Source organism: Roseovarius sp. MBR-6 (genome assembly GCF_040547525.1).
GTDB lineage: Bacteria > Pseudomonadota > Alphaproteobacteria > Rhodobacterales > Rhodobacteraceae > Roseovarius.
Genome location: NZ_JBEPPW010000001.1, coordinates 1 through 109,780, shown reverse-complemented (window position 1 = coordinate 109,780; position 109,780 = coordinate 1). Strand labels below are relative to the sequence as shown.

General features: G+C 65.7%; 113 protein-coding genes, 3 tRNA genes and 3 pseudogenes (1 of these 119 cut by a window edge). 53 read left to right on the top strand and 66 right to left on the bottom strand.

The window, feature by feature from the left end; genetic code table 11:
• Window positions 1-395: the 3' portion of a hypothetical protein gene (locus ABIE57_RS00595; protein ID WP_354537039.1), read on the top strand. Its footprint begins 16 nt before the window's first position; 395 of the gene's 411 nt are visible here — the last part of the coding sequence; its start codon lies beyond the left edge, outside the window; its stop codon occupies window positions 393-395.
• A 50-nt stretch (window positions 396-445) separates the two neighbouring features.
• Here ABIE57_RS00595 and ABIE57_RS00590 read toward each other — a convergent pair whose 3' ends face one another.
• The 5 genes and pseudogenes from ABIE57_RS00590 to rpmH form a co-directional block, all read right to left on the bottom strand.
• On the bottom strand, window positions 446-1,630 hold the full coding sequence (locus ABIE57_RS00590) for an RsmB/NOP family class I SAM-dependent RNA methyltransferase (RefSeq protein WP_354537038.1): 1,185 nt from the start codon (window positions 1,628-1,630) through the stop codon (window positions 446-448).
• Window positions 1,631-1,669: 39 nt separating this feature from the next.
• On the bottom strand, window positions 1,670-3,118 hold the full coding sequence (guaB, locus tag ABIE57_RS00585) for an IMP dehydrogenase (protein ID WP_354537037.1): 1,449 nt from the start codon (window positions 3,116-3,118) through the stop codon (window positions 1,670-1,672).
• 79 nt (window positions 3,119-3,197) lie between these two features.
• Window positions 3,198-3,428, bottom strand: a pseudogene (gene yidD / locus ABIE57_RS00580) (membrane protein insertion efficiency factor YidD); the annotation flags it as partial.
• Complete coding sequence (rnpA, locus tag ABIE57_RS00575; RefSeq protein ID WP_454283705.1) at window positions 3,425-3,838, bottom strand: ribonuclease P protein component; 414 nt, start codon at window positions 3,836-3,838, stop codon at window positions 3,425-3,427. The pseudogene yidD and the gene rnpA, both read right to left, overlap by 4 nt.
• 16 nt (window positions 3,839-3,854) lie before the next feature.
• Window positions 3,855-3,989, bottom strand: a complete 135-nt coding sequence (gene rpmH, locus ABIE57_RS00570; protein WP_354537036.1) for a 50S ribosomal protein L34 — start codon at window positions 3,987-3,989, stop codon at window positions 3,855-3,857.
• Between the two features lie 255 nt (window positions 3,990-4,244).
• Between rpmH and ABIE57_RS00565 the strand changes: the two genes are divergently transcribed.
• From ABIE57_RS00565 to ABIE57_RS00550, 4 genes are all read left to right on the top strand, one after another.
• Entirely contained in the window at window positions 4,245-4,988 is a 744-nt protein-coding gene (locus tag ABIE57_RS00565; RefSeq protein ID WP_354537035.1) for a TVP38/TMEM64 family protein, read from the top strand.
• Window positions 4,989-4,990: 2 nt separating this feature from the next.
• The gene (locus tag ABIE57_RS00560; RefSeq protein ID WP_354537034.1) at window positions 4,991-6,409 is read left to right on the top strand and encodes a dihydrolipoyl dehydrogenase family protein; all 1,419 of its coding nucleotides are present in this window, start codon (window positions 4,991-4,993) and stop codon (window positions 6,407-6,409) included.
• A 21-nt stretch (window positions 6,410-6,430) separates the two neighbouring features.
• Entirely contained in the window at window positions 6,431-7,822 is a 1,392-nt protein-coding gene (locus tag ABIE57_RS00555) for a sensor histidine kinase (RefSeq protein WP_354537033.1), read from the top strand.
• 55 nt (window positions 7,823-7,877) lie between these two features.
• Window positions 7,878-7,954: transfer RNA gene (locus ABIE57_RS00550), tRNA-Arg, on the top strand.
• 99 nt (window positions 7,955-8,053) lie between these two features.
• On the opposite strand, the gene ABIE57_RS00545 is transcribed toward ABIE57_RS00550, so the two are convergent.
• Together ABIE57_RS00545 and ABIE57_RS00540 are read right to left on the bottom strand one after the other, a co-directional pair.
• The gene (locus tag ABIE57_RS00545) at window positions 8,054-10,669 is read right to left on the bottom strand and encodes a DEAD/DEAH box helicase (protein ID WP_354537032.1); all 2,616 of its coding nucleotides are present in this window, start codon (window positions 10,667-10,669) and stop codon (window positions 8,054-8,056) included.
• The gene (locus tag ABIE57_RS00540; protein ID WP_354537031.1) at window positions 10,669-12,306 is read right to left on the bottom strand and encodes a site-specific DNA-methyltransferase; all 1,638 of its coding nucleotides are present in this window, start codon (window positions 12,304-12,306) and stop codon (window positions 10,669-10,671) included. Before ABIE57_RS00540 ends, ABIE57_RS00545 begins: the two co-directional genes overlap by 1 nt.
• A gap of 15 nt (window positions 12,307-12,321) precedes the next feature.
• Between ABIE57_RS00540 and ABIE57_RS00535 the strand changes: the two genes are divergently transcribed.
• Window positions 12,322-12,495: a hypothetical protein gene (locus tag ABIE57_RS00535; protein ID WP_354537030.1), complete on the top strand. Its 174-nt coding sequence runs from the start codon at window positions 12,322-12,324 to the stop codon at window positions 12,493-12,495.
• A 139-nt stretch (window positions 12,496-12,634) separates the two neighbouring features.
• Here ABIE57_RS00535 and ABIE57_RS00530 read toward each other — a convergent pair.
• Both ABIE57_RS00530 and ABIE57_RS00525 read right to left on the bottom strand, forming a co-directional pair.
• Window positions 12,635-12,709, bottom strand: a tRNA-Val gene (locus ABIE57_RS00530).
• Window positions 12,710-12,727: 18 nt separating this feature from the next.
• Window positions 12,728-13,138 (bottom strand): HU family DNA-binding protein, encoded by a 411-nt coding sequence (locus ABIE57_RS00525; RefSeq protein WP_354537029.1) that lies wholly within the window; start codon window positions 13,136-13,138, stop codon window positions 12,728-12,730.
• A 278-nt stretch (window positions 13,139-13,416) separates the two neighbouring features.
• Here ABIE57_RS00525 and ABIE57_RS00520 point away from each other — a divergent pair, with 278 nt between their 5' ends.
• The gene (locus ABIE57_RS00520) at window positions 13,417-13,881 is read left to right on the top strand and encodes a hypothetical protein (protein ID WP_354537028.1); all 465 of its coding nucleotides are present in this window, start codon (window positions 13,417-13,419) and stop codon (window positions 13,879-13,881) included.
• Between the two features lie 44 nt (window positions 13,882-13,925).
• On the opposite strand, the gene lon is transcribed toward ABIE57_RS00520, so the two are convergent.
• Window positions 13,926-16,337 (bottom strand): endopeptidase La, encoded by a 2,412-nt coding sequence (gene lon / locus ABIE57_RS00515; protein ID WP_354537027.1) that lies wholly within the window; start codon window positions 16,335-16,337, stop codon window positions 13,926-13,928.
• Between the two features lie 320 nt (window positions 16,338-16,657).
• On the opposite strand from lon, the gene ABIE57_RS00510 reads away from it, so the two are divergent.
• Entirely contained in the window at window positions 16,658-17,524 is an 867-nt protein-coding gene (locus tag ABIE57_RS00510; protein WP_354537026.1) for a hypothetical protein, read from the top strand.
• A 49-nt stretch (window positions 17,525-17,573) separates the two neighbouring features.
• Here ABIE57_RS00510 and ABIE57_RS00505 read toward each other — a convergent pair whose 3' ends face one another.
• From ABIE57_RS00505 to ABIE57_RS00490, 4 genes are read right to left on the bottom strand one after another with little or no spacing between them, the layout of a single operon-like run.
• Complete coding sequence (locus ABIE57_RS00505) at window positions 17,574-18,062, bottom strand: periplasmic heavy metal sensor (protein ID WP_354537025.1); 489 nt, start codon at window positions 18,060-18,062, stop codon at window positions 17,574-17,576.
• Window positions 18,062-18,394 (bottom strand): hypothetical protein, encoded by a 333-nt coding sequence (locus ABIE57_RS00500; RefSeq protein ID WP_354537024.1) that lies wholly within the window; start codon window positions 18,392-18,394, stop codon window positions 18,062-18,064. The genes ABIE57_RS00505 and ABIE57_RS00500 overlap by 1 nt, the downstream gene beginning before the upstream one ends.
• Entirely contained in the window at window positions 18,378-18,971 is a 594-nt protein-coding gene (locus tag ABIE57_RS00495) for an RNA polymerase sigma factor (protein ID WP_354537023.1), read from the bottom strand. Before ABIE57_RS00495 ends, ABIE57_RS00500 begins: the two co-directional genes overlap by 17 nt.
• 58 nt (window positions 18,972-19,029) lie before the next feature.
• A complete protein-coding gene (locus ABIE57_RS00490; RefSeq protein WP_354537022.1) occupies window positions 19,030-19,605 on the bottom strand; it encodes an EF-hand domain-containing protein in 576 nt (191 codons plus the stop codon).
• Between the two features lie 219 nt (window positions 19,606-19,824).
• On the opposite strand from ABIE57_RS00490, the gene ABIE57_RS00485 reads away from it, so the two are divergent.
• Complete coding sequence (locus ABIE57_RS00485; protein WP_354537021.1) at window positions 19,825-21,015, top strand: sugar-transfer associated ATP-grasp domain-containing protein; 1,191 nt, start codon at window positions 19,825-19,827, stop codon at window positions 21,013-21,015.
• A gap of 103 nt (window positions 21,016-21,118) precedes the next feature.
• On the opposite strand, the gene ABIE57_RS00480 is transcribed toward ABIE57_RS00485, so the two are convergent.
• Window positions 21,119-22,195: an alkene reductase gene (locus tag ABIE57_RS00480; RefSeq protein ID WP_354537020.1), complete on the bottom strand. Its 1,077-nt coding sequence runs from the start codon at window positions 22,193-22,195 to the stop codon at window positions 21,119-21,121.
• A 203-nt stretch (window positions 22,196-22,398) separates the two neighbouring features.
• Complete coding sequence (gene tgt, locus ABIE57_RS00475; protein ID WP_354537019.1) at window positions 22,399-23,523, bottom strand: tRNA guanosine(34) transglycosylase Tgt; 1,125 nt, start codon at window positions 23,521-23,523, stop codon at window positions 22,399-22,401.
• A gap of 90 nt (window positions 23,524-23,613) precedes the next feature.
• Between tgt and ABIE57_RS00470 the strand changes: the two genes are divergently transcribed.
• The 6 genes from ABIE57_RS00470 to tpiA all read left to right on the top strand — a co-directional run bounded on the left by ABIE57_RS00470 (window position 23,614) and on the right by tpiA (window position 27,868).
• On the top strand, window positions 23,614-24,504 hold the full coding sequence (locus ABIE57_RS00470) for an SPFH domain-containing protein (RefSeq protein WP_354537018.1): 891 nt from the start codon (window positions 23,614-23,616) through the stop codon (window positions 24,502-24,504).
• A complete protein-coding gene (locus ABIE57_RS00465) occupies window positions 24,504-24,776 on the top strand; it encodes a hypothetical protein (RefSeq protein ID WP_354537017.1) in 273 nt (90 codons plus the stop codon). The genes ABIE57_RS00470 and ABIE57_RS00465 overlap by 1 nt, the downstream gene beginning before the upstream one ends.
• A gap of 67 nt (window positions 24,777-24,843) precedes the next feature.
• Window positions 24,844-26,247: a 30S ribosomal protein S6--L-glutamate ligase gene (gene rimK / locus ABIE57_RS00460; RefSeq protein ID WP_354537016.1), complete on the top strand. Its 1,404-nt coding sequence runs from the start codon at window positions 24,844-24,846 to the stop codon at window positions 26,245-26,247.
• Between the two features lie 99 nt (window positions 26,248-26,346).
• Window positions 26,347-26,706, top strand: a complete 360-nt coding sequence (locus ABIE57_RS00455) for an SUF system Fe-S cluster assembly protein (RefSeq protein WP_354537015.1) — start codon at window positions 26,347-26,349, stop codon at window positions 26,704-26,706.
• A 28-nt stretch (window positions 26,707-26,734) separates the two neighbouring features.
• Window positions 26,735-27,085 carry a HesB/IscA family protein gene (locus ABIE57_RS00450; protein WP_354537014.1) on the top strand — a complete coding sequence of 117 codons (351 nt, stop codon included), beginning with the start codon at window positions 26,735-26,737 and terminating at the stop codon, window positions 27,083-27,085.
• Window positions 27,086-27,121: 36 nt separating this feature from the next.
• Window positions 27,122-27,868: a triose-phosphate isomerase gene (tpiA, locus tag ABIE57_RS00445; protein WP_354537013.1), complete on the top strand. Its 747-nt coding sequence runs from the start codon at window positions 27,122-27,124 to the stop codon at window positions 27,866-27,868.
• Between the two features lie 72 nt (window positions 27,869-27,940).
• Here tpiA and ABIE57_RS00440 read toward each other — a convergent pair whose 3' ends face one another.
• Window positions 27,941-28,402, bottom strand: coding sequence for an Lrp/AsnC family transcriptional regulator (locus ABIE57_RS00440; protein WP_354537012.1), 462 nt, complete (start codon window positions 28,400-28,402; stop codon window positions 27,941-27,943).
• Between the two features lie 147 nt (window positions 28,403-28,549).
• Here ABIE57_RS00440 and cobA point away from each other — a divergent pair, with 147 nt between their 5' ends.
• The 6 genes from cobA to ABIE57_RS00410 all read left to right on the top strand — a co-directional run bounded on the left by cobA (window position 28,550) and on the right by ABIE57_RS00410 (window position 33,376).
• Window positions 28,550-29,320: a uroporphyrinogen-III C-methyltransferase gene (gene cobA / locus ABIE57_RS00435; protein ID WP_354537011.1), complete on the top strand. Its 771-nt coding sequence runs from the start codon at window positions 28,550-28,552 to the stop codon at window positions 29,318-29,320.
• A 1-nt stretch (window position 29,321) separates the two neighbouring features.
• A complete protein-coding gene (locus tag ABIE57_RS00430) occupies window positions 29,322-29,633 on the top strand; it encodes a DUF2849 domain-containing protein (RefSeq protein ID WP_354537010.1) in 312 nt (103 codons plus the stop codon).
• 27 nt (window positions 29,634-29,660) lie between these two features.
• Entirely contained in the window at window positions 29,661-31,331 is a 1,671-nt protein-coding gene (locus tag ABIE57_RS00425) for a nitrite/sulfite reductase (protein ID WP_354537009.1), read from the top strand.
• On the top strand, window positions 31,318-32,052 hold the full coding sequence (locus tag ABIE57_RS00420) for a phosphoadenylyl-sulfate reductase (RefSeq protein ID WP_354537008.1): 735 nt from the start codon (window positions 31,318-31,320) through the stop codon (window positions 32,050-32,052). The genes ABIE57_RS00425 and ABIE57_RS00420 overlap by 14 nt, the downstream gene beginning before the upstream one ends.
• A complete protein-coding gene (locus ABIE57_RS00415) occupies window positions 32,049-32,453 on the top strand; it encodes a DUF934 domain-containing protein (RefSeq protein ID WP_354537007.1) in 405 nt (134 codons plus the stop codon). Before ABIE57_RS00420 ends, ABIE57_RS00415 begins: the two co-directional genes overlap by 4 nt.
• Window positions 32,454-32,524: 71 nt before the next feature.
• On the top strand, window positions 32,525-33,376 hold the full coding sequence (locus ABIE57_RS00410) for a ferredoxin--NADP reductase (protein WP_354537006.1): 852 nt from the start codon (window positions 32,525-32,527) through the stop codon (window positions 33,374-33,376).
• A gap of 240 nt (window positions 33,377-33,616) precedes the next feature.
• Here ABIE57_RS00410 and ABIE57_RS00405 read toward each other — a convergent pair whose 3' ends face one another.
• Entirely contained in the window at window positions 33,617-34,384 is a 768-nt protein-coding gene (locus ABIE57_RS00405) for a translation initiation factor 3 (protein WP_354537005.1), read from the bottom strand.
• A 130-nt stretch (window positions 34,385-34,514) separates the two neighbouring features.
• Here ABIE57_RS00405 and infC point away from each other — a divergent pair, with 130 nt between their 5' ends.
• From infC to ABIE57_RS00385, 4 genes are all read left to right on the top strand, one after another.
• Complete coding sequence (gene infC, locus ABIE57_RS00400; RefSeq protein ID WP_454283707.1) at window positions 34,515-35,144, top strand: translation initiation factor IF-3; 630 nt, start codon at window positions 34,515-34,517, stop codon at window positions 35,142-35,144.
• Between the two features lie 13 nt (window positions 35,145-35,157).
• Window positions 35,158-35,496, top strand: coding sequence for a DUF4177 domain-containing protein (locus tag ABIE57_RS00395; RefSeq protein WP_354537004.1), 339 nt, complete (start codon window positions 35,158-35,160; stop codon window positions 35,494-35,496).
• A 160-nt stretch (window positions 35,497-35,656) separates the two neighbouring features.
• Window positions 35,657-36,280 carry a J domain-containing protein gene (locus ABIE57_RS00390; RefSeq protein ID WP_354537003.1) on the top strand — a complete coding sequence of 208 codons (624 nt, stop codon included), beginning with the start codon at window positions 35,657-35,659 and terminating at the stop codon, window positions 36,278-36,280.
• Between the two features lie 96 nt (window positions 36,281-36,376).
• The gene (locus ABIE57_RS00385; RefSeq protein WP_354537002.1) at window positions 36,377-36,580 is read left to right on the top strand and encodes a YgaP family membrane protein; all 204 of its coding nucleotides are present in this window, start codon (window positions 36,377-36,379) and stop codon (window positions 36,578-36,580) included.
• Window positions 36,581-36,680: 100 nt separating this feature from the next.
• Here ABIE57_RS00385 and uvrA read toward each other — a convergent pair whose 3' ends face one another.
• From uvrA to iscR, 3 genes are all read right to left on the bottom strand, one after another.
• Entirely contained in the window at window positions 36,681-39,539 is a 2,859-nt protein-coding gene (gene uvrA, locus ABIE57_RS00380; protein WP_354537001.1) for an excinuclease ABC subunit UvrA, read from the bottom strand.
• Window positions 39,540-39,779: 240 nt separating this feature from the next.
• The gene (locus ABIE57_RS00375; protein WP_354537000.1) at window positions 39,780-40,337 is read right to left on the bottom strand and encodes a methyltransferase; all 558 of its coding nucleotides are present in this window, start codon (window positions 40,335-40,337) and stop codon (window positions 39,780-39,782) included.
• 44 nt (window positions 40,338-40,381) lie between these two features.
• Window positions 40,382-40,843, bottom strand: coding sequence for a Fe-S cluster assembly transcriptional regulator IscR (iscR, locus tag ABIE57_RS00370; RefSeq protein ID WP_354536999.1), 462 nt, complete (start codon window positions 40,841-40,843; stop codon window positions 40,382-40,384).
• 157 nt (window positions 40,844-41,000) lie between these two features.
• Here iscR and ABIE57_RS00365 point away from each other — a divergent pair, with 157 nt between their 5' ends.
• A complete protein-coding gene (locus ABIE57_RS00365; RefSeq protein ID WP_354536998.1) occupies window positions 41,001-41,654 on the top strand; it encodes an alpha/beta hydrolase in 654 nt (217 codons plus the stop codon).
• A gap of 10 nt (window positions 41,655-41,664) precedes the next feature.
• On the top strand, window positions 41,665-41,928 hold the full coding sequence (locus tag ABIE57_RS00360) for a hypothetical protein (RefSeq protein WP_354536997.1): 264 nt from the start codon (window positions 41,665-41,667) through the stop codon (window positions 41,926-41,928).
• Between the two features lie 66 nt (window positions 41,929-41,994).
• Here ABIE57_RS00360 and ABIE57_RS00355 read toward each other — a convergent pair whose 3' ends face one another.
• Window positions 41,995-42,930: a hypothetical protein gene (locus ABIE57_RS00355; RefSeq protein ID WP_354536996.1), complete on the bottom strand. Its 936-nt coding sequence runs from the start codon at window positions 42,928-42,930 to the stop codon at window positions 41,995-41,997.
• 376 nt (window positions 42,931-43,306) lie between these two features.
• Here ABIE57_RS00355 and ABIE57_RS00350 point away from each other — a divergent pair, with 376 nt between their 5' ends.
• Window positions 43,307-45,715: a GcvT family protein gene (locus ABIE57_RS00350; protein WP_354536995.1), complete on the top strand. Its 2,409-nt coding sequence runs from the start codon at window positions 43,307-43,309 to the stop codon at window positions 45,713-45,715.
• 76 nt (window positions 45,716-45,791) lie between these two features.
• Here the strand turns inward: ABIE57_RS00350 and ABIE57_RS00345 are convergent, their stop codons facing one another.
• Complete coding sequence (locus ABIE57_RS00345) at window positions 45,792-46,664, bottom strand: NAD(P)-dependent oxidoreductase (RefSeq protein WP_354536994.1); 873 nt, start codon at window positions 46,662-46,664, stop codon at window positions 45,792-45,794.
• A gap of 92 nt (window positions 46,665-46,756) precedes the next feature.
• Between ABIE57_RS00345 and ABIE57_RS00340 the strand changes: the two genes are divergently transcribed.
• Complete coding sequence (locus ABIE57_RS00340) at window positions 46,757-49,231, top strand: penicillin acylase family protein (RefSeq protein ID WP_354536993.1); 2,475 nt, start codon at window positions 46,757-46,759, stop codon at window positions 49,229-49,231.
• Between the two features lie 52 nt (window positions 49,232-49,283).
• Here ABIE57_RS00340 and ABIE57_RS00335 read toward each other — a convergent pair whose 3' ends face one another.
• The 8 genes from ABIE57_RS00335 to ABIE57_RS00300 form a co-directional block, all read right to left on the bottom strand.
• Entirely contained in the window at window positions 49,284-50,072 is a 789-nt protein-coding gene (locus ABIE57_RS00335; RefSeq protein WP_354536992.1) for an FAD binding domain-containing protein, read from the bottom strand.
• Between the two features lie 102 nt (window positions 50,073-50,174).
• Window positions 50,175-52,538 (bottom strand): xanthine dehydrogenase family protein molybdopterin-binding subunit, encoded by a 2,364-nt coding sequence (locus tag ABIE57_RS00330; protein WP_354536991.1) that lies wholly within the window; start codon window positions 52,536-52,538, stop codon window positions 50,175-50,177.
• Window positions 52,539-52,656: 118 nt separating this feature from the next.
• Complete coding sequence (locus ABIE57_RS00325; protein ID WP_354536990.1) at window positions 52,657-53,142, bottom strand: (2Fe-2S)-binding protein; 486 nt, start codon at window positions 53,140-53,142, stop codon at window positions 52,657-52,659.
• Window positions 53,143-53,251: 109 nt separating this feature from the next.
• Window positions 53,252-54,244 (bottom strand): DUF8806 domain-containing protein, encoded by a 993-nt coding sequence (locus tag ABIE57_RS00320; protein WP_354536989.1) that lies wholly within the window; start codon window positions 54,242-54,244, stop codon window positions 53,252-53,254.
• Between the two features lie 10 nt (window positions 54,245-54,254).
• On the bottom strand, window positions 54,255-55,217 hold the full coding sequence (locus tag ABIE57_RS00315) for an XdhC family protein (RefSeq protein WP_354536988.1): 963 nt from the start codon (window positions 55,215-55,217) through the stop codon (window positions 54,255-54,257).
• On the bottom strand, window positions 55,217-56,479 hold the full coding sequence (locus ABIE57_RS00310) for a vWA domain-containing protein (RefSeq protein WP_354536987.1): 1,263 nt from the start codon (window positions 56,477-56,479) through the stop codon (window positions 55,217-55,219). Before ABIE57_RS00310 ends, ABIE57_RS00315 begins: the two co-directional genes overlap by 1 nt.
• A complete protein-coding gene (locus ABIE57_RS00305; protein ID WP_354536986.1) occupies window positions 56,472-57,026 on the bottom strand; it encodes a hypothetical protein in 555 nt (184 codons plus the stop codon). Before ABIE57_RS00305 ends, ABIE57_RS00310 begins: the two co-directional genes overlap by 8 nt.
• A 5-nt stretch (window positions 57,027-57,031) precedes the next feature.
• On the bottom strand, window positions 57,032-57,940 hold the full coding sequence (locus ABIE57_RS00300; RefSeq protein ID WP_354536985.1) for an AAA family ATPase: 909 nt from the start codon (window positions 57,938-57,940) through the stop codon (window positions 57,032-57,034).
• A gap of 201 nt (window positions 57,941-58,141) precedes the next feature.
• Between ABIE57_RS00300 and ABIE57_RS00295 the strand changes: the two genes are divergently transcribed.
• Window positions 58,142-59,083, top strand: coding sequence for a phosphoadenosine phosphosulfate reductase (locus tag ABIE57_RS00295; protein ID WP_354536984.1), 942 nt, complete (start codon window positions 58,142-58,144; stop codon window positions 59,081-59,083).
• A 9-nt stretch (window positions 59,084-59,092) separates the two neighbouring features.
• On the opposite strand, the gene ABIE57_RS00290 is transcribed toward ABIE57_RS00295, so the two are convergent.
• The 3 genes from ABIE57_RS00290 to rplM form a co-directional block, all read right to left on the bottom strand.
• The gene (locus tag ABIE57_RS00290) at window positions 59,093-60,370 is read right to left on the bottom strand and encodes a flavin-containing monooxygenase (protein ID WP_354536983.1); all 1,278 of its coding nucleotides are present in this window, start codon (window positions 60,368-60,370) and stop codon (window positions 59,093-59,095) included.
• A 155-nt stretch (window positions 60,371-60,525) separates the two neighbouring features.
• The gene (gene rpsI / locus ABIE57_RS00285; RefSeq protein ID WP_354536982.1) at window positions 60,526-61,014 is read right to left on the bottom strand and encodes a 30S ribosomal protein S9; all 489 of its coding nucleotides are present in this window, start codon (window positions 61,012-61,014) and stop codon (window positions 60,526-60,528) included.
• A complete protein-coding gene (rplM, locus tag ABIE57_RS00280) occupies window positions 61,014-61,478 on the bottom strand; it encodes a 50S ribosomal protein L13 (RefSeq protein ID WP_354536981.1) in 465 nt (154 codons plus the stop codon). The genes rpsI and rplM overlap by 1 nt, the downstream gene beginning before the upstream one ends.
• A gap of 365 nt (window positions 61,479-61,843) precedes the next feature.
• On the opposite strand from rplM, the gene speD reads away from it, so the two are divergent.
• Together speD and speE are read left to right on the top strand one after the other, a co-directional pair.
• Window positions 61,844-62,368 carry an adenosylmethionine decarboxylase gene (gene speD, locus ABIE57_RS00275; RefSeq protein WP_354536980.1) on the top strand — a complete coding sequence of 175 codons (525 nt, stop codon included), beginning with the start codon at window positions 61,844-61,846 and terminating at the stop codon, window positions 62,366-62,368.
• Window positions 62,365-63,210, top strand: a complete 846-nt coding sequence (speE, locus tag ABIE57_RS00270; RefSeq protein WP_354536979.1) for a polyamine aminopropyltransferase — start codon at window positions 62,365-62,367, stop codon at window positions 63,208-63,210. The genes speD and speE overlap by 4 nt, the downstream gene beginning before the upstream one ends.
• Window positions 63,211-63,229: 19 nt before the next feature.
• On the opposite strand, the gene ABIE57_RS00265 is transcribed toward speE, so the two are convergent.
• Window positions 63,230-63,910: an FkbM family methyltransferase gene (locus ABIE57_RS00265; RefSeq protein WP_354536978.1), complete on the bottom strand. Its 681-nt coding sequence runs from the start codon at window positions 63,908-63,910 to the stop codon at window positions 63,230-63,232.
• Window positions 63,911-63,984: 74 nt separating this feature from the next.
• Here ABIE57_RS00265 and pth point away from each other — a divergent pair, with 74 nt between their 5' ends.
• The 4 genes from pth (at window position 63,985) to ABIE57_RS00245 (ending at window position 67,130) form a co-directional block, all read left to right on the top strand.
• A complete protein-coding gene (gene pth / locus ABIE57_RS00260) occupies window positions 63,985-64,671 on the top strand; it encodes an aminoacyl-tRNA hydrolase (RefSeq protein ID WP_354536977.1) in 687 nt (228 codons plus the stop codon).
• 452 nt (window positions 64,672-65,123) lie between these two features.
• Window positions 65,124-66,287, top strand: coding sequence for a serine hydrolase domain-containing protein (locus tag ABIE57_RS00255; RefSeq protein ID WP_354536976.1), 1,164 nt, complete (start codon window positions 65,124-65,126; stop codon window positions 66,285-66,287).
• A gap of 63 nt (window positions 66,288-66,350) precedes the next feature.
• Entirely contained in the window at window positions 66,351-66,731 is a 381-nt protein-coding gene (locus ABIE57_RS00250; RefSeq protein WP_354536975.1) for a DUF2237 family protein, read from the top strand.
• 3 nt (window positions 66,732-66,734) lie between these two features.
• Window positions 66,735-67,130, top strand: coding sequence for a carboxymuconolactone decarboxylase family protein (locus tag ABIE57_RS00245; RefSeq protein WP_354536974.1), 396 nt, complete (start codon window positions 66,735-66,737; stop codon window positions 67,128-67,130).
• A 6-nt stretch (window positions 67,131-67,136) separates the two neighbouring features.
• Here ABIE57_RS00245 and trpB read toward each other — a convergent pair whose 3' ends face one another.
• The gene (trpB, locus tag ABIE57_RS00240) at window positions 67,137-68,366 is read right to left on the bottom strand and encodes a tryptophan synthase subunit beta (RefSeq protein WP_354536973.1); all 1,230 of its coding nucleotides are present in this window, start codon (window positions 68,364-68,366) and stop codon (window positions 67,137-67,139) included.
• Window positions 68,367-68,480: 114 nt separating this feature from the next.
• Here trpB and ABIE57_RS00235 point away from each other — a divergent pair, with 114 nt between their 5' ends.
• From ABIE57_RS00235 to pqqE, 6 genes are all read left to right on the top strand, one after another.
• Window positions 68,481-69,155: a response regulator transcription factor gene (locus ABIE57_RS00235; RefSeq protein WP_354536972.1), complete on the top strand. Its 675-nt coding sequence runs from the start codon at window positions 68,481-68,483 to the stop codon at window positions 69,153-69,155.
• Window positions 69,156-69,261: 106 nt separating this feature from the next.
• Entirely contained in the window at window positions 69,262-69,357 is a 96-nt protein-coding gene (gene pqqA, locus ABIE57_RS00230; RefSeq protein ID WP_354536971.1) for a pyrroloquinoline quinone precursor peptide PqqA, read from the top strand.
• Window positions 69,358-69,381: 24 nt separating this feature from the next.
• The gene (gene pqqB, locus ABIE57_RS00225; protein WP_354536970.1) at window positions 69,382-70,278 is read left to right on the top strand and encodes a pyrroloquinoline quinone biosynthesis protein PqqB; all 897 of its coding nucleotides are present in this window, start codon (window positions 69,382-69,384) and stop codon (window positions 70,276-70,278) included.
• A complete protein-coding gene (gene pqqC / locus ABIE57_RS00220; RefSeq protein ID WP_354536969.1) occupies window positions 70,275-71,024 on the top strand; it encodes a pyrroloquinoline-quinone synthase PqqC in 750 nt (249 codons plus the stop codon). The genes pqqB and pqqC overlap by 4 nt, the downstream gene beginning before the upstream one ends.
• Window positions 71,024-71,299: a pyrroloquinoline quinone biosynthesis peptide chaperone PqqD gene (pqqD, locus tag ABIE57_RS00215; protein WP_354536968.1), complete on the top strand. Its 276-nt coding sequence runs from the start codon at window positions 71,024-71,026 to the stop codon at window positions 71,297-71,299. Before pqqC ends, pqqD begins: the two co-directional genes overlap by 1 nt.
• Window positions 71,296-72,399: a pyrroloquinoline quinone biosynthesis protein PqqE gene (gene pqqE / locus ABIE57_RS00210; RefSeq protein WP_354536967.1), complete on the top strand. Its 1,104-nt coding sequence runs from the start codon at window positions 71,296-71,298 to the stop codon at window positions 72,397-72,399. Before pqqD ends, pqqE begins: the two co-directional genes overlap by 4 nt.
• 12 nt (window positions 72,400-72,411) lie before the next feature.
• Here pqqE and ABIE57_RS00205 read toward each other — a convergent pair whose 3' ends face one another.
• On the bottom strand, window positions 72,412-74,001 hold the full coding sequence (locus ABIE57_RS00205) for a sensor histidine kinase (protein WP_354536966.1): 1,590 nt from the start codon (window positions 73,999-74,001) through the stop codon (window positions 72,412-72,414).
• 69 nt (window positions 74,002-74,070) lie between these two features.
• Here ABIE57_RS00205 and ABIE57_RS00200 point away from each other — a divergent pair, with 69 nt between their 5' ends.
• Window positions 74,071-74,256 (top strand): hypothetical protein, encoded by a 186-nt coding sequence (locus ABIE57_RS00200; RefSeq protein ID WP_354536965.1) that lies wholly within the window; start codon window positions 74,071-74,073, stop codon window positions 74,254-74,256.
• A 10-nt stretch (window positions 74,257-74,266) separates the two neighbouring features.
• On the opposite strand, the gene ABIE57_RS00195 is transcribed toward ABIE57_RS00200, so the two are convergent.
• Genes ABIE57_RS00195 through ABIE57_RS00155 form a run of 9 tightly spaced genes read right to left on the bottom strand, consistent with a single transcriptional unit; the run spans window position 74,267 to window position 81,040 of the window.
• Window positions 74,267-75,058, bottom strand: a complete 792-nt coding sequence (locus tag ABIE57_RS00195) for a lanthanide ABC transporter permease protein PedC (protein ID WP_354536964.1) — start codon at window positions 75,056-75,058, stop codon at window positions 74,267-74,269.
• Window positions 75,055-75,771, bottom strand: coding sequence for a lanthanide ABC transporter ATP-binding protein PedB/LutE (locus ABIE57_RS00190; protein WP_354536963.1), 717 nt, complete (start codon window positions 75,769-75,771; stop codon window positions 75,055-75,057). The genes ABIE57_RS00195 and ABIE57_RS00190 overlap by 4 nt, the downstream gene beginning before the upstream one ends.
• Entirely contained in the window at window positions 75,758-76,441 is a 684-nt protein-coding gene (locus ABIE57_RS00185) for an ABC transporter ATP-binding protein (protein WP_354536962.1), read from the bottom strand. Before ABIE57_RS00185 ends, ABIE57_RS00190 begins: the two co-directional genes overlap by 14 nt.
• Window positions 76,405-77,157, bottom strand: coding sequence for an ABC transporter permease (locus tag ABIE57_RS00180; protein WP_354536961.1), 753 nt, complete (start codon window positions 77,155-77,157; stop codon window positions 76,405-76,407). Before ABIE57_RS00180 ends, ABIE57_RS00185 begins: the two co-directional genes overlap by 37 nt.
• On the bottom strand, window positions 77,147-78,115 hold the full coding sequence (locus ABIE57_RS00175; RefSeq protein ID WP_454283711.1) for an ABC transporter substrate-binding protein: 969 nt from the start codon (window positions 78,113-78,115) through the stop codon (window positions 77,147-77,149). The genes ABIE57_RS00180 and ABIE57_RS00175 overlap by 11 nt, the downstream gene beginning before the upstream one ends.
• 25 nt (window positions 78,116-78,140) lie before the next feature.
• Window positions 78,141-78,401: a PepSY domain-containing protein gene (locus ABIE57_RS00170; protein WP_354536959.1), complete on the bottom strand. Its 261-nt coding sequence runs from the start codon at window positions 78,399-78,401 to the stop codon at window positions 78,141-78,143.
• A 16-nt stretch (window positions 78,402-78,417) separates the two neighbouring features.
• Window positions 78,418-78,879 carry a cupredoxin domain-containing protein gene (locus tag ABIE57_RS00165; RefSeq protein ID WP_354536958.1) on the bottom strand — a complete coding sequence of 154 codons (462 nt, stop codon included), beginning with the start codon at window positions 78,877-78,879 and terminating at the stop codon, window positions 78,418-78,420.
• Between the two features lie 26 nt (window positions 78,880-78,905).
• Entirely contained in the window at window positions 78,906-79,877 is a 972-nt protein-coding gene (locus tag ABIE57_RS00160; RefSeq protein ID WP_354536957.1) for a YVTN family beta-propeller repeat protein, read from the bottom strand.
• Between the two features lie 11 nt (window positions 79,878-79,888).
• On the bottom strand, window positions 79,889-81,040 hold the full coding sequence (locus tag ABIE57_RS00155; RefSeq protein WP_354536956.1) for a lanthanide ABC transporter ABC transporter substrate-binding protein PedA1: 1,152 nt from the start codon (window positions 81,038-81,040) through the stop codon (window positions 79,889-79,891).
• Window positions 81,041-81,218: 178 nt separating this feature from the next.
• On the opposite strand from ABIE57_RS00155, the gene ABIE57_RS00150 reads away from it, so the two are divergent.
• The 3 genes from ABIE57_RS00150 to ABIE57_RS00140 are packed head-to-tail and all read left to right on the top strand — an operon-like array spanning window position 81,219 to window position 83,156.
• Window positions 81,219-81,707, top strand: coding sequence for a DUF3280 domain-containing protein (locus ABIE57_RS00150; protein ID WP_354536955.1), 489 nt, complete (start codon window positions 81,219-81,221; stop codon window positions 81,705-81,707).
• Window positions 81,704-82,246, top strand: a complete 543-nt coding sequence (locus tag ABIE57_RS00145; protein WP_354536954.1) for an SRPBCC family protein — start codon at window positions 81,704-81,706, stop codon at window positions 82,244-82,246. The genes ABIE57_RS00150 and ABIE57_RS00145 overlap by 4 nt, the downstream gene beginning before the upstream one ends.
• Complete coding sequence (locus ABIE57_RS00140) at window positions 82,230-83,156, top strand: YncE family protein (RefSeq protein WP_354536953.1); 927 nt, start codon at window positions 82,230-82,232, stop codon at window positions 83,154-83,156. Before ABIE57_RS00145 ends, ABIE57_RS00140 begins: the two co-directional genes overlap by 17 nt.
• Here ABIE57_RS00140 and ABIE57_RS00135 read toward each other — a convergent pair.
• The 7 genes from ABIE57_RS00135 to ABIE57_RS00105 form a co-directional block, all read right to left on the bottom strand.
• Window positions 83,150-83,689, bottom strand: coding sequence for a PQQ-dependent catabolism-associated CXXCW motif protein (locus ABIE57_RS00135; RefSeq protein WP_354536952.1), 540 nt, complete (start codon window positions 83,687-83,689; stop codon window positions 83,150-83,152). The genes ABIE57_RS00140 and ABIE57_RS00135 overlap by 7 nt on opposite strands.
• Window positions 83,686-84,531, bottom strand: coding sequence for a substrate-binding domain-containing protein (locus ABIE57_RS00130; RefSeq protein WP_354536951.1), 846 nt, complete (start codon window positions 84,529-84,531; stop codon window positions 83,686-83,688). Before ABIE57_RS00130 ends, ABIE57_RS00135 begins: the two co-directional genes overlap by 4 nt.
• A complete protein-coding gene (locus ABIE57_RS00125) occupies window positions 84,515-85,009 on the bottom strand; it encodes a c-type cytochrome, methanol metabolism-related (RefSeq protein ID WP_354536950.1) in 495 nt (164 codons plus the stop codon). The genes ABIE57_RS00130 and ABIE57_RS00125 overlap by 17 nt, the downstream gene beginning before the upstream one ends.
• A 74-nt stretch (window positions 85,010-85,083) precedes the next feature.
• Window positions 85,084-86,886, bottom strand: a complete 1,803-nt coding sequence (gene xoxF5, locus ABIE57_RS00120; RefSeq protein WP_354536949.1) for a lanthanide-dependent methanol dehydrogenase XoxF5 — start codon at window positions 86,884-86,886, stop codon at window positions 85,084-85,086.
• 132 nt (window positions 86,887-87,018) lie between these two features.
• Window positions 87,019-87,399, bottom strand: a complete 381-nt coding sequence (locus ABIE57_RS00115) for a c-type cytochrome (protein ID WP_354536948.1) — start codon at window positions 87,397-87,399, stop codon at window positions 87,019-87,021.
• A complete protein-coding gene (gene fghA, locus ABIE57_RS00110) occupies window positions 87,396-88,253 on the bottom strand; it encodes an S-formylglutathione hydrolase (RefSeq protein WP_354536947.1) in 858 nt (285 codons plus the stop codon). Before fghA ends, ABIE57_RS00115 begins: the two co-directional genes overlap by 4 nt.
• Window positions 88,250-89,362 carry an S-(hydroxymethyl)glutathione dehydrogenase/class III alcohol dehydrogenase gene (locus tag ABIE57_RS00105; RefSeq protein ID WP_354536946.1) on the bottom strand — a complete coding sequence of 371 codons (1,113 nt, stop codon included), beginning with the start codon at window positions 89,360-89,362 and terminating at the stop codon, window positions 88,250-88,252. Before ABIE57_RS00105 ends, fghA begins: the two co-directional genes overlap by 4 nt.
• A gap of 179 nt (window positions 89,363-89,541) precedes the next feature.
• On the opposite strand from ABIE57_RS00105, the gene ABIE57_RS00100 reads away from it, so the two are divergent.
• Window positions 89,542-90,183, top strand: coding sequence for a hypothetical protein (locus ABIE57_RS00100; RefSeq protein ID WP_354536945.1), 642 nt, complete (start codon window positions 89,542-89,544; stop codon window positions 90,181-90,183).
• Window positions 90,184-90,193: 10 nt separating this feature from the next.
• Here ABIE57_RS00100 and ABIE57_RS00095 read toward each other — a convergent pair whose 3' ends face one another.
• From ABIE57_RS00095 to ABIE57_RS00075, 5 genes are all read right to left on the bottom strand, one after another.
• The gene (locus tag ABIE57_RS00095) at window positions 90,194-90,733 is read right to left on the bottom strand and encodes an RSP_2648 family PIN domain-containing protein (protein WP_354536944.1); all 540 of its coding nucleotides are present in this window, start codon (window positions 90,731-90,733) and stop codon (window positions 90,194-90,196) included.
• Window positions 90,730-91,926: an RSP_2647 family RNA methyltransferase gene (locus ABIE57_RS00090; RefSeq protein ID WP_354536943.1), complete on the bottom strand. Its 1,197-nt coding sequence runs from the start codon at window positions 91,924-91,926 to the stop codon at window positions 90,730-90,732. Before ABIE57_RS00090 ends, ABIE57_RS00095 begins: the two co-directional genes overlap by 4 nt.
• A 38-nt stretch (window positions 91,927-91,964) precedes the next feature.
• Window positions 91,965-92,600 carry a DUF6778 family protein gene (locus ABIE57_RS00085; RefSeq protein WP_354536942.1) on the bottom strand — a complete coding sequence of 212 codons (636 nt, stop codon included), beginning with the start codon at window positions 92,598-92,600 and terminating at the stop codon, window positions 91,965-91,967.
• A gap of 103 nt (window positions 92,601-92,703) precedes the next feature.
• Window positions 92,704-92,976: a hypothetical protein gene (locus ABIE57_RS00080; RefSeq protein WP_354536941.1), complete on the bottom strand. Its 273-nt coding sequence runs from the start codon at window positions 92,974-92,976 to the stop codon at window positions 92,704-92,706.
• A 3-nt stretch (window positions 92,977-92,979) separates the two neighbouring features.
• Entirely contained in the window at window positions 92,980-95,766 is a 2,787-nt protein-coding gene (locus ABIE57_RS00075; RefSeq protein WP_354536940.1) for a [protein-PII] uridylyltransferase family protein, read from the bottom strand.
• 92 nt (window positions 95,767-95,858) lie between these two features.
• Between ABIE57_RS00075 and ABIE57_RS00070 the strand changes: the two genes are divergently transcribed.
• A complete protein-coding gene (locus ABIE57_RS00070) occupies window positions 95,859-96,326 on the top strand; it encodes a YbaK/EbsC family protein (RefSeq protein ID WP_354536939.1) in 468 nt (155 codons plus the stop codon).
• Between the two features lie 45 nt (window positions 96,327-96,371).
• Here the strand turns inward: ABIE57_RS00070 and rsmA are convergent, their stop codons facing one another.
• From rsmA to ABIE57_RS00040, 6 genes are read right to left on the bottom strand one after another with little or no spacing between them, the layout of a single operon-like run.
• The gene (gene rsmA / locus ABIE57_RS00065; RefSeq protein ID WP_354536938.1) at window positions 96,372-97,214 is read right to left on the bottom strand and encodes a 16S rRNA (adenine(1518)-N(6)/adenine(1519)-N(6))-dimethyltransferase RsmA; all 843 of its coding nucleotides are present in this window, start codon (window positions 97,212-97,214) and stop codon (window positions 96,372-96,374) included.
• On the bottom strand, window positions 97,211-98,167 hold the full coding sequence (gene pdxA / locus ABIE57_RS00060) for a 4-hydroxythreonine-4-phosphate dehydrogenase PdxA (RefSeq protein WP_354536937.1): 957 nt from the start codon (window positions 98,165-98,167) through the stop codon (window positions 97,211-97,213). The genes rsmA and pdxA overlap by 4 nt, the downstream gene beginning before the upstream one ends.
• A complete protein-coding gene (locus tag ABIE57_RS00055; protein ID WP_354536936.1) occupies window positions 98,164-99,417 on the bottom strand; it encodes a peptidylprolyl isomerase in 1,254 nt (417 codons plus the stop codon). The genes pdxA and ABIE57_RS00055 overlap by 4 nt, the downstream gene beginning before the upstream one ends.
• Entirely contained in the window at window positions 99,414-101,588 is a 2,175-nt protein-coding gene (locus ABIE57_RS00050; RefSeq protein WP_354536935.1) for an LPS-assembly protein LptD, read from the bottom strand. Before ABIE57_RS00050 ends, ABIE57_RS00055 begins: the two co-directional genes overlap by 4 nt.
• Window positions 101,588-102,679, bottom strand: a complete 1,092-nt coding sequence (gene lptG / locus ABIE57_RS00045; RefSeq protein ID WP_354536934.1) for an LPS export ABC transporter permease LptG — start codon at window positions 102,677-102,679, stop codon at window positions 101,588-101,590. The genes ABIE57_RS00050 and lptG overlap by 1 nt, the downstream gene beginning before the upstream one ends.
• Window positions 102,676-103,803: an LptF/LptG family permease gene (locus tag ABIE57_RS00040; RefSeq protein ID WP_354537364.1), complete on the bottom strand. Its 1,128-nt coding sequence runs from the start codon at window positions 103,801-103,803 to the stop codon at window positions 102,676-102,678. Before ABIE57_RS00040 ends, lptG begins: the two co-directional genes overlap by 4 nt.
• Before the next feature lie 152 nt (window positions 103,804-103,955).
• Between ABIE57_RS00040 and ABIE57_RS00035 the strand changes: the two genes are divergently transcribed.
• A complete protein-coding gene (locus ABIE57_RS00035; protein ID WP_354536933.1) occupies window positions 103,956-105,428 on the top strand; it encodes a leucyl aminopeptidase in 1,473 nt (490 codons plus the stop codon).
• Window positions 105,428-105,886: a DNA polymerase III subunit chi gene (locus tag ABIE57_RS00030; RefSeq protein ID WP_354536932.1), complete on the top strand. Its 459-nt coding sequence runs from the start codon at window positions 105,428-105,430 to the stop codon at window positions 105,884-105,886. Before ABIE57_RS00035 ends, ABIE57_RS00030 begins: the two co-directional genes overlap by 1 nt.
• 17 nt (window positions 105,887-105,903) lie before the next feature.
• On the opposite strand, the gene ABIE57_RS00025 is transcribed toward ABIE57_RS00030, so the two are convergent.
• Window positions 105,904-107,592, bottom strand: a complete 1,689-nt coding sequence (locus ABIE57_RS00025; RefSeq protein WP_354536931.1) for an acyl-CoA dehydrogenase family protein — start codon at window positions 107,590-107,592, stop codon at window positions 105,904-105,906.
• A gap of 145 nt (window positions 107,593-107,737) precedes the next feature.
• On the opposite strand from ABIE57_RS00025, the gene ABIE57_RS00020 reads away from it, so the two are divergent.
• The 3 genes and pseudogenes from ABIE57_RS00020 to ABIE57_RS00010 all read left to right on the top strand — a co-directional run.
• Window positions 107,738-108,511 carry a sulfite exporter TauE/SafE family protein gene (locus ABIE57_RS00020; protein ID WP_354536930.1) on the top strand — a complete coding sequence of 258 codons (774 nt, stop codon included), beginning with the start codon at window positions 107,738-107,740 and terminating at the stop codon, window positions 108,509-108,511.
• 61 nt (window positions 108,512-108,572) lie between these two features.
• Window positions 108,573-108,662: transfer RNA gene (locus ABIE57_RS00015), tRNA-Ser, on the top strand.
• Window positions 108,663-109,050: 388 nt separating this feature from the next.
• Window positions 109,051-109,557, top strand: a pseudogene (locus ABIE57_RS00010) (protein NO VEIN domain-containing protein); the annotation flags it as partial.
• A 73-nt stretch (window positions 109,558-109,630) separates the two neighbouring features.
• On the opposite strand, the pseudogene ABIE57_RS00005 reads toward ABIE57_RS00010, so the two are convergent.
• Window positions 109,631-109,780 (bottom strand): annotated as a pseudogene (locus tag ABIE57_RS00005) (IS3 family transposase); the annotation flags it as partial.

The window sequence follows — 109,780 nt, the reverse complement described above, 5'->3', positions numbered from 1 at the left end:
GCGGCAAGACTGGTTTGCCCTTCGCCCGCGAACAGGTTCCGGGCGGCGCGCCCGATATGGATCACACGCCCCCCTGCCCCGGTCATCACGACGGGCGCGGGATCCTCTTCGATCACCCCGTAAGAGGGAACAGGCATCGGCGCATGATCTGCGGCCCTTTGATGCGATATCCGCAGCCAGAGCGCCGACAGAAACATAATCGAGGCTGCAAGTCCCAGCATCAGGCGCAGGTTCCTGTCACCGGTCAACAACGCGGCAAGCCCAAGGATCACTGCAGCGAGCACGATCACCGGCGCGCGAGCCCGCAGCGACGCGCCACCGAGTTTGCCATCCTCAGCGGGAAGACCGAACAACGCCACCCGACGCCCCTTTCATGCGAGACACTGTCGGCCTGATATTGTGAGCCAAGTTTTAAGAACGACTTAACGGCAGCCCGAAACTCACGTCAAGATTGATTGAAATACGAAACATCATGCAAAAGATGTGCCAGAAAAAACCCGTCGCCCAGCCCGGATATTGGCCAACGACGCATCTCACGGATCCCGAACGCCGCGTCACCGCTTGAAAATCGCTCGATAACATGTTCGTTTTCTTCCATAAAAACAGAGCATGTCGTGTAGATGAGCACGCCCGACGGGGCAAGCAAACTGGTCGCCTGTGCCAGGATGTCTGCCTGCAGGCCCACAAGCTCGTACAGTCGTTCTGGCGTGAGCGTCCATTTCGCCTCCGGGGCACGACGCCATGTGCCGGACCCCGAACACGGCACGTCGCAAAGAATCGCATCGAATGGACCGGCCGCCGCGAGGTCAGAGGTCTCGCACAGCTGGACGCTAATGCCGGCCCGCTCCGCGCGCGCGGGCAGGTCGGCCATCCGCTGCGGCGCGGCATCATGGGCAAACCACGTGGCGTCCAGCCGGGCGGCAAGCGCCAGCACCTTGCCGCCACCGCCCGCGCAATAATCGAGGACCCGCGCGCCCTGCGGCAGGCTGATCGCCTCCATCGCGGCCTGACTGCTTGCGTCCTGAAACTCGACCAGACCATCCCGGTAAAGCAGGGATTGAGATATTTTTCTAAATCCCTCAGTGACATGCAATCCAAAGTTGATATTGTCAACGGGACGCGTCACGACGCCGTCTCCGGCAAGCCCCGCCTGCGCCGCCGCGCGCGTGATCCGTCGCGCATTCACCCGGAGCGTGATGGGCGCACGATGACGCAGCGCCTCGGCGGCGGCGGTGGCGTCCGGCCCGAGCGCCCCCTCGAAATGCGGCCAGAGCCAGTCCGGCAAGTCGCGCGCTTCTGCCTCGGTGGGGGGGCGGCCACCCTGCCGCTCCTCCGCCGTGAGAGGCGCGGGCGCGTGACCGTCACCCGTAAAAAACATTTCCGGATCAATATTTTGCGCCCTGAAGCTGCCAAGCATGAGCGCGCGGCCATCCTTCCCGCCGCCAAGCGCCGCAAAGGAGCGCAGACATCGCAGCGCATCGAAGACGTGATCGCGCACCGCCGCCCGGTCGCCCGATCCGGCATAGCGCGCGGACCGGGCCCAATTGGTAAGCGCTCGCTCGGCCGGCGCGCCCGAAAGGATCGAGTCAAGCACCTCGATCGCTGCGGAGACGCGCGCGCCGGGGGTCATGCGACAACCTTGGAATCGTAAGACAAGCGATTGAGAAAGCTATCCAATCCTATAATTCGGGCTCTCACGGGTGATCTGCACATCATGCACATGGCTTTCCTTCAGTCCCGCTCCGGTGATCCGCACAAAGCGGCAGTTGGTGCGCATTTCCTCGACCGTTGCGCAACCGGTATAGCCCATGGCGGCGCGCAGCCCGCCGACAAGCTGGTGCAACACGGTGCCCGCGCCGCCCTTGTAGGGCACTTGTCCCTCGATCCCCTCGGGCACAAGCTTGTCGCTGGCCGCGTCCTTCTGGAAATAGCGGTCCGCCGAGCCGCGCGCCATCGCCCCGAGCGAGCCCATGCCGCGATAGGCCTTGAAGGTGCGGCCCTGGTAGAGGATCACCTCGCCGGGGCTTTCATCCGTGCCCGCAAGCATGGAGCCGACCATCGCGCAGGAGGCCCCCGCCGCGATGGCCTTGGCGAAATCGCCCGAGAACTTGATGCCGCCATCGGCGATCACCGGCACATCGCCCGCCGCGCGCGCGCTGTCCATGATCGCGGTGAGTTGGGGCACGCCCACGCCCGCGACGATCCGCGTGGTGCAGATACTGCCCGGTCCGATCCCGACCTTGACCGCATCGGCCCCCGCGTCGATCAGCGCGCGCGTGGCCTCGGCGGTGGCCACATTGCCCGCCACGATCTGCACCTCGTTGGAGAGCGTCTTGGCCCGCTCGACGGCGCGTGCCACGCCTTCGGAATGGCCATGCGCCGTGTCGATCACCACCATGTCGACGCCCGCCTCAACAAGCGCCGCGGTGCGCTCGAACCCGGCATCGCCCACGGTCGAGGCCGCCGCCACCCGCAGCCGCCCGAGCCGGTCCTTGCAGGCGGTGGGGTTGAGCACGGCCTGTTCGGTATCGCGCAGCGTCAGAAGCCCGGTGAGCTTGCCCTGCCCGTCCGTCACCAGCAATTTCTCGATCCGGCGCGCCTTCATCAGCGATTTTGCCTCGTCGCGGTCGGCAGGTTCCTGAAGAATCGCGAGATTGTCCGAGGTCATCATGACGCGCACCGGTGTCCTGTCATCCTCGGCAAAACGCATGTCGCGGTTGGTCACGATGCCGACGACGCGGCCAGTCTCGTCCACCACCGGAAATCCGGTGACATTGTAGCGCTCCTGCAAGGCCTTGGCGTCGGCCAGCGTCTGATCGGGGCGCAAGGTGATCGGGTTGTAGACGATGCCGGATTCAAACCGCTTGACGCGGCGCACCGCGCGGGATTGTTCCTCGACCGAAAGATTGCGGTGGATCACCCCCATGCCGCCCGCTTGCGCCATGCAGATCGCCATGCGCGCCTCGGTCACGGTGTCCATGGCGGAACTCAGCAGCGGAATGTTCAGATGGATCGATTGCGTGACACGGGTGCGGGTATCCGCCGTCGCAGGCAGGACCGAGGATGCCGCAGGCACCAGCAGCACGTCATCAAAGGTGAGCGCCTCGCGAATCTCCATTCCGGTTCTCCATGGATGTCTCGTTTGGCGGGTCCCTATCGCACGGATCGGCAACAGGCGAAAGGGCGTTCTGGCCATCCTGCGACTGTGTGCCCGGCACCGGATCATAACCGCAGCCGCCCAGGGGATTGCACCGCGCAATGCGTTTGAGCGCGAGCCAGCCACCGCGCCAGGCGCCATGCGTCTCAAGCGCATCGAGCGCATATTGGCTGCATGTCGGCTGATAGCGGCAATGCCAGCCGATCCAGGGGGACAGGATCAGACGATACGCCCTTACAGGTAATGAAAAAATCCGCGCAAGCGGGGTCATGCGCCCGGCCCTAGACGGCGCAGCGCATAGCCGAGATCCCGGCGCAGGTCGTCGTAGGGGCGTATCGCGGTCGCGTCGGCGCGCCCGATAAGCACGTAATCCCATCCCGGCAGGCCGCCCGTGGGAAGCAGTTCACGCGCGATGGCGCGCAAGCGGCGCTTGGCGCGGTTGCGGGTGACGGCGTTGCCCACCTTCTTCGAGCAGGTAAACCCCACCCGGATCAAGGCGCTATCGTCGCGCCGGTCGCGCGCCTGAACCATCATCGTGCCGGTGCCCTGACGGCGCGCCCGCGCGCAGGCCAGAAAATCGGCACGCTTGCGCATCACATCGACTGACAGCACATAAGATGACGCCACCGGAAGCGTTCTCCCTGCGTGACTGTCAGGGGCCTCCGGCGGCGTCGAAATCATCGGCAAAAGCTGGCGCTTACGCGCTCAGCACCTTGCGGCCACGAGCGCGGCGGGCATTGAGAACCTTGCGGCCCCCCTTGGTGGCCATGCGCGCGCGGAACCCGTGACGGTGCTTGCGCACAAGGTTCGAGGGTTGAAAGGTGCGTTTCATCGCTCCGTCTCCGGTCTTGGGCGGGCGGCGGCGTGGAATCGCGCCCTGCCCGAATTGATCTGAAGCCCGGTCTATAGAGAGGGCGCGCGGCCAAGTCAAACCCCCGCCAGGTGTTTTCACCGGATTTCTGCGGCGAATAGCCATGTTACAGGAAACGGCCCGCGCTTCACCCCGGATCACCCCCTCGTGAGGCCACTGGCAAGACCCCGCTGGACCGTGCATCTAGGGGATGCGATTGTCAGAACCGGGGATCCCATGGACCAAAGCTCGACACCCGCGCCCGCGCGGCGCAAGACCGGCCTCATGCGGCACCTGCCGCTGATGGCCATTCTCATCGTGGCGGTGATCGGCGCGGTCACGCTGCGCGACTACATCACCTTCGACACGCTGCGCGATAACCGCGAGGCGCTGATGGCGTTCCGCAATGACAATATAGTGCTGATGGCGCTGGCCTTCATCGCCACCTATTTCCTCATCGTTGCCTTCTCGCTGCCCGGCGCGGCGGTGGCCTCGGTCACGGGCGGATTCCTGTTCGGCCTGGCGCTTGGCACGATGCTCAACGTGACCGCGGCCTCGCTCGGGGCGATGGCGATCTTTCTGGCGGCCCGCTGGGGGCTGGGGCGCAGCATGGCCGCCCGGATAGATGCCTCCGAGGGCACGCTCAAGCGTCTTAAATCCGGCCTGCACGACAATGAAATCAGTGTGCTTTTCCTGATGCGGCTGGTGCCGGCAGTGCCCTTCTTCGTGGCCAATATCCTGCCCGCGCTCGTCGGCGTGCGCTTTGTCAACTTCGCCATCACCACGGTTCTGGGGATCATCCCCGGCGCAATCGTCTTTACCTGGATCGGCGTGGGCCTCGGCGAGGTGTTCGACCGGGGCGAGAGCCCCGATCTTTCCCTCTTGTGGGAACCTCACATCATCGGCCCCATTCTCGGGCTGGCGGCGCTATCGGCGCTGCCGATGGTGATCAAGTATTTTCGCGGTAAAAGGGACATCTGAACATGCAGAAACTGAATGCGGACCTGCTGGTCATCGGGGCCGGCTCGGGTGGGCTGTCTGTCGCGGCGGGTGCCGTGCAGATGGGGGCAAGCGTCATCCTGCTCGAAGGGCACAAGATGGGCGGCGACTGCCTCAATTTCGGCTGCGTGCCCTCCAAGGCGCTGATTGCCAGCGGCAAGGCGGCCCGTGCACAGGCCCATGCCGCGAAATATGGCGTGGCCGATGTGGTGCCGCAGGTGGATTACGCCGCCGCCAAGGATCATGTCGCGGGCGTCATCGCACAGATCGAACCGGTGGACAGCGTCGAGCGGTTCGAGGGCCTCGGCGTGCGGGTGATCCGCGACTATGGCGCTTTCGTCTCACCGACCGAGGTTCAGGCGGGCGATCACCTGATCACCGCGCGGCGCATTGTCATCGCAACCGGGTCGTCACCCCTGGTGCCGCCGATTCCCGGCCTCGATTCGGTCCCCTATGAGACCAACGAGACGATATTCGAGCTGCGCGAGCGGCCCGACCACCTGCTCATCATCGGCGGCGGTCCCATCGGCATGGAGATGGCGCAGGCGCATCGGCGTCTGGGATGCGCTGTCACGGTGATCGAGGGGGCAAAGGTCCTCGGTCAGGACGACCCTGAAATGGCCCAGGTCGTCATCGACCAATTCAAGGCCGAGGGGATCGTCATCGAGGACGGGGCCATGGCCGCGGAAATTCGCGGCAAGGCCGGGGCGATCGAGGTCGAAGCCAAGGACGGGCGCGTCTTTCGCGGCACGCATCTGCTCATGGCCGTTGGGCGAAAGGCCAATACCGATCGCCTCAACCTCGAGGCCGCCGGGATCGAGACCACGAAACGCGGCATCAAGGTGGATGCGTCGATGCGCACCACCAATCGCCGCGTCTATGCCATCGGCGATGTGGCGGGCGGGCTGCAATTCACCCATGTCGCGGGCTATCAGGCAGGGCTGATCATCCGTCAGGCGCTGCTGTCGCTGCCCGCAAAAAACCGCACCGATCACATCCCCTGGGCCACCTATACCGATCCCGAACTGGCGCAGGTCGGCCTCACCGAGGCGCAGGCGCGCGAGGACCATGGCGGGAATCTCGAGGTGGTGCGCTTTCCCTACAACCACAACGACCGCGCCATCGCCGAGCGCAAGACCGAAGGCCTTATCAAGGTCATGGTGGTTCGCGGGCGGCCCATCGGCGTGTCCATCGCGGGCGCGCAGGCGGGCGAGCTGATCAATCTCTGGGCCTTCATCCTCGCCAACCGGCTCAAGATGAAGCATGTGGCGAACATGGTCGCCCCCTACCCCACGCTTGGCGAAATCAACAAGCGCGCGGCGGGGGCCTATTTCTCGCCAAAGCTGTTCGAGAGCCCTATGGTGAAACGGGTGGTCGGCCTCATTCAACGCTGGCTGCCCTGACCGGGGCTTGGGAGGGCGCGCGTGTTAAGATCGCTTTCGGGGCGTTTCCTGATCCTCACGGCCATCTTCGTGATGCTGGCCGAGGTGCTGATTTTCGTGCCCTCCATCGCGCGGTTCCGTGAGCAATTCCTGCTCGACCGGCTGGAACGCGCGCAGATCGCGTCGCTCGTGCTTCTGGCCGAGGGCGAGGTGACGCCGGAGCTTCAGGAAGAGCTGTTGCGCAATGCCGAGGTGTTCAACGTCGTGCTCGCCCGTGACGAGGCCCGCCAGCTTGTGCTGTCCTCGCCCGTGCCCGCGCCCGTGACCGGCACTTTCGATCTGCGCAACGCCCCTGCCATCACGCTCATCGGCGACGCCATGCACCGGCTCAGGACGCCCGAGCCCGAGGTGATCCGCGTGATCGGCGAGCCGGTGCGCATGGGCGGGCTGCTCATCGAGGTCACACTGGCGACCGGCGGGCTGCGCGCGGCGATGATCGATTACGGGCTGCGCATCCTTTGGTTGTCGCTGGTGATCTCGGTCTTTACCGCGACCCTTCTTTTTGTTGTGGTGCAATGCTTTCTGGTGCGCCCGATCCGGCGCGTGGTTGGCAACATGCGCGATTATGCCGCCAATCCCGAGGATGCGCGCCTCGTGATCAAACCGAGATCCACCATCACCGAGTTGCGCGAAGCCGAAGAAAGCCTGCAAACCCTCCAGACCCAGCTCACCGCCGCGCTCAAGCAAAAGGAGCATCTTGCCCAGCTTGGCGGTGCCGTGGCCAAGGTCAGCCACGATCTGCGCAACATCCTGACCTCGGCGCAGCTTTTCACCGACCGGCTCGAGATGAGCGAAGACCCGAGCGTCAAGCGCATGGCCCCCAAGCTGGTCAATTCGCTGACCCGCGCCGTGCATCTGTGCGAGGCAACCCTGGCCTATGGCAAGGCCGAGGAGCCCGCCCCGACCCTCGCCCGCCACCGCCTGCGCGACCTTGTGGCCGATGTGATCGACAGCGAACGCATGGCTGCGGAGGGCCACGATCTGCGCCTCGCGAATGCCGTTCCCGATGAATTGGTCCTGCTGGCCGATGGCGAGCAACTTCACCGGGTGATGTCCAATCTCATACGCAATGCCCGGCAGGCGATCACGCGCAGCGGCACGCCGGGAGAGATCACCGTCAGCGCCGCCGAGGATGCCCGCGAGTGGATCATTCGCGTGCGCGACACCGGCCCCGGCCTGCCGCCCAAGGCGCGCGAGCACCTTTTCAAGCCGTTTCAGGGCGGGGTGAGCAAGGGTGGCACCGGTCTTGGCCTGACCATCGCCGCCGAACTGATGCGCGGCCATGGCGGCACCCTGATGCTGGAAAAAAGCGACGAGAGCGGCACGTCCTTCTGCATCACACTGCCCAAGGGAAATTTCGCGGCGGTGTCATAAATCTGTCCCCTGCCCCTTGCATCACCCGGCGGCAAAGTCTAAACGCTGCTCCAACGGACCGATAGCTCAGCTGGATAGAGTACTTGACTACGAATCAAGGGGTCGGGGGTTCGAATCCTCCTCGGTCCGCCAAGCGCCATTGAAATCATGAGATAAAGTGGCGACTCTGGCGAAATACCCTGTACAAAGCCGCACTTGTCAGAATTCTTTGTGCGGACTGTGTCGGCAGGATCAGGGGCGTCCCGCGACCAGTGCGGGCAACTGCGTGGTAATGTTCTCCATCAACACAAGAGCGCACTCCACCGTCTCGCCCGTCATCGCAATCTGAAGCTGCCCCGCAGGCACGGCTTGATCCCACGCGAAATTTGCCGTGAGAAAGTCCAGCACGGCGCGCTTGTAGTCCGTGTCGGGGTTTTGCAGGTGATCGCCTTTTGTCTCCAGCACCACGACACGCCCCGCGCCCGCCTTGCCGCCCGCAGCAAAGATGAAGTCAGGATAGATCCGCCCGCGTTTCCAGCCTTGAAGGCTCATGCCGTAACCAGCCTTTGCCACGTTCCTGTGCCACCACTTAACCGTGCTGTCGCCGTCCAAGTGAACGGCCACATTCTGTTCCTCGTCGTTCAACTCGTTTCGGAAGACCGGGCAAAACAGGCTGCGCTCCATGGGCCCGCCAGTGCCATTCTTCAAATCCGGCGCGTCTGCCGGTTCGGTCGTCGGCATGTGGTCAGGCATCGGCCAGTTGTTGCCGTCCAGACGCAGACGGAACTGAATGTGCCCCGCCCTCACGCCATTGCGAAACACGGTCTCGGCGCGGGCATCGCGCTCCTTGGTCAAGGCCAGCCGCAGAGCATCTATGATGACACCGGATGCGGCCCCCAGCTTTGCCGCGTCGAATCCCCGCACTTGCAGCCCCGCGACCAGATCGGCCACGATCCCGCGCGCCACGAACGGGTTGGGCACCAGATCGGAAATCGCCCGCACCGCGTAGGACGGGTCAAAGCGCAGCGCCTCCGCCGCAGCGGCCAGAACCTCGTCTTTGAAGAATTTGTCTTCTCCGGCGTCGGTCAGGGCTATGCGTTGCATCTGCCCGGCGGCCCGCGTCGGGTTGTCGGGAATCTCTGCGACAACGGACGCGGGCGCATAGTCCCGCCAGTCGATAGCCGCAAGGATATCGGTCTCGTAGTCGAGGTCGCGCTGATCCTCGCCGTCAACCCGCAGCACCTTTGGCAGATAGATTTTCAGGCTTTTGAATTCCGCGCGCCGCTCGATCTTGCGTGCCTCGCCGGAATTGCCCGTGGCCCCGCCGGGCGGCATTTCGATCACCAGATCGGCCAGGCCGTCGCGTTCAAGCCCGGTCTTGATCGCCCCCACCACGTCGCGCGTCGCCGCGTGATGCGTGACCACATAGCATTCATCCAGCGCCGCCACGCCGGTTTTCAGCGCATAGGGCTGGCGCAGGATGCGCCCCACAAGCTGCGTCATGGCCGATTGGTTCGACGCCGCCGCCAGCGAACAGAGCACATAGGCAAAGGGGCAATCCCAGCCCTCTTGCAGCGCCGCCTTGGTCACGATCACCCGCACCCGGTTCTGACGCGACAGAAGGTCCTGGTTCTCGGGTTGCTTCAAATCGTTCTGTTCGGCGGTCTTGATCGCAATTTCCGCCTCATCCAGCCCGGACGCCAACAGCCACTCCTTCACGTCTTCGGCGTGGATGTGCTGGCCGTCGCGCTGATCTCTGCCTGTCCGTTCCACCTGCACCAGCATGATGGGCCGGATATAGCCCAGCGCGCCCCGGTCAGCGCCATAGGCGGTTGCCTCGGCTTGCAGGATGTTGAGCCGGTCCAGCGCCGCCGTCAGCGTGCCGCGCCAGTCGGTGCCTTGCCGGGGGTCGAGGTTCAGCGGCATCTTGATCATGTCTTCGGCGTGCAGCTCGCGCCCCGTCACCTCCACCAGCAGGTTGGCATGGCGCGCCGGGCACGGGTTGGTCCCGCTCCGTGCCGCTACATCCTTGGGCGTCGCCGTCAGTTCCAGCACGAAAACGGGGTTGAAGCCATAAAGCGTGTCATGCGCCAGTTGCGACGTGGCCTTTTGCCCCTCATCCATCACCACGACCGGTTGGATTTTCCGCAAGGCGTTGCCAAGCGAATCCTTCACCATCGGCAACATGCCCTGATATCCGTCAAGGTTCGGCACCGCATCGAATTCGCGCGCGTGTGCCGCCTGATCGCCCTCGGGCGCGAAGAAGCCGTGCACATCGCCCCGGTCGCGGAACATGCGCAGGGTTTCCCTGTTCTGCCGGTTCCCCGATTGCAGCATCAACACCATGACGCACAGGTTGCTGTCCACGTCGCGCGCGTGCAGACGATCCCCTTTTTCCATGATCTTGACGCGCCCCGCCGCCGTGCGGTCAAGGGCCTGGCGATAGGGGTGCTGGCGGTTTTTCAGGCTCTTGAGGGTCTGGGAATAGATCGCCTCGTTCGGCACGACCCACAGGACAAAGCCGGTATTCTTGCCCAGATAGCGCCCCATGATCCGGCTCACCGCGTTGACCGCCAGCCAGGTCTTGCCGCCGCCCGTGGGCACCTTCAGCGTGGCATTGGGCACAGGGCGGCCAATGCCGTCCCGGCGCGGGGAAAACGGGATCGTGGCGCGCGATGCAGGCAAGCGGCCCGCCTCTTTCAAATTCGCCCATGCTTTCGCGGCGAAGTCGGGCACTTCCAGCCCAAGGTCCGGGTCGGCCTCTGCCATGGCAGCAATCTTTTCGGCCCGCGCCTTTTCCGGTTTCAACGCGTCCAGCCAGGCATCCAGCGTCTCCAGCACGCGCACCTGATAATCGAGCGTGCGCATCAGGTGCGGTCCACGCGGTAGAGGGCAAAGGGCAAGGGGGCGAAGTCCACCGCCAGACCTTCGGCATCGAGAAGCCGCTGCGACACGTAGCGCGCCGGGGCAAAGACAAGGTGGCGCGCGTCGGGCTGCGCCTCGGCCAATTGCCGCGCGAAGCTGAGCGTCAACGCCGCCTCGGGCGATTTCAGCCAATCCAGATCGGGGCGGTAGATGAGCCAGACATGGGTGCCGCCCGCCTGCCCGACATAGGCGTGCGCCTCGTCCATCTGCGCGGGGTCGAGCGCTTGCGAGGTGGCCATGTGAAACAGCACCCCCGCAAGGGCGGCAAAGCCGGGCAAATCCCGCCCGGTCAGGATCGCATCGAGCGCCACCGGCGCGCCCAGCGTGCAATAGGTGAATTCACCGCCAAGCCCCTCGGCGCGCTCCTCTACCCGGCGCTCGCCGGTGACGATCAATTCGCCGCCCTTCACCTGCTTGGTGATCCGGTCATATTCATGGCCGTGCAGGTTCTCGATCTTTTCGACCTGTTCGGTCAGGCGGTCGGCCTTTTGCAGCTTGGACCATGTGAGGGGTTCGCGCAGCAATTCGGTTCGCTGCGTGCCGGTAAAGGCATAGCCGTTGATGACGCGCCGCACCCGCTCGGCGGTGAGCCGGTCGGCATAGTCCTCCATCTCCACAAGGATGAAGCGCCGGTTGCCCCCGTCGCGCTTGTTGGCCTCCAGCACGGCATGGGCGGTGGTGCCGGACCCGGCGAAGGAGTCGAGGATGATGGAATCGCTACGAGTTGCTATCTCAATAACTCGACGAATTACATCAACGGGTTTTGGCGCGTGTATTGTCAAATCGTCTTCTGAATACTCGGAGAATATTTCTAGAAGCAGTTTCTTTGAACCCTCTGTGGTTCCAACTTCGGCGGCAGGCCAAAGCGTCATTGGCACAAGCCCCTTGGCTTCCTCAGGGAACTGCTTGATACGGGGCTTTCCCGCGCCGTTCTTGGGCCAATAGACAAGATCAAGTTTCTTGAGATTTTCAAATTCTGCCTCTGTAGCCCCCCAACACCGCCCTTTCGGCGGTCGATGTGTAACGCCTGTGGGTGTAGTTATCGGATAAACTTGGTTTTCACGAAAGCCTTGTGCTGAGAACGGGATTGAAGCCCAAGCGCCACGAGGATCGCTGTCAGGGTTCGAATAACCGCTATCTTTCGGTATGAGCCGATTACGTCTCAACTTCCAAGTGTCTTTAAGGGCTTTGGAATAAACTAGGATATGATCAAAACTTGGAGACAAAACTGCGCGATTCTCTCGGGACGTGCGTTTTTGCCAGACGATTTGACCGATTGAACAGTCTTCACCGAAGATCTCATCCAGCATTGCCCTCCCACGATGCACCTCATTGTCATCCAGCGTTATCCAGATGCTGCCATCATCAGCGAGCAATTCATGCAACAACCGCAGCCTCGGCCACATCATCGCGCACCATTTGTCGTGGCGCAGCCCGTCCTCGATCCCGATGGGGTTGGCGTCCATCCACTCGCGGATCATCGGCGCGTTGACATTGTCGTTATAGGCCCAGCCTTCTTCGCCGGTATTGTAGGGCGGGTCGATGAAGATGCAGTCCACCTTGCCCGCATACTGCGGCATCAGCGCCTTGAGCGCGTGCAGGTTATCGCCCTGAATGATCAGGTTGCCATCCAGCCGGGGCGCGCCAATGCCCTTGTCGGGGTGTGGGTCAAGGGGCCGAAACGGCACCGCAAGGTGATGATTCCAGACGAATTCCTTGCCCTTGAATACCAGTTCCGTCATCGCACGCCCCCTGCTCTGCCCCGATAGAACAGAAAACAGCACGCCGGGGCAAGGGCCGGATTGCCGCTCAGGCCATGCCCCGCATCAACCCGCCCTGCCGTGACGGCGACACGGGGTCAACAGGCGCGCAGCGCGGTGGCGGGAAGGGTCGTGGAAATCGTTGCGATGGTGGGTGATAAGAGATTCGAACTCCTGACATCTTCGATGTGAACGAAGCGCTCTACCACTGAGCTAATCACCCGTGACGCGGCTTTTAGCGTCACTCCAATGGCTCTGCAACCACCTCTTTCATCTCTTCGTCATCTTCTGCATCACGCTCGGCGCGCCCTGCCGCGCCCTGCCGGATGCGGGCGATAATGACGCGCCCTTTGCCCAAGTCTCGAACGCGGTTGATCTTGACCTTGCCCATGGGCGCAAGGTTGAGATCGCGCCCCTCCGCAAGGGCCTCGCCGATCACCGCAAGCGCGGCATCGAGCACCGGTTTGGCCAATTTCTTCTTGATATCGGCGCGCTTGACCACCTGCGCCAGCAATTCCTGCCGCTTCAACTCGGGCAGGGACGGCATTTCGGCTCCTGAGCTGTCCGCGACGACCAGCTTGGGTTTGTCAGCACCGGGCCGGGTCGCGGCGGGCTTGCGGGTCGTGCTGCGCGTGGAGGGTTTGGTCGCCATGGGGTGCCTCTGACTGGGTGCGATTGTTTCACATCTGGAAACACGCTAGCCGCTTATCCGCACCAAGGCCAGCGTGAGTTTATGGGCAAGTTGACGGGCGTCGTGACCTGTCGCGCGCCACTCGGTGCCATGGCTGCGCAAGCACGCAGACAGATTTTAAATTTATTGCTCAATAGTGTATTTTCATGATACAATATTTCGCATCGCGGCGTGCGTCATCAGTTGCCTGCGTTACCCGGTCTTGTTCGCCCGCGATCAAGTTACTTGGGGGAAGAACCATGAAAACCAAACTCATTTCTGCGGCTCTGGCCGCATCGCTTGTCGTGGCGGGTGCCGTGCAGGCCCGCGAACAGGCACGCATGTCCGCCGATCAGGTCCGCACGGCAACCCTGTCGACCAGAGGCAGCGCGCCCGGCAGTGCGCGTCCCGAGATCGTCATCTGGGCAATCCTCATTCTCGTGACCATCGCCGCCATCGTCTCGACCGCCAGCGCCGGTGGCGGCAACTATCCTTACATGATCGCCAGCGACGAGGCGCTCAAGACCGAAATCAAGCGGGTCGGCACCTCGGCACAAGGCTTCGGCATCTTTGAATTCCGCTACAAGGGTCATCCGCAGCGCATTCGCGGCGCCATGGCGCAGGATGTCGCCCGCCTGCGTCCCGAGGCCGTCAGCCGCCACGAAAGCGGGTTTCTCATGGTCGATTACAACCTGATCGACGTAACCCCGGCCTTGCTCGACTGACTGATCGGCGGCGCGGGAGTGCCCCCCCGCGCCGCGTCACCGGATCAATGTGCCACGGCACCCCGGCCTGCGTCACCGGATTGCCGCGCGGCGTCTGCGGCGGCGGCCTCTTCGGCGGCCTCGTCCCAATCCACCGGCTCGGGCGTGCGCACCAGGGCCAGCTTCAACACGTCGCGCACGTGATCGACCGGGATGATCTCCAGCCCCTGCTTCACGTTCTCGGGGATCTCGGCCAGGTCCTTCTCGTTTTCGCGCGGGATGAGCACCGTCTTGATGCCGCCGCGCAGCGCTGCCAGCAGCTTTTCCTTCAAGCCCCCGATGGGCAGCGCATTGCCGCGCAGCGTCACCTCGCCGGTCATGGCGATATCCTTGCGGATCGGGATACCCGTCAGCACCGACACGATGGAGGTCACCATTGCCAGCCCCGCCGAGGGGCCGTCCTTGGGCGTCGCCCCCTCGGGGACGTGGACGTGGATATCCCACTTCTCGAACTTGGGCGGCTTCACCCCGATTTCGGGCGCGATGGAGCGGACATAGCTTGACGCGGCATCGATCGATTCCTTCATCACGTCGCCCAGCTTGCCGGTGGTCTTCATCCGGCCCTTGCCGGGCAGGCGCAGCGCCTCGATGTTCAAAAGCTCGCCCCCCACCGAGGTATAGGCAAGCCCGGTAACCACGCCCACCTGATCACTCTCCTCGGCCAGCCCGAACTTGAACTTGCGCACGCCAAGGAAATCGTTGAGGTTTTCGGGCGTCACGGTCACGCTCTCGGCCTCCTTGCGGATGATCTTCGTCACCGCCTTGCGCGCGATCTTGGCAATCTCGCGTTCAAGGTTCCGCACGCCCGCCTCGCGGGTGTAATAGCGGATGATGTCGGTGAGCGCCGCATCGGTCAGCTCGAACTCGCCCTTTTTCAGGCCGTTGTTCTTCACCTGCTTCTCGAGCAGGTGCTGTTTGGCGATCTCGCGCTTTTCATCCTCGGTATAGCCCGCCAGCGGAATGATCTCCATCCGGTCAAGGAGCGGCCCCGGCATGTTGTAGCTGTTGGCCGTGGTCAGGAACATCACGTTCGAGAGGTCATATTCCACCTCGAGATAGTGATCGATGAAAGTCGAGTTCTGTTCCGGGTCCAGCACCTCGAGCATGGCGCTTGCCGGATCACCCCGGAAATCCTGCCCCATCTTGTCGATTTCATCGAGAAGGATGAGCGGATTCGTGGTCTTGGCCTTCTTCAGCGCCTGAATGATCTTGCCGGGCATGGAGCCGATATAGGTCCGGCGGTGGCCGCGGATCTCGCTTTCGTCACGCACGCCGCCCAGGGAGATGCGGATGAATTCGCGCCCCGTCGCCCGCGCCACGGATTTCCCGAGGCTGGTCTTGCCCACGCCCGGCGGGCCGACAAGGCACATGATCGGGCCTTTCAGCTTCTTGCTGCGCTGCTGCACCGCCAGATATTCGACGATCCGCTCCTTGACCTTCTCAAGCCCGTAATGATCGGCATCGAGGACCTCCTGTGCCTTGTGCAGGTCCTTCTTGGTGCGGCTCGTGACACCCCACGGGATCGACAGCATCCAGTCGAGATAGTTGCGCACGACGGTGGCCTCTGCACTCATCGGGCTCATGCTCTTGAGCTTTTTGAGTTCCGCCTGCGCCTTTTCGGCGGCTTCCTTGCTCAGTTTCGTCGCGGCGATACGCTCTTCCAGTTCGGCGATCTCGCCTGCGCCCTCCTCGCCATCGCCAAGCTCGCGCTGAATGGCCTTCATCTGCTCATTGAGGTAATATTCGCGCTGCGTGCGCTCCATCTGGGATTTCACGCGCGTCTTGATCTTCTTCTCGACCTGCAAGACGCTCATCTCGCCCTGCATCAGGCCGTAAACCTTCTCGAGCCGCTCACTCACGCTCAGCGTTTCCAGAAGCTCCTGCTTGCGTTCGACATCGAGGCCAAGATGGCCCGACACGAGATCGGCGAGCTTGGCTGCATCCTCGGCCTCGCTTACGGCCGCGAGCGCCTCGTCGGGGATGTTCTTGCGGATCTTGGCGTAACGCGCGAATTCCTCGCCCACCGTGCGCAAGAGCGCCGTCACCGTGGTCGGATCGCCCGGCATCTCGTCAAGCGCCTCGGCGCGGGCCTCGAAATAGGCGTCATTGCCGATATATTCGACGATCCGCACGCGGCGCACACCCTCCACCAGCACCTTTACGGTGCCATCGGGCAGCTTCAGCAGTTGCAGCACATTGGCCAGCACGCCGACGCGAAAGATGCCATCGGTCTCGGGATCGTCATCGGCAGGGTCGATCTGGCTCGACAGCAGGATCTGCTTGTCGTCGGCCATCACCTCTTCCAGCGCGCGCACGGATTTCTCGCGCCCCACGAAAAGCGGCACGATCATGTGCGGAAACACCACGATATCGCGCAGCGGCAGCACCGGGTAGGAGGCGTTGAGGGGGTCTTGCATGATCTATCCTTATAGTAGCAAACCGGTGCTGCCCCGCCAAGCGGCGGCGGCATCGGATCCTGTCAGACGGTTAAACTGGTGCAAACTGCGAGACTTTTCAACCGCACACGCCCGATTTGCCCCAAAATGCCTGCGCGTCGCGGACACCGCAAGGCACCAATTCGCCCGGAGTCCAAAAAGCCTGACCCCGCGAGAGCCAACTCCGCCGTAGCGGCCGGACTTGCGCTTATGTCCGAGACCCGTCACAGTCTCTCCGAGGATGGTCCCAAACCAGCCGCATGGACCGTGTATTGATCACTCGTCAACAAGGACACGCCGCCATGAAAGCTGTGATTTCGAAGCTGCTCTACTCCCGCGAGTTTCGCAACTCGGTGTGGGGGGCCTTGGCGCGATGGCTGATCAGGCAAACCGCGCAGCGCATGAAATATTCGCTCGATTTCCAGGTCGATATGCTCGCCGTCGATCGCCCGCATTACGCCTGGTGCATGCTCAATGCCGCACGCCTTGCCAAGCGGCTGGGGCATGACCGGATTTCGGCCATCGAATTCGGCGTGGCGGGCGGGAACGGGCTGGCCTACATGTGCGAATTCGCCCGCGAGGTCGAGTGCGTGACCGGCGTCGGGATCGATTGCTACGGCTTTGACACCGGCACAGGGATGCCCGCGCCCGAAGGACCGTTCGACCTGCCCTACTGGTTCGCCGCGCAGCAATACCGGATGGATCAGCCTGCGTTGCGCCTGCGCGTGCCGCAGGCGCAACTGGTGATCGGCGACATCCGCGAGACGATCGCGGGCTTTCTCGACACGCATCGGCCCGCGCCCATCGGGGTCATGTTCAACGATACCGATTACTACAGCTCGACCCGCGAAAGCCTGCGCATTTTCGAGCAGGCAGCCGAGAAGCCCGAGCATTTCCTGCCGCGTCTGTTCATGTATTTCGACGATGTGCTGGGCTCTGAGCTGGAAATGTATGGCACGCATAACGGGCAGTTGCGCGCCATATCCGAATGGAACGCCACACAGGAGGGGGTGCGCATCCACCTCAACCAGAACCTGATCCATCAGGATTTCCTGCCCTATCGCCATCAGATCTATTACGCCCATATCTTCGGGCATCCCGAATACGACACCTATATCGGCGACGGACGGCAGGAGGCGATAGAGGAACTGCTCAAGCTGCGCACCTAAGTATCGGAAGCTGGGCTGATGACACGACGCGGTAAGGCGCACGCACCGCTCAGTTCCGCCGCCGCGCGCCATAAGCGGCGATCTCGGCTTCCAGCCGGTCGGCATAGGCGGCGCGCTCGGACACGCTCATGGCGTCGAGATGCCCGACAAGCGCCGCCTGTCCCATCTCGAAGCGCGCGGCAAAGACGGCGCGCTGTTCGGCCAGCCGGGCGGCGACCTTTCCGGCATCGAACGGCTCGGTGCGCAGATCGGCCACCAGCGCCGTCATGCTCTCGCGCAGCGCGCCGCGCGACCCGCCTTGCGCGCGCATGGCCTCGCGCATCCCGCGCGCGATTTCGCGCCGGTCGCCCTCGCTCAGCGCGCGGCTCAAAGGCCCGCCCGCCATGTCGAGCCGCGCCGGATGGTGCCCGTGATGCGCCCCGCCATGGCGCAGCCACCAGCCCGCCGCGATGCCCGCCACCGCAAGGTTGAGCGCCAGCGACACCACCAGCACCGCCCGCAAGCCTCCTGACAGGCCGTTGTTCCGCTCTGTCGCCATCAGAAATCCCCCGCCAGATCGAACGCCAGTTCCGGCGCGACATCGACCAGATACGCCGCTTCCGCCGCGCCGATAACCGCCTCGGGCAGTGCCGTGCCGATCCAGACCCCCGCCGCCGCCGCCGTGGCCAGCCCCGCGAGCGCGGGCCAGCCGCCGAACGCCTCGCGCAGCCGCGCCACCAGCGATGCACGGGGCGCGGCGGGCTGCACCCCTTCGGCCGCGCGCAGAACCGCCGCCATCAGCGCCGCTGACGGCTCGGGCGGGGTCCCGCGCGCCGCCTCGAAAAACGTCTCGAGCCGCGCATCCTCGTGCCTGTCATCGCTCATCGGCATAGCCCAATTCCTCTTTTCTCGTGCCGAGCGCCGCCGCCAGCGCCCGCCGTCCGCGCGTGGTCAGGCTCTCGACCGCCTCGACACTGGCCCCCATGATCCCGGCGATCTCGGGATTGGCCAGCCCCTCGATATGGCGCAGCACCACCGCCTGTCGCTGCCGCTCGGGCAGATCGTTCAACGCGGCCTGCAACGCCTCTGCGCGGGTGCGCATCTGCATCCGTTCGGCCACCCCCGGCTGAGGGTCGGGCGGCTCGGGCACCGCATCGAGCGGCACGGAGCCACCCCGCGCCCGCCGCCGCCGGTCTATGCACAGATTGGCGGTCACGCGGTAAAGCCAGGTCGTGACCTTCGCCTCGCCCGCGCGCCAGTCGGGCGCCTGCCGCCAGAGCCGCAGCATCGCCTCCTGCGCCACTTCCTCGGCCTCGGCCCGGTTGCCCAGAAGGCGGTAGGCATGGGCCAGCACGCGCGGTGTCAACCGCATCGTCAGCACCCGCGCCGCCGTCCGGTCGCCCGCGGCAAAGGCCGCAAGCAGCGCCTCGTCGGGCGTGGTATCGGGGTCGTCAAAGGGCATGGCCATCGCGCGAGGCTACATCCGGCCCGCCACCGCCACAAGCGGCGGGCGGGCCGGCACCGCATCAGCGGTTGTAGTAATAGTGGTGGTGGATCACCGGCCCCTGCTCGCCCTGGCCCATGCCATGACCGCGATAACCGCCCTGCCGGTCGCCCTTGCCGTGATGGCTGCGCATCCCGTCGCCGTAACCGCCCTTGCCATGACCGCCCATGCCGTGTTGCCCGCCCTGCATCATCTGGCGCATCTCGCGCATCTTGGCGAATTCCTCGGACGATATGGCCCCGTCGCCATCGGCATCGAGCCGCTCGAACATGCGCGACATCGGCCCGGCCTGCAATTCCTCGATGCTGACCATGCCGTCGCCGTCACCGTCATGATGCTCGATCATCCGGTCGGCGCGGGTGGCCACCTGTGCGGTGGCGCGCTCGGTCATGCGGGCGACGATCTCATCGCGGCTGAGTTGCCCGTCACCATCGGTATCGGCCCCCTCGAAGCGCGTGGCCATGTCGCCCATGCCCATCATGCCCTGGCCCATCATGCCTTCCCTCGCACCTTGCTCCGTGCCTTGCGCTCGCACCTCGCTCAGCGCGCCAAGGCCGATGGCCATTGCAAGCCCAGTCATGAGAACGGTCTTTTTCATGGTGATCCCTCCTTCAGGGTCCGATTTGATACTCTTGCGACGCAGTCCTGTGACCCGCATCTGCAAGCTGATACGCCGCGCGCCGCCCATTCCGTCGCAAAAAACCCGCTGACCGGATTGCATCCATAAAATGGCCACAGTTTTGCGGTCTGATCAGCAGCCAGAGGCAGATCGGAAGATCAGGACACACGACAAGATCAAGAAACGACGGGGCATGAAATGACAAAACACAGCGCAGACCTGACCGCAGACACCAGCGCGACGGCCATCGACCACAAGATATGGTCCGAAGGCCAGAAGCCGAAATCAGTAGGGGAATTCCTCACCTTTGCGGCCAAACGCAGCGGGCTGTCGCCCCTGCATCTGGGCCGGGACTACATGCGCCACGCCAGGTCGGGGCGCGGCATCGAAATCACCGATTACGTCAACCACCAGCTCTGGGACAAGGCGATGCATCCGGGCGACACAGCGGATCGCTTCGTCGGGGCCAATACCAACTGGCCGATATCGCACAGCGTGAACTCCCGCACCTGGTGGGCGGCAACCGAAGACAAGTTCATGATGCAGACGATCCTCGCCTCCGCCGGCATCGCCATGCCGCGCACCCTTGGCGTGATCGACCTCCACTCGGCCCGGCTCTATCCCGGCGTCACGCGCATCACCACGCCCGAGGCGCTCCGCGAACTTGTTCTCGGACACCCTCCGGCAAGCCTCTTCGCCAAGACGCTGGACGGCATGATCGGTCGCGGCGCGCTCGTCATCGAGGCGGCGACCGACACCCATCTCACGGTCAGCGGGCGCGCGCCGGTGACATGGGCGCAGGCCATCGACACGATCTTCGGCACCACCTGCTATCTGATCCAGGAGCGCATCGAGAACCATGCAAGCCTCGCGCCCTTCTGCTCCGGTGTGCCCTCGGTGCGTCTGCCCGCGTTCATCACCGGCGACCGGGTCGAGGCCCCGATGGCCGCGCTCAAGCTGCCGCGCGCGGGCAATGTGACCTGCGCTTACTGGCGCAAGGAAAATCTCGCCTGCGGCATCGACCCCGAGACCGGACAAATCAACCGGGTGGCCGGACATGACGGCCCGGTCACGGCGGCCCTGCCCGATCATCCCGACCGGCCCGGATTGCTCGGCCTGCAACTGCCCTTCTGGGACGAGGTGCGCGCGATGCACGACGAAGCGGTGCGCGTTTTCGGCGCGATTCCCTATCAATCCACCGACATCGCCATTACCCCGACAGGGCCGGTCCTGATCGAGTTGAACTATGCAGGATCGTTCGACATCCTTCAGAACGCGACCGGCAAGGGCTTCCTGCAACCCGAGGTGCGCCGCTTCTTTGCGAGCCGCGATGTGAACTGGACGCCCGCGCCCCGGCGCGGCCTGTTGGAACGGCTCACCCAGCGCTGAGAGGGCCCGAAGAGCGGGATACCACAGCCATGGCTCTCGACACGGCATGAAAAAAAGCCGCCCCCCAAAAGGGGGCGGCGCGTTGGCGTCCATGGGCCTCCGCTCAGACCGCCTCAAGCGTGGGGTAATCGGTATAGCCCTCGGCCCCGCCGCCATAATAGGTGGCCTGATCGCCCTCGTTCAGGGGCGCGTTGGCCGCCAGCCGCTCTGCCAGATCGGGATTGGCGATATAGGGCCGCCCAAAGGCCACCAGATCGACCTTGCCCGACCCGACACGCGCCATCGCCAGATCGCGGTCATAATCGTTATTGGCCATGTAGACCCCCTGCCATTTGGCGCGCAGCGCGTCAAAGCCGCCCTCGCGCGCGCCGCCGGTGCTGCCCTCGATGAGGTGCAGATAGGCCAGCCCGCGCCCGTTCAGCCGCTCCACCACCCAGCCGAAGGTGGCATCGGGGTCGCTGTCCACGGCATCGTTGAACCCCGACCACGGCGAGAGGCGAATGCCGATCCGCCCCGGTGCCCAGACCGTTTCCAGCCCATCCAGCACCTCGAAGAGCAGTCGCGCGCGGTTCTCGACCGGCCCGCCATAGCCATCCTCGCGCCGGTTCGGCCCGTCCTTGAGGAACTGATCGAGCAGGTAGCCATTGGCCGCGTGCAACTCGATCCCGTCGAACCCGGCCGCCTTGGCGTTGCGCGCGGCCTGCACGTAATCGGCCACGATGCGCGGCATCTCGTCCTCGCGCAGCGCGCGCGGGGTCGATGTGTCCTCGAACCCCTTGGGGGTAAAGGTCTGCGCCTTGGCGGCAATCGCCGACGGGGCCACCGGGGCCTGCCCGCCGGGCTGCAAGGAGACATGGCTGATGCGCCCGACATGCCAAAGCTGCATGACGATGCGCCCGCCTTTCGCATGCACCGCCTCGGTCACGCCCTGCCACGCCGCGACCTGCTCGGCGCTGTGGATACCGGGGGTGGCGATGTAGCCCTTGCCCTCGGGGCTGATCTGCGTGGCCTCGGTGATGATGAGGCCCGCACTGGCGCGCTGCGCGTAATACTCGGCCTGCAAATCACCCACCTCGCCGCTCACATCATCGGCGCGGTTGCGCGTGAGCGGGGCCATGACGATCCGGTTGGGCAGGTCGAGGGTGCCGACCCGGATGGGGGAAAACAGGGTGTCGGACATGGGGGATGCTCCTTGAGGATGCTGTTGTCGGTCGGATCAGAGATATGCCCCGGACCCGACAGCACAAAGCCCTGCTCCCTCACAGCCACCCCCACAGGAATGCACAACGCCCGCCCCTTGACAGCGAGGGGCGCGACTGCGGGCGGGATGAACGGCGCGTGGCACATGATGCACCGAGCCGCGCGAGCGCCCGTCCTCCCCCCTCACAGCGGCGCAATATCGCCCTCGGCGCGGCCCGCGTGAAATTCCGCCTCCCAGGCCGCAAAGCGGCCTTCGGCAATCGCCGCCCGCATCCCCGCCATGATGTCCTGATAATAATGCAGGTTGTGCCATGTCAGCAGCATCCCCGCGATCATCTCGCCCGCGCGGTAGACATGATGCAAATAGGCGCGGCTATAGCCCCGGCAGGCGGGGCAGGTGCAGGCCTCATCGAGCGGGCGCGGATCGTCGGCGTGGCGCGCGTTCTTGAGGTTGATCTGCCCGTGGCGCGTCCAGGCCTGCCCGGTCCGGCCAGAGCGCGACGGCAGCACGCAATCCATCATGTCGACGCCGCGCTTGACCGCGCCCACGATATCGTCGGGCTTGCCCACCCCCATCAGGTAGCGCGGCCGGTCCTCGGGCAAGAGATCGCAGGCGTAATCGAGCACCGAAAACATCGCCTCCTGCCCCTCGCCCACGGCCAGACCGCCGATGGCATAGCCGTCGAAACCGATGGCGCGCAGCGCCGCCGCGCTCTCCTCGCGCAAGTCGCGCGTCACGCCGCCCTGCATGATGCCAAAGAGCGCATGGCCGGGCCGGTCCCCAAAGGCCGCCTTCGAGCGTTCCGCCCACCGCATCGAGAGCCTCATGGCGCGCGCCACCTCCGCATCCGAGGCAGGAAGCGCAGGACATTCATCGAAACACATCACGATGTCCGAGCCCAGAAGCCGCTGGATCTCCATCGAGCGTTCCGGGCTCAGCATGTGGCGCGAGCCGTCCACATGGCTCTGGAATGTCACGCCCTCCTCGCTCAGCTTGCGCAGCCCGGCAAGGCTCATCACCTGGAAGCCGCCCGAATCCGTCAGGATCGGCCGCTCCCAGTTCATGAAGCGATGCAGACCGCCCAGCCGCGCCACCCGCTCCGCGCCGGGGCGCAGCATCAGGTGATAGGTATTGCCCAGAAGGATATCCGCGCCCGTCGCGGCCACGCTTTCGGGCAGCATACCCTTGACGGTGGCGGCCGTGCCCACCGGCATGAAGGCGGGCGTGCGGATCTGCCCGCGCGGCGTGGTGATCGCCCCCGTCCGCGCCGCCCCGTCGCGCGCCGCCACCTGAAATCCAAACCCCATCGCCCGACCCTCTTTTCGGCTTTTGCCCTCCCTTAAAGGGGTTTACCCTGACGCGGAATACCCCTTGCCACGACATTCAAAGGCCAGACCATGACCGAAGACATGATTTTCGAGCTGATTTCCGCCAATATCCTCTGGGTCCTCCTTGCGATCTTCGGGCTGCTGATCATCACACGCGGCCTTCAGATCGTGCCGCAATCCGAGCAATACGTGGTCGAACGCTTCGGCAAGCTGCACAAGGTGCTTGGCCCCGGCATCAACCTGATCGTGCCATTCCTCGACAAGGTGGCGCATCGCATCTCGATCCTGGAGCGCCAGTTGCCCAACGCGAGCCAGGACGCGATCACCCGCGACAACGTGCTGGTGCAGGTGGAAACCTCGGTCTTCTACCGCATCCTGCAACCCGAAAAGACCGTCTACCGCATCCGCGAGGTGGACGGGGCCATCGCCACCACCGTGGCGGGGATCGTGCGCGCCGAGATCGGCCAGATGGACCTCGACGAGGTTCAGTCCAACCGCTCGCAACTCATCACCAAGATCAAATCGCTGGTGGAAAACGCCGTCGATGACTGGGGCATCGAGGTGACCCGCGCCGAGATCCTCGATGTCAATCTCGACGCGGCCACCCGCGCGGCCATGCTGCAACAGCTCAACGCCGAGCGCGCGCGCCGCGCGCAGGTGACCGAGGCCGAGGGCACGAAACGCGCGGTCGAATTGCAGGCCGATGCCGAGCTTTACGCCGCCGAGCAGCAAGCCAAGGCCCGCCGCATCGCCGCCGATGCCGAGGCCTATGCCACCGGCGTGGTGGCACAAGCCATCGCCGAGAACGGCCTTGCGGCGGCGCAATACCAGGTGGCTCTCAAGCAGGTCGAGGCGCTTGACGCCATGGCGCGCGGTTCGGGCAACCAGACCATCGTTCTGCCCGCCAACGCGGTCGAGGCCTTCGGCAATGCCTTCCAGATGCTGAAAGGGCGTGGCTGATGGGCGCGCTCTGGCAGGTCTGGTGGGTCTGGGCAGCGGCGGCGCTCCTCCTCGCCATTCTCGAAACGGTGCTGCCCGGCTTTGTCCTCCTGGGCTTTGCCTGTGGTGCCGCGCTGGTGGCACTGCTCGTGCTCTTGCCGCTCGATCTTGGCCTCTCGGCCCTGCTGGCGATCTTCGTGCTCTTCTCGCTCCTCTCCTGGATCGTGCTGCGCCGCGCCCTGCGCCGCCCCGACGACCAGACCCGCGTGATCCGTGAGGATATCAACAAGTAACCCGCCCTTGCGGGCCTGACCCTATCGCGGCTATGTCCTGCGCGCGCGCCCGGACAGGAGCAAGGCCATGACCGACGACACCGCACCCCAGCCGCTGCAATTCGGCTGGGAGGAATGGATTTCGCTGCCTGAGCTTGGCGTGCCCGCGATCAAGGCCAAGGTTGATACCGGCGCGCGCACCTCCGCGCTTCATGCCTTCGACATCGAGACCTTCGGTCCCTCGGCGCGCCCCAAGGTGCGCTTTACCGTCCACCCGATCCCGGGGCGCGACGATCTGGTGATTCCGTGCTCGGCGCTGATCATCGACCGGCGCGAAGTGGCCTCCTCCAATGGCGAGCGCGAATTGCGGTATGTGATCCAGAGCACGCTGTCGGTGAACGGCGATCACTGGCCCATCGAGATCACGCTGACCAACCGCTCCACCATGGCGAGCCGGATGCTGCTCGGGCGGCAGGCGCTCAAGGATCATATCTCGATCGTCGCCACCGATCGCTTCCTGCAACCCGAACTCAGCTACGATGTCTACCACACCTCGAAAATGCGCAGCGTCCAGCCCAAGCGCGCGCTGCGCATCGCCGTGCTCTCGCGCGAGAACAATTTCTCCACCCGCCGTCTTGTCGAAGAGGGCGAGGCGCGCGGCCATTCGGTCGAGGTGATCGACACAACGCGCTGTTACATGGCGATCAACGCGCTCGCGCCCGAGGTGCATTACGACGGCAAGCGACTGCCGCGCTATGACGCCGTGATCCCGCGTATCGGCGCCTCGATCACCGCTTACGGTGCCGCCGTGATCCGCCAGTTCGAGACCATCGGCACCTTTTGCGTGAACCCCTCGGCGGGTATCACCGCCAGCCGCGACAAGCTCTATGCGCATCAACTCATGGCGCGCGCGCGGGTGGGGATGCCCAACACCGCCTTTGCCGCCTCGCCCAAGGATACCGGCAACCTCATCGGCCTTGTCGGCACCGCGCCGCTGATCGTCAAGCTGCTCGAATCAACGCAAGGCAAGGGCGTGGTGCTGGCCGAGACCAAGAAGGCCGCCGAGTCGGTGATCGACGCCTTTCGCGGGCTCAAGGCCAATTTTCTCGTGCAGGATTTCGTCAAGGAGGCGGCGGGCGAGGATATCCGCTGCCTTGTCATCGGCGGCCGCGTGGTGGCGTCGATGAAGCGCACCGGGGCCGAGGGCGATTTCCGCTCCAACCTGCATCGCGGCGGCTCGGCCAGATCGGTGCGCATCACCAAGGCCGAGCGTGAAACCGCGCTGCGTGCCGCGCGGGTCTTTGACCTCGGCCTCGCGGGGGTCGATCTCCTGCGCGCCGATTCGGGGCCGAAGGTGCTCGAGGTGAATTCCTCTCCGGGCTTCGAGGGGATCGAGGGGGCCACCTCCAAGAACATCGCGGGTGCGCTATACGACATGATCGAAGCGCGCGTTCGCCCCGCCCCGGTGCGACGGCGCAAGACCGCCGGATGAGGCTTTCGCGTCGCGCACACCGGCGTGAGCCGCGTGCCACTGGACGCGAGGCCGGATAAATCTTATATCTTTGGTCGGAATAAGCGCAGGACAATCAGCATGACCGCAGCCGAACCTCTCGAAGGGGCCCCGCTCATCGCCCCCTCCACCACGGATCACCCGCTCTACGAGCAGGTCGTCGAGGCCTGCCGTGGCGTCTATGACCCTGAAATCCCCGTCAATATCTACGATCTCGGGCTGATCTACACCATCGACATAACCCCCGAGAACGCGGTCAGCATCACCATGACGCTGACCGCGCCGGGCTGCCCCGTCGCCGGCGAGATGCCCGGCTGGGTCGCCGACGCGGTAGAGCCTCTGGCGGGCGTCAAACAGGTCGATGTGCACCTGACATGGGAGCCGCAATGGGGCATGGACATGATGAGCGACGAGGCCCGGCTAGAGCTGGGTTTCATGTAGAAAACCAATAACCTGAAGGGCAAAGCTCATGTTCGGAATTCCCGGAAGACAAGCCGTAACCCTGACCCCGGCGGCGGTCTCGCAGATCACGCGGCTGATGGCACGCGACGGGGCCAAGGGCCTGCGTCTCGGCATCAAGAAGGGCGGATGCGCCGGCATGGAATACACCATGGAATATGTTTCGGAGGTCGATCCCCATGACGAGGTGGTCGAGCAGGACGGCGCGCGTGTGCTCATCGCCCCGATGGCCCAGATGTTCCTCTTCGGCACCCAGATCGATTACAAGAACGCCCTGCTCGAATCGGGCTTCGTTTTCAACAATCCGAACGTGACCGAGGCGTGCGGGTGCGGTGAGTCGATCAAGTTCGCCCAACAGTGAGAAGCGCCCCGCAAGGCACGCAAAGGTAATCCGAATATGCGAAAGATGGCTGCCGGAAACTGGAAGATGAACGGCACCGGGGACAGCCTGGCCGAGATCGCCGCACTCGCCGCCGCGCATCCCGCCCCCTCTGTCGATATCCTGATTTGCCCGCCCGCGACACTTCTGGCCCGGGCGGCGTCGATTGCCGCGCAGAGCGCCCTCATGCTCGGCGCGCAGGATTGTCACCCGTCCCCCTCGGGCGCGCATACCGGTGACATCTCCGCCCCGATGCTGGCCGATGCGGGTGCGCGCGCGGTCATTCTCGGTCATTCCGAGCGCCGCGCCGATCACGGGGAAACCAGCGCGCTTGTCGCGCAGAAGGCGCGCGCCGCCCATGCTGCGGGCCTCATCGCGGTGATCTGCCTTGGGGAGACCCTGGCCGAGCGCGAAGCCGCGCAGACCCTCGCCGTCGTGACCGAGCAATTGCGCGCCTCGCTGCCCGAGACCGCCAACGCCGCCAATGCCGTGATCGCCTACGAGCCGGTCTGGGCCATCGGCACCGGGCTCACGCCCAGCAGCGCGCAGATCGCCGAGGTGCATGGCGTGCTGCGCGCGGTCCTGACCGACCGTCTCGGCGCAGAGGAGGCGGGCACCCTGCGCCTGCTCTATGGCGGCTCGGTGAAGCCGGCCAACGCCGCCGAGATCTTCGCCATTGCAGAGGTCGATGGCGCGCTTGTCGGCGGCGCAAGCCTCACGGCAGAAGCGTTTTCCCCGATCATCGCCGCCCTCGGGGCCACCTGAGGCTTCACTGTTCCGGAAATACTCCGGGGGAGTCGGCCCGCAGGGCCGGCGGGGGCAGCGCCCCCTGCCCGCTCAGACCGGCAGCATCGTGGTCGATTTGATCTCTTCCATCGACAATAGCGCGGTGACGTTGTGGATCTTCACCTCCGCGATCAGCGCCTGATAGAACACGTCATAGGCGCGCGCATTGGCCACGCGCACCTTGAGGATATAGTCGATATCGCCCGCCAGCCGATGCGCTTCCATCACCTCGGGGCGCTTGTTCAGGGTCTCCAGAAACCGCGCCTGCCAGGCGGCCTCATGTTCCGAGGTGCGGATCAGCACGAAGAAACAGGCCTCCAGCCCAAGGGCCTCGGCATCGAGCAGGCAGGTCTGCTGCCGGATCACGCCCGCCTCACGCAGCTTGCGGATGCGATTCCAGACCGGCGTCTTGGAGGAGCCGACATTGCGCGCGATATCGTCAAGCGATTGTCCGGCATCCTCTTGCAGTTGCGCAAGGATTTTCCGGTCGAGATCGTCGATGCGGACGGGCATTCCAAATTTCCTCCAATCGAGGGAAGCCTTGCCACCTTGCGGTCGAATACGGAATAAACATCCTTATTAAGCGCCGCATATGGCCTTTAGCCGGGAATATTTCCTATATTGAAGAGGAAGTCAAACAACCCCGGACACGCTGCCGCCATGCCCGCCACCACACCCCCGACCGCCCCTGTCGCCTTTGTCGGCGCAGGCCCCGGCGACGCCGATCTGCTGACCGTGAAGGCGCTGCGTCTTCTCGCGGCGGCGGATGTGGTGATCCATGACCGGTTGGTCAATGCGGATATACTCGCACTTGCCCGGCCGGGTGCGCACCTCATCGCGGCGGGCAAGGAGGGGTTCGGCCCCTCCACCCCGCAGGAGGCGATCAATGCGATGATCGTGGGGCACGCACTCACCGGGGCGACCGTGGTGCGGCTCAAGGGCGGCGATCCGGTCGTGTTCGGCCGGCTTGACGAGGAAATCGAGGCGGTCGAGGCCGCAGGCCTGCCCTATGAGATCGTGCCGGGCATCACGGCGGCCTCTGCTGCCGCCGCCGCCATCGGCCAGAGCCTGACCAGACGCGGGCGCAACGCCGCCGTGCGCTTTCTGACCGGCCACGACATGGCAGGCTTTGCCGATCACGACTGGCGCACGCTGGCGCGCCCCGGCGAAGTGGCCGCGATCTACATGGGCAAGAAATCCGCGCGCTTCATCCAGGGCCGCCTGATCATGCACGGGGCGGACCGCGCCACGCCCGTGACCGTGGTCGAGAACGCCGCCCGCCCCGATCAACGCGTCATTGCCACCACGCTGGGATGCTTGCCTGCCGACCTCAAGGCCGCCGCCCTCACCGGCCCGGCGCTCACCTTTCTCGGTCTCAGCCCCCGCGCGGCCGAGGCCCGGATGTCACAGACACAACAGGAGCTTGCCTGACATGGCCCGCGAATTCACCCCCAAGGTCGTGACCGCCAATGCCCTGATCGAGGGCGACGTGGTCTATCTCACCGCCGATGACCGCTGGACGCGGCACCTCTCGGAGGCCGAATTGCTGATCGACGAGGCCGATGCCGACTATCGGCTTTTGCAGGCGCAGGCGCGCACCGGTGAAATCGTCGGCGCCTATCTGGCCGACATGCGCCCCGGCGAGAGCGGCCCGGAACCCGCCCATTTCCGCGAGGATTTCCGCCGCAAGGGCCCCTCGAACCTCTTTCATGGCAAGCAGTCCGAAGGACTGTCCCACGCCTGACCCACGCGACCCGCGCAGGAGCGACCCATGTATCACTACACCGATTTCGACACCGCCTTTCTCGCCGAGCGCAACCGACAGTTCCGCGCCCAGGTCGAGCGGCGCATCGACGGAAGCCTCACCGAAGACGAGTTCCGTCCGCTGCGCCTGATGAACGGGCTTTACCTGCAACTCCATGCCTACATGCTGCGCGTGGCGATCCCCTATGGCTCTCTCGATCCCGCCAAGCTGCGGCAACTGGCCTATCTGGCCGAGCTGTGGGACAAGGGCTATGGCCATTTCACCACCCGCACCAATATCCAGTATAACTGGCCGAAACTGAGCGATGTGCCCGACATGCTCGACGCGCTCGCAAAGGTGGGGATGCACGCCATCCAGACCTCCGGCAACACCATCCGCAACGTCACCTCGGATCACTTTGCGGGGGCTGCGCCGGACGAGTTGACCGATCCGCGCCCCGTGGCAGAGTTGATCCGGCAATGGTCCACCGACCACCCCGAATTCCAGTTCCTGCCCCGCAAGTTCAAGATCGCCGTGATCGCGTCCGAGGCCGACCGCGCGGTGATGAAAAGCCACGATATCGGGCTGCGCATCGTCGAGCGCGACGGCGCGCGCGGCTATCAGGTCTGGGTCGGCGGCGGCATGGGCCGCACGCCCATGGTGGCCCGCCTCCTGCGCGATTTCCTGCCCGAGGCGGACCTCTTGCCCTATCTGGAGGCGGTGCTGGCCACCTATAACCGCATGGGTCGGCGCGACAACAAGTACAAGGCACGCATCAAGATCACCGTGTTCGAGAACGGCCTCGACACGTTCCGCGATGAGGTCGAGACGCTCTTTCCGCAGCGACGCGCCGTGTTCTCGGGCGTGGATCAGGACTGGCTTGCCGATATCCGCGCGCGCTTTGTCACCCCCACCCTGCCCGAACGCGACGCGGCCGCCTATTATTCCGCGCGTGACACCGATCCGGTGTTTCGCGCCTGGGCCGATACCAACGTGACGCCGCACAGACACGCCGATCACGGCATCGTCTCCATCAGCCTCAAGGCACACGGGGCAACGCCCGGCGACGCCTCGGCCGAGCAGATGCGCCTCGTCGCCGACCTTGCCGAGCGCTACGGCCACAACGACATCCGCGTGAGCCACGCGCAGAACCTCGTTCTGCCGCATGTGGCGCTCGCCGATATTCCTGTCGTCTATGCGGCGCTGCGCGAGGCGGGGCTGGGCACGGCCAATATCGGGCTGGCCTCGGATATCATCGCCTGCCCCGGCATGGATTACTGCGCGCTGGCCACCGCCCGCTCCATCCCCGTGGCCCAAGGCATCGCTACAAGGCTTGAAGAGCTCAAGATCGAGCATGAGGTGGGCCATCTCCAGATCAAGATCTCGGGCTGCATCAACGCCTGCGGTCATCACCATGTCGGCCATATCGGCATTCTCGGCCTCGACCGGGCGGGGGTGGAGAATTACCAGATCACCCTTGGCGGCGATGCGTCCGAGACCACGGCCATCGGCACCCGCACCGGGCCGGGCTTTGCCTATGACGAGATCGTGCCGGCGGTGGAGCGTCTGATCTTCGCCTATCTCGACCTGCGTGAAGGACCCGAGGAGACCTTTCTCGAGGCCTATAATCGCCTCGGGATGGAGCCGTTCAAATCCGCGCTCTACGACGGGGAGGCGCGCGCCCATGCCGCCGAGTGACCTCCATGGCCGGGTTGCCGCGCTCAATGACCGCTATCGCCACCATTCGGCGATCTCGGTGCTGGAGCACGCGCTGCGCGACCCGGAGGCGGGCCACCTCGCGCTCGTCTCCAGCTTCGGGGCCGAGTCGGTCGTGCTCTTGCACATGGTCTCGGTCACGCGCGCCACGACGCCGGTGATTTTCATCGACACCGAGATGCTCTTTGCCGAAACGCTGGTCTATCAGCAGGAGCTGGCCGAGCGTCTCAATCTGCGCGACCTGCGCATCATCCGCGCCGCCCCCGCCGATCTGCGCGGCGAAGACCCCGACGACACGCTGCATCAGCGCGATACCGATGCCTGCTGTGCCCTGCGCAAGACCCGGCCTTTGCTGCGCGCCCTGAGCGGCTTTGACGGATGGATCACCGGGCGCAAACGCTATCAGGCGGGCACCCGCGCCACGCTTCAGTTCTTCGAGGTCGAGGAGAGCACCGGGCGCCTCAAGGTCAACCCGCTGGCGCATTGGGCGCGCGAGGATATCCGAACCTACATGGAGGAAAACCGCCTGCCCCGGCATCCGCTGATCAGCAAGGGCTATCCGTCCATTGGCTGCATGCCCTGCACCACCCCGGTGCGCGCAGATGAAGACCCCCGCGCCGGCCGCTGGCGCGATCAGGACAAGACCGAATGTGGCATCCATTTCGCGAACGGCAAAATGGTGCGTAGAGGAGTTTCCGCATGACCATCATCGTCACCGACGCGGGCTTTGGCCCCGACACCTGGACCACCCCCATCGTGCCCCTGGAAGAGGCGCGCCGCGGCGTCGGCATCACTCTGCCCGCCAGCGCCGATCCGCTGGAACTGGCCGGACGTCTGCCCGAGGTGCAGATGATCAAGGTGCATTTCCCGAGCGTCGCCGACGGGCGCGGCTTTACCATCGCGCGGCAATTGCGGCTCATGGGCTACAAGGGACGGCTGCGCGCCTATGGTCACGTGATCGCCGATCAATACGCCATGGCGCGGCGCGCCGGGTTTGACGAGGTCGAGATTTCCGACGATCTCGCAGCGCGCCAGCCCGAGGCTCAGTGGCTGTCGCGCAGCGACTGGCAAGCGCATGACTATCAGGCGCGGTTGCGCGGCTGATAATCGCCTTCCCCTGACCTAGGTCAAAGATTAAAAGAGGATGTCGGTTTAATGGACCGGCAGTTGACACCATGAACGAGATGACCGCCGTGACACAAGCCACCGCAAAAGCGCCGAAAACCCTCGCCCTGCCCGACGCGCAGACGGTGACGCGGGTGACACACTACACCGACCGGCTCTTTGCCTTCCGGGTGACGCGGCCAACGAGCCTGCGCTTTCGCTCGGGTGAGTTCGTGATGATCGGTCTCATGTCAGAGGACGAGAAGACCGGCCGCGAAAAGCCGCTCCTGCGCGCCTATTCCATAGCCTCGCCCTCCTGGGATGACGAACTGGAATTCTACTCGATCAAGGTGCAGGATGGTCCGTTGACCTCTCGCCTGCAACATATCCAACCCGGTGACGAGATCATCCTGCGCCCGAAACCCGTGGGCACGCTGGTGCATGATGCGCTCCTGCCGGGCAAGCGGATCTGGTTCTTTGCCACCGGCACCGGGATCGCCCCCTTCGCCTCGCTGCTGCGCGACCCGCAGACCTATGAGGATTACGACGAGGTGATCCTGACCCATACCTGCCGAGAGGTGGGCGAGCTGACCTATGGCAAGGAGTTGATCGACAACATCCGCAGCGACGAAATGCTGGAGGAGTTGATCGGCGAGGGCTTTGCCGACAAACTACGCTATTACCCGACCACGACGCGCGAGGAGAGCCCCAAGATGGGCCGCATCACGGACCTCATGCGCAAGGGCGAGGTGTTCGCCGATCTCGGCGTGGCCCCGCTTTCGCCGGAAACCGACCGCGCCATGGTCTGCGGCAACCTCGCCTTCAACCTTGAAATCAAGGACATGCTCGAAGGCTACGGCCTGCGCGAGGGCGCGAATTCGGCCCCTCGGGAATATGTGGTGGAAAAGGCGTTCCTCGACTGAGGCAACATGGCGCCCTCGGACGTGACCCGAGGGCCTCCTGTTGCAAGAGATCCTCCGGTCAGGCCGGAGGATGACGCCGACCACAAACGCCCGTCACCCTCGGACTTGATCCGAGGGTCTCTGGTTGCCCGACGGTCTTTCGTTCAAGGAGATCCTCCGGCCAAGCCGGAGGATGACGTCGCATGAAAAAGCCCGCACAAGGATCGCCTTGCGCGGGCTTTTTCGTGTCAGCGGCCTTGCTCAGTAGCCAAGCGCCGTGCGGGCCGCCTCAAGCGCGGATTTGAGCAGATCGGGATTGTTCTGCGCCGCCCGGATGCCTTCGATAAGCATGGTTTCCTGCATCGAACCAAGTCCCGCGCCCTCGATCAGGCTACGCGCCTGCTCGAGGTCGAACCCGCCCACGGTCAGCGCCTCGGGGACCTCTGCCGCGGCCTGCGCGGCCGCTTGCTCTTCCGCAGAGGGAAGGCTGTCGGTCACCGCCTCTTGTGCGGCCTCGGTCGCACTCTCGGTCGCCTGATCGGCCGCATCCGTGGCGGCATCCGCCGCATCGGTCGCCGTGTCGGTCGCGGCATCCACCGCGTCAGACGCCGCATCGGTCGCGGCCTCCGCGGCTTCGGTCGCGGTCTCGGAAGCCGTGTCCGCCGCGCCGGTCGCAGCCTCCTGCGCCGCCTCGGCGGCTTCATTGGCGGTATCGGCCACGGCGCTCGCGGCCTCGCTCGCGGCCTCCTGTGCCGCCCCGACCGCCTCGGTCGCGGCGTCTGCAACCCCTTCTGCGGCCCCTTCTGCGGCCTCGGCCACGGCCCCCGCAGCCTCGCTTGCGGCGTCCTGTGCGGCTTCCACCGCCTCGCCCGCTGCGGTCGCGGCCTCTTCCAGTGCCGCAGGTGCCTCGACCTCCGGCGTGGTCTCGGTCACGCTCTCGACCACCTCATTGACCGACTTGCCGGTGACGAGCATGTAGCCGCCCCCCAGCACCACGACCGCAACAACGACCCATATCAGATTTTTCATCACCCATACTCCTGTCCATGCCGGGAAAGCGCCTAAAACGCCCCCGTTCACAATCCGGTGTGACAGATGGCCCCCCCGGGGAAAAGCCGCAAGGGGAAAAAGCCCTGATTTCGGCCCGCTCCCGCCGATTTTGCCGCTTGAAAGCCCGCGCCCCCGCGTTTACCGTGCCCAGCCTGAATACACCGGCAAAATCAACTATCGAAGGACCAAAGCCATAGCCCGCAGACCCCACAATGCGCCCCCCACGCGCGAAACCGGCCCCCGCGTCAATGAACGTATCCGCGGCGATGAAATCCGCCTGATTGGCGCCGATGGCGAGAATGTCGGGGTCGTGACCCCGCAACGCGCGCTGGAAATGGCCGAAGAGGCCGGGCTGGACCTGGTGGAAATCTCTCCCAGTGCCACGCCGCCGGTCTGCAAGATCATGGATTTCGGCAAATACAAATACGAAACCCAGAAGCGCGAGGCCGAGGCCCGCAAGAAGCAGAAGATCATCGAGGTCAAGGAGGTCAAGTTCCGCCCCGGCACCGACACGCATGATTATGACGTGAAAATGCGCAATGTTCTGAAGTTTCTTGAAGGCGGCGACAAGGTGAAGATCACCCTGCGCTTTCGCGGCCGCGAGATGGCGCATCAGCATCTCGGGCGCGAATTGCTCGAGCGCATCGCCGACGATGTCAAGGAGGTGGGCCGGGTCGAGAACATGCCCAAGATGGAAGGCCGACAGATGATCATGGTCATCGGCCCCGGCCCGAAATGAACGCGCGGCACCCGTGACCCTGCCGCGCTGCGAATACCGTGTCATCCCCGCGCCCACGCGCGGGCGCAAGGCCCCGGGCGTCAAGACGCCCGAGGGCCGTTTCGCGCTCGGGCTGGAGGATGTGCTCAACGAGATGGCGCGCGAGGGCTGGACCTATCTGCGCAGCGACATCCTGCCCAGTGAGGAACGTCAGGGGCTGACCTCGACCGCCACGGTCTATCGCTCGGTGCTGGTCTTCTCGCGCGACGTCGTCCCCCGCGCGCCCCTGCAATCGCCCGTGCCCGAGGCGCGGGCGGCCCTGCCGCCCGAGGATGCGGCCTCAAGCCTTCGCCCGGTGCTCCGGGCCGACTGACCGACGCCTGTTTTCATCGTGATTCGAACCGCTTGCGCGCGCGTGCCCGGCGCCGCATGGCGGATTTGTCATCAGAATATCACCGATTTTTTCGCCTGCCCCCCTTCTCATCGGCGCGTTTTGGCATACACTCTGCGCCCTGACTCGTTGAGGTTTGCCAATGTCCAAGACTGATCCTTTCGGTTTCGATATGTCGGTGTCGTCGGCCAAGCGCAAGAATCCGCGCGGGCGGCGGGGCATGTCGGGGGCGTCCGAAACCTCGACCCGCGTGTGCGAACATCCGGGCTGCCAGGAGGCGGGGCTTTACCGCGCGCCGAAATCGCCGGACGTGCTCGACGACTATCTCTGGTTCTGTCAGGAGCATGTGCGCGAATACAACCTGAAATGGAACTTCTTCGAAGGCACCACCGAGGCAGAGCTGAACGCGCAGATGTCGCGCGACAAGGTCTGGGAACGCGAGACGCGCCGCTTCACCGACCCCGAGGCGCGCGCCTGGGCGCGGCTTGGCATCGAGGACCCGCATCAGGTTCTGGGGAACAACGCCACCCGCAATCCCGGCCGCAAGCAGGGCGGCGGGCGCAAGCTGCCGCCGACCGAACGCCGCGCGATCGAAATCCTCGAGGCCGCCGACAGCTGGACCAAGGCCGAGCTTCGCCAGGCCTACAAATCGCTCATCAAGGTGCTGCACCCCGATATCAACGGCGGCGACCGCAGCCAGGAAGAGCAGTTGCAACAGGTGGTCTGGGCCTGGGATCAATTGAAGGACAGCCGCAATTTCAAGTGAGCCTTGGTGACAGGATCACCGAACCGCGCAGAGCGATATGCGATCATGGTGCCATGAAGCCGGGCTTGTCGTCCGGTCGCTTTGAAAGGCAGTATCATGCTCCGCAAAAACGTTGGCACCACCGACCGCGCGCTGCGCATTCTCCTCGGCCTCGCGCTGCTGGCCGGCTTCTTTCTCAACCGGGACGGGGCCTATAGCTGGCTCTACCTCATTGGCGTCGTGCCGCTGGTCACGGGGCTGATGTCCTCTTGCCCGCTCTATTCGATCCTTGGGCTGAGCACCTGCCCGATGAAGAAGTGACTGACAAGCAGCGTCACCCTCGGACCTGATCCGAGGGTCTCTCGCCGCACGGGATCCTCCGGTCGAGCCGGAGGATGACGGCGGGGTTCAGACTGGCGTCTTACTCCGCCGCCACCCGCCGCGCGGCCAGTATCTCCTTGAGGTAGTGCCCGGTATGGCTGCGGGGTTCTTCCGCCACCTCTTCGGGCGTGCCCTCGGCCACGATCTCACCGCCGCCGTCACCACCCTCGGGGCCGATGTCGATGATATGATCGGCGGTCTTGATGACATCGAGATTGTGCTCGATCACCACCACCGAATTGCCCTGATCGACCAGTTCGTGCAGCACCTCGAGCAGCTTCTTCACATCCTCGAAATGCAGACCCGTGGTCGGCTCGTCGAGGATATACAGCGTGCGGCCCGTGGCGCGTTTGCTCAACTCCTTTGACAGCTTCACCCGCTGCGCCTCGCCGCCCGAAAGCGTCGTCGCCTGCTGGCCCACCTTGATATAGCCAAGCCCCACACGCATCAGCGCATCCATCTTCTCGCGGATCGACGGCACGGCCTGAAAAAATCCCTGCGCCTCTTCCACGGTCATATCAAGAACGTCCGCTATGCTCTTGCCCTTGAACCTTATTTCCAGCGTCTCCCGGTTATAGCGCGCGCCCTTGCAGGTCTCGCATTCCACGTAGACATCGGGCAGGAAATGCATCTCGATCTTGATCAATCCGTCGCCCTGGCACGCCTCGCAGCGCCCGCCCTTGACGTTGAAGCTGAATCGCCCCGGCTTGTAGCCGCGCGCCTTGGCCTCGGGCAGACCGGCGAACCAGTCGCGGATCGGGGTGAAGGCCCCGGTGTAAGTGGCTGGATTCGAACGAGGAGTTCGGCCAATGGGGCGTTGGTCGATATCGATCACCTTGTCGAGATGCTCCAGCCCCTTGATCGTCTCGCAGGGTGCGGGCGTCTGCCGCGCGCCGTTCAATCGCATCGACGCGGTCTTGAACAGCGTCTCGATGGTCAGCGTTGACTTGCCCCCGCCCGACACGCCCGTCACGCAGACGAATTTGCCCAGAGGAAACTCGGCGGTAACTGCTTTAAGATTGTTCCCTGTCGCATTGACAACAATAAGTTTTTTCTTGTTTCCCTTGCGCCGCATCTCGGGCACCGCGATCTCGCGCGTGCCCGACAGGTATTGCCCGGTCAATGACGCCGGATCGGCCGCCACCGCCTCGGGCGTGCCATGGCTCACCACGCGCCCGCCATGCACGCCTGCGCCGGGGCCGATGTCAAAGACATAGTCGGCGGTGCGGATCGCCTCTTCGTCATGCTCCACCACGATCACCGTATTGCCCTGATCGCGCAGATTGCGCAGCGTCTGCAAAAGCCGCCCGTTGTCGCGCTGATGCAGGCCGATCGAGGGTTCATCGAGCACGTAAAGCACGCCGGTGAGGCCGGACCCGATCTGGCTGGCCAGCCGGATACGCTGGCTCTCGCCGCCCGAGAGCGTGCCCGCGTTGCGCGACAGCGTGAGGTAATCGAGGCCCACATTGACCAGAAAGCCCAGCCGCTCGCGGATTTCCTTCAGAATCGCCCGCGCGATCTCGTTTTTCTGGTTGCTGAGGTGCGCGGGCACCGTCGCGCACCAGTCATGCGCCTCGCGGATCGACATCTGCACAACCTGCCCCACATGCAGGCCCGCGATGCGCACCGCCAGCGCTTCGGGGCGCAGGCGGTAGCCCTCGCAGGTGCCACAGGGGCGGTTATTCTGGTAGCGCTCGAATTCCTCGCGGATCCAGGCCGAATCCGTCTCGCGGTAACGCCGTTCCATGTTGGGGATCACCCCTTCGAAGCTGCGCGCAACCTGATAGACGCGGCCCCCCTCGTCATAGCGAAAGGTGATCTCCTCCTCGCCAGAGCCATGCAGGAACACCTGTTTCACATGGGCGGGCAGGTCGCGCCATGCGGTCGCCTTGTCGAATTCGTAATGCTTTGCCAACGAGTTGATCGTCTGGGTGAAGTAGGGCGATTTACCCTTGCGCCAGGGCGCGATGGCCCCGTCGGTCAGTTTGAGCGCCTCGTCGGGGACGACCAGACGCTCGTCAAAGAAAAGCTCCGCCCCCAGCCCGCCGCAATCGGGGCAGGCCCCGAAGGGCGCGTTGAAGGAAAAGAGCCGCGGCTCGATCTCGGGAATGGTGAAGCCGCTGACCGGACAGGCGAAATTCTCGGAAAACGTGATCCGCTCCGGCTCTCCCTCGCGCGGGGCGGTTTCCAGAACGGCGATGCCCTGCGCCAGATCGAGCGCGGTGCGGAAACTGTCGGCAAGCCGCGTCTCCAGCCCCTCTTTCACCACGATCCGATCTACCACCACGTCGATATCGTGGCGGAATTTCTTGTCCAGAACGGGCGGCTCGTCGAGCTCGTGAAACGCCCCGTTGACCTTGACCCGCTGAAACCCCTGCTTGCGCAGGTCCAGAAATTCCTTGCGATATTCGCCTTTCCGGTCGCGCACGATGGGGGCCAGAAGATAGGCGCGCGTGCCCTCCTCCATCGCCATCACCCGGTCCACCATATCCTGCACCTGCTGCGCCTCGATGGGCAGGCCGGTGGCGGGCGAATAGGGCGTGCCGACGCGGGCAAAGAGCAGGCGCATATAGTCGTAGATCTCGGTGACGGTGCCCACGGTGGAGCGGGGGTTCTTCGAGGTCGTCTTCTGCTCGATGGAAATCGCTGGCGACAACCCGCTGATGTGGTCCACATCCGGCTTTTCCATCATGTCGAGGAACTGCCGAGCATAGGCGCTGAGCGATTCGACATAGCGCCGCTGCCCCTCGGCATAGATCGTGTCAAAGGCGAGCGAGGACTTGCCAGAGCCGGAAAGACCGGTGATCACAACGAGTTGGTCCCGCGGAATATCCACGTCGATGTTCTTGAGATTGTGCTCGCGCGCGCCGCGCACGGAGATCGTCTTGAGTTCGGCCATGAGAGCCCCCTTGCCACCCGTCCTGACATAGAGGAGTGGGGCGAGTCGTCCAAGCCGAAATTGTGAACGAAGCATGAACGCGCAGAAACGAGGCGCCGCGCCTGCCCGCCCCCGTCATCCCCGCGCAGGCGGGGGATCTCCGCTCGGCAGGAGATCCTCGGGTCGAGCCTGAGGATGACGGCAAGGGGGCAAGATATCTTCGGATCAGTCCCGAGGATGACTGGCCCTGGATCCGCGATGCTATTTCTGCGCGATCGCCCAGGCGCAGATTGGAAATTGCGGATCGTCGGTCAGGTCATCGGTTTCGGGATGATGCGCCGGCGGCCAGATGTCCTCGAGGTTGCGCCGCGCGGCGGCGCGGTTGCCCCATTGGCGGGCTGTGATGTTGGCCTCGGCGAAACCGGCCTCGATGAGCAGGTTCTTCAGCCCCCGCGCCGACCAGCGCGAGCAATCCACCGGGTCGCCGTGATACGGGATGAAGAACGGCACGGCGAGCCAGAACCACCCCCCCTCGCGCAGCATGGCGCGCACGTTCTGCGTGGCGGCATAGGGCCGGTCGAGATGCTCCCAGACCTGATTGGCGAGGATGATGTCATATTGCGCCACCCGGCCCGCCTCGTCGGTGAACGGGCCCTTGCAGATGTCGTGGCGCGGATAGCGGTAGCGGGTATAGCTGCGAAACTCGAAGCGCCGCCCGAACTTGCCCGAGATTTCAGCGGCATCCATGCTTTCGGGGTCCAGCGCCGAGAGCCAGCGCCGCGTGGCCTTCTGCATGACGATGCGGTTGAGACTGGCCACGATGCTGCCTTTCTGCCCGGTTCAGGCCTAACAGAGAACGCGCGCTACTCGTCGTCAACCAGCGAGAAGAGGTGCGGCACCGCCGGACAGGGGGCCAGCGTGTTGCCGGCCACATCGCTCAGCCGGGTCTGGTGCAGGAAAACATAGACATGCGCGCTCAGCCCCTCCCAGAGACGGTTTGACAGCGATTGCGCGCGGCTTCCGCTCGCCCCGCCCGAGGCCCCCGCCCCCTTGTGCATCGCATCCACCGTCTCATCCACCGCCGCCAGCACATCGGAGACGCGGATCTCGGAGGCGGGCCGCGCCAGCCGGTAGCCGCCCCCCGGCCCGCGCACCGAGATCACCAGATCGGCGCGCCGCAGCTTGACGAAAAGCTGCTCGAGATAGGGCAGAGAAATGTCCTGTCGCCGCGACACCTCGCTCAGCGTGACCACGCTGCCCGAAGGCTGAAGCGCGATATCGACCAGCGCCACCATCGCATAGCGCCCCTTTGTGCTGAGTTTCATGGCCTTCTCCCCCGACCGTCACCGATTGACCTTGGCCGATACAGGGCTTATCTGCAATCGGACCGGTCCGGGACCGATCATATCCGAACCACGCCCAGGGATGCGAGAGCGAATGCATCATACCGATCGCCCGCGCGCGCAAGAAGGACAGTAGCACATGCCAGAGGTTATATTTGCCGGCCCCGAGGGCCGTCTGGAAGGCCGTTACCATCCGCAGCGCGACCGCGATGCGCCGATTGCCATCGTGCTGCATCCGCATCCGCAATTCGGCGGCACGATGAACAACAAGGTGGTCTACAACCTGCATTATGCGTTCTACAACATGGGCTTTACCGTGCTGCGGTTCAATTTCCGCGGCGTGGGGCGCAGCCAGGGCGAATACGATCAGGGTCTGGGCGAATTGTCCGATGCCGCCTCGGCGCTCGATTACCTGCAATCCATGAACGCCAATTCCAAGCATTGCTGGGTGGCGGGGTTTTCGTTTGGCGCGTGGATCGGGATGCAGCTTCTGATGCGGCGTCCGGAGGTGACGGGGTTCATCTCGGTGGCGCCACCCGCCAACATGTATGATTTTTCGTTCCTCGCGCCCTGCCCCGCCTCCGGCCTCATCATCAACGGCACCGGCGACCGGGTGGCACCGCCGGCCGACACGGCCTCATTGGTGGGCAAGTTGCAGGAACAGCACGGCATCACCATCACCCATCAGGAAATCGAGGGTGCCGATCACTTCTTCAAGGAGCCGCACATGGAGACGATGATCGACAGCGTGACCGGCTATGTCAAACGCCGCCTGACCGAAACCACACGCTGAGGGCCGCGCCATGGGCATCACCGAGGACATGGCCGACGAACTGGCCCGGGACGTGCTCAAGGCGATCGAGGTGACGGGCGACGAAGACCTCTTTGGCGTCATCGCCAAGGTGCTGGCCGAAAGCTCTCAAACCGCCGAAGAGGCCTTCCTGACGGCCTTCCGCGTGCGCCGCGCCAATGCCAAGGCGCGGGCGCTGCTGGTCGAGAAGCTTCAGAAGTTCAAGGCCGCGAAAGAGGCCGCTGCGGCACCACCGCCCAAATCAGACGAGGCGTGATCCGGCACAGGCGCCGCAAAAAGGGGCGGTCGCCCGCCCCTTTCGTCGCGCTAGGCACATGCCATATCAGACAAAGTCGAACACATCAGTCGTTTCGGGCACATCAGTGAGCCCGAACACATCAGTGTAAAGATATGTCTTATCGATCGCGTTGGTCGGCTGGACATTCGCGCTCGTTCCGCCACCTGGAACGTTTTCGTCTGGCAGGGCGAACCCGATCCCCTCAGGAAGATCATCGGCCTCCGTGCCATTGGTGTTGTTGTCCCCAAAGGCAAAGAACTCGGTCGCCGCCTGATTGCCGCCCTTGATCACCACGCCCAGAAGATCGCTGTCCGCCGTGATGAACTCATCATTTGCAACAAGATATGCAAGGATATCGTCGATCGAGTTGTCGAGGTCATCATCACCCTCGTTCGGCCAGTTGTCGATCTTGACGGTGTAGAAGCCATCGCCATCGGGGGTGGGTTTCGTATCCCCTTCCTTCTGATCAAACACCAGAACGACGTTGGAGATATCCTGCGGCCATTCCGGGAAATCGTCATTCGGTTCCTCGGGTTCCTCTTCCGGCACCGCGATGGTCTTGATCGAGCCTTCCGGCGTGCTGGTGCTGGTCGCCCGGATGCCGAGGAAATCGACATCGTCAAGGCTGGTCAGGCCGTCAAGCGTGAACGTGGTGCTCTCGCCTGCCTCGAGGAAGGAGCTTTTCTCATACCCTTCCTTGCCCAGCCCGGGCGAGGACAGCTTCTCCGCCCCATCCCATTCAACGGCCTCTCCCCCGAAGGTCGAGCCTTCGGCACCGTTCATGTTGAGGCTCTTGTCCTTGCCGCCGAACCCGTCGAAATCCGAGTTGCCGGCAACATCGTCGCCCCAGTATATCGCGTTGAAATCGGCATAGCCTTCTTCGACGGTGATTGTCGCCTTGAAGACCCCGCCTTCCTCGAAAACAGTCACGCTGAACTTCAACCCGTCAAGCTCGTAGTTGAAAACTTTACTGTCTGTCATGGTTTCCCCCAATGATGGAATGGTCGGGAAACTGCCCCGAACCTGCCATGATTTTACCATAATCGCGGTTGGTTGCTCTGATTTAAATCAATGAATATAGTGGCAACACTCTGTTTCTAAAGAGTTTTTCAACCGAAGGGTGCGCTCCAGTTGATGGAAACTCAACTTCAGGGTACCAAAAGATTGTTTTTATATTGCATTTTTGTATTACCCACACGCAGTAGATGGCTCGCTGATTCGAAGACTTCCATCATGATCCGACACGCGACACAGCAACCGCGCCGCCCCCAAGAAAAACGACCGAACCTGTCGCAAACCGACATGCGCGCGGCGTCCGGGTGGCCAGTGTGGCCGAAACGATCCTCGGGAGGCGTCCATGAAAACCACCACGCGCGTTTGCGTCATCGGCGGCGGTGTCGTCGGCTGTTCGGTGCTCTATCACCTGACCAAGCTGGGCTGGTCGGACGTGATGCTGCTGGAGCGCTCGGAACTCACCTCCGGGTCCACCTGGCACGCGGCGGGGGGGTTTCACACGCTCAACGGCGATACCAACATGGCAGCCCTTCAGGGCTATACCATCCGGCTCTACAAGGAACTCGAAGAGATCACCGGCATGTCCTGCGGGCTGCACCATGTGGGCGGCGTGACCCTGGCCGACAACCGCGACCGCTTTGACATGATGCTGGCCGAGCGCGCCAAGCATCGCTACATGGGCCTCGACACCCATATCGTCACCCCCGAAGAGATCGCGCAGATCGCGCCGGTGACCAATATAGACGGCATCATCGGCGGGCTTTACGACCCGCTCGACGGCCATCTCGACCCGTCGGGCACCACCCACGCCTATGCCAGGGCCGCCCGCATGGGGGGCGCGCAGATCGAGACCCATTGCATGGTCCGTGAAACCAGACAGCGCCCCGACGGCACATGGGATGTGGTGACGGACAAGGGCACCATACACACCGAGCACGTGGTCAACGCGGGTGGCCTCTGGGCGCGCGAGGTGGGGGCGATGGCGGGCGTCTATCTGCCGCTGCACCCGATGGAGCATCAATATATCGTCACCGACGAGATCCCCGAAATCTACGAGCGCGACAGCGAACACCCGCATGTGATGGACCCCGCCGGCGAAAGCTATCTGCGCCAGGAGGGGCGCGGCCTCTGCATCGGCTTTTACGAGCAGCCCTGCAAACCCTGGGCGGTGGACGGCACGCCATGGGACTTCGGCCATGAGCTTTTGCCCGACAACCTCGACAAGATCGAGGCCAGCATCGAGTTTGCCTATCGCCGTTTCCCGGTGCTGGAAAAGGCGGGCGTCAAATCGGTCATTCACGGTCCCTTCACCTTCGCCCCCGATGGCAACCCGCTCGTGGGTCCCATCCCCGGCCTGCGCGGCTATTGGTCGGCCTGCGGAGTGATGGCGGGGTTTTCCCAGGGCGGCGGTGTGGGGCTGATGCTGGCGCAATGGATGATTCATGGTGAGTGCGAGCGCGATGTGACCGCGATGGATGTCGCCCGCTTCGGCGATTGGATCGGACCGGGCTATACCCGCCCGAAAGTCATCGAAAACTATCAGAAACGATTCTCCGTCAGCTACCCCAACGAGGAACTGCCCGCCGCGCGCCCCCTGCGGCAAACGCCGATGTATGACATCTTTGACAGCATGGGCGCGGTCTGGGGGGCGCAATTCGGGCTGGAGGTGGTGAATTACTTCGCAGAAGGGGACGAGCCGCGGTATGAGACGCCCTCTTTCCGCCGCTCCAACGCCTGGGAGGCGACCGCGCGCGAGGTGCGCGCCGTGCGCGCGGGCGTGGGCATCAACGAGGTGCATAATTTCGGCAAATACCTTGTCACCGGGCCGGGGGCGCGCGACTGGCTCGACCGGATCATGGCGGGGCGCATCCCCAAGCCGGGGCGGCTCTCGCTCACGCCCATGCTCTCGCCCAAGGGGCGGCTATGGGGGGATTTCACCGTGTCCTGCCTCGATGACAAGACCTTTCAGTTGACCGCCTCCTACGGCGCGCAGGCGGTCCACATGCGCTGGTTTCAGCAGAACGGGGCGACGGGCGTGCGGGTGGAGAACATCTCGGACCGCCTCACCGGGTTTCAGATCGCGGGACCAAAGGCGCGCGAGGTGCTGATGGCCTGCACGCGCAATCCGCTGGGCGAGATGCGCTTCATGGATGTGCGCCGCGCGACCCTGGGCATGGTCGATTGCCGCGTGCAGCGCGTGAGCTACACCGGCGATCTGGGCTATGAGATCTATTGCGACCCGATGGCGCAACGCGCGCTCTGGCAGGTGCTGTGGTCCGAGGGTCAGAACCACGGGATGCGCCCCTTCGGGATGCGCGCGATGATGTCGCTGCGGCTGGACCGGTTCTTCGGCTCCTGGCTGAGCGAATTCTCGCCCGACTACACCCCCGGCGAGACGGGCATGGACCGCTTCATCGCGTGGACCAAGAATACCGATTTCATCGGGCGTGCCCCGGCCGAGGCCGAGCGCGCCATTGGGGCCGCGCGGCGGCTCGTGGCCTTCGAGGTTGACGCCACGGACGCCGATGTGAACGGTTATGAGCCGGTCTGGATCGAGGGCACCGTGCGCGGGTTCTGCACGTCGGGTGGCTATTCGCACCATGCGGCCAGGTCGATCGCTCTGGCGCTCATTCCGGCGGAGATGGCGCAAGCGGGGCTCGAGGCCGAGATCGAGATCCTTGGCCAGCGCCGCGGGGCCCGGCTCATCACCGAGCCGCTTTTTGACGCGGACGGCGCGCGCATGCGCGGCTGAGCCATCCGGCCTGACCGTCGGACTTGAGTATTTCAAGAACGGTGAAGGGGCAGGCGCGGCCCTGCCCCCGGCCCGGTCAGCCCAACTTGCGCAGGCGCGCCAGCAGGCTCGAGGTATCCCAGCGCCCGCCGCCCATCTTCTGCACATCCTTGTAGAACTGATCCACCAGCGCGGTGACCGGAAGGCTTGCGCCCACCTCGTCGGCGGTATCAAGGCAGATACCCAGGTCCTTGCGCATCCAGTCCACCGCGAAACCGTGGGTCCAGTGATCGTCGAGCATGGTCTGGTAGCGGTTCGACATCTGCCACGAACCGGCCGCGCCCTGGCTGATCACCTCGACCACCGCGCGCCCGTCAAGCCCGGCCTTCTCGGCGAAATGCAGCGCCTCGGAAAGGCCCTGCACCAGCCCGGCAATGGCGATCTGGTTGGCCATCTTGGTCATCTGGCCCGCGCCGCTCTCGCCGATGCGGCGGCAGAGCTTGGCATAGGTGGTGATCACCGGCTCGGCGGCGGCATACTGCGCCTCGTCGCCGCCGCACATGATCGAAAGCTGGCCGTTCTCGGCACCCGCCTGCCCGCCCGAGACCGGCGCATCGACAAAACCGAGACCCTCCGCCTTGGCCGCCTCATACATCTCGCGCGTCACCTTGGCCGAAACCGTTGTGTGATCGACAAAGACGGCGCCCTTGCCCATCCCCGCGAAGGCCCCGTCCGCACCGAGGCAGACGCTGCGCAGATCGTCGTCATTGCCGACGCAGGCCATCACGAAGGCCGCCCCCTCGGCCGCCTCGCGCGGGGTCGGCGCGTGCCGCCCGCCATGCTGGGCCGCCCATTTTTCCGCCTTGGCCGCCGTGCGGTTGAAGACGCAGACATCGTGCCCCGCCGCCGACAGATGGCCCGCCATCGGATACCCCATCACTCCCAGGCCCAGAAATGCCAGTTTTGCCATGTCGTCTTCCTCCTGTCGCGTTACCGTTGTCTCGGGCGGGATTTCTGACTATCCCCGGCGGGGATGCAAGCAGAAACTCCGAAAGGTCCGTCATGCCGGTGATCCTCAAATGGCTGTTGCGTATCGCGGGCGGGCTTGTCGTTCTGGCGGTGATCGCGGTGGGCGTGCTCTACCTCCTGCTGTCGCGCTCGCTGCCCGATTACGACAAGCAGCTCGCCGTGACAGGCCTCACCGCGCCGGTGGAAATCGTGCGCGACAATGCCAATGTGCCGCATATCTTCGGGCAGAGCGACGCCGATATCTTCTTCGGTCTGGGCTATGCCCATGCGCAGGACCGGCTGTGGCAGATGACGATGATGCGCCGCACCGTGCAGGGGCGGCTCTCGGAGGTGTTCGGCGCGCGCACGGTCAGGATCGACACGACACTCCGGCGGTTCGATCTCTACACTCTGGCGCGGGCCTCGGTGGCGGCGCAGGATGCCGGGACGCTGGCCGCGCTCAAGGCCTATTCCGACGGGGTCAACGCACGCCTCACCGAGATCAACCGCGAGGCTCTGGGGCGTGGCGCACCCGAGCAGTTCCTTTTCAACGCGCCGATCGCGCCCTGGCAGCCGGCGGATTCGATCGCCCTGATCAAGTTGATGGCGGTGCAACTGTCGGGCCATCTCGGCCGCGAGGTGCTGCACGCACGTGCGGCCCTCGCGCTCGAGGATCCGGAGCGGCTTGAGGATATCGTGCCGCTGGCACCGGGGGGCGGGATTGCGGCCCTGCCGGAATATGCCGGCCTCTTTCCGGGTCTCGAACCGGCGGGCGCGCCGCGGATGGCCGGGACGGACCCGCTCTCGCCCTTCCCCCGGCCCGCCCTTGCCGGGGCGTCCAATGCCTGGGCCGCGGCCCCGTCGCGCTCGGCCACCGGGGGCACGCTTCTGGCCAACGATCCGCATCTGGGCTTTTCCGCCCCCGCGATCTGGTATCTGGCGCGGCTGGAGCTTGAGACGGGCGGCGTGATCGGCGGCACCATCCCCGGCATCCCCGCCGTGCTCACGGGGCGCAGCGCGCGGCTCGGCTGGGGCCTCACCTCCTCCTATCTCGACGATCAGGACGTGTTCATCGAGGAAGTGAACCCCGACAACCCGGATGAATACCGCACTCCCGACGGCTGGAAACCGTTTCGCACAGCGCGCTCCATCGTCGAGGTGAAGGGGGCCGATCCGGTCACGCTCACGCTTCGCTGGACCGATAACGGCCCGGTCCTGCCCGGCAGCCATTACGATCTGGCCGAGGTCACACCGCCGGGCCATGTCGCCGCCGTTGCGTGGACCGCGCTTTCGGATCGCGACACCACGATGACTGCCGGGATGCGCCTGATGCGCGCGCGGTCCGTGTCCGAGGCGCTGGAGAGCACCCCGCTCCACATTGCTCCCTCGCAGAACCTGACGCTGGCCGATGAGCGCAGCATCGCACTCAAGCTCGTCGGCACCATGCCCCGCCGCGACGCCCGCCACGAAAGCCAGGGCCGGATGCCCAGCCGGGGCTGGGTGGCGGAGAACCGCTGGCAGGGGATGCTGCCCGACAGCGCCAATCCCGTCTTTGTCGATCCCTCGGGCGGCATTCTTGGCAATACCAACAACAAGATCGTGGATCGCCCCTTTCCGATGCATGTGAGCCATCACTGGGGCGATACGCAGCGCATCCACCGCTGGCGCCGCCTCATGCAGGGGCGCGAGGTGCACACCCGCGACAGCTTCATCGAGGCGCAGCTCGACACGGTGAGCTTTACCGCGCGCTCGCTTCTGCCGCTCATCGGCGCGGACCTGTGGTTCACCGGCGAGGCCGCCCCCGAGGGCACGCAGGAGCGCCTCCGCCAGCGCGCGCTTGGCCTGCTCGCCGACTGGAACGGCGAGATGAACGAACACCTGCCCGAACCCCTGATCTATGCCGCCTGGATGCGCGCGCTGATGGACCGGCTCACCCGCGACGATCTCGGGCCGCTCTCGCGCGAATTCGACCACCCCGACCCCGTGTTCATCGAGCGGGTATTCCGCGACGTGAACGGCGCCTCTGCCTGGTGCGACGTGCGGCACTCGGCGGCTGTCGAGACCTGCACCGACATCGCGCGCCTGGCGCTGGACGATGCGCTGATCTGGATCACCGAGCGCTATGGGCGCGCGCTCGAAAGCATGCGCTGGGGCGACTCGCACCAGGCCACCCATGACCACCAGGTGCTCGGCGAGGTGCCGCTCTTGCGCTATTTCGTCAATATCCGCCAGTCCACCTCGGGCGGCGACAACACGCTTCTGCGCGGGCGCACCCGGGGCGGTGACGGGCCGGACCCGTTCCAGAACGTCCATGGCGCAGGCTATCGCGGCGTTTATGACTTCGCCGATCCCGACAGCAGCGTCTTCGTCACCTCCACCGGGCAATCGGGCCATTTCCTCAGCCGCCATTACGACGACATGTCCCGCCTGTGGCGACGGGGGGAATATATTCCGATGTCGCTTGACCAGGACCTTGCGCGCGCGGCCCCCGTGGGGATCACCGTGCTGATGCCGGAGGGACAGGAATAGAAAGGGCCGCGCCTCTGCCAAGGCGCGGCCCCGGTTTGAAATCTGCCCGGGCTCAGTGCGCCGCCGCCACCGCGCGCCGCGTCATCACGCCCACCAGATGCGCGCGATACGCGCCCGACCCGTGCAGGTCCGCGATCATGCCATCCCCCGAGAGGCTCAGCCCGTCGAGGGCACCGGGCGTGAAGCTGCGCGACAGCGCCGCCTCGGCCTCGGACCAGCGGAACACACCCTCCTCCGAGGCCCCCGTGACCGCCACGCGCACGCCATCGGCATATTTCACCACGAACACGCCCACGAGGGCAAAGCGCGAGGCGGGTTGCTCGAACTTCTGATAGCTCGCCACCTCCGGCACCGGAAAGCGCACCTCGGTGATGATCTCGCCATCCGCAAGCGTGGTGGTGAACATCCCCTCAAAGAAGTCGTCCGCCGCGATCTGCCGGTTGGTGGTCACCACCACCGCCCCCGATGCCAGCACCGCCGCCGGGTAGCAGGCCGACGGGTCGTTGTTGGCGAGGCTCCCGCCGATGGTGCCGCGATTGCGCACCGCGGGATCGCCGATATTGCCCGCCAGTGCCGCCAGCGCCGGATAGGCACCCGCCCCCGCCGCCACATCGGCATGGGTCGTGCCCCCCCCGATGCAGAGCGCGCCATCGTCGGCGGTGCAGATGCCCTTGATCTCGGCCACGCCCGACAGCGCCACCAGCCGCGCCGGTGACGCCAGTCGCTGCTTCAGCGCCGGGATCAGGGTCTGCCCGCCCCCCAGCGCCTGCGCCTCCTCGGCCCCCAGCGCCGTCACGGCATCGGCCAGGGACGTCGGCCGGTCAATCTCGAATGCATACATCTCTCTCTCCTCCCATGGGCCAGAGCGCCTCATCGCCGCTTCTTCTGGCCGGAAATATCCCGGGGGGCCGAGGGGCTGGCCCCCCGGCCCTTCCCTCACGCCTCAGCCCTGCATCGCCGCCCAGACGCGCGAGGGCGTCAGCGGCATGTCGATATGGGTGATATCCCTGCCCGCCGATCGCAGCGCATCCACCACCGCGTTGACCACCGCAGGCGGGCTGCCGATGGCCCCCGCCTCGCCACAGCCTTTTACCCCCAGCGGGTTGTGGGTGCAGGGCGTCTGGCAGGAATGATCGACCGCAAAGAACGGCAGATCGTCGGCGCGCGGCATGGCGTAATCCATGTAGCTGCCGGTCAGAAGCTGCCCCTGCTCGTCATAGGCGCAGGCCTCGAGCAGCGCCTGCCCGATCCCCTGCCCGATCCCGCCATGGACCTGGCCCGAAACGATCATCGGGTTGACCACATTGCCGAAATCATCCGCCGCCGAGAACCGCTCTATGGTGACGCGGCCCGTATCGGGATCGACCTCCACCTCGCAGGCATAGGCCCCGGCAGGATAGGTGAAGTTCGACGGGTCGTAAAACGCCGTCTCCTCCAGCCCCGGCTCGAGATCCGCCAGCGGGTAGTTGTGCGGCACGTAAGCGGCAAGCGTGACATCGCCCCAGGCCACGGATTTGTCCGTGCCCGCGACGCTGAACCGGCCATCCTTCAGCTCGATATCGCCCTCGGCGGCCTCCATCAGATGCGCCGCGATCTTGCGCGCCTTGTTGATGATCTTCTCGGTCGCGCGCACCATGGCGGACCCCCCCACCGCAAGGCTGCGAGAGCCATAGGTGCCCATGCCCATCGGCGAATTGGCGGTGTCGCCATGCACGATCTCGACCTGATCGGCGTCGATTCCGATCATCTCGGAAATCACCTGGGCAAAACTCGTCTCGTGCCCCTGCCCGTGGCTGTGGCTGCCGGTCATGACGGTGATCCCGCCGGTGGCGTTGACGCGCACCGTGGCACTCTCGTAGAGGCCCGCACGCGCGCCCAACTGCCCGACAAGGTTCGACGGCGCGATGCCGCAGGCCTCGATATAACAGTTGACGCCAAGCCCGCGCAGACGGCCCTTGGCCTCGCTCTCCTTGCGCCGCGCGGCAAAGCCCTTGAGATCGGCAATCTCCTCGAGCTTGTCCATCGTGGCGTTGTAATCGCCGGTGTCGTATTCCACCGCGACCGGCGTGGCATAGGGAAACTCGGTGATGAAGTTCTGGCGGCGCAGCGCGATCGGATCGACGCCCAATTCGCGCGCCGCCTTGTCAATCACGCGCTCAAGCTGATAGGTCGCCTCGGGCCGCCCCGCGCCGCGATAGGCATCGACCGGCACGGTATTGGTGAACACCGCCTTGACGTTCACATAGATATGCGGCGTCTTGTAGTTCCCGGCCATCAGCGTGCCATGCAGCCATGTCGGGATCGACGGCGCGAAGGTCGACAGATACGCGCCCATATTCGCATAAGTCTCGGTGCGGATGGCGGTAAAGTTGTTGTCCTTGTCGAGCGCCAGTTCGATCTTCGTCACATGGTCGCGGCCATGGGCGTCGGACATGAACGCCTCCGACCGGCTCGAGGTCCACTTGACCGGGCGGTTCAGCGCCTTGGCGGCAAAGGTGCAGAAGGCTTCTTCGGCATAGTGGTAGATCTTGGAGCCGAACCCCCCGCCCACATCGGGGGCCACCACGCGCAGCTTGTGCTCGGGGATGCCCAGAACGAAGGCCCCCATCAGCAGCCGGATGACATGCGGGTTCTGGCTGGTGGTGTAAAGCGTGTGATCGCCGGTCGAGCGGTTGTAATCGCCCACCGCCACACGCGGCTCCATCGGATTGGCGACAAGGCGGTTGTTGACCAGCTCCAGCGTGGTGACATGCGCGGCGTTCTGGAACGCCTCGTCCACCGCGCCCTTGTTCTCCTCCACGAACCCCCAGTCATAGCAGAGGTTCGAGGTCAGATCGTCATGCACCTTGGTCGCGCCGTCCTTGAGCGCGGCCTTCATGTCCACCACGGCAGGCAATTCCTCGATATCGAGCACGATGGCCTCGGCGGCGTCGCGCGCCTGTTCGCGCGTCTCGGCCACCACGGCGGCGATGGGATCGCCCACATGGCGCACCTTGCCATGGGCCAGCACCGGATGCTTCGGCTCCTGCATCACCTCGCCGAACCGGTCCGTCACCTGCCAGCCGCAGGGCAGCCCGCCCAGGTCGGCAAAGTCCGCGCCGGTGAAGATGCGCAGCACACCGGGCATCGCCTCGGCAGCAGCGGTATCGACCGATGTCAGCCGCCCATGCGCCACATCCGAGCGCAGGAAATGCACATAGGCCTGCCCGCGCAGGTTGATGTCATCGGTATAATGGCCGTTGCCGGTCAGAAACCGCACGTCCTCGCGCCGCTTGGTGCTGGCGCCTATGCCTCCGTCTTTCGGCATGTCTCATCCTCCCTGTATGATCCGGGGCTTCCCCCGTCAGAACCTGCCGCGCTTCATCTTGCCCGAAATATCCCGGGGGAGCGCCGCAGGCGCGGGGGCAGCGCCCCCATTGCATCGCCTATTCCGCCGCGATCCGGCTCACGTCCTGACCGGACGCCGCCAAAATCGCCTTGACGATGTTGTGATAGCCCGTGCAGCGGCAGATATTGCCCTCGAGATAGTCCCGCACCTCGGCCTCCGTGGGTGTTGGGTTCTCGGCCAGAAGGGCCGCCGCCGACATCACCATGCCGGGCGTGCAAAAGCCGCATTGCAGCCCGTGATGCTCGCGGAACGCGGCCTGAATGGGGTGCAGCGTGCCATCGGGTTCGGCCATGCCCTCGATGGTCCTGATCTCGGCCCCGTCGGCTTCGGCTGCGAACATGGTGCAGGCCTTGACGGCGCGTCCGTCCACATGCACCACGCAGGCCCCGCACTGGCTGGTATCGCAGCCCACATGCGTGCCCGTCAGGTTCAGGGTATCTCTCAGAAAATCGACAAGAAGCGTGCGGCCCTCGATCAGGCCCTTCGCTGGCTTGCCGTTCACGGTCATGGTGACCTCTGGCATCGGCTCCTCCCTAAATTTCGTGACTTGCACCGGAGGGTAGCGCACCCGTCCCGGCTGTCACCCGCGACTAAAGCATGGGATCGGCGCTCTGAGAACCCCGTTCTTTGCCTCAGCCGCGCGGGGCGCGCCGGGGCTGCGGGCGTGTGGGGATCTCCTTGAGAAGCCCCCCCACCCCCATGCCTGCGATCTCGGCCGCGCCGCAAGGCAGCCCGCAAGCGACACGCGCCAGCACCCAGTCGGCCCCGTGCAGCACCGGGCTGCGGGCACTGCCCGGCAGACCGATCACCGGCTTGCCCATGAACTCGCCCAGAAAGAGCAGGTTGCCCGGATCGACCGGCATCCCGAAGCGGATGAGCCGTCCGCCCGCAAGGCAAAGCGCGGCAGGCGCGGTATCGCGCGAATCGGATGTGGCCGAGGCGGTGAGGATAAGCACGATCTCGCCCCGCGCCGCGGCGATGGCCCGCGCGAGCGGAGCCTCGTCATGCGCCACCACCACCGTCTCGATCAGGTCCATGTCCAGCGCCGCGATCCGCGCCGCCACGGCCTCGGCCCCCTTCGCCGCCGGTGCCCCCGCCGTCTCGGTCAGAATGAGGCTCGCCGTGGCATGGCGCGGGGCCGCCACCCGCAGCGCGCCGCGCGCCGCGTCGGCCGCGCGGGCCACAAGCGCGCCCGCCACGCCATAGGCGATGATCTTGACCGTGGCCGCCATGCCGCCCGCACGGATCTGGTGAAAGGGAGCGACCGTGGCCACCGTGATCATCGGATCGACCGCATTGGCCGCGTTGACCCTCCCCGCGTCGAGCGTGACCACGCCCGCGCGCGCCGCAAGGAGGTTCACCCGGCCCGTGAACGGGGCCGAGAGCGTCACGCCCCCACCCTCCCCGGCCAGCGCCTGCGCCAGTTGAAGGGCTGCGGCATCCTCGTGCAGATCGCCCGGATCGAGCCGCGCCACGGTCACTTCCGAGTAGCCCGCCGCCCGCAGCGCCGCGATCTCGGCCGCGCCCAACACCGCGCCCTTGCGCAAGCGCCCCGACGCCACCTGCTCCGAATGGGCGAGAATGGCGCCGTCGGCCTCTTCTACCGGCACCGGACCAAACCTCATGGGTCAAACCTCATCCGCCCCGCCTCAGCACCCGCGTCATCTCGGCGAGGATGCTGACCGCGATCTCCGCAGGTCCCGCCGCCCCGATATCAAGCCCGACAGGGCCATGGATGCGCGCGATCTCGGCCTCGGAAAACCCCGCCTCATGCAGCCGCGCCACCCGCTTGGCATGGGTGCGCGTCGAGCCGAGCGCGCCGATATAGAACACGTCCGAGCGCAAACCCTGCATCAGCGCCGGATCGTCAAGCTTGGGATCATGCGTCAGCAGGACAAGGCCCGTGCGCCCGTCCAACCCCAGCGCCGCCACCGCCTCGTCGGGCCAGTCCGCAATGAGCCGCGTGCCGGGAAAGCGCGCCGGGCTGGCAAAGCTCTCGCGCGGGTCGATCACCACCGGATCATAGCCCAGGGTCCGCGCCATCGGCACCAGGGCTTGCGCGATATGCACCGCGCCGACGACGATCAGGCGCAAAGGCGGGTTATGGATGGCGACAAACGTCTCGCCATCCTCCAGCAACCCCGAGCGATCCATGCGAAAGCGGTCTTCATGACCCGCCCGCTCCAGCCTGCGTCCCGCCGGCCCGGTGACATAGGCCACGGCCTCGCGCGCCGCCCGCGCCGCCACCAGATCGGCCAGGAGCGCCTCGGGCAGGACGCTGCCCACCGGCTCCACCAGCACCCGTATCGTGCCGCCACAGGCAAGCCCCACGGCAAAGGCATCGCCGTCCGAGACGCCGTATTGCAGCATCACCGGCCTGCCCGCCGCCATGGCATCGAGCGCCTCGACCACCACCGCGCCCTCGACACAGCCGCCCGAGACCGAACCGGCGATCTCGCCCGCGCCGGAAATCGCCAACTGACTGCCCACACGGCGCGGCGCGCTGCCCCATGTCTCGACCACGGTGGCCAGCGCCGCGCCCTTGCCCGCCCGGTGCCAGGCCAGCGCCGTCTCGGGTATGTCGTCGAACCGGTCCATCATCCCCCCATCGCGGCCATCAGCCGCGCCTTCTCGCCGCCATCCTCGCCGCGCGAGAGCGCCTCGGCAAGCGCCTCGAGCGTGGCGATGGAATGGCCCGCGCGGAAGGCGTCCACATGCGGCAGCATCGCGCGGATGCCTGCCGCCTTGGGGGCGAACCCCTCCCACCGCAGAAGCGGGTTGAGCCAGATGAGCCGCCGCGCCGAGAGATGCAGCCGCTCCATCTCATGTGCCAACTGCCCCGCCTCCTCGCGGTCAAGACCGTCGGTGATCAAGAGCACCACCGCGCCCGCGCCCATCACCCGGCGCGACCAGTCGCGGTTGAAGGCATGCAGCGAGGCCCCGATGCGCGTGCCACCCTCCCAGTCCTGCGCCTCACGCCCCGCCGCCGCCAGCGCCGCATCCACGTCGCGCGTGGCCAGATGCCGGGTGATGTTCGTGAGCCGCGTGCCGAAGGTGAAGGCATGAACCTTCGACCAGCCCGCCCCCTTGGCATTGGCAACGGCATGGAGAAAATGCAAAACCATTCGGCTGTATTGGCTCATGGAGCCGGAAATATCGCAAAGCACCACCAGGTTGGGCCAGCGCTCGCGCGGGGCCTTGCGGTGCAGGCGGCGCATCTCTCCGCCCCGCCGCAGTGCCGCGCGGATCGTCGCGCGCGCATCGAGCCGGCACCCGTGCGGATCGGCCATGCCGCGCCGCGACGGCAGCGGGCGCACGGGCAGCGTGAGGCGCGCCAGCATCCGCTTGGCCTCTGCCATCTCGGCATTGGACATCTGCTCGAAATCGAGCCGCCGGAGACGCTCCTCGCGCGACATGGTGGCGGTGGCGTCGATCTCGATCACCACCTCCTCGCCCGGCGCGTCCTCGCCGGTCTCGGGCGGGGCGCGGTCCACGCCGTCCAGCAGCGCCTCGGCGGCGCGTTTCTCGGCGGGGGCGGCGGCGCGATCCTCCTGCACGCCGCGAATAGCGGGCAGCATCATCGCCATCATATGCTCCATATAGCGCGGATCGCGCCAGTAGAGCCGGAACACTTGCGCGAAAACAACCAGATGCTCGGGCCGCGTCACAAGACAGGCGCGCAGGGTATAGAAGAAATCCGCGCGGCTCGTGAAGCCCACGGCGGCCACCGCGCGCACCGCGTCGATCACCCGACCGGGGCCGACGGGCAGGCCCGCCGCCCTGAGCGCGCGCGCGAAATGGGTGATGTTATGGGTGAGTTTGGGATCGTCCGGCAGATCGAGAGAGGGCAATTTAGGCATGATACAAAAGAAAAGTAGCGAATGCGGCCATACCTAGTGGAACTGCTAAATACCAACCAACCACATAGAAGCGGGCGTAAAGAGAGAACCACCATCCAGATTTGTCAAGTTCATCCATGCCCGTCAGAATCTCGTTCACGTTACTATTGATTAACTTGACAATTCGCATCAGCTCAGCATCCGAATTATCGACTTGAAATTTTGCCACAAGCCCCTCCAGAACACCAACACGTTCTTTTATCTGTGCGATATAGGAACGCTCAATCGTGATATCGCACATTTCTGATATTGGCTTCACTCCAGAAAACAAACTGAACATTCCATTCGAGGTCACATCGCTTACCCAGTTCACAACAAGACTTATGGAAAGAAATACCAATACGCTAATTGTGCCTTCATCAAGTTTTTGTCCCGGATCAATCCCAAGAATAGTAAATCCCGTCACATCCATGTCGAACCAGAGCACGATAGTTATTGCAGTAGACAAAGCCATTAAACTACGCGCTGTGAGTATTGTTGCTTTGCTTAGAAGAGTTTTTCCAGCCAAGTGCATTATCCCGCCTCCAGCCCCGCGCGCGCCTCGTCCAGAAGCCGCTTGGTCTCCGACCCCTGCAACCGCGCGATGTCGTCCTGATATTTCAGCACCGCGCCAAGCGTATCGGCGATCACCTCGGGCGAGAGCGCGACCACGTCGAGCGCCAGCAGGCATTTGGCCCAGTCGATCGTCTCGGCCACACCGGGTTTCTTGAAGAGGTCCTCGGTGCGCAGGCGCTGGACGAAGGCCACCACCTCGCGGCTGAGGCGCTCGGAGGCCTCCGGCGCGCGGGCGCGCAGGATCTCGATCTCGCGGGTGAAATCGGGATAATCGACCCAATGATAGAGGCAGCGGCGCTTGAGCGCATCATGCACCTCGCGGGTGCGGTTCGAGGTCAGGATGACGATGGGCGGCTCGGGGGCGATGATCGTGCCAAGCTCGGGGATCGTCACCTGATAGTCGCTGAGCGCCTCCAGAAGAAACGCCTCGAACGGCTCGTCGGTGCGGTCGATCTCGTCGATGAGCAGCACCGGCGCGCCGCCGGGTTGCGGGCGCATGGCCTGAAGAAGCGGACGCTCGATCAGAAATTCCTCGGTGAAGAGTTCGTTCTTGAGATGGGTGCGATCCACCCCGCCCGCCGCCTCGGCGGTGCGGATGGCGATCATCTGCTCGGCAAAGTTCCATTCATAGACGGCCGTGGCCGCATCGAGCCCCTCGTAGCATTGCAGGCGGATGAGGCGTCGGCCGAGGGCAAGGCTGAGCGCCTTGGCAATCTCGGTCTTGCCGGTGCCCGCCTCGCCCTCCAGAAAGAGCGGGCGGCCAAGCGTCAACGCCAGATACGTCACCGTGCCGAGCGCGCGCCCGCAGACATAGCCTTGCGCGCCCAGCATCTCCTGCACGCCGTCGATGGATGTGGGTTTGTGCACCTCGGTCCGCCTCTGTCCTGTTGCCCCGCACAGGACTGCATGGCGGGGGCGTGCGGGTCAAGGGCGCGCGCTTGCCACCTTGGTCGCAAATGCCCCTGCTTTCTCCAAAGTTTCGCCCCATTCGACCGGCAGTTTGAGCCGCAAGCACGGGCACAGACCCGCAGAGGCAGCACGGCACACGGCACGAAGGGCGACGAGCGGATGCAGGACAGCAGCGACATTTTCGAGGCCGATCTTTCCGGTCTGGACTGGCAGGACTGGCTCGGGCGGGCCGGGGAGCTTGCCGGCGAGGCGGGCTATTGCCAGCCGCTGGGTGAGCGGCACGCCGCCCTGCTGATCGAGCGCAAGCCGGTGCTGCTGGTGAGTTTCGAGAATTTCGAGCGGCTCGAAGTGACCTCGGACCTCGGTCAGCCGCTTGGCTGGACGATGATGGAGGCGCTTGGCTGGTCACATCTGTGCCTTCTGAGCGAGGGCGAGACATGGTTCCGCGACGCCCGTGTCTATGGCTATTTCGACCGGCTCGTCGACGACGGGTTCTTTGACGGCTACGACGAGGTGATCTTTTACGGCGCGGGTGCCTGCGGCTATGCAGCGGCGGCGTTTTCGGTGGCAGCACCGGGGGCGCGGGTGCTGATGCTGCGCCCGCAGGCGACGCTCGATCCGCGCGTGACCGAATGGGACGACCGCTATGTGACCATGCGGCGGACCTCCTTCACCGACCGGTACGGCTATGCGCCCGACATGCTCGACGCCGCCGCGAATGCGGTGCTGCTCTACGACCCCGAGGTGGAGCTTGACGCGATGCATTCGGCGCTTTTCAACCGCGCCAACGTCTTGCGGTTCCGCACGCGCCACATGGGCTATGACATCGAGGAGCGGCTGGCGCGCATGGGGATGATCGCGCGCCTGCTGGCACAGTTGAGTGCGGGCAAGCTGTCGGAACTGAGCCTTGCGCGGCTGTGGCGGGGGCGGCGCGAGGATACGCCCTATCTGTTCAACCTGCTGCGCCGCCTCATGACCGATCAGCGCGACCACCTTACCGTGATGCATTGTCGCAACGCGCTCACCCGGCGGGTGGGCGGACCGCGGTTCCGCAAGGCGATGCACCTCGCCGAAGCGCGCCTGCAAGGCGCCGGGGGCTAACGCGACAGGCTAAATCGGGCTGGAGACGTCGCGCATGTCGCCGCTCTCGGCGTCGTGGCGCGCCATGTAGCCGCGCTGGATGGCGATCTGGTCGGCGATGAATCCGGCATCATGCCAGACCCCCCAGATAAAGGACGAGCCGCGCCGCGTCTGCCAGGGCAGGCCGACGAAGTAGAGCCCGCGCTCGGGGCTCACGCCACGGCTGTGGATCGGGCGGCCACGGTCGTCGAACGTGTCGATGTCAAGCCATCCGTAATCGAGCCCATAGCCCGTGGCCCACAGGATCGTGCCCACGCCCTCGGCTGCAAGATCGAGGCTTCGGAGCGGCGCGCGCACGCAATCGGGGTCCTCCGGGATGAGCCGCGCCTCGGGTTCCTCGGGCAGGTCAAGCCCGTTGGCGGCGGCAAAGGCATCGGCCGCGTCGAGCATCGAGAGGTAATCGGCATCGCCCGCATCGAGGGTCTGCTTGAGATCGCCATCAAACCGCATGGTGCCCCCCTCAAAGCCAGCGGTGCGCCCGACCAGCACCATGCCGCGCTGCGCGAGGCGGCGGAAATCGACGGTCCTGCCGCCGCCCGCGCCGCTCACGGCGATGGTCACGTGTTCGGTGCCGGGGCCGGGGGTGTCCATGTCCCACTTGCCCAGAACCCCGAGCCACCAGACGTTGTCGCGCCCGCGATAGCGGCGCGGCGGGCGGCCATGGGGCCCGACCGAGAGGAACACCTTGCGCCCCGCCGCCATCAACTCTTCGGCGATCTGTGCCCCGGACGAGCCCGCGCCCACCACCAGGACCGCGCCCGCGGGCAGGTGATCGGGGTTGCGATAGTCAGCGGAGTGGAGTTGGTGGACCGGCGCGCTTTCGGGCACCAGGGGCGGGATCACCGGGCGCTGGAACGGGCCGGTGGCGGCGACCACGTTCAACGCCTCGATGACGCCCTCGGAGGTCTCGACCCGGAAACCGCGCGCGCCCTTGCGGCGCGTGACGCGCCGCACCTCCACGCCTTCGCGGATCGGCGCGTTCAGCATGCGCGCATAGTCGACGAAGTAATCGGCAACCCGCTCCTTGGCGGGGAACGCCCCCGACGGGCCGGGAAATTCCATCCCCGGAAACCGGTCATGCCAGGCCGGGCCATTGGCCACCAGACTGTCCCAGCGGGCCGAGCGCCAACGCTCGGCGATGCGGGCACGCTCGAGCACCACATGCGCGATGCCCAGGCGTCCGAGATGCTCGCTCATGGCGATCCCCGCCTGTCCGCCACCCACAACAACCGTGTCCGTCCGCTCCATCGTGCTGCCCTTCTTCGCCTGCGTCCGGGGCAGACTAGACCGGGAAACCCGTGACCGAAACCTGCCAATCGTGAAGCCTTGGCTAGGGCGCGGCTAAGCCAGACGCAAAAGGGCCACCCGAACGGGCGGCCCTGTGCTCTTTCTGTCCGGAAAGCTCAGCGCTTGGAGAACTGGAAGCTCTTGCGCGCCTTGGCCTTGCCGTATTTCTTGCGTTCCACCACGCGGCTGTCGCGGGTGAGGAATCCGGCGGCCTTGAGCGCGGCGCGCAGGCTGGGATCATAAAGCTGAAGTGCCTTGGACACGCCATGCTTGACGGCCCCCGCCTGACCCGAAAGACCACCGCCCTTGACGGTCGCCATCACGTCGAACTGGCCTTCGGTGCCCGACACGGTGAAGGGCTGCTTGAGGATCATCTGGAGCACGGGGCGCGCGAAATACTCGTTGATCGGCTTGCCGTTGACGACAACCTTGCCCGAGCCGGGCTTGATCCAGACGCGGGCGACCGCATCCTTGCGCTTGCCGGTGGCATAGGCGCGGCCAAGCGCATCGCGCTCGGGTTCGCGCGGGGCGGCCATGGCGACGGCGGCACTCGCACCGCCGGCCACGGATTCGAGACCTTCGAGGGTTTTGATCGTGTCGCTCATCAGTAGGCCACCCGCGTATTCTTGCTGTTCATGGATTTCACATCGAGCACTTCGGGGCTTTGCGCCTCATGGGGATGCTCGGCGCCGGCATAGACGCGCAGATTGGTCATCTGCGTGCGCGACAGGCGGTTGCCGGGCAGCATCCGCTTGACGGCCTGCGTGACCACGCGCTCGGGGTGCTTGCCCTCGAGGATCTCGCCGGTGGTGCGGCTCTTGATCCCTCCGGGATGGCCGGTATGCCAGTAATTGGGCTTCTCGCGCTTGTTGCCGGTCAGCTGCACCTTGTCGGCATTGATCACGATGACATTGTCACCCATGTCCATATGCGGGGTAAAGGTGGCCTTGTGCTTGCCGCGAAGGCGCGTGGCGATGATCGAGGCGAGACGGCCCAGAACCACGCCTTCGGCGTCGATCAGGATCCATTTCTTGTCGATATCTGCCGGTTTTATGGAAAACGTCTTCATTTTTTGGCAGAACCTTGTTGTTGTTCCAGTTCGGGCGGTCCGGGCACGCGGTCCGGTCCGGTGATGGGCGGGTTATACGCGTAAGATTTGGCACGTCAACGGTGAATGTTCCAGCATAATGACACAAAATCAATGTCTTACAAATTAGGTATCATAATACCCCAACATTTCGCACCCCCGGAACATCACAATCGGGTATCGGTTCCATGAAATTCTCGCAGTTGCAGCAAAAACCGCTTGCGCGACTCGTCCCCTGCCCCTATCTGCCCCCTCACTTGATCGGGACCGATCCCAACTTCGGATGTCTTCCGGGGGGGCGCTAAGGGACCGACTGGATTCAATCTGCTGGAACGAAGGGGAGCGCCATGAAGGACGCCAGCCTCTTCCAACTGGGGATCGGTCTGGAGACAGGCGCCCAAGAGGAAGACACCGCACGCGGGAACACCCCCGCGAACGACCACACCATTTTGCCCCGCGACGTGATGGACGAGGGCCGCGATGATCATTTCATCCGGCGCGACGGTGCCGTGTTCGCGGGCACCCATCTGATCATCGAGGTGGTGAATGGCCACGGGCTCGATGACGAGGCGCGTATCCAGAAGGCCTTCCGCGACTGCGTGGAGACGTGTGGTGCCACGCTGCTGCACATCCACACCCACAAATTCAACCCGCAGGGCGTGTCGGGCGTGGCCGTGCTCGCCGAAAGCCACATCTCGGTCCACACCTGGCCCGAGATCGGCTATGGCGCGTTCGACGTCTTCATGTGCGGCGAGGCAAAACCATGGCTTGCCGTGGACGTGCTGAAAGCCGCCTTCGGGACCTCGGATGTCCGCGTCAAGGAGCTGTTGCGCGGCGAGGGTGTCGTGCTTGAGGCCGGGATCGCGGCATGAGCGGCTGGCTGCGCGAGCCCCTGCATCCCGACTACGCGCAATCGCTTCGCGTGGGAAAGATGCTTTATGACAGCGAGACCGACCATCAGCGGCTGAAGGTGTTCGAGAACGGCACCTTTGGCCGGGTGCTGACGCTGGATGATGTGGTGCAGGTCACCGAGGGCGACAATTTCATCTATCACGAGATGCTCACCCATGTGCCGATCCTCGCCCATGGCGCGGCGCGCCGCGTGCTGATCATCGGCGGCGGTGACGGCGGCATGGCCCGCGAGGTCCTGCGCCACACAACGGTCGAGCATGTCACCATGGTCGAAATCGACGCGGGCGTGGTGGAGTTCTCGAAGGAATACCTGCCGATGCTGAGCGCGGGGGCGTTTGACGATCCCCGCCTTGAATTGGTCATCGCCGACGGGGCCGCGTTCATCCGCCGGACCACGGCCGGCTATGACGTGATCATCGTCGATTCGACCGATCCGGTCGGCCCCGGCGAGGTGCTCTTTACCGACACGTTCTATGGCCATGCCAAGCGCGCGCTGGCGCCTGACGGCATTCTTGTCACGCAAAACGGCGTGCCCTTCCTGCAAGGGGATGAACTGACAAACACGATGCGCGCCTTTCGCGCGCTTTTCGTCGATGCCACCTGCTATCTGGCCACCATTCCCACCTATGCCGGGGGCCCGATGGCCTTTGGCTGGGGCACCGATGGCCCGGCGCGGGCCACGCCGCCTGACGTCCTCCAAGGCCGGTTCGACGCCGCCGGGATCGCCACGGATTACTACACCCCCGAGGTCCACAGCGCCGCCTTTGCCCTGCCGGGATACGTCGCGCGCCTTCTGCCCTGAATTCCGCGACGCGGGACACCTATTCCCCCCGCACCCGGCGAAAACACAGGATGCGCCCGCGCGACGGGCCGGGATCGTAGGTCAGGTGGGATGCGGACATGCAATCGACGATGCGCTTGATCACCGTGTCGCCATAGCGGCCCGGATGCAGCTCCATCATCACATGGCGCACATGCTCGGGCCACGGCGCGTCAAAGAGATGCGCCTCGGCCCCCTCGATATCCATGATCACCACATGCGGGCGCCCACGGGTCAAAAGATCACCCAGCCCCAGATGCGGCACCTCGGCCAGTGTCTCGGGCCGCGCCCTCTCATCGGCGATGCGCGCGGCCCAGAAGCTGCGCGCGGCGTCAAAGGCCAGCGGTGCCGCGCCCCCCGTCATGCCCCCCACAGCCCCATGCACAAGCGTCACCGCGCCAAATCCGTTACGCTCCAGATTGGCGCGGATGACCGGCAGCATCACGGGGTTGGCCTCGACCGTGGTGACATTCTGCGGCCCCACCACCCGCGCGCAGACCGAGGCGATATAGCCGATGCCAGACCCGAGTTCGAGCACGCGGTGGCGCGGCTTGAGCCGCATCGCGGCGGCCTGCGCCTCGTGCGCCTCATACCCGCCCGAGGCAAGCTTGGCGTGGATGCGCTCGTTCAGAAGGGCCTCGGGCACCTCGAGGCGCAGCCCGTCGATCTCATACTCTGCCATGCCCTGCCCCTTGCCGTTGATTCCGCGCGGCCAAACCCCTAGACCATCCACATCAAAGAACGGGGACGCGGGCAATGCAACTCTATGTCGGGCTTGGCAATCCGGGCGCGAAATATGCGGGCAACCGCCACAATATCGGGTTCATGGCCGTGGATGCCATCGCCGGGGCGCATGGCTTTGGTCCGTGGCGGGCCAAATTTCAGGGACAGGTGAGCGAGGGCGTTCTGGACGGCGAAAAGGTGATCCTGCTCAAGCCCGAGACCTTCATGAACCTTTCGGGGCAATCGGTCGGAGAGGCCGCGCGTTTCTACAAGATCGCGCCCGAGGGCGTGACCGTCTTTCATGACGAGCTTGACCTTGCCCCGGCCAAGCTGCGCGTCAAGCGCGGCGGCGGGCACGCGGGCCATAACGGGCTTCGCTCGATCACGGCCCATATCGGGGCCGAGTTCCAGCGCGTGCGCCTTGGCATCGGTCATCCGGGGCACAAGGACCGGGTGGCGGGGTATGTGTTGCAGGATTTTGCCAAGGCGGATGCCGCGTGGCTCGACGACCTGATGCGCGGCCTCGCCGAGGGCGCGCCGTGGCTGGCCAAGGACAAGCCCGATCGGTTTCAGACCGCAGTGGCGCAACGCATGGCGCCGGCAAAGCCCGAAAAGACCCGGCCCAGGCCCGAAGCCGAAACCAAGTCCGCGCCCGCGCCGGATGCGCCCGAAGAGGATGCCCGCAGCGCGCTCCGGAAACTCATGGACCGGTTTCGCTAGTGTTCGACACCTGACTTTTGTTGCCCCATTATGATCCGGCCTGCCATTCTGCGCAATGAGGTTGGGTGCCACGTCGCAACCGGCTTGAAGGGGCATTCAGGGCGCAGGCCCCTTGCGCGGAATCAAGGCGCGGAACGCGCCGCCGCGCATCGCCGGGCCGCCCCCCGGCACGGCGATTTGGCTGCCACCTGCGCCGTGCCATGAGGTTTTTCGGATTTGGCGAGATAAAGTGCTGCCAAACGAACGTTGGATCGCCGCACCGCGGCCCGTCGACGCGCGACTCCACCACCGTTCGCTTCAGGCCAGTAACGTTCCCCGTGCAGTATCGAACACGTTGTATCAGGTGTCGAACACTAGCCGAAGTCCCTGCCCCCCTGCCCGGAAACGCCGTCGCGTCACCCTTGATTTTGCCTGCGCCGTTGGCTCCTGTCGGGCGACAGGGAGGACGGAACATGCGCGCAGGTTTGAAATGGCTGATCCGGATCGTTCTGGCGCTTGTGCTCGCGGCACTGGTCGTGGGCCTGTGGAAGCGCGAGGAGATCACGCGCCTCATGGCGGTGAACACGCTCTTTGACGAGGGGCGGATCGTCTCGAATTTCTCGAACATGGACCGCGCCTTTCTCAGCGTGCCGGTGCCGCGCGGCGCGGGGCCGGTCTCGGACCTGCCGCAGGGCACGGCGATGAGCCTGCCCGACGGCGTGGCCGACTGGATCGAGCGCCGCGCCGTCACCTCGCTTCTGGTGCTGCACGAAGGCCGCATCGTGCACGAAAGCTATCACCGGGGCACCGGCCCCGAGGACCGGCGCATAAGCTGGTCGGTGGCCAAAAGCTTTCTGTCCGCGCTCTTCGGCATCGCCGTTGCCGAGGGCCATATCGCCTCGCTCGACGATCCGGTGACGGCCTATGCGCCCATGCTGGCGGGCAGCGTCTATGAGGGGACAACCATTCGCCACCTTTTGCAGATGACCAGCGGTGTGGAGTTCGACGAGGATTATCTCGATTACAACTCCGACATCAACCGCATGGGCCGGGTGCTGGCCCTTGGCGGGACGATGGACGGGTTTGCCGCCTCTCTGACCGCCCGCGCCGCCCCGCCCGGCACGCGCTGGCACTATGTCTCGATCGACACGCATGTGCTGGCCATGGTCCTGCGCGGTGCCACCGGGCGCGCGCTGCCCGGTCTCATGTCGGAAAAGCTCATCGTGCCCTTGGGCTTCGAGGCAGAGCCCTATTTTCTCACCGATGGCGAGGGGGTGGCCTTTGCCCTTGGCGGGCTGAACCTGACCACGCGGGATTATGCGCGCTTTGGCCTGATGGTCGCGCGGATGGGGCGCCATGGCGGGGTGCAGATCGTGCCCGAGGACTGGATCGCCGCCTCGACCACCCCGAGCGCGCCCACCGAACCGGGCAAGCTGCAATACGGCTATCAATGGTGGATGCCGTCGGATGCGCGCGCGGGCGAGGTGTTCGGCCACGGCATTTACGGACAATACATCTACATCGACCGCGTGCGCGATGCGGTCATCGTCGTGACCTCTGCCGACCGGGGCTTTCGCGCGCCTGCGGTGACGGAGGGCAACATCGACATCCTGCGCCGGATCGCCGCCGCACTCTGAGGCGCGCTTGCCCCCGCCCCGCCCCGCCTTATAGTGAGAGGGGATCAACAAGGAGGCGCGCACATGAGCATCAGGATGGTTCCATCGGAAAACGTGCTGGGCGGCACGCTTGCGCCCTGCTCTTCCGCCCCGGTCACAGGCTTCTTCCGCGACGGGCATTGCAATACCTGCGCCGAGGATACCGGCAGCCACACGGTCTGCGCGGTGATGACCGCCGAGTTTCTGGCCTTCTCCAAATATGTCGGCAATGACCTCAGCACGCCGCACCCCGAGTCCCGCTTTCCGGGGCTGAAGCCCGGCGACCGCTGGTGCCTGTGCGCGGGCCGCTTTCTTCAGGCCCATGACGAGGGCTGCGCGCCGAAGGTCGATCTGGCCGCGACCCATGCCCGCGCGCTCGACATCGTGCCGCTTGCGGTCCTGCGCGAACACGCGGCGGAGGTCTGAGCGATGGCCACGGTCCCGCTTTTGTCGGATGCGGAGATGAGCGCCGAGGCGCGCGCGGTGCTCGACGATATCCGCGCCGCGCGCGGCTCGGATTTCATCAACAATTTCTGGCGCGCGCTGGCCCATGACCCGGCGCTGTTGCGCGCCACATGGGACCGGCTCAAGGCGGTGATGGCCCCCGGCGCGCTCGACCCGTTGACCAAGGAATTGCTCTATATCGCCGTCTCGGTCGCCAATGGCTGTGACTACTGCGCCCACTCCCACACGGCAGCGGCCCGCGCCAAGGGCATGACGCCCGAACAACATGGCGAGCTTCTGTCCGTGATCGGCATGGCCGCGCAAACGAACGCACTCGCCACCGCGCTGCAAGTGCCGGTGGACGAGGCGTTCAAGGCCTGACCCGGCTCAGCCCGTGTTGATTTCGGTTCCCAGATGCTTGGCGACGGTAAAGATGTCCTTGTCGCCGCGACCGCACATGTTCATCACCAGCAGGTGATCGCCCGGCAGGGTGGGCGCGATCTTCATCACATGGGCCAGCGCATGGGACGGCTCCAGCGCCGGGATGATCCCCTCCATCGCACAGCAAAGCTGGAACGCCTCCAGCGCCTCCTTGTCGGTGATAGAGACATATTTGGCGCGGCCCGTCTCGTGCAGCCAGCTATGCTCGGGGCCGATGCCGGGATAATCAAGCCCCGCCGAGATCGAGTGCCCTTCAAGGATCTGACCGTCATCGTCCTGCAAGAGATAGGTGCGATTGCCATGCAGCACACCGGGCCGCCCGCCGGTCAATGACGCGCAATGCTCCATCCGGTCATCGACACCGTGGCCGCCGGCCTCGACCCCGATGATCGCCACCTCCTTGTCATCGAGGAAGGGATAGAACAGCCCCATCGCGTTTGAGCCGCCACCAATGGCCGCGACCAATGTGTCGGGCAGACGGCCCTCGGCCTCCTGCATCTGCTCGCGGGTTTCCTTGCCGATGATCGCCTGGAAATCACGCACCATCGCCGGGTAGGGGTGCGGGCCCGCCACCGTGCCGATGCAATAGAACGTGTCGCGCACATTCGTGACCCAATCGCGCAACGCATCGTTCATCGCATCCTTCAAGGTGCCACGTCCCGAGGTCACCGGGATCACCTCGGCCCCCAGAAGGCGCATCCGGAACACGTTGGGCGCCTGCCGTTCGACATCATGCGCACCCATGTAGACCACGCATTGCAGCCCGAATTTGGCGCAGACCGTGGCGGTGGCCACCCCGTGCTGGCCTGCACCCGTCTCGGCGATGATGCGGCGCTTGCCCATGCGGCGGGCAAGGATGATCTGGCCCAGAACGTTGTTGATCTTGTGCGCGCCGGTATGGTTCAACTCGTCGCGCTTCATGTAGATGCGCGCGCCCCCCAGCCGCTCGGTCAGCCGCTCGGCGAAGTAGAGCGGGCTGGGACGGCCCACGTAATGCTTCCATAGATAGTCCATCTCGGCCCAGAACTCGGGGTCGGTCTTGGCGTGCTCGTAGCGCTCTTCCAATTCAAGGATGAGCGGCATCAGTGTCTCCGACACGAACCGCCCGCCGAAATCGCCGAACCGGCCCTTCTCGTCAGGGCCGGTCATGAAGGAATTGAACAGGTCATTGGCCATGGATCGCGCCCCCCTTGCTGGTTCTGACCGTCCTAGTGCGCAGCGCGCCCGAGGGCAAGGCGCGCGCGCGTCGATAGCGGTGGAAGTGCCGCGAAAATCGGCTAGGGTCGCGCCATGACCACGCCATTGCTCATCGTCGAGGACGATCCCGAGATCACCTCTGCCCTGATCCGGGGCTTGCGGCTTCACGGTTACGGGGCCGAGGCCGAAAATCGCGCGGCGCGCGCGCTCGAGCGGCTGTGCTCGGGCCGGTTTGCCTGCGCCATCGTCGATGTGATGCTGGGGGCTGACAGCGGCCTCGATCTGGTGCGCGCGGCGCGGGCGCGCGGTGCATCCCTGCCCATTCTCATGCTCTCGGCGCTTGCGGATGTGGAGCATCGCGCGGCGGGGCTGGAGGCGGGGGCGGATGATTACGTGGTCAAGCCCTTCTCGCTCGATGAGCTGGTGGCGCGGCTGCGGGTGCAGGAACGGCGCGCCGAGCGGCAACAGCCCGCGCGGCTCTTGCCCGACCGCAGGCTGGTGCGCGGCACCGCTGAGGTGGTGCTGACCGAGCGCGAATACGCGCTCTTGCGGCTGCTCATGGCGCACGGCACCGCCCCCCTGCCCCGCCACGCCATCTTCGAGGCGCTCTGGGCGGCAGAGGGATCGGCCAGCGAGAACGTCGTCGATGTCTATATCGGCTATCTGCGCAAGAAGCTGACCGAGGGCGATTTCGGGTTTGAAATCAGGACAATTCGCAATCAGGGCTTCGTCATCGAGGGGCTGGCCGCACAGACCGCCACCCCCTGATCCCGACCAAAGTCTGTATCGGTCTTATAAATTAAGAGTCGCCCCCACGCGCCCCATGTGGCAAGTTTGCTACGTCCGACACGCAAATCTTGAGGAGGGAATTGTCATGGCATGGACCAAACCGACCATCCGCGAACTGGAATGCGGCATGGAAATCAACATGTATGGACCCGGCGCAGACGACGACGGCGTCCTGTTCTGAGACCCTGACCGCGCGGGGTGACAGATGACATTCCGCGCGCGTATTCTCGGGGCTGCCGCTGGCGGTGGACTGCCGCAGTGGAATTGCGGTTGTATCAATTGCAATCTGGCGCGGTCCGGTGATATCCCCAAACTGACGCAATCCTCGCTTGCCCTTTCGGGTGGGGATGGGTCATGGGCAATTCTCAATGCCTCTCCCGACATCAGGGAGCAACTCACGCAGGCCCGGTCTCTCCAACCTTCGGGGCTGCGCGAGTTGCCCCTGACTACGGTGCTGCTGACCAATGGCGATATCGACCATGTAGCCGGCCTGCTCACGCTGCGGGAATCGCAACCCTTCACGCTCTTTGCCACGCCCGGCATCCACGAGGTGCTCGACGCCAACCCGATCTTCGATGCGGTCAACCGCGATCTGGTGCCGCGCCGCGCCATCGCGCTGGAAGAGGCGTTCGAACTGGTGCCCGGCGTCTCGGCGCGGCTATTTCCCGTTCCGGGCAAGGTGCCGCTCTATATGGAGGCGGGTGAGGTGGTGACCGATCTCATGGGCGAACAGACCGTGGGGGTTGAGCTTCTGGCATCGGACAAGCGGGTCTATTACATTCCCGGCTGCGCGGGCCTCAACGCAGAGCTTGCCGCGCGCATCCGGGGCGCGGACCTTCTGTTCTTCGACGGCACGCTCTGGCGCGATGACGAGATGATCCGCGCGGGGCTGGGCCACAAGACCGGCGCGCGCATGGGCCACATGTCGATGAGCGGACCGGGCGGCTCCATCGCCGCCATGGCCGGTCTCGGCATCGCGCAAAAGGTCTTCGTGCACATGAACAACACCAACCCGGTGCATCGCCCGGATTCGGATGAGCGCGCCGAGGCCGAGGCGGCGGGCTGGATCATCGGACAGGACGGACTGGAGATCACACCATGACCGCATCACGCGAGGCCTTCGAGGCACGGCTGCGCCAGATCGGCGCGGACCGCTATCACGACCGCCACCCGTTTCACAAGCTGCTGCACGGTGGCGGCTGCACCCCCGATCAGGTGCGCGCCTGGGTGATCAACCGCTATTACTATCAGCATACCATCCCGATGAAGGACGCGGCCTTCATGAGCCGGGTGGAAGACCCGGAGTTGCGCCGCATCTGGCGCTCGCGGATCGAGGATCACGATGGCACCGCCGGGAATGAGGGCGGTATCCGCCGCTGGCTCCGGCTGGCCGAGGCGGTGGGGCTCGACCCCGATTACGTGGCCTCCCGCAAGGGCGTGCTGCCCGCCACGCGCTATGCCTGCGATGCCTACACGCGCTTCGTGCGCGAACGCCCGCTGCTCGAGGCCGTCGCCGCCTCGCTGACCGAGCTTTTCGCGCCGAAAATCCATGCCGAGCGGATCGAGGGGCTGCTGGCCAATTACGCTTTCGCCGATGATGCCGCCCTGTCCTATTTCCGCAAACGGCTGACCGAGGCCCCGAAGGACGTGGCCTTTGGTCTCGCCTGGGTGCTCGACCATGCCGACACCGCCGAGAAGCAGGACGCCGCCGCCGCAGCCCTCGAATTCAAGACCGATGTCCTTTGGGCCCAGCTTGACGCGCTGCATCACGCCTATGTCACCCCCGCCGAAATCCCGCCCGGTGCCTGGCAGCCCGGCGAGGGGCTGCTGTCCGAGAGGGCCGCGTGATGGCCCCCGAGGAGATCCCCGCCCTGCCGCGCGGCGTGCGGCTGCATTTCGACCGGGTGCGCGAGGCCTGGGTGCTCCTCGCGCCCGAACGCGCGATCACGCTTGACGCCACCGGTCACGCGATCCTCAGTGAAGTCGATGGAGCGCGCAGCTTCGGCGAGATCACGCAGACGCTGGCCGACCGCTATAACGCGCCCGCCACGCAGATCGCCGAGGACAGCGCGGGCTTTCTCGACGCCTTGCGCGCGCGCCGTTTTCTGGACGTGCGGCCATGAGCACCGTGCGCCCCCCCATCGCCATGCTGGCCGAGGTCACGCATCGTTGCCCGCTGGCTTGCCCCTATTGCTCGAACCCGCTGGAATTGACGCGGCAGGAGCGCGAGATGGACACCGCCACCTGGGCCGACATCTTTCGGCAGGCCGCCGATCTGGGCGTGTTGCAGCTTCACCTTTCGGGGGGCGAGCCTGCCTCGCGCCGCGATCTGGTCGATCTGGTCGCGGCGGCGCGGCAAGCGGGGCTTTATGTCAACCTGATCACCTCCGGCATCGGCCTGACCGAGCGGCGCTTGCGCGAACTGGACGCGGCGGGCCTCGATCATGTGCAACTGTCGCTTCAGGGCACCGACCCGGCCACCGCCGACGAGATCGGCGGCTATCGCGGCGGCTTTGCGCGCAAGATGCAGGTGGCCGGATGGGTGGCAGAGGTGGGCTTTCCGCTGACGCTCAACGCGGTGCTGCACCGGCGCAACCTGCACCAGTTGCCCCGCGCCATCGACATGGCGCTCGAGATGGGCGCGCGGCGGATGGAGGTGGCCACCGTGCAGTTTCACGGCTGGGCGATCGAGAACCGCGCCGCGCTCATGCCGACGCTTGATCAGGCGCGCGAGGCGACGCGCATCGTCACGGAGGCGCGCGCGCGGCTCAAGGGGCGGCTGGTGATCGACTATGTGCCCGCCGATTATCACGAGGACCTCCCCAAGCGCTGCATGGGCGGCTGGGGCACGACCGGCCTCAACGTGACACCCGAGGGGCTGGTGCTGCCCTGTCACGCGGCGCAGACCATCCCGCATCTGGTGTTCGACCGCGTGACCGACCGGCCCCTGCGCGAGATATGGTATGAGGGTGCCGCCTTCAACGCCTATCGCGGCACCGGCTGGATGCAGGAGCCCTGTCAAAGCTGCGAACGCCGCGAGGTCGATTTCGGCGGCTGCCGCTGTCAGGCGATGGCGCTGGTGGGGGATGCGGCGGCGACCGATCCGGTCTGCGGCAAATCCCCCCATCATGCGCGCATCCGTGCGCAGGCGGTGGATTATGCCGCCGATGCCGAGGCCCCGCTGGTCTATCGCCGGATGCCCGAGCGGGAGGGCGCGGTGTAGCGCGAGCGCGCGTCACCCCTGCGGCCAAAGCACGGTGATGCACAGCCCCGGCGCATCGCCAAGCGCCTCGGCCTCTGGCACGGGGCTTCCAAGCCGCATCTCGCCGCCTTCCGCCTCGACCACCCACCGCGCCAGCGCCAGCCCGATGCCGAACCCCTCGGCGCGCCCGCGCTCCCCGCGCGCGAACCGTTCCAGAACGCGCGCCTGATCCTCTGGCGCGATGCCGGGGCCATTGTCGATCACCGACAGCCCCGCGCGACCCCCCTCCGCCATCCCGCGCAGCGCCAGGCGCCCGCCGTCCCGCGCATGGCGGATCGCGTTGCGCATCAGCCCCACCACCACCTGCCGCGCCCAGTTCGCATCACAGATCACCGCGCCCTCGGGCACCGGGCCCAGATCGAGCACCAGCCCCGCCGTGTCGATCTCGGCGCGCATTTCGGCCACCGCCTCCGATGCGATGCGCGCGAGCGGCACCGCCATCGGATCAAGCGCCAGTTGCCCGCTGTCGGAACGGGCCACGCGCAACAGATCGTCAATCCTCCGGTTGAGCCGCGCCGCGCGCGCCTCGATGGTGGCAAAGGCCGCGCGTGCCTCACCCGCGCTTTGCTGCCGGCCGATCTGCGCCTCGGTCAGGATCACGGTGAGCGGCGTGCGCAATTCATGGCTGATATCGGCGAAGAACCGGCGGCGGTTCCCGTCCACCTCTTCGAGCCGCATGTTGGCGGCGCGCAATGCCTCGGTGCGCGCGGCGATGGTCTCGTTGAGGCGCGCCCATTCGCTGCGCACCTCGTCGCGCCGCAGCGCCAGCGCGCGCGCCATGCGCCCCGTTTCGGAATAAAGCTGGCCGATCTCGTCGCCCGCGCCCTCGGGCAGGGTGACGGCGAAATTCTCCTGCCCGATCTCGCGCGCCGCCGCGCGCAGCCGGTCAAGACGGCGGAATTGCGGGCGGATGAGCAACAGGTAGAACCCCGCCACCAGCGGCAGGCTCAGCCCGCCGATGATCACCGCCGCAAGGCTGAGGGCGCGCCGCAACCTGTCGATGCCCGCCAGCGCCTCGTTGCGAAAGAGCACCTCGGCCTGCACCGCCTGATTGAGCAAGGGATCGAAGCGGCCCGCGAAGGTGTCGAGATGGGCGCGCAGCGTGGCCACGTCCCCCTCCTCCGAGCGCAGCGCGGCCAGCGTGCTTTGCAAAAGCGCCTCCATCCGCGCCAGCCCCAGCGATTGCGTGGCCTGCCGCGATTGCGCATCCAGCCCCTCGGCCAACGCCACCGCCCGTTCCAGATCGCCGCGCAGCAAGGCGAAGGTCCGCCCCAGCGTCGCGGCCACCGGCTCCAGCCGCTCGGCGCGCACGTCCGGCGGCTGGCCCGACTGCACCGTTTCGGTGGCGATCACGAGAAAGGTCGACACCTCGCGCGAGAGGGTCGAGTAGCGCGCCAGCCGCGCCTCGGTGCCAAGCGCCGCATCAAGCCTGTCGGCCACGCGCATGAGGCCGATGTAAAAGATCGCGGCGGCCAAGAGCGTCAGCCCGCCAAGGATCGCCGCCCCGATCCCGAGCCGCGCCTTGAGCGAGGTGGCGCGCCCCGTCATGACCGCCCGCGACATCGACGCGCCGGGGGTGACTTTGACGCGCCACGCGCTAGGCTTTTGGTCATCGAAAGAAGAAGTCTCGCCATGGTCGAATTGCTTTTCATCGCCTGTCTGTCCGTCAACCCGACGGAGTGCAACGAACAACGGCTGATATTCGGGGATATGACGCCCGCGCGCTGCATGGCCGCAGCCCAGCCCGAACTTGCCCGCTGGAGCGAGTTGCACCCGGAATTGCGCATCAACCGCTGGCGCTGCCGGGCCCTCACCTGAGCCATCGCCGCTACCCCTTGCGCCGCATGAGCGCGCGGCCCGGATCATAGGCCCAGATCGCCAGCGCCCCGAGCGCCGTGGCCCAGCCCAGAACCCACAAGAGAGCGCCCGAATTCAATTGCAGATAGGCCGCAAACCGAATGAGTTCGACCGCGTGGGTGAACGGGTTGGCGGCGCTGATATCGTGCAGGATTTCCGAGCTTTCGGCCATGCGCCAGAGCGGGTAGAGCGCCGAGGAGAGGAAAAACATCGGGAAGATGACGAAATTCATCACCCCCGCGAAATTCTCCAACTGCTTGATGAAGCTCGACAGAACCAGCCCGAGCGCCCCCAGCATCAGCCCGGCGGGAATGAGCGCGGGCAAGACGGCGACATAGCCCCAGCCCGGCAGGGTGACGCCGAAAAGCGCCGCCGCGCCCAGAAAGGCATAGACCTGAAGCACCGAAATCAATGTCGCCCCGAGCAGGCGGCAGAAAAGCAGCCAGCCGCGCGGAAAGGGGCTGGTGAGCAAGAGCCGCATCGACCCCATCTCGCGGTCATAGACAAGGCTGAGCGAGCTTTGCATGCCGTTGAAAAGCAGCACCATCGCGCAGAGCCCCGGCACGATATAGGTCTCGTAGGTGATATAGGTCTGGTAGGGCGGGATGATCGAGAGGCCGAGTGCGGCCCGGAACCCGGCGGCAAAGACCACCAGCCACACCAGCGGGCGCACAAGGGCCGCCAGAAACCGCTCGCGCTGATGCACGAAACGCAGGAATTCGCGCGCCATGATCGCGCGCATGACACCGAGATACGCGCTCATGTCACGGCCTCCGTGTGCGTCAGGAACCACTCGGCCAGCGGCTGCCCGCCCCGTATGTCCCGCGTCACCCCATCGGCCAGGATACGCCCCTGATGCAGCACCAGAAGCCGGTCGCTGTCGCGCACCTCGTCGGTCAGATGCGTGGTCCAGAGCACCGAAAGCCCCTCGTCCGCCAGATCATGCACCTGCGCCACGATGGAGGCGCGCGCGGCGGCGTCAAGCCCCACGGTCGGCTCGTCCAGAAGCAGGACGCGCGGCTCATGCAGCAGCGCGCGCGCCAGTTCCATCCGCCGCCGGTGCCCGCCATTGAGCGCGCCGACCTTCTCCTGCGCACGCTCGGCCATCGCAAGCCGCGCCAGCGCCGCGTCGATGCGCGCATCGAGGCCCTTGCGCGGCAGGCCGTGCAGGGCGGCGAAATAGGCCATGTTCTGCCGCACGGTCAGGCTGAGATCGAGGGTCGGTTGCTGAAACACCACGCCAAGCGCGCCAACGGCGCGGCGCGGGGCCGTTTGCAGATCGTGCCCGGCGATGGTGATGCGCCCCTCGGGCGCGACCAGAAGCCGGGTGAGCAGCGAAACAAGCGTCGACTTGCCCGCGCCATTGGGGCCGAGAAGCGCGCAGAAGGTGCCGCGCGGCAGGGCAAACCCCACCCCGTCAAGCGCCTGCTTCGCACCGTAGCGATAGCGCAACCCGCTGACCTCAAGCTCGGCCATGCCCCTCCCCCGTCTCATTCGTCCCACCCTGCCCCGGCGTTGCGTCCCCCGCAAGGGTCGCAGGTCGCCCCGAGAGGCGCAGGATGCGCGTGGCCAGCCGCGCCGCCTCAGTCTCGGAATGGGTGACCAGAAGCGTGGCGGGCCGCGCTTCGGCGATCAGGCTCTCGGTGAGGGCGAGCATCGCCTCGGCGGTGGCCGCGTCGAGCGACACGAACGGCTCATCGAGGATCAGCAATTCGGGCCGCCCGGCAAAGGCGCGCGCCAGCGCCAGCCGCCGTTGCTGCCCAAGCGAGAGCTGCCCCGGAAAGGCCGCCGCCTTGTCGCCCAGCCCGACGCGGTCAAGCGCCGCCTCTGCGTCGCTCTCGCTCAGACCCGGATGGACCAGCCGCAGATTGTCACGCGCCGAGCGCCACGGCAGAAGCACCGGCTCCTGAAACACCATGGCAAGGCGGTCGGGGCGGGTCACCTCCCCCTCGTAATCGCGGTCGATCCCGGCCACGATCCGCAAAAGCGTGGATTTGCCGATCCCCGACGGCCCGAGGATGGCCACCACCTCGCCCGCCGCGATGGAAAACGCCACCGGCCCCAGCACCGGGGTGCCGCCAAACGCCTTGGCACGGATCGCCACATCGGTCATGCCGTGCGCCAGCGCCGCACGCGCGCCTCCCATGGTTGCAACACGCGCCATTCCACCGCCAGCATCACGGCGATGAACGACAGCGCATAGACCAGCACCATCGCCACGTCGAAAAGCTGGAAATACATGTGGATCTGAAAGCCTATGCCGTTGGAGCGGCCAAGGAATTCCACCACCAGCACGATCTTCCATATGAGTGCCACGCCCGAGCGCGCAGCGCCCGCGACATAGGGCGCAAGCTGCGGCAGGATGACATGGCGCAGTCGCGTGCGCGCGGGCATCGCATAGACCCGCGCCATGGCATCGAGATCGGGGCTGAGCGCGCGCGCACCCTCGCGCAGCAGGGTGGCCACATTGGGGATCTTGTTGAGGCTGACGGCAAGGATGGCGGCCACCTCCGTGAGGCCGATCCAGAGATAGCACAGCACGATCACCACCAGCGCGGGCAGGTTGAGAAACACCACCAGCCACGGATCGAGCCAGCGGTCGGCGCGCGCCGAGCGCCCCATCAAAAGGCCAAGCGCCACGCCGATCCCCATCGCCAGCACGAAGGCCGCGGCCACCCGGCCGAGCGTCGCGCCGAGATGGTGCAGCAACGCGCCCGAGCGCAATTCCTGCACGAAAGGTGCCACCAGATCCCAGGGCGCGGGAAGGATCTGCGCATCCGCCGTCAGCAGCGCGGCGATGACCCAGAGACCGACAAGCGCCGCGAGCGAGAGCGCGGTGGTGCCCCGCGCATCATTCGACATCGGCGAAAAGCCCCTCGGGCAGATCGCGCAGCGGCCCCATCAGGGCCGCGCCGCCCAGCTCTGCCATCAGCGCCAGCATCGCGCGCGCGCCTGCCGGGTCCACCGGCCCGCGCCGTGGCACACCCGCCAGCCAGCCCGCGCGCAAGGCGGCGAATTCGGCATCCTCGGGCGCGCCCATCAGGGGCCGCAGCGCCTGCCATGCCGCATCCGAGCGGGCCAGAATATCCTTGGCCTCGCGGCTGGCATCGTAGAATGCCTGCGCAAGACCGGGATGGGCGGCAAGATAGCTTTCCTTGAGGTAGTAGCCGATCAGCGGGGTCTCGGGGTCAAGCCCGAGCGCGCCCGCCGCCTGCGCCACCGAGACCAGATCACGCATCCCGCCCGCGCGCATCCGCGCCAGGAAATGCCAGAAATTCACCGCCCCCCCATAGCCGCCGCGCAGGGCGGATTTGTAGATGAGCGGCGGCGCGCCATAGACCTGTTCGGTCTCGGCCTGCAAATCCATGCCGTATTGCGCCTGCGCATAGGCGCGCAAGATCAGCCATGACTTGTCGAGCGGCCCGCCCGCAATGCCGATCTTGGTGCCGCGCAAGTCCGCCAGCCCCTGCGCCGTGCTGTCCCCCGGCACGACAAGCCCGCCCACGGCGCGCGAATAGGGGATCATCACATAATCGCGCCCCGCCACCCGCTGCCGCGAGAGCCAGATCATGTCGCTCACCGCCAGATCGGCGGCACCCCCCTCCACCGCCAGATGCGCGGCGGTGCCGTCGGCATAGCCCTGCACCTCGAGGTGAAAGCCGTGTTTTGCGTCCAGCCCCTCGCGCAGGATGGTCTGCAATTCCCAGTTCACCGTGCCGATTTGCAGCACGGCGGCGCGGATCACGGGCCGCTCCTGCGCAAATGCGGGCCAGCCGAGCAGAAACGGCAGGCCCAGAAACAGGCGGCGGGAGGGCCGCAGCCCCCCTGCCCGCGCGTGGCCCGGATCATTCCTCACGCTGTTCGATCACCTCGAAATCGGCGTTGAGCTTGATGTCGAACTGCTTGCCGCCCTCGCAGATCACATCGTCAAGATCATAGCCGCCATCGTCCAGTTCGATATCGTCGGGGTCCATCTGGCATTTCATATCGGCCAGCAGCGCCTCGATCGTCGCGATGGTCTCGGCATCGGGGTGGTCGTCTTGGTGCGCCGCGAACGCAGGCACGGCCAAAAGCCCGGCAAGGGCAAGTGTCATCAGGTATTTCATGGCAGACTCCTCATCGTTACTGGATGGAAAACGTTACTTGCTGGCTTTCGCCGGTCGAGCCGGGGATACGCAGCACATGGCGGCCCGGCTTGATGGCGATGAAGGACAGTTCCACCGTGCCCGCCTTGTCGAACTCGATGGAATCGATGGCCATGGGGCGGATTTCGATGCTGTTGATGACGATCTCGTTCATCCAGATGGCGCGAAAGAAGTCAGGCCCCGACACGGCCAGTTCCGCCGATCCGTCGGCAGTGATCTCAAGCTTGTAATAGGCCCCCGATTGCAGCACCTGATCCTCGCCCAGCGGCTGCCCCGAGGCCAGCGTGAGGTGGATCGTCTCGCCCCGGTTACACTTGGCCAGAAGCCCGGCAAAGCCCAGATTGTCGCAGAGCGGCGCGGCATGGGCGGGCGTTGTGGCCATGGGGACCGCGGGTGCGGCCAGCAGGGCCAGCGCGCAGGCGGTCAGAAGCTTTTTCATCTCTCGTCTCCCTTTCCGGTTGTCGGTCAGTCAATGGTCACGACGCCCCAGGGGGCCTGCCCCACCTGCACCGAGCGGATCGCTTTCTCGGCGGCCACGTCGATCACGGTGATGTCGTTGGAATTGCCGTTTGTGCTGAGCAGGTATTTCTGGTCAGGCGTGAAATCGAGCTGCCAGACGCGCTGCCCCACGAGGATGTAATCCAGCACCTCAAGGCTCTGGCCATCCACCACCGCGACGCGGTTGGCGGGCCCGAGCGCGACAAAGACGCGGGAGCCGTCCTCTGTCACCTTGACGCCCACCGGTTGCAGCCATTCGGGCTGCACGCCCGGCACCTCGAAACTGATCTTGCCCACCACCGTGGGTGTGCCGTCGGGGGCAATATCCATCGCCGTCACCGTGCCGCCGATTTCGGATGACACATAAAGCCGCGTTCCATCGGCCGTGTATTGCGCGTAGCGCGGGCGCTGATCGACCAGCACGTTGTGCTTGATCTCGTAATCGTCGGTCGAGATGAAATGCGCCATGTTGGTGGTCTCGGAGGTGTTGACCACGAACCTGCCATCGGGGCTGATGCCCATGCCCTCGGGCTCTACCCCCACGGGGATCTCCGCGAGGATGGTGCGCGTCTCGGTATCGGTCACGGTGACAAGGTTGTCGTCCTCGTTGGCGATGTAGAGCCGTTTGCCGTTCTCTTCGAGGATGAACAGTTCCGGGTCCGGCCCCGAGGGAAGGCTGGGCAATTCCTCGTAGGTTTCGGTATCGAAAACGCGCACCAGATCGTCATCCGAAGCGCAGACATAGAGTTTCTTGCCATCGGGGCTTGCGGTGATGCCGCGCGGACGGTTGCCGCCGGCAAACTCGGTCAGCACCTCCCATGTGTCGGTGTCGATCACGGTGATCGTATTGCCGCGCTCGTTCGAGACAAAGGCCTTGCCGGCCATCGCCGGGGACAGGCCAAGGGCCACAAGGGCGGTGCTGAGCAACAGGGTTTTCATGCGCGTCTCCGTCAGTTGAAAGCGGTGCAGGCGGATTCGGGGCGGTCCAGCCCCAGCGTATCAAGCGGCGAGACCTGGTGAAGAAAGCCCTCCTGCGGGCTGACGCTCGCCGTGGTCCAGCCGTCATAGAGCAGGATGGGCTGGCGCAACTGCCCGTTCCAGTCGCGGAACGTGACCTTCTGCCCCTTGAACGCGGCCAGTTCGAACGCATCCGAGAGCGCGTAGGCGCGGATCGTGTCAGGCTCTGCCGATCCGGTGCGCGTCACCGCCTCGCCGATCACCCGCAGCGCCAGCCAGACGTTGTAATCCTCGGGCGCCACGCGGCGCTGTGTCAGCTTCTCGAAACGGGTCTGGAACTGCGTTGCGCCCCAGGCCTCGTGCGCGGCGTGCATCGAGACGGGCCGCAGCCCGCCCGATCCCATCACCGGGCGCGGCGTCCAGAGGTGATAGGGCAGGTATCCGGCAAAATAATCGGTGGCGTCGGCGGCAATCACCACGTCATGCGCCCGTGCCCCCTGCATGAAAAGCGGCAACTGGCGCTGCACCAGAACATGCCCCGAATCGGTGCGCCGACTGCCGCCGGTATCCTCGAACACCCGCTCTTCGACCAGCTTGGCCCCGAACTTGCCCGCCGCGCGGCGGAAGGCCTCGCCCAGGGCCTGGTCGGCGGGGTTGGAGCCGGTCACAAGGAGCCACTCGCGCCATTTCTTCCACACCGCGAATTGCGCCACCGCATCGGCCAGCATCTGGTTGGAGGGGGCGATGTGCATGAGGTTGGCGCGGCACTCGGCATCGCGCAATTCGGTCTCGGGGGCGGAGGCGTTGAAGACAAGCGCGCCCGCCTCTGCCGCCCGGTCGGCCAGCCGCAGCAGGTCCGCGCCCTCGGCCTGCACCACGACAAGGCGCACGCCCTCGGCAAGGATCGCGTCAAGCGCGGCATCGGCCTCTTCGGGCGTGGCGGCGCGCGTCAGCGTCTCATAGCTGTGCCCCAGAAACCGGCCCGTGGTGCTGTTATCCTCCCCCGCGAGCACCGCCCCGGCAAAGCCTACATCGTCCGCGCGCAGATCGTGGCGCGAGACCGGCAGCAGGCGCGGATAATCGACACGCAGCACCGCCGCGCGCACCTCCACCGCATGGGCCATCTGCCCTGACACAAGTAGCATAGTCAGCGCAAGAAGCGCCTGTCGCAAGCCTGACATTCGTCCCTCCCTTGCCCGTTGCGCAGCTCTGCCAAAATGCACGCGGGTTCCTCCCGAGGCACCCGCGACCTTTGTCCGGGTTGCAAGACTCACCTTATCAAGCCGAAACTGAAGCTCGATTCTTATTTTATAAGAGTGCGCCATGAGGCTGATAACATTGGTGTTTCTTGGATTCGCCTCGGCAGCGGCCGCGGGCGAAAAGGTGGCGTTTTTCGGCCTCACCCTGCTCGACGAGTCCCTGCAAAACCAGACGCAAGGCGCGGACCCGGCACAGGCCGCCCGGATCGCCATGCTGGAAGAGATCGTGCGCGACCGCTTTGCCGCCGAAGGCTTTGATCTGGTGGATATCTCCCCGGTGCAAGCCGATCTTGACCGCATCGTGAACCCGGCCAAATGCTATGGCTGCGACACGCGCATGGCCACCGACCTCGGCGCGGATTTCTCGCTGGTGGGCGAGGTGCACAAGGTCTCCAACCTGATCCTCGCCATGAACCTGCAACTGCGCGACGCCGCGACCGGCGATCTGGTGCGCGGCGGTGTTGTCGATATCCGCTCGAACACCGATGAAAGCTGGCAGCGCGGCATGCGCTACATCCTGAAGAACCGCATTTTTCGTGAGGAGGAAAAATGAAAAGACGTGTGTTTCTTTTATCGGCAGCGGCGGTGACAGTGCCGTCGCTGGCGCTTGCCCATGGCCCGACGCGCCAGAAGCTGACCGTGACCACCGAGCTTGCGGCAGAGCCCGCCGAGGTCTGGGCCGCCATCGGCGATTTTCAGGACATGTCCTGGCATCCGGCGGTGCATTCTTCGACCGGCACGGGCGGCAATGAGATCGACGCCACGCGGCGGCTTGTTCTGGGCGGCGAAGGCGGCCCGACCATCGACGAGGTGCTCTACAAATACGACGCGGACAAGATGACCTATTCCTATCGCATCACCGAAGTGGATGTCGCGGTGCTGCCAGTCACCAACTATTCGTCGCATCTGACGGTCAAGCCGCGCGACGGTGGCGGCTCGGTCGTGGAATGGCGCGGCGCGTTCTATCGCGGCTATCCCAACAACGACCCGCCCGCCGAATTGAACGATGAGGCCGCCATTGCCGCCGTGACCGGCGTCTATCAGGCGGGGATGGAGGCGCTGGTCGAGCGGTTCGGTGCGCCGGGCAGCTAGGGCGCTGGCACTCGTGGTCGTCGCCGCACCGGCGGGTGCGGACATGGCCTATGTCACCTGCCAGAGCGGCGACGCGCTCTCGGTGATTGACTTGGCCGCGCTGACGGAGGTGGCCCGCTGGCCGCTGCCCGGCAAGCCTGCGGGCGTGGCGGTGGCCGGGGGGGCCGTTTATACCGTCGCCACCGAGGCCAAGACCGTGCGCCGCCACGCCCCTTCGGGCGCGCTTCTGGCCGAGGTGGTGCTGGAGGGCGGCCCCATCGGGATTGCCGTCGATGCGGCGCGCGGGCGGGTGTTCGTGTCGGACTGGTATGAGGCGCGGGTGCGGGTGCTTGATGCCACGACGCTCGCGCCGCTGAGCGATCTGGCCACCGGGGCCGCCCCGGCGGGGCTGGATCTGTCATCGGGTGGCCGTTTCCTCGCCGCCGCCGAGCGCGATGCCGACCGGGTCTCGGTCTTTGACGCGATCACCCTCGCGCCGCTCTGGCGGGCACCCGTTGGCACCCGGCCTTTCGGCCTGCGTTTTGCCCCCGACGGGCGGCTCTTCGTGGCCAATGTCGGCAGCGATGATGTCACCGTGCTTGACCCCGAGACCGGCACCCCCCTTGCCACAGTCCCGGTCGGCGCGCGCCCCTATGGGGTGGCCTTTGCGACGGGCCGCGCCTTCGTCACCAACCAATATGCCGAAACGCTGAGCGTCATCGCCCTCGACACCCTCGCCCCCGTCGCCACGCTCGATACGGGCGAGTATCCCGAGGGGGTGGACAGCACCGGCGACGGGCGCATCGCGGTCGCCAACTGGTTCTCCAACACGCTGAGCGTGATCGACGCCGCAACGCTGGATACCATAGCCGAGATAGAGACCTGCGACGGCCCGCGCGCCTTTGGCGCGTTCATCGCGCGCGATCAGTAGCCCGGTTCGGGCTCCACCTCCTCCAGCGGATAGCCCGCCGCCGCCCAGCCATCGGTGCCCTCGGGCAGCCAATGGACATTGGTATAGCCATACTCCATCGCGCGCCGCGCGGCGTTCCACGACATCCAGCAATCGGCCAGGCAGAAGATCACCAGCGGCGCGGCCACATCGCCGCCCGTTGCCCTGTCCAGACCGGCCTTGAAATACGCCTCCGTCTCATCCGCAATCGCGCCGTAGCCCACATTCGGCAGCCACGTCGCGCCGGGGATCGAGGGGCGCGGTTTTTCGCGCCAGATCGTGCCTGCGGGCAGATTGGCGGGCTTGGGCGGGCGCGGCAGGACATCGACAAAGACCGCCCCCCCGGACCAGAGCGCCCGCGCCTCTTCGGCCGTCAGGACCGTCGCACCCGGCAGATCATCGGGCACCGGCGCGCGGTAATTCTCCATCCGGTAACTCTCGGGCGCACGCACACCCTGCGCCACCGCCGTGACCGAAAACGCCAGCAGCACGGCGAGAAAGGCCGCGTGTCTCATTGCCCCGGCCCCACCAGCGCCGTGCCCATGTCATTGGCGAGCGGCACGCCCGCCTCATGCAGCAGCGCGTCGATCTCGCCCTGATGGCGGCGGATCAGCGAATTGAGCTTGCGCTGCCAGACCTTCTCGCCCTGCCGCACGCCCATGGTGATGCGATAGAAGAGACGCGGCGCGCCCTCCTCACCCACCAGCGGAATGACCTTGAGGCCGGGATGCGACTGCTTGACCAGCGGCCCTCCCAAAGGCCCCCAGAGGATCGCCGCGTCGATCTCGCCCGCCTCCAGATCGGCCAGCATGTCCTGCGCCGGACTTTGATAGCGGCGGTCCACCACCAGCGGGTAGGGTTTGGCGCGCGCAATCAGCCCGTGCCGCGCCAGATGGCCACCGGGCGGTGTGCCCGCGACAATACCGATGCGCCGCCCCTTGAGGCGCGGATCGGCCAGCGTCTCGACCCCGGCCAGATCGCCGCCTTCCGGCACGATCAAGGTATAAACCGAGGTCATGTAGTGATTGGTGTTGAGCACAAGCTCGTGCCCCTGCGCGAAACCGATCACGATATCGCATTTCTTGTCGCGCAGCGTGTTGCGGATAAAGCCGGTGGACATCGGATACCACTCGTAAGCGACCGGCACGCCAAGTTTTTCCGCGATCAGTTCGGCCAGCGCATTTTCATAACCCGTGCCATCTTTGGACGACATCGGCGCGTTGGCCGGATCGGCGCAGACGCGCAGCGCGTCCGCCGCCACCAGATCGGAGGTCTGCGCCTGCGCGCCTGCCGCAAGCCCCGCACTCAGCACGAGACCTGCCGCCAGACGGCGTAGCGGCTCAGCCCATGCAGGCATGTTCCGCCTCGGCGATCTCATCGGATTTGGCATCCTTCTTCGCAGGGCGTCCACGGGCCACGGCATCGGTGCCGCGCGCCTTGAGATAGACGTAGATATCGTCAAGATAGCACATGACGTTCCGATTATCGCCGAAATGCGGCATGACCGAATTGCCATTCACGCGTCCGTTCACCACGACATCGACGAAATCGTAGTAATCCATGCTCAGGGCCGATTTCTTGAGCGCGGGCGCATAGGTCGAGCCCTCACCATCGGGGCCGTGGCAGACATGGCATTCCGAGTGGTAGCGGCGGAAGCCCGAGAAGGTGAGCCAGTCCACGGTGCCATCCTCGGCCACGTTGAAGGTCGGGATGTCGTCCTCGGTGAAGTAGCGCCCGCCTTCGTCATAGGCGGCAGTGATGTTGTCCTGCGCGGTGGCGGCGGTGCCTAGAGCCACTGCCAGCCCGGCGGCGAGAAGCCGTGGAATGAATGTCATGCTGTCCTCTGTCTGGTCTTGGAGAAGCGGCGCGGGGGTGATGCGCCCCCGCGCCGTTCCGGTTTCAGGCCCGATCAGTCAGGCAGGGCGAATACGGTCAACTGACCACCCAGAGCGGTATAGTCGCTGAGCGCGGCATAGCCGCCCACGGCACCCAGACCGTCATTGGGGTTGGTCAGGCCCGCCGCAAGGCCGATCCCGGCCCAGCCGCCGACACCCGACAGGATACCGACATACTGCTTGCCGCCCTGCTCATAGGTCATCACGTTGCCGATGATGCCCGACGGGGTCTTGAAGCGGTAAAGCTCCTCGCCCGTCTCGGCGTGCACGGCCTTGAGATGACCTTCGAGCGTGCCGTAGAACACCACGTCGCCCGCAGTGGCCAGCGCGCCAGACCAGACCGAGAACTTCTCGGGGATCGACCACTTGATCTTGCCCTCGATATTGTCCCAGGCGATGAAGTTGCCCATGCCGCCATGGCTGTCCGGCGCGGGATACATCGCCAGCGTGGCACCCACATAGGGCTGACCGGCGGTATAGCTCACGCGGAACGGTTCGTAGTCCATGCAGACATGGTTGGTGGGCACGTAGAACGTTTCCGTCCGGGGCGAATAGGCCGCCGGCTGCTGGTCCTTGGAGCCAAGCGCCGCCGGACAGATGCCGGTGGAGTTCACGTCCTCGCCGTTCTGCGCGGTCGAATACTGCGCCACCACCGCCGGACGCCCGAAGGTGGCCGAATTGGGGTCCATATCGACGCCCGTCGTCCAGTTCACCGCCGGATCGAATTTCTCGGCCACGAGCAACTCGCCCGTCACCCGGTCGAGCGTGTAGCCAAGACCGTTCCGGTCGAAATGGGTGAGCAGCTTGCGCTTCTCGCCGTTGATCTCCTGTTCCGTCAGGATCATCTCGTTGACGCCGTCGTAATCCCATTCGTCATGGGGCGTCATCTGGTAGACCCATTTCGCCTCGCCCGTGTCGATGTCGCGCGCGAAGATGGTCATCGACCACTTGTTGTCGCCCGGACGCTGCGCCGGGTTCCAGGTCGAGGGGTTGCCGGACCCGTAGTAGAACAGGTTCTCGTCCAGATCGGCCGAATACCAGCCCCAGGTGGTGCCGCCGCCGATCTTCCACTGATCGCCTTCCCAACTGTTGAGCGAGCTGTCGGCGCCCACGGGCTTGCCGAGCGCGGTGGTTTTTTCCGGATCGAACAGAAGCTGATCGTCAGGGCCGACCGAATAGGCGCGCCACAGGCGTTCGCCGGTGGCGAGATCATAGGCCGTGACATGGCCCTGAACCCCGAATTCGCCGCCCGAGATGCCGACGATGACCTTGTCCTTGACGGGCAGAACGGTGGCGGTGTTGGTCTCGCCGATGGAGGGATCGCCATTCGTGGCCTCCCACTCGACCTGCCCGGTATCCGCGTTGAGCGCGACGATCTTGGTATCGGCCTGGTGCAGGATGATCTTGCCATCGGCATAGGCGACGCCGCGGTTGACGGTGTCACAGCACATCACCGGAATCACGTCCGGATCCTGGCGCGGCTCGTATTTCCACTTGATCTTGCCCTCATTGGCCAGATCGAGCGCATAGACGATGTTCGGGAACGGCGTGTGCACATACATCGTGTCGCCGATCACCAGCGGCGAGCCTTCGTGCCCGCGCAGCACGCCGGTCGAGAAGGTCCAGGCAACCTGGAGGTCATCGACGTTGTCGGCGTTGATCTGGTCGAGCGCGGAATAGCGCTGGTTCTTGTAATCGCCGGTCTGGATAACCCATTGCTTCGAGTCGTTCATCTTGGCGACGAGATCATCGTTTGCCATGGCCATGCTGGCCGTGCAAAGCGCGATCCCGGAGGTCAAAAGCGTGAGCTTTCTCATTCTTGCTCCTCCCTGAGCAGCGGCAGGACTGCCGCGGTTAGGTGACGACCGTTTCCGCCGGAAACGGCCGTCCTTCGCTTGCGGTGGCGGGCCGGTCTCTCCAACGCCCCGCCGCCGCAATCTCGCCGCGACCTAGTTCGAGAAGGTCGCGAGATAGGCGATCACATTGGCGCGCTCTTCCTCCTTGCGCAGCCCGGGGAACGCCATTTTTGTTCCTTTGGCATAGTCCTTCGGATTGGTGAGGAAGGCAGCAAGCTCTTCCTCGGTCCAGACCGCGCCAGATGCGCCCTTTTCCGTAAGCGTGTCGGAATATTTGAAATCCCCGACCGACGCGACCGCGCGGCCCACCACCCCCGTCAGCACGGGACCCACGCGGTTCTTGGCATCGTCGCCGACCATGTGGCAGGCCTTGCACTTGTTGAACACCTTCTCGCCAGCAGCGGCATCGCCCTCTGCCGCAGCCATCAGCGGCAGGGCGGCAAGGCAAAAGCTGGCAATGGTCAATCGTTTCATTCAGTCACTCCCTGAGGTTGTTTGCCTGTCAGGCGTTCAGCATGCCACGCGACGTGATCGGCGGCAAACGAAGATACGAAAAAATAGGAATGGTCATAGCCCGCTTGCAGCCGGAATTGCCCCGCCTGCCGCCGCTTCGCCATCGCCCCGGCCAGTGCCTCGGGCATCAAGAGATCAAGGAAGTTGTCGGCAGTTCCCTGATCCACAAGGATATCTCCCTTCCAGCCCCGCTCCTCCAGCAGCAGCACGGAATCGTGATCGGCCCAGGCGCTCTCATCCTCTCCGAGATAGGCACCCAACTGCTTGCGCCCCCAGTCAGAGCGCGTGGGATGCGCGATCGGGGCAAAGGCCGAGAGCGAGCTGAACATCTCCGGGTTGCGCAGCGCCAGCGTGAGCGCGCCGTGACCGCCCATGGAATGGCCGGTGATGCCGTGCCGGTCGGCCAGCGGAAACGCGCCCATGACCAGCCCACGCAGGTCGCCCAGGACATAGTCATACATGCGGAAATGCGGTGCCCAGGGCGCACGGGTGGCATTCACATAGAACCCCGCCCCCTGCCCCAGATCATAAGCCCCGTCATCGGCCACACCCTCGCCGCGCGGGGAGGTGTCGGGAAAGATCACCGCCACCCCATGCCGCGCCGCATGTTCCTGAAATCCGCCCTTGACCATGGCATTTTCATGCGTGCAGGTCAGACCCGACAGATACCACAGCACCGGCACCGGGCCATCCGCGACCTGTGGCGGCAGGTAGAGGCCGAAGGTCATGTCGCAATCGCACACCTCCGAGCGGTGCCTGTAGACACCCTGCACACCACCGAAGCTTCGGTTTTCGGAGACGGTTTCCAAGCTCAATACTCCACCACCGCGCGAATGCTCTCGCCCCGGTGCATGAGGTCGAAGCCGTGGTTGATCTCGTCAAGCGTCAGCTTGTGCGTGATCATCGGGTCGATCTCGATCATGCCGTTCATGTACATGTCGACGATCTTGGGCACATCGGTGCGCCCGCGTGCGCCGCCGAACGCCGTGCCGCGCCAGACCCGGCCGGTCACAAGCTGGAAGGGCCGTGTGCTGATCTCGGCCCCGGCAGGTGCCACGCCGATGATGACGCTTTCGCCCCAGCCCTTGTGCGCGGCCTCGAGCGCCGTGCGCATGACATTCACGTTGCCGGTGGCGTCGAATGTGTAATCCGCGCCGCCCCCGGTCAATTCCACCAGATGCGCCACCAGATCGCCCGTCACGTGCTTGGGGTTCACGAAATCGGTCATGCCGAAATGCGTCGCCATCTCGACCTTGCCGGGGTTGAGATCGACGCCGACGATCTGTTTCGCGCCCGCCAGCCGCAGTCCCTGAATGACATTGAGGCCGATGCCGCCCAGCCCGAACACGATTGCGGTGCTGCCCAGTTCCACCTTGGCGGTATTGATCACCGCGCCGATGCCGGTGGTCACGCCGCAGCCGATGTAACAGATCTTGTCAAAGGGCGCATCCTTGCGCACCTTGGCCAGCGCAATCTCCGGCACAACCGTGTGATTGGCGAAGGTCGAGCAGCCCATGTAGTGATGAATGGGCGTGCCGTCGAGCATGGAAAACCGCGTCGTGCCATCGGGCAGAAGGCCCTGACCCTGTGTCGATCGGATGGACTGACACAGGTTCGTCTTGGGGTTGAGGCAATAGTCGCATTCGCGGCATTCGGGCGTGTAGAGCGGGATGACGTGATCACCCACCTCAAGGCTCGTCACCCCCTCGCCCAGCTCAACCACCACGCCCGCGCCCTCATGGCCGAGGATGGCGGGAAAGATCCCTTCGGGATCGTCGCCCGAGCGGGTGAACTCGTCGGTATGACAGAGGCCCGTGGCCTTGATCTCGACCAGAACCTCGCCTGCGCGGGGCCCCTCGAGATTGACCTCCATGATCTCCAGAGGCTTGCCTGCCTCCACTGCAACTGCCGCTCTCGTTCTCATGTGATCCTCTTGTTTTCAAGTGTGTGACAATGGCCCGATGATGGCGCGCCATACACTCACTGTCCACGGCAGTATGCGAGTGAGCCCGCGCGCCGAACAATTGCGACCTTGGTAGGTAGTGCGCGCGGTGGACAGGGCACCGAGGCTTCCGCATAGTGAGACCAAGAGGAGATTGCGCGATGAAACAAGGACCCTGCCCCGCCCCGCTCCGACGTCTGGCCGCGCTCGCGCTCGCAGGCATGATCGCCGCCGGGCCGGGCATGGCCGCGGATTTCTCCGATCCCACATGGCCCTGCATCCAGCGCAAGGTGGGCGCGCTCTCCGTCGGGCTGATGTGGCCCCATCCGATCCCCGACGAGGTGCCGGGCGATCCCGCTTTGCGGGCCGAGATCGACGCGTTGGCCGCGCGCCTTGCGCTGCGCCGTCTCGACCCCGAGGCGCTGCGCCCCGAGATCGTCGGCTTTGCCGCCCGCCATGACGGGTCTCCGGAAATCCTTGGCCGGGTCTTTGCGCAGGCGTTCGATACGCTCTCGACCCGTCGCGGGCATGTGATCAAGGGGATCGAGAATTTTTCGCTCAGCCAGATTGCGCTGGCCGAGCGCGTCAAGGCGGCGCGCGCCGAGATGACGGGCCTCATGGCTTCCGACAGCCCGGATTTCGACCGGATCGACGCGCTCGAGGAACAGATCGACTGGGACCAGACGATCTATAGCGACCGGCAGACCACCATCACCTATCTCTGCGAGACGCCGGTGTTGATCGAACAGCGCCTGTTTGCACTGGCGCAGATGCTTCAGGGCGCACTCCGCCCGCCGGGCTGAGGCGCGGACGCTATCCGAGCGCCTTGGCCAGACGCGGCAGGCGCGCCTTTTTCAGAAGCGGGCGCATCTCCCACTCCCGCGCCGAAAGGTGCCGCGCGGTCGCCAGCACCTGCACCGCCACGCCGCCCACCATCGCCGGTTGCGCCTGCCAGATGCCGTGCAGAAACGCATCGGGATCGGCCCGCCACAGCCCCTCCTCGGCCAGGATGTTGCGCGGGAAGTCGCGCGCATTCAGCGTCAGGATACCGTCGGCATGACCCGCGACCGCGGCCGCCAGGACATGAATATCCGCCGGGTCCGGCAGGTAGAGCCGTGCCTCGAGACCGGGCGGACAGGTGATGCAGCCACGCGGCCAGCGCGCCGCCATGCGCGCGGCCTCGGCCTCGGCCTGCGCGCGCCCCTCGGGGCCGTGCCGCGATGCCGTATGCTGCCATTCTCCCAGCAGGCGCGGCGACCAGAGTGGATCAAACGCCCCCGCCGCCGCCACCCCCAGCAGCATCTCGCGCATCACCGTGGGATAGAGCAGGCAGGCGTCCAGAACCACCTTCATAGGCGAAAGAACAGCGCCTTGAGATAGCCCGATTCGGCCAGTTGCGGATGCAGCGGATGATCCGGTCCGGCAAAGCCCGTGCGGATCAGCGCCCCCGCCCGCCCCGCGCGCCCGATGCCACGGGTGCAGGCGGTGCGGAACCGCGCCAGATCGGCGGCGTGGGAACAGGAGCACAGGCCCAGATACCCACCCTCGGCCACAAGACCGGCCGCCAGCCGCGCCACCCGCTCATAGGCGCGCAAGCCCTTATCCAGCGCCGGTTTCGAGGGCGCAAAGGCGGGCGGATCGCAGATCACCACATCAAAGCGCGCGCCTTCGGCCGCCAGCGCCTCCATCACCTCGAACGCATCGCCGCGCCGGATTTCGAGCCGCGCGCCCATCCCCATGCGCGCCGCCCCCTCGCCCGCCAGATCAAGCGCGGGCTGCGAGCCGTCGACCGCCAGCGCGCTATCCGCACCCCCGGCAAGGCAGGCAAGCGCAAAACCGCCCACATGGCTGAACACGTCGAGCACCCGCGCGCCCTGCGCCAGCCGTGCGGCAAAGCGGTGATTGGGGCGCTGATCATAATAGAGGCCGGTTTTCTGACCACCTGTCAGATCGGCCATATAGGTGGCCCCGTTCATCGCCACCGGCACCGGACCACCCGGCGCAGAGCCGGCCAGAACCGCGCTTGCATCGTCGAGACCCTCAAGCGCGCGCGCGCGCCCCGAGGCGTTCTTGAGCACATGCGCCACACCCGTCACCGCCTGCACGGCGGCGGCCAGATCGGGCAAGAGCGCCTCGGCCCAGGCGGCATTGGGCTGGATCACCGCCACATCGCCGAAGCGGTCGATCACCACGCCGGGCAGGCCATCGGCCTCGGCATGGACAAGGCGGTAATAGGGGGCATCGAAGAGCCGTGTGCGCAGCTCCTGCGCGCGGGCAAGGCGCGAGATGAGCCAGTCGCGGTCGATCCGCGCGGCCGGATCACGGTCGAGCATCCGCGCCATGATCTTCGAGGCAGGATTGACCGCGACCACGCCAAGCGCCGCGCGCACATTGTCCTCCAGCACGGCGATCGTGCCGGGGGCCAGCGCGCGCGTACGCCGGTCGATCACAAGCTCGTTGTCGAATACCCAGGGGCTGCCGTGGCGGATCGCGCGGGCATCGGTCTTGGGCAAGAGGCGTATAACGGGATAAGGGAGCGGTGTCATACCGCCCCCTTTAGGCCCTTTGTGCGGGCTGGGAAAGCTCAGATACGGTTGAGCGTGCGCAACATGGCGACCGCTTGCGCCGGGTCGCCACCCCCGGTGGACAGCTCCTCGCGGATCACCTGCGCCAGATGCTCGGTGATGCGCACCTTTTGCGTGATCCCCTTGCGTTCGGCGTTGATCGCCTCTTGCCCGCCAAGCGCGCGAAAGCTGGCATCGACGGATTTCGGCGCGGTGAGCACGGCACCGGTCGCGGCATCGCGCAGCACATAGCTGAACCTGATCCCGTGCCGTCCGCCGACGGTATAGCGCGCCTTCTCGCTCAGCGCGTGAAACCGCTCCAGTTCCACATCGAGCACGACCGGCACCGTGCCTTGCGGCAGGCTGGACGCGCCTCGGTCAAATGCCGTCTCGAGGATGGCCTTGACCTGTGCGTGACGGTCGCCGCGCGCGTCCTCGCGCCAGACGATATCGCCGGACGGCAAATAGCGGTTGGCCTCCGAGACCTTGAGCGATTTCGGCACCGATACGCGGATCTCCTGCACATGGATCGGCAGCGCGGCGGGCGCGCTCAGCAACCCGTCAAGCGGTGCGTTGCGGCTGGCCGTCTCGGGGCTGGCACAGGCCGCAAGGCCAAGGCCAAGCATCAGCGCGGCACCAAGTTTCACGATACGCATGTCACACTCCATCGGCTGAGCCTTGTTTCTCACCCCATGGATGCGCGCCGAATAAGGCGCATTTTAGACGAATCCGGTGCATTCCAGCGGCGGGACTCTCCGGTCAGTCGCGCGGTCGCGAGCGCCAGCCTCCCCGGCGGCGCGGGCGCGCGGCGCTCTCCAGCCCCTCGCGCAGAACGGCGGTCATCGGATGATCGGGATGGTCGGGTGCGTGGCGGGCGATCAGCGCCTCCAGTGCGCCGCGCACCTCCTCGCCCTCGGGCACCGCCAGCGCCCAGTCAAGAAAGATAGACCGGCATTCCCCCGGTCCGATCCCCTCGATCCGATATGCCTCGCGGATGAGGCCTTTCGCGTCATGCACCTCGCCGCGTGCCATGGCCTAGCCTTCCCTTTCCCCAAGCGCCCGGTCGATGACCTTGGCCGCCGCCCCGCAGAACTCGCCCAAGCGCCGCTGCAGCGCCTCAAGGCTCTCTGCCCCGGTCTCGCGCAAGACAAGCGCCGCCCCCCCCTCGCCGATCCGGTCCGGGGCCAGCACCGCGCCATTCAACAGCCGCGCCACCATCTGCACCTGCCAGCAAAACGCATAAGCCTGCCCCAGCGCTGCGCCATCCGCGGCATCCATCCAGCCGGTTGCGACAGCGCCCTCGAACCCGGCCGCGACATCGCGCGCGCCCTGCCCCGCCAGCAGGTTGCCCGCCTGTGCCACCAGCTCCTGCTCCATCAGCCGCCCCGGCCCGAGCTTCACATCCCATGCCCCCTCGGGCGGCTTGGCACCGGCCACGCGGGCGCGCATCTCGGCCACGGCGCGGATCACGTCGCCCCGCGCGTGCCCGCCCGCCAGAAGGCCTGTGCGAAACGCCTCGACATCGCGCGCAAGGCTCTGCTCGCCGCAGATCACCCGCGCCCGCGTCAGCGCCAGATGCTCCCAGAGCCACGCCTCGCCCTGCTGATAGCTGCGAAAGGCGGGCCAGCTTGTCGCCACCGGCCCCTGATTGCCCGACGGGCGCAGGCGCATGTCCACCTCGTAAAGCCGCCCCTCGGCCATCGGCGCGGTCAGCGCGGTGATCATCGCCTGCGTGAGACGTGCATAATAGGGCCGGGGTGCCAGCGGGCGGCGCCCGTCGGACCCGTCCGCCCCTTCGGCGTCATAGATCACGATGAGATCAAGGTCAGACCCGGCATTGAGCCGCCCCGCCCCGAGCGAGCCCATGCCAAGCACCACCGCGCCGCGCCCCGGCGGCATCCCGTGCTTCTCGGCAAACTGCGTGATCACCATGGGCCAGAGCGCGCCGATCACCGCACCCGCCAGATCGGCATACTGCGCCGCCGCCGCATCGGCATCGCTCAGGCCGCGCAGGTGATGCACGCCCACGCGGAAATGCCATTCCTTGTGCCAACGCCGCGCCTGATCGAGCGCGCGCTCGTAATCGGCCTCGGCCTGCATGAGCGCAGAAAGGTCCCGCTCAAGCGCCGCGCGCCCCGGCCATGGCGCAAAGAAATCCCCCGCGATCACCGCGTCGAACACGGCGGCATTGCGCGAGAGATAAGCCCCGAGCGCAGGCGTGGTGCCGACGATATCCACCAGCAGGTCGATCAATTGCGGATTGGCATCGAAGAGCGAGAACACCTGCACACCGGCAGGCAGCCCGCGCAGGAACCCGTCAAAGGCCAGAAGCGCCTCGGCCGGATTGGCGGCGCGGGCAAGCCGCGCAAGGATCTCGGGGCGCAGCCGCTTGAAGATCTGTTGCGCGCGCTCGGACCGCAGCGCCGGATAGCCGCGCCAGCGCGCGATCACCTCCTCGTCGAATTGGGTTTCAGGGGCGGGTGCCGGCGCGGCACCGGTCGCCTCCTGCCGGAAGAACCCCTCGATCATCTCATCCACGGCCAGCAACCGCTCGGTGATCTCCGCGCGCAATTCCGCCACGTCACACCCGGTGAAGGCGGCAAGGCGGTCGAACTCCTCCGCCGTCGTGGGCAAAAGATGCGTCTGCGCGTCGCGCAGCATCTGCACGCGGTGTTCGATCTCGCGGTGAAAGCGGTAATGTGCGGTCAGCGCCTCCGCCGCCTCCTGCGGCACCCAGCCTTTTTCGGCCAGCCGCGCCAGCCCCTCGACCGTGCCGCGCACCCGCAGGTCGGCATCGCGCCCGCCCGCGATGAGCTGCCGTGTCTGGGTGAAGAACTCGATCTCGCGGATGCCGCCGCGGCCCAGCTTCATGTTGTGCCCTTCCAGGGTGAGCGTGCCGCCCAGCCCCTTATGCTCGCGGATCGCCAGCCGCATGTTGTGGGCGTCGTCGATGGCCGCGAAATCGAGGTGCCGCCGCCAGACAAAGGGCCGCAGCGTCTCGATGAACCGCGCGCCCGCTTCCCCGTCGCCCGCGGCCGCCCGCGCCTTGATCCACGCCGCGCGCTCCCATGTGCGGCCAAGGCTCTCGTAATAGGTCTCGGCGGCGGCCATGGCCATGCAGACGGGTGTGACGCCCGAATCGGGGCGAAGCCGCAGGTCGGTTCGGAACACATAGCCCTCGGCGGTGCGGTCGCCCAGCATCGCCGCCATCTTGCGCGTGGCACGCACAAGACTTGCGCGCGCCTCGTGGAAATCCTCGCGCCCAAACCGCCCTTCATCGAAGAGGCAGATGAGGTCGATGTCAGAGCTGTAATTGAGTTCATGCGCGCCCATCTTGCCCATGGCAAAGACGGCCATCCCCGCGCCGCTGTCCAGATCGTCCTCGGTCATGCCCGGCAGCTTGCCGCGCCGGATCTCGGCCCCGAGGGCGGCACGCAGCGCCAGATCACAGGCCAGGTCGGCGAAATCGGTGAGATGCCCGGTGACCTGCTCCAACGGCCAGACGCCCCCCAGGTCGGCCAGCCCCGTCAAGAGCGCCACGCGCCGCTTGGCCATCCGCAGCGCGCTTGGCAGCGCGTCGGGGGCGGTTTCGCGCAGGTCGTCGTAAAGCGCGGCCAACGCCGCCTCGGGGGCCAGTGCCGCCTCGATGAGCCACGCCCCTTCCTGCATCACGAGCGACTTCAGGAACGGGCTGCACCCCGCCGCCCCCGCCACCAGATCGGCCAGCGGACCGCCGAGGCCGGGGACATGGGCGCGCGCCTCCGCGCCCTCGGAGGGCTCGAACGGGCGCGGGCATCGGGTGAGGTGGCTGGCAAATGTCATGCCCGCGAGTGATACAGCCACGGCGGGTCTGGTCAATGGCAAGGCCGCGTGAAAAACTCACCCGGCACCGAGACAATACCGACAGGAGACCGATGAGCAAAAGTGTCGCCCGCGTCCGCCGCGCCCTTGCCGAGGCAGGGCTTGATATCGAGCCGGTCGAGATCGGCGACGCCACCACCGCGCAGATGGCCGCCGATCTTGTCGGTTGCGACGTGGCGCAGATCGCCAAGTCGATCATGTTCCGCGACGAGGCGAGCGGCGCGGCGCTGCTTTTCGTCACCTCGGGCGCGCACCGGGTCGATGCCGCGCGCGCCTCTGGCGTGGCGGGGGCCCCTCTGGGCAAGGCCGATGCGGCGCTCATCCGGGCGCAGACGGGCTTTGCCATCGGCGGGGTGTCGCCCGTGGGGCACCTCACCCCGCCGCGTGCGTTCTTCGACCCCTATCTGCTTGAATTTCCAGAGGTCTGGGCGGCGGCGGGCACGCCGCGTCATCTTTTCGGGATCGCGCCCGCGCGGCTGTTGGAGATTTCGGGGGCGGAGGTGGCGGCGTTCACGGGGTGAAGGAGGGCCCAGGGTGCGGTTTCGTTGACGATCCGCGCGGGGCCCCTATCCCTCCGCCAGCCCCCGTGCCAAGGCGCAGAACTGTTCCAGCCCCACCGTCTCGGCCCGATCCGTCGGCTTGATCCCGGCCGCGATCAGCCGGTCCTCGATATCGGGGGCCACGCCCTTCAGGGCCGCGCGCAGCATCTTGCGGCGCTGGCCAAAGGCCTGCGCCACCACCCGTTCCAGCACCCGTGGATCCGCCGGATAGCGCGGCGCGGGCAGCGCGGTCAGATGCACCACCGCGCTCGACACCTTGGGCGGCGGGGTAAATGCCTCGGGCGGCAGGTGCATCACGATCCGCGCGTCGCACCGCCATTGCGCCAGAAGCGCCAGCCGGCCATAGGCCTTGGCACCGGGCCGCGCCACGATCCGCTCGGCCACCTCGCGCTGGAACATGAGCGTGAGCGACTGCCAGAAGGGCGGCCAATCGGGCGGCGTCAACCAGCGGATCAGCAGTTCCGTGCCCACGTTATAGGGCAGGTTGGCGACGATACGGATGGGCGGCGAGAGATGCGCCAATGGGTCGAACCCGAGCGCATCGGCATTGAGCACCGTCAGCCGCCCCTGTGCTGCCCCGGCGATCTCTTGCAGCGCGGGCAGACAGCGCGCGTCCTTCTCGATGGCTAGCACATGGCGCGCGCCCTCCATCAGGAGACCCCGCGTGAGGCCGCCCGGACCGGGGCCGATTTCCAGCACGTCGCAACCCGAGAGATCGCCCGCCTGCCGTGCGATCTTGGATGTCAGGTTCAGGTCCAGAAGGAAATTCTGCCCCAGCGACTTGCGCGCCGAAAGGCCATGCGCGGCGATGACCCGGGCCAGCGGCGGCAGGTCGTCAAGCGCGCTCATGCCCGCGCCCGCGCCAGCGTATCCGCAAGCCGCAGCGCCTCGATCAGCGAGGCGGGATTGGCGCGCCCCTGCCCCGCGATGTCGAGTGCCGTGCCATGATCGGGCGAGGTGCGGATGAAGGGCAGGCCCAGCGTCACGTTCACGCCCCGGTCGAAATCGAGCGTCTTTACGGGGATGAGCGCCTGATCGTGATACATGCAAATGGCCGCGTCATAGCCCGCGCGCGCGGCCACGTGAAACATCGTATCCGCCGAAAGCGGTCCGCGCAGGTCCATCCCCCCGGCGCGCAACCGGTCCAGCACCGGCGCGATCACCTCGATCTCCTCGCGCCCCATGCGCCCGCCCTCGCCCGCGTGAGGATTGAGCCCCGCCACCGCCAAACGGGGGGCCGCAATCCCGAAATCATGGATGAGCGCGGCATGGGTGATGCAGATCACCTCCTCCAGCAGAGCGGGTGTCAGCGCCTGCGGCACCTCCTTGAGCGGGATGTGGATCGTGGCGGGCACGACGCGCAGCGCGGGGCTGGCCAGCATCATCACCACCCGGCCCACCCCGGCCAGATGGGCGAGATATTCGGTATGGCCGGGAAAGGCGAAACCCGCCCCCTCCTGCAAGGCGTGCTTGTGGATGGGGGCCGTGCAGAGCGCGGTTGCCTCTCCGCCCTGCACCAGCGCCACGCCGCGCGCGATCACGTCGATCACGGCCTGGGCCTGTGCGGCCTGCGGCTGGCCGGGGGTGCGGGGGCCGGGAAAGGGGTGGGCCAGCACCGGCAATACCCCGACCACCGCCGCCGCCTCCGATGGCCGCCCGATCACCGCCACCGGCACGCCCTCGGGCAGATGCGCCGGATCGCCGATCACGAAGAAGGGCACGGACCCGCGCAAGGCAGACCATGCGCTTGCGGCAATCTCGGGGCCGATGCCCGACGGCTCTCCGCAGGTGAGCGCGATCACGGCTCGACGATCCGCGCCTCGGCCTTGAGCTGTTCGAGATATCCGTCTGCCAGCGACTGGATGCGCTGGTTACGGATGAAGTTGGTGAGGTTTTCCACGGTCGGCGCCTCGCCGTCGATCAGGGGCGAGCGCCCGCACAGCATCAGGAACACAAGGGTTTGACCGTTCGCGCGGGTGAGGTTGGTCGAAACCTCGCCGGGATCGAGCCGGGCGAGTTCGGCGGCGATATCGGCGGGGATATCCTCGGGCGGCAGGGATCCGCGCTCCAGAACCTCGGGCGGCTGCCCGAAAGCCACGCCGTAAAGGTCGTCGCAGGTGTCGACCGAGGCACGGACCTGCGCCGCGCGCGCCAGAGCCTGCTCGCTGCGACCGCCGGGGATGTAATAGGCGGCGTATTCGATGGCGGAATAGCGCGGCGTGGGCGGCTCGCCCTCCGCGATGTCGCGCAGCATGATGAGCGCGATACCGCCCTCGATGGGCAGCGGATCGGAAATCTCGCCCGGTCCGAGGTCAAGCGCGACCTGACGCAGAACCGGCGGCAGATCCGACAGCGCCTGCCAGTTCATGCGCCCGCCCGCGCCGGCCGAGGGCGCGGCGGAATGCTGGCGGGCAAAACTGGCAAATTGCGCCTCGCTCTGCGCGGTTGCGATTCGAGCGGCCAGCGCCTGCTTGGCCTCGGCATCCTCGAGGCTGATGACGGGCAGGACGATTTCCGACAACAGAACCCGAACCGGCGCCCCCCCCGAAAGCGCCCGTGTGGCGCGGTCGATCTCGGCCTCGGAGACCGAGACGCTTGAGGCGAAGCGCGCCCGCGTGAATTCGCGCCAGGTGATTCCGGCCTCGACGAAGGCCCGGAACGACTCCTTGGAGACGCCCGATTGTGCCAGACCGGCGATGAGTTCCTCGGCGGTCATGTTGGCGCGTCCGGCAAATTCCTCCATCCCCTCGGTCACGAATTCCTCGGGAAGGTTCATACCGATCGCACGGGCCGCCTCCTGCTTGAGGCGTTCCTCGATGAGTTGCTCACGCGCAAGGCGGTTGGTGTCGCCCGGTGCGCGAAACAGCGTCAGCATCCGCGCGCGCTGTTGAAGCTCGTAGCGCGTCACCGCCATGTCATTGACGAAGATGACCGGTGCGAAAAGATTCTGCGCCCGCGCCGGAGCCTGCGGCAGGGCGAGAGCCAGGATCAGCGCCAGGCTGAACGCGACAAGCGCGTGCGGGAAACGGGTAAGGCTCGGGGTCATGCTCATGAGGTCCTGCATTTGCGAGTGTAGCTTGTGTCGCGGGTCCCGCTGCTAAAGCCGCGCAGCCCGATCACAAAGCCGAAATTCGTCTCGGGATCAAGGATAGTGGACGAGGTGAACCGGCGCGAGACCGAAAAGGTGATGTCGACACATTCGTTGGTGTAGGTCAGGCCTGCCCCCGCGCGGATGCTGCGTTGATCCGTGGTATCGAAGCGCCACTCGCCGCTGGCCGTCCAGTGATCGGCAAAGCGGTAACTGCCGTCGATGGCCCATTCGGAGATGGTGTCGGGGCGGTTTTCGCGCGGGTCTTTTTCCAGCCAGATATAGGTGGCCCCGATATCGGTGCGCGGATTGCGCCAACTGCCGCGCGCTTCGGCCTTGGTCACCTCGAACCCGTCGTCGAAAAGGCCGCGCGCGGTCAGCACAAGGCCGCTCAGGTTGCGGAACTGTCCGGCCAGAAGCAGGTCGGAGGTGCGATCACTCAGGCCCGAGGACGGGGTAAAGCTGCTCAACCCCGACTTTTCGCGCAAGCGGTCGTCGCGATAGACCTGCCCCACGGCAAAACGCCCCTCCCATCCGGTCGGATCAATGCGCGAATAGCTGGCGCCATAGGCCGCGCTCAGGCCGCGCTCGCGCCGGTCGGGTGCGACGAAACGCGAGATGTTGAAAAGATTGCCCTCGTCGAATTCGATCACCGTGTTTTCGTCATTGGGAATGTTCGGGTTCGATCCGCCCGACCACGCCACCTGCATCATCGGCTCGATGACATGGGTCGCACCATTCCCCGCGATCTTCTGCAAGGGCCAACGCAGTTGAAGCGCGGCGCGGGGGGTGATCTCGGTGGCCTCCGAGTCGGCCGTCTGGCCGATGTCGCGCAGTTCGAAATGATCGAAGGCGAGACCCGTCTCTATCCGGGCGATCACCCCCGCGGGCAGCACCCATTGCCGCATCCAGTCCGCCTCGACGGTTAATCGCGCCATGTCGCGCCCGTCGGCGAACGGATCCGTGTCTGGTCCGTCGGTGCTCAGGCTCGAATTGCGCTGATGGCCATGGGCCAGCGCGGTCAGCCGCACCTCGCCTCCCAGCCAGCGCGGGAAGAGCCGCCGCTGATACTCGCCATTGGCGGCAAGGCTCGGCAGGGTCGAGTTCTCTTCCCCCAATCGCAGGGTGCGGAAATGATCGAGCGCGAGGCGCACATACTCGTCGCGCCGCGCCCGCTCGACCGAAATGCCGCTCTGAAGCCGGTCCTTGTCCGAGAAATCGTGATCGAGCAGAAATGTATCGTCGCTCGTGTATTCGATGCCGAAGCGCAGCACGAAATCGCGCGGCAGATCGAAGCGCCCGGTGGCGAAGACATAGCCGCGCGTGCCCTCGTTGCTGAAATCATCATCGGCAATCGCGCCGTTGAATTCGATCTCGCCACGGCGGAACATCTGGCGATAGCGCAATTCCAGCCGCTTGGAGTTGGTCGCATAAAAGGGCGCGATGGTCAGGTCGCGGTGCTCTCCCAGCGTGATGAAATAGGGCACCCGCACGCCCGTTCCCAGAAGGCTCGAATTGACCACGGAGGGGGTGAGGAACCCGGTCGCGCGCTTGACCGACCCATCGGGCAGGCTGAGGCGCGGCAGGTAGAAAACCGGCGTGTCAAGCACGCGGAACTGTGCGTTGTAGAAGTAAAGCCGGTTCTTGTCCTGATCGTGCACAAGCCGCTCGGCGCGGATCTGCCAGAGCGGCGGGCGGCCCGTGTCGCAGACCCGGCAGGATGTGACCGTCGCCTTGTAAAGCTCGTTGAGGCGTGCATCCGTGCGGCGCATCTCAAGGGCGGCAAGCTGAAGCTGCTCGTGCATCACCACCCGCGCACCGCGCAGGATGCCGTCGGACAGATCGGTATCGAGCGCGGCACTGTCGGCCAAGACCACGGTCTCGGTGCCCTCGCTGAGGCTGAGCGGGCCGGTGATCGTCAGCCGGTCGGTGGCGCGGTCATAGATCACCTCTCGCGCGGTCAGCCGGCGGCCCTGATAGAGCGCCTCGACATTGCCGCTTGCGATCAGGCGGTTATCGGCGGTCAGGCGCACCTCGTCGGCCACAAGCATCGCCATTTCGGCCGGCGCCTCTTGCGCTTCCAGCGGCGCACTCCACGCCAGAAGGGCAAGGGCAAGGGCAAACACGCGCCGCATCAGCCATCCTCCAGATGCAGGATGATCCCGAGCGCAAGCAACAGCGCCGCCACCGGCGGTGCCCAGGCCGCCAGCGCCACGGGTATCTGTCCGTTCTCGCCAAGGATCTGCGCGAAATTGCGGATGTAGTAAAGGCCGAAGCCCGCGATCACAGCAAAGAGAACCTTGAGCCCGACATTCGCGCCGCGCACATGACCGATGGTGAAGGCCGCCGCCATCAACACCAGTGACACCAGAAACAGCGGGCGGGACAATTCGCTCTGGAACCAGACCGCGTAGCGGCGCGCGGAAAAGCCCGACGCCTCCATCTGCGAAATGAAGCGCGGCAATTCCCAGACCGGGATGAAACGCGGCCGACCGAAGCTTTCGAGGATTCGATCCTGCGTAAGATCCGACGGCAGCGAAATCGCCGCCTGCCGGTCGGCCTCGGCCTCGGGATTGGTGCCGCGTTCCAAGTTCCAGATCTTGGCGTTCTCAAGGCTCCATGCGCCGCGTTCCAGCCGCGCCACCTCGGCGTTGATGCGCCTTTGCGGCGTCCCGTCGCGCGCGAATTCCAGAAAATTCGGCCCGTAGAGCGTGCCCAGATCAGAGCTTGCCCGCTCGGCAAAGATCACCGTCTGACCGTCCGCATCGCCCTGCCGCAGCCACAACCCCTCATCGGAGAGCGCAAAGGCCGCCGTCTCGACCCCCTTGTAGCGGTTGGAGAGATCATGCTCGCGCTTGGAGGCGGCGGCGACGATGGGATTGCCCACGGCGACCACGAGAACACCCAACAGGAAGGTCGCCACGACCGGGGCCATCAGGCCCCGCAGCGCCGAGCGCCCCGCCGCGCGCAAGACCACAAGTTCGGACGAGCGCGCCATACGCACGAAGAGCGCCACCGAGGCAAGGATCACCACCAGGGGCAGGATCTCGTAATTGGCCCAGGGCATCGACAGCGCCACGAGGCCCAGAACCTGCCCGAGCGGCAGGTTGGGGTGATCCCCCAGCGAATCCATCAGTTCGATCAGCGCCATGACGGTGCCCAGGGAGAGCGCCACGCCAAGCACGCTGAACAGGAACCGCCGCGCGAAATAGACATGCAGGATCATGTCGCCGCCTCTGCGCGCCTGCGCCGAAAACCTGACATGACCCAGGCCCAGACCACAGGATGATGCGCCAGCCACAACAAAAAGAGCGACAGCGCGACCCCCGCGAGCACGGGCAGATAAAGCAGCGGCCAGAGCGCGGCAGTCGACATGACCGGCCCGAGGCTTGCGCTGCGCGCCACCTCGACCCCGACCAGAAGCCCGAAGGCCACCAATACCTGACGCCAGACGCCAAGCCGGTTATAGGCCCCCACCATCAGCGTGCTGAACCCGACAAGGGCCGCCACGATACACATGAGTGCGGCGGTAAAGCGGCCGTGAAGCTCCACCATCACCTCACCGGGGCTTGCGCCCGTGCGCTCGGCAACGCCACCGGGATCGCGCAAAAGCTCTGCCGTGCCCGCGAAGGTCACCTTGTTGAGGTTGATCCCGCTGCGGCTGAGCAGGCTGGTGATGTCATAGGAAAAATCGTCGAAATGCGTCACGAAGAGCCGCGCGTCCGCAACGCGGACATTCTGCGCCAGCCCCGAGACCATCACCAACCGCGACCCCGCCCCGTCCGACACCAGATAGGCGCGCGAGGAGGTATAGGTCATGGTCCTGTCGGGGTCGCGCCGGTCCGACAGGAACACGTCGCGCAATTCGCCCTCGGGGGTGATCTGCCGGATATAGAAGGTGATGCCGGGTGCGGGGTGCAGGAATTCACCCTCGCTCAGCAGCCTTGCCGCGACATTGGCCGAAATCTCGCTCTCGCGCAGGCGCAACTGGCTCAGGCTGCCCGGGATGAGCATATGCGCAAGCAGGCTCATCATCAGCGCCACGATCACGCCAAAGACCAGCACGGCGCGGCCCAGACGAAAGGGCGAATACCCGGTGGCCTGAATGACGGTCAACTCGCTCTCCGACGAGAGGCGATGGACCACATAGACCGCGGCGGCAAAGGCCGCGATCGGCAACATGCCGCCGATCACCGTCGGCAGCGTCAGCGCCGTGAATTCCAGAAACACCCATGCCGGCTGGCCATCGCCAATGAGCTTGTCGAACATGCGCACCGCCTTGTTGATCCAGAGGATCGAGACAAGCACAAGCGCGAAAAAACCGAACAAAACCATCAATTGCGACAGCAAATATCTGTCGAATCTGGTCAACGCGTCCCCCAAGTCAGCAGTTCTGACCGGCAACCTAGCCGAAACATGCGCCGGGGAAAACTGCTAACTGGCCATTGGCGAACGGGCGCGCTAGGTCTGGAAAAACCACCGGACAAAAGGGAGACGCCACCATGACCGCAATCGCCGATCTGCGCTTTGCCGAAACCGATCTTGATGCCATCGCAGGGGCTTTGGGCCGCGTCGCGGTCTTCGTCACGCCCGACGGCAAGCTCGACGCCGAGGGGCGGCGCGTCAACCGGCTGATGCGCGGGGGGCTCAACCGGCTGATCGAGGGCGGGGCGCTGGCGAAGAAGGCGGCAGGCGACGTGATTTCTCTGGGCTGGCCCGCAGGGTTGGCGGCAGAGGCGCTTGACGTGGTGGTGCTGCCACGCAACGCCACCGTGGACGAGAGCCGCCGCGCCGGTGTGGCGCTTGGCCGCGCCAAGGGTGACAAGGCGCTGACCATTCTCGGGGCCGCGCTCAGGCGCGCGGGAGAGGTGGCGCTCGGCGCGGTGCTGCGTGGCTATGACTATGCCGCCCACAAGACCGGCGACAAGACCGCGCCGGGCGCGATCACCGTGACCGTCAAGGACCCGGCCGAGGCCGAGGCGGCCTTTGCCCCCGCGCGCGCCGTGGCCGAGGGGGTTTTCCTCACCCGCGATCTGGTCAACGCGCCCGCCAACCACCTGACCACCACCACGTTTGCCGAAGAGATCAAGGGGCTCGCGGGTCTGGGCCTCAAGATCACCGTGCTTGAGGAAAAGGACCTCGAAAAGCTCGGCATGGGCGCGCTCCTTTCGGTCGGACTTGGCAGCGCCAGCCCCACCAAACTTGCCGTGATGGAATGGCAGGGTGGCACCAAGGGCGACGCGCCGCTGGCGCTTGTCGGCAAGGGCGTGGTGTTCGACACCGGCGGCATCTCGATCAAGCCCTCGGCGGGGCTTGAGGAAATGACCATGGACATGGCGGGCGCGGGCGTGGTCACGGGCGTCATGCGCGTGCTGGCGGCGCGCAAGGCGCGCGCGAATGTGGTGGGCCTTGTCGGGCTCGTGGAAAACATGGTGTCGGACCGCGCCACGCGGCCCGGCGATGTCGTCACCTCGATGAAGGGGGACACGATCGAGGTCATCAACACCGATGCAGAGGGGCGCCTCGTGCTGGCCGATGTGCTCTGGTATGCGCAGGAAACCTATCGCCCGCGCGGCGTGATCGACCTTGCCACCCTCACGGGGGCCTGCATCGTCGCCCTCGGGCATGAAAACGCCGCAGCACTGTCGAATGACGATGCGCTCTGCGACGCGGTCCTCAAAGCCGCGAAATCCGAGGGCGAGGGCCTGTGGCGGCTGCCGCTCGGCAAGGCCTATGCCGACATGATGAAAAGCCGCATCGCCGATGTGAAGAATTCGGGCGGGCGGCCTGCTGGCACGATCACCGCGGCCGAATTCCTGCACCGCTTCATTCAGGACGGTGTGCCATGGGTGCATCTCGACATTGCCGGGGTGGCCAGCGTGGGGGCCGAGACGGCCTATGCCCCCAAGGGCGCGTCGGGCTGGGGCGTCATGACGCTTGACCGGCTGGTGCGCGAGATGTTCGAGACGGATTGATGGGGGCCGCCTATTTCTATCACCTGACCCGCCGCCCGCTGGAGGAGACCCTGCCGCTGCTGCTGGAAAAGGCGCTTGGCGCGGGCTGGCGGGTGGCGGTGCGCGGGGTTGACGCCGCGCGTCTGGACCGGCTCGACGCGCGGCTCTGGCTTGGCCCCGAGGACGGGTTCCTGCCCCATGGCCGAGCGGGCGGGCCGCATGATGCGCTGCAACCCGTGCTGCTGACGACCGATACCGACTGTCCCAACGGGGCCGCCTGCGTGATGGCGGTGGATGGCGCGCCGGTCGCGACCGAGGAAGTGAAGGCGCTGGAGCGCGTGTGCATCCTTTTTGACGGCAATGACGGGCGGGCGGTCGAGGGCGCGCGCGCGCAGTGGCGCGCCCTCACCGGTGCGGGCTGTGCCGCGCAATACTGGTCCGAAGCGTCGGGCCGGTGGGAGAAGAAGGCCGAGGCCTGATCGTCCCCCTGCCCGTCTCAGCCCAGCAGCCTGCGCGCGATGACCTGCGCCTGAATCTCTGCGGCCCCTTCGAAGATGTTGAGGATGCGCGCATCGCAGAGGATCCGGCTGATCGTGTATTCCAGCGCGAACCCGTTGCCGCCATGGATCTGGAGCGCATTGTCCGCCGCCGCCCAGGCCACGCGCGCGCCCAGAAGCTTCGCCATCCCCGCCTCCAGATCGCAGCGCCGCCCGTGATCCTTTTCCCAGGCCGAGAAATAGGTGAGCTGGCGCGCCACCATGATCTCGACCGCCATCATGGCAAGCTTGCCCGCGACACGCGGAAACGCGATCAGCGCGCGCCCGAACTGCTTGCGGTCCTGCGCATAGCGCATCCCCACATCGAGCGCGGATTGCGCGACGCCCACGGCGCGCGCGGCGGTCTGGATGCGCGCGCTCTCGAACGTTTCCATCAGTTGCTTGAATCCCTTGCCCTCCTCCCCGCCAAGAAGGTTCTCGGCCTTGACGTGGAACCCGTCAAAGGCAAGCTCGTACTCCTTCATGCCGCGATAGCCCAGAACCTCGATCTCGCCGCCGGTCATGCCGGGGGTGGGGAACGGGGCCTCATCGGTGCCCGGTTCCTTCTCGGCCAGAAACATCGACAGGCCGCGGTGATCGGTCGTGTCGGGCAGCGTGCGCGCCAGCAGCGTCATCACATGGGTGCGCGCGGCATGGGTGATCCAGGTCTTGTTGCCGGTCACTTTCCAATCGCCATTGTCGTCGCGCACCGCGCGGGTGCGCAAGGCTCCGAGGTCCGACCCGGTATTGGGCTCGGTAAATACCGCCGTCGGCAGCGTCTCGCCGCTGGCAAGGCGCGGCAGCCACTTTTCCTTTTGCTCGTCGGTGCCACCACAGAGGATCAGTTCGGCGGCGATCTCGGTGCGGGTGCCAAGGCTACCCACGCCGATATAGCCGCGGCTCAACTCCTCCGAGACCACGACCATCGACGCCTTGCTGAGGCCCAGCCCGCCGAATTCCTCGGGGATGGTCAGGCCGAAGACACCCATCTCGGCCAGTTCGTCGATGATCTCCATCGGGATCAGCTCATCCTTGAGGTGCCATTCATGCGCGTAGGGTTCGACCTTCTCGACCGAGAAGCGGCGGAACTGCGCGCGGATCATCTCCAGCTCTTCATCCAGCCCGCTGCGCCCCACGGTGATCTCGGCGGCGCGCTCCTGCATCAGCGCAACAAGGCGCAACCGCGCCGCCTGGGTGTTGCCCTGGGCGATGAGCGTGCGCACCTCCGGCGTGCGGAACCGCGACAGCGCCCCCTCGTCAAGGCCAAGGTCGGCAAGGCGCAGCACCTCGCCCTGATTCATGGCAATGCCACCCGCGATCTGGGCCAGGTATTCGCCAAAGGCGATCTGGTGGATAAGCTGCTCGACCTCGCTGAACGTGCCTGCCTCCGACAGCCGCGTGGCCCAGCCCTGCATCTGGCGCAGCGATTCGACATAGGTGGCCAGCCAGGCAAGACCGTGCGTGGCGCTCTGTTCGGCATCCATCGCCGCGCCCGAAACGCGGCCATCGCGCGTGACAGCGGTGCGCACCGCGTCCTTGGCCTCTGCCAGAAGGGTTTCGGCGGGCCCGATCGCCGCGCCGGCAAGCGTCAGAAGATCGCCGATAAGGGTGGGTTGGGCCATCGCAATGTCCTGTCCGTCATGCGCCATGAATCGCATCCTTTCCTGTTTGCCGGAGTTCTATCTATTATGCAGATGCAGCGCAACTATTATGCCAATTGTCGCAGGGTTTTGTTCGAAAGTTGCGTGTTGATATTTTGCAGCGCGGCGCTAACGGGTGTGCTAACGATTGGCGATGGACCCTATCCTGTCAGATTTTCCGCTCTGGATCACGATCTTTGCCGTGGCCGTGGCGGTTCTTGCCGGGATCATCAAGGGCGTGGTGGGCTTTGCCATGCCGACGGTGCTGATGGCGGGCCTCAGCACGGTGCTGCCGCCCGACCTGGCGCTGGCCGGGCTGATCCTGCCGACGTTTCTGAGCAATCTGTGGCAGGCCTTGCGACAGGGGGCGCGGGCGGCGCTTGCGTCGCTCAGGCAGATGCGGGTCTTCCTGATCGCGGGCGGCGTGGTGATGGCGGTGGCGGCGCAGCTTGTGCCCTTGCTGCCGCCCTGGGCGATGTTCCTGATCATCGGGCCGCTGATCACGCTCTATGCGCTCGGCACGCTGATGGGGCGCGGGCTGCGGGTGGCCCCGGACGCAGGCGGGCGCGGCGAGGCGGGCATGGGCGCGCTGGCGGGTTTTTTCGGCGGCATCTCAGGCATCTGGGGGCCGCCCACGGTGGCAATGCTGATCGCGCGCAACACCGAGAAAACAGAACAGATCCGCGTGCAGGGCGTCATCTACGGGCTGGGCTCGGTGCTGCTCCTGGTCTCGCATCTGGGCTCGGGGGTGCTGCGGGCCGAAACGCTGCCGCTGTCACTCGCGCTGGTGCCCCCCGCCCTCCTCGGCGTGCTGATCGGCTTCCGGCTTCAGGACCGTTTGGACCAGGACATGTTTCGCAAGATCACGCTCTGGGTTCTGCTTCTCGCGGGGCTGAACCTCATCCGGCGCGGCGTGCTTCTCATGTGACACGCTCCGCGCGGTTCTCCCCTTGCCAAGCCCGCCCGTCCCCGTCTATGAAGCGCGGCACGGAGCGGTGGCCGAGTGGTCGAAGGCGCACGCCTGGAAAGTGTGTAGGCGGGAGACCGTCTCCAGGGTTCGAATCCCTGTCGCTCCGCCACATTCAGACACCGAATCCGTCCAAGGGCCCCGATTGGGGCCTTTTTTCTTTTTGTTACAAAGGGCGTTGGCAGGGCCTTCCGCCCTTCGGAGACCGGGCGCTTGACGCAGAACGGGTCTCCGAATGGCACGTGTCTCTCTTCGAGCGCCCCTCGACGGCCACGGGGCGGCGTAAAACATCCTCGCATTTCCAATGGGTTGCCGCGTTCATGGGTTCGTCTTGTTCGCGAGATAATCCGGTGACGGAGACGGACACGAAGGCGCAGGGCGGTGAGAAGGCCGGCTCCGTGGCGGCCGATCCCCAAGTCAGGCGGCAGCGTTCGAAACGAGACAGGACCCTGCCGGAAGTCTCTGATGACAAACAGACTTCGCGACCATAGCCTGGCGAAATGTCGAACGGTCCTTGGACAGATGAAGAGAACGACCTGATCGTCGCGGATTACTTCGCGATGCTGGTCGATGATCTCGCCGGGAAGCCTTTCAACAAGGCACCGTCATACCGACAGCTCGCGGACCGGATCAACCGCTCGGCCAAGGCGATCGAGTACAAGCACCAGAATATCAGTGCAGTGCTCAAGGCGCTGGGTGAAACTTGGCTGACCGGTCTGGCGCCTGCTTTCAATTTTCAGGGGTCGCTAGAGCATGCGGTCCTGCGATGGTTCAATTCTCATCCGGACTGGGTGCTGCGTGCGCCGGCCCCTCGTCCCCCCTCTGGCCTACGCGAGGCGGCGCAGGTCTGGATCGGGCCGCCGCCGACGCTGTCGAACCAGCCGCCGCCACAGGAGCTGGACCAGATGCTGCACATCGCCAGAAAGTTCGACGTGGCGGGCCGGGACGAGCGCAACCGGGCCCTCGGCCGCGCGGGCGAGGAGCGCGTGCTGGCGCATGAGCAGGCGGTGTCCGTCGTCGAATGATTTGGAACAGGCGGCGTGATTTTGGTCTGGAGGGCTCCGGCTCTGTTGGTTGATGTTATGCTGCTTGGCGCTGATGGATCAAGCGGCGGTTCTGGATGGTCTGTGCTTTGATCTTCTCCCTTTCTGCCAGGATTGCCGGGCCGCGCCCGAAGTAAACGTCGGCAGGTGTCAGATTGCCGAGGCTTTCGTGATATCGGTGATGGTT

Bases quoted from the DNA above. Each gene is read 5' to 3' on its own strand.
- ABIE57_RS00590 (WP_354537038.1), bottom strand. From the start codon at position 1,630: ATGACCCCCGGCGCGCGCGTCTCCGCAGCGATCGAGGTGCTTGACTCG.
- guaB (WP_354537037.1), bottom strand. From the start codon at position 3,118: ATGGAGATTCGCGAGGCGCTCACCTTTGATGACGTGCTGCTGGTGCCT.
- rnpA (WP_454283705.1), bottom strand. From the start codon at position 3,838: ATGATTTCGACGCCGCCGGAGGCCCCTGACAGTCACGCAGGGAGAACG.
- rpmH (WP_354537036.1), bottom strand. From the start codon at position 3,989: ATGAAACGCACCTTTCAACCCTCGAACCTTGTGCGCAAGCACCGTCAC.
- ABIE57_RS00565 (WP_354537035.1), top strand. From the start codon at position 4,245: ATGGACCAAAGCTCGACACCCGCGCCCGCGCGGCGCAAGACCGGCCTC.
- ABIE57_RS00560 (WP_354537034.1), top strand. From the start codon at position 4,991: ATGCAGAAACTGAATGCGGACCTGCTGGTCATCGGGGCCGGCTCGGGT.
- ABIE57_RS00545 (WP_354537032.1), bottom strand. From the start codon at position 10,669: ATGCGCACGCTCGATTATCAGGTGCGCGTGCTGGAGACGCTGGATGCC.
- ABIE57_RS00540 (WP_354537031.1), bottom strand. From the start codon at position 12,306: ATGCCGCAGTATGCGGGCAAGGTGGACTGCATCTTCATCGACCCGCCC.
- ABIE57_RS00525 (WP_354537029.1), bottom strand. From the start codon at position 13,138: ATGGCGACCAAACCCTCCACGCGCAGCACGACCCGCAAGCCCGCCGCG.
- ABIE57_RS00520 (WP_354537028.1), top strand. From the start codon at position 13,417: ATGAAAACCAAACTCATTTCTGCGGCTCTGGCCGCATCGCTTGTCGTG.
- lon (WP_354537027.1), bottom strand. From the start codon at position 16,337: ATGCAAGACCCCCTCAACGCCTCCTACCCGGTGCTGCCGCTGCGCGAT.
- ABIE57_RS00510 (WP_354537026.1), top strand. From the start codon at position 16,658: ATGAAAGCTGTGATTTCGAAGCTGCTCTACTCCCGCGAGTTTCGCAAC.
- ABIE57_RS00505 (WP_354537025.1), bottom strand. From the start codon at position 18,062: ATGGCGACAGAGCGGAACAACGGCCTGTCAGGAGGCTTGCGGGCGGTG.
- ABIE57_RS00500 (WP_354537024.1), bottom strand. From the start codon at position 18,394: ATGCCGATGAGCGATGACAGGCACGAGGATGCGCGGCTCGAGACGTTT.
- ABIE57_RS00495 (WP_354537023.1), bottom strand. From the start codon at position 18,971: ATGGCCATGCCCTTTGACGACCCCGATACCACGCCCGACGAGGCGCTG.
- ABIE57_RS00490 (WP_354537022.1), bottom strand. From the start codon at position 19,605: ATGAAAAAGACCGTTCTCATGACTGGGCTTGCAATGGCCATCGGCCTT.
- ABIE57_RS00485 (WP_354537021.1), top strand. From the start codon at position 19,825: ATGACAAAACACAGCGCAGACCTGACCGCAGACACCAGCGCGACGGCC.
- ABIE57_RS00480 (WP_354537020.1), bottom strand. From the start codon at position 22,195: ATGTCCGACACCCTGTTTTCCCCCATCCGGGTCGGCACCCTCGACCTG.
- tgt (WP_354537019.1), bottom strand. From the start codon at position 23,523: ATGGGGTTTGGATTTCAGGTGGCGGCGCGCGACGGGGCGGCGCGGACG.
- ABIE57_RS00470 (WP_354537018.1), top strand. From the start codon at position 23,614: ATGACCGAAGACATGATTTTCGAGCTGATTTCCGCCAATATCCTCTGG.
- ABIE57_RS00465 (WP_354537017.1), top strand. From the start codon at position 24,504: ATGGGCGCGCTCTGGCAGGTCTGGTGGGTCTGGGCAGCGGCGGCGCTC.
- rimK (WP_354537016.1), top strand. From the start codon at position 24,844: ATGACCGACGACACCGCACCCCAGCCGCTGCAATTCGGCTGGGAGGAA.
- ABIE57_RS00455 (WP_354537015.1), top strand. From the start codon at position 26,347: ATGACCGCAGCCGAACCTCTCGAAGGGGCCCCGCTCATCGCCCCCTCC.
- ABIE57_RS00450 (WP_354537014.1), top strand. From the start codon at position 26,735: ATGTTCGGAATTCCCGGAAGACAAGCCGTAACCCTGACCCCGGCGGCG.
- tpiA (WP_354537013.1), top strand. From the start codon at position 27,122: ATGCGAAAGATGGCTGCCGGAAACTGGAAGATGAACGGCACCGGGGAC.
- ABIE57_RS00440 (WP_354537012.1), bottom strand. From the start codon at position 28,402: ATGCCCGTCCGCATCGACGATCTCGACCGGAAAATCCTTGCGCAACTG.
- cobA (WP_354537011.1), top strand. From the start codon at position 28,550: ATGCCCGCCACCACACCCCCGACCGCCCCTGTCGCCTTTGTCGGCGCA.
- ABIE57_RS00430 (WP_354537010.1), top strand. From the start codon at position 29,322: ATGGCCCGCGAATTCACCCCCAAGGTCGTGACCGCCAATGCCCTGATC.
- ABIE57_RS00425 (WP_354537009.1), top strand. From the start codon at position 29,661: ATGTATCACTACACCGATTTCGACACCGCCTTTCTCGCCGAGCGCAAC.
- ABIE57_RS00420 (WP_354537008.1), top strand. From the start codon at position 31,318: ATGCCGCCGAGTGACCTCCATGGCCGGGTTGCCGCGCTCAATGACCGC.
- ABIE57_RS00415 (WP_354537007.1), top strand. From the start codon at position 32,049: ATGACCATCATCGTCACCGACGCGGGCTTTGGCCCCGACACCTGGACC.
- ABIE57_RS00410 (WP_354537006.1), top strand. From the start codon at position 32,525: ATGAACGAGATGACCGCCGTGACACAAGCCACCGCAAAAGCGCCGAAA.
- ABIE57_RS00405 (WP_354537005.1), bottom strand. From the start codon at position 34,384: ATGAAAAATCTGATATGGGTCGTTGTTGCGGTCGTGGTGCTGGGGGGC.
- ABIE57_RS00390 (WP_354537003.1), top strand. From the start codon at position 35,657: ATGTCCAAGACTGATCCTTTCGGTTTCGATATGTCGGTGTCGTCGGCC.
- ABIE57_RS00385 (WP_354537002.1), top strand. From the start codon at position 36,377: ATGCTCCGCAAAAACGTTGGCACCACCGACCGCGCGCTGCGCATTCTC.
- uvrA (WP_354537001.1), bottom strand. From the start codon at position 39,539: ATGGCCGAACTCAAGACGATCTCCGTGCGCGGCGCGCGCGAGCACAAT.
- iscR (WP_354536999.1), bottom strand. From the start codon at position 40,843: ATGAAACTCAGCACAAAGGGGCGCTATGCGATGGTGGCGCTGGTCGAT.
- ABIE57_RS00365 (WP_354536998.1), top strand. From the start codon at position 41,001: ATGCCAGAGGTTATATTTGCCGGCCCCGAGGGCCGTCTGGAAGGCCGT.
- ABIE57_RS00360 (WP_354536997.1), top strand. From the start codon at position 41,665: ATGGGCATCACCGAGGACATGGCCGACGAACTGGCCCGGGACGTGCTC.
- ABIE57_RS00355 (WP_354536996.1), bottom strand. From the start codon at position 42,930: ATGACAGACAGTAAAGTTTTCAACTACGAGCTTGACGGGTTGAAGTTC.
- ABIE57_RS00350 (WP_354536995.1), top strand. From the start codon at position 43,307: ATGAAAACCACCACGCGCGTTTGCGTCATCGGCGGCGGTGTCGTCGGC.
- ABIE57_RS00345 (WP_354536994.1), bottom strand. From the start codon at position 46,664: ATGGCAAAACTGGCATTTCTGGGCCTGGGAGTGATGGGGTATCCGATG.
- ABIE57_RS00340 (WP_354536993.1), top strand. From the start codon at position 46,757: ATGCCGGTGATCCTCAAATGGCTGTTGCGTATCGCGGGCGGGCTTGTC.
- ABIE57_RS00335 (WP_354536992.1), bottom strand. From the start codon at position 50,072: ATGTATGCATTCGAGATTGACCGGCCGACGTCCCTGGCCGATGCCGTG.
- ABIE57_RS00330 (WP_354536991.1), bottom strand. From the start codon at position 52,538: ATGCCGAAAGACGGAGGCATAGGCGCCAGCACCAAGCGGCGCGAGGAC.
- ABIE57_RS00325 (WP_354536990.1), bottom strand. From the start codon at position 53,142: ATGCCAGAGGTCACCATGACCGTGAACGGCAAGCCAGCGAAGGGCCTG.
- ABIE57_RS00320 (WP_354536989.1), bottom strand. From the start codon at position 54,244: ATGAGGTTTGGTCCGGTGCCGGTAGAAGAGGCCGACGGCGCCATTCTC.
- ABIE57_RS00315 (WP_354536988.1), bottom strand. From the start codon at position 55,217: ATGGACCGGTTCGACGACATACCCGAGACGGCGCTGGCCTGGCACCGG.
- ABIE57_RS00310 (WP_354536987.1), bottom strand. From the start codon at position 56,479: ATGCCTAAATTGCCCTCTCTCGATCTGCCGGACGATCCCAAACTCACC.
- ABIE57_RS00295 (WP_354536984.1), top strand. From the start codon at position 58,142: ATGCAGGACAGCAGCGACATTTTCGAGGCCGATCTTTCCGGTCTGGAC.
- ABIE57_RS00290 (WP_354536983.1), bottom strand. From the start codon at position 60,370: ATGGAGCGGACGGACACGGTTGTTGTGGGTGGCGGACAGGCGGGGATC.
- rpsI (WP_354536982.1), bottom strand. From the start codon at position 61,014: ATGAGCGACACGATCAAAACCCTCGAAGGTCTCGAATCCGTGGCCGGC.
- rplM (WP_354536981.1), bottom strand. From the start codon at position 61,478: ATGAAGACGTTTTCCATAAAACCGGCAGATATCGACAAGAAATGGATC.
- speD (WP_354536980.1), top strand. From the start codon at position 61,844: ATGAAGGACGCCAGCCTCTTCCAACTGGGGATCGGTCTGGAGACAGGC.
- speE (WP_354536979.1), top strand. From the start codon at position 62,365: ATGAGCGGCTGGCTGCGCGAGCCCCTGCATCCCGACTACGCGCAATCG.
- ABIE57_RS00265 (WP_354536978.1), bottom strand. From the start codon at position 63,910: ATGGCAGAGTATGAGATCGACGGGCTGCGCCTCGAGGTGCCCGAGGCC.
- pth (WP_354536977.1), top strand. From the start codon at position 63,985: ATGCAACTCTATGTCGGGCTTGGCAATCCGGGCGCGAAATATGCGGGC.
- ABIE57_RS00255 (WP_354536976.1), top strand. From the start codon at position 65,124: ATGCGCGCAGGTTTGAAATGGCTGATCCGGATCGTTCTGGCGCTTGTG.
- ABIE57_RS00250 (WP_354536975.1), top strand. From the start codon at position 66,351: ATGAGCATCAGGATGGTTCCATCGGAAAACGTGCTGGGCGGCACGCTT.
- ABIE57_RS00245 (WP_354536974.1), top strand. From the start codon at position 66,735: ATGGCCACGGTCCCGCTTTTGTCGGATGCGGAGATGAGCGCCGAGGCG.
- trpB (WP_354536973.1), bottom strand. From the start codon at position 68,366: ATGGCCAATGACCTGTTCAATTCCTTCATGACCGGCCCTGACGAGAAG.
- ABIE57_RS00235 (WP_354536972.1), top strand. From the start codon at position 68,481: ATGACCACGCCATTGCTCATCGTCGAGGACGATCCCGAGATCACCTCT.
- pqqA (WP_354536971.1), top strand. From the start codon at position 69,262: ATGGCATGGACCAAACCGACCATCCGCGAACTGGAATGCGGCATGGAA.
- pqqB (WP_354536970.1), top strand. From the start codon at position 69,382: ATGACATTCCGCGCGCGTATTCTCGGGGCTGCCGCTGGCGGTGGACTG.
- pqqC (WP_354536969.1), top strand. From the start codon at position 70,275: ATGACCGCATCACGCGAGGCCTTCGAGGCACGGCTGCGCCAGATCGGC.
- pqqD (WP_354536968.1), top strand. From the start codon at position 71,024: ATGGCCCCCGAGGAGATCCCCGCCCTGCCGCGCGGCGTGCGGCTGCAT.
- pqqE (WP_354536967.1), top strand. From the start codon at position 71,296: ATGAGCACCGTGCGCCCCCCCATCGCCATGCTGGCCGAGGTCACGCAT.
- ABIE57_RS00205 (WP_354536966.1), bottom strand. From the start codon at position 74,001: ATGTCGCGGGCGGTCATGACGGGGCGCGCCACCTCGCTCAAGGCGCGG.
- ABIE57_RS00200 (WP_354536965.1), top strand. From the start codon at position 74,071: ATGGTCGAATTGCTTTTCATCGCCTGTCTGTCCGTCAACCCGACGGAG.
- ABIE57_RS00195 (WP_354536964.1), bottom strand. From the start codon at position 75,058: ATGAGCGCGTATCTCGGTGTCATGCGCGCGATCATGGCGCGCGAATTC.
- ABIE57_RS00190 (WP_354536963.1), bottom strand. From the start codon at position 75,771: ATGGCCGAGCTTGAGGTCAGCGGGTTGCGCTATCGCTACGGTGCGAAG.
- ABIE57_RS00185 (WP_354536962.1), bottom strand. From the start codon at position 76,441: ATGGGAGGCGCGCGTGCGGCGCTGGCGCACGGCATGACCGATGTGGCG.
- ABIE57_RS00180 (WP_354536961.1), bottom strand. From the start codon at position 77,157: ATGTCGAATGATGCGCGGGGCACCACCGCGCTCTCGCTCGCGGCGCTT.
- ABIE57_RS00170 (WP_354536959.1), bottom strand. From the start codon at position 78,401: ATGAAATACCTGATGACACTTGCCCTTGCCGGGCTTTTGGCCGTGCCT.
- ABIE57_RS00165 (WP_354536958.1), bottom strand. From the start codon at position 78,879: ATGAAAAAGCTTCTGACCGCCTGCGCGCTGGCCCTGCTGGCCGCACCC.
- ABIE57_RS00160 (WP_354536957.1), bottom strand. From the start codon at position 79,877: ATGAAAACCCTGTTGCTCAGCACCGCCCTTGTGGCCCTTGGCCTGTCC.
- ABIE57_RS00155 (WP_354536956.1), bottom strand. From the start codon at position 81,040: ATGCTACTTGTGTCAGGGCAGATGGCCCATGCGGTGGAGGTGCGCGCG.
- ABIE57_RS00150 (WP_354536955.1), top strand. From the start codon at position 81,219: ATGAGGCTGATAACATTGGTGTTTCTTGGATTCGCCTCGGCAGCGGCC.
- ABIE57_RS00145 (WP_354536954.1), top strand. From the start codon at position 81,704: ATGAAAAGACGTGTGTTTCTTTTATCGGCAGCGGCGGTGACAGTGCCG.
- ABIE57_RS00135 (WP_354536952.1), bottom strand. From the start codon at position 83,689: ATGAGACACGCGGCCTTTCTCGCCGTGCTGCTGGCGTTTTCGGTCACG.
- ABIE57_RS00130 (WP_354536951.1), bottom strand. From the start codon at position 84,531: ATGCCTGCATGGGCTGAGCCGCTACGCCGTCTGGCGGCAGGTCTCGTG.
- ABIE57_RS00125 (WP_354536950.1), bottom strand. From the start codon at position 85,009: ATGACATTCATTCCACGGCTTCTCGCCGCCGGGCTGGCAGTGGCTCTA.
- xoxF5 (WP_354536949.1), bottom strand. From the start codon at position 86,886: ATGAGAAAGCTCACGCTTTTGACCTCCGGGATCGCGCTTTGCACGGCC.
- ABIE57_RS00115 (WP_354536948.1), bottom strand. From the start codon at position 87,399: ATGAAACGATTGACCATTGCCAGCTTTTGCCTTGCCGCCCTGCCGCTG.
- ABIE57_RS00105 (WP_354536946.1), bottom strand. From the start codon at position 89,362: ATGAGAACGAGAGCGGCAGTTGCAGTGGAGGCAGGCAAGCCTCTGGAG.
- ABIE57_RS00100 (WP_354536945.1), top strand. From the start codon at position 89,542: ATGAAACAAGGACCCTGCCCCGCCCCGCTCCGACGTCTGGCCGCGCTC.
- ABIE57_RS00095 (WP_354536944.1), bottom strand. From the start codon at position 90,733: ATGAAGGTGGTTCTGGACGCCTGCCTGCTCTATCCCACGGTGATGCGC.
- ABIE57_RS00090 (WP_354536943.1), bottom strand. From the start codon at position 91,926: ATGACACCGCTCCCTTATCCCGTTATACGCCTCTTGCCCAAGACCGAT.
- ABIE57_RS00085 (WP_354536942.1), bottom strand. From the start codon at position 92,600: ATGCGTATCGTGAAACTTGGTGCCGCGCTGATGCTTGGCCTTGGCCTT.
- ABIE57_RS00080 (WP_354536941.1), bottom strand. From the start codon at position 92,976: ATGGCACGCGGCGAGGTGCATGACGCGAAAGGCCTCATCCGCGAGGCA.
- ABIE57_RS00075 (WP_354536940.1), bottom strand. From the start codon at position 95,766: ATGACATTTGCCAGCCACCTCACCCGATGCCCGCGCCCGTTCGAGCCC.
- ABIE57_RS00070 (WP_354536939.1), top strand. From the start codon at position 95,859: ATGAGCAAAAGTGTCGCCCGCGTCCGCCGCGCCCTTGCCGAGGCAGGG.
- rsmA (WP_354536938.1), bottom strand. From the start codon at position 97,214: ATGAGCGCGCTTGACGACCTGCCGCCGCTGGCCCGGGTCATCGCCGCG.
- ABIE57_RS00055 (WP_354536936.1), bottom strand. From the start codon at position 99,417: ATGAGCATGACCCCGAGCCTTACCCGTTTCCCGCACGCGCTTGTCGCG.
- ABIE57_RS00050 (WP_354536935.1), bottom strand. From the start codon at position 101,588: ATGCGGCGCGTGTTTGCCCTTGCCCTTGCCCTTCTGGCGTGGAGTGCG.
- lptG (WP_354536934.1), bottom strand. From the start codon at position 102,679: ATGATCCTGCATGTCTATTTCGCGCGGCGGTTCCTGTTCAGCGTGCTT.
- ABIE57_RS00035 (WP_354536933.1), top strand. From the start codon at position 103,956: ATGACCGCAATCGCCGATCTGCGCTTTGCCGAAACCGATCTTGATGCC.
- ABIE57_RS00030 (WP_354536932.1), top strand. From the start codon at position 105,428: ATGGGGGCCGCCTATTTCTATCACCTGACCCGCCGCCCGCTGGAGGAG.
- ABIE57_RS00025 (WP_354536931.1), bottom strand. From the start codon at position 107,592: ATGGCGCATGACGGACAGGACATTGCGATGGCCCAACCCACCCTTATC.
- ABIE57_RS00020 (WP_354536930.1), top strand. From the start codon at position 107,738: ATGGACCCTATCCTGTCAGATTTTCCGCTCTGGATCACGATCTTTGCC.